Source organism: Mycobacterium sp. NPDC003449 (assembly GCF_053588415.1).
The window spans coordinates 1-96,230 of sequence record NZ_JBSFPX010000006.1 but is presented as its reverse complement, the minus strand read 5'-3'; the positions used below and the strand labels follow the sequence as shown (position 1 = coordinate 96,230).

Genomic DNA, 96,230 nt, shown 5'->3' with positions numbered 1-96,230 from the left:
GTTCAGCCAGGTATTGAGATACGGTGCGGTGCCGCCGAATATCGCGACCGACAGCGAGACCACGAATCCTACGGTGGTGGCGCGCACCGCGGTCGGCGCCTGCTCCGCCACGACCGCGGAGTACATCGCGCCGACACACGCCCACACGATCTGGCCGAGGAGACTCGCGACGAACAGGGTCCACGGCGCGTCCGTCACCATCGTGGCGATCGGGAATGCCAGCGCGATCATCAGAATGCCTTGCGCGAGGACCATCGGTTTGCGCCCAATCTTGTCCGAGAGCAGGCCCATGAACGGCAGAAGTATGACGATCAGCCCCTGGGAGACGAGGCTCACCGTGAACGCCGAGGTCTCATCCATGCCGTGCTGGGAGATGGCGTTGGTCGGCGCGAATGAGATCCACGCGTAGAACGAGATATTCACGCCGACCGAGACCATGACGATCCGTGCTGCGGTGGCAATCGCCTGTCGCGGTCGCAGCTTCCGACTGATTTTCTTCTCTGCTTTGTCAGCATCTTCAACGGTCTCGACGAAAACGTCGGTCTCGACCGCCGATCGGCGAAGCCAGAGCGCGAAGATGCCGAGCGCGCCCCCGAAAGCGAATCCGATGCGCCAGCCGTACGAATTCATGTCGCCATCGGTGAGCAATGCGCTGAGGATCGCGGCGGTTGCGGTCGCGGTCATCAGGCCGAGCGTGGAGGACAGGAACGGCACAGAGGACCAGAGGCCGCGCCGTTCGGGTGGCGCGAGTTCAGCGGCGTATGTGTACGCGACGCCGGCCTCACCCCCATGCGCGAGCCCTTGGACCAGTCGCGAGACCAGCAGATACGCCGAAGCGAGGACACCGACCTGGCCGTAGGTCGGCATCAGCGCCATCGCGACGCTCGACGCGGCCAGCAGACCCATGGTCACAACAAGAATCGTCTTGCGTCCCAGGCGATCGGAGAGACGCCCGAAGACCAGGCCACCAATCGGCCGGGCCACAAACCCGACCGCGAACACCGCCAGTGTCGCGAGCAGACCCGAGGTCGGGTCGTCGGAATTGAAGGCGTTGGCTGCGAGGTACACGGAGAAGATTCCGTAGAGATTCCAGTCGAACCACTCCAGGGCATTTCCCACGCCCGCGGCGAGGAGGGATCTGCGCCTGTCACGAAAAGTCGACAGTCCCGTCGCTTCGGGGCGGCTTGGGGCATCGGGGGCACTGACCATGCTTACTCCACGGTGTCGTTGGAACGCGGGCCAAGTATCCGTCGCGGCGTATATGCGACATTGGCCAACGGGTTCGGGTTTCAGAGGTTCTCGCGGCCGTGATCGGCATCACCCGATCAACGTTCTGTCGACACTATTGCGTAACAAGCCGGACATACGCAAGCCCTATCGGTAAATCTGGCGCAAAGTGTCGACTCTTAATCGGTACGGCGGACGAACTCACCATCGGTGAACAATGCCATCAGGCCGGCGAGCGCATTGGCCGCCATCGTCCGGTTCAGCGCCGCGGCAAGTCCGGTGTCACGTTCATGGAGGGCCTGGACGAGGCGCTCGTGGTCGGCCAGCGACCGGTCAATCTGCCAGCCGCGATCCATCCCCAGGTGCCGCAGATGCAGGACCCGCAGACCGAGCGTGTCGATGGCCTGCTTGAGCGTCTCGTTGGCAGCGACCACGCAGGACTGCTCCTGAAAGAGCACGACCTGCCAGAAGTACCCGTCATGATCGCCCCGACGCCCCGCGTCGACCATCTCCGCGAGCCGTCGATCGAGCTGCCCCAGGGCGGACTCATCGGCGTGCGCGACGATGTGCTGCGCCACCAATGCGTAGAGTTCCCCGCGCAATTCGTAGATCTCACGGACCGTCCGCGGTGAGAACGTCGTCGCTTTGGGCCGGCGCCGCGGCGGCACTTCGACCATGCCCTGCTTCTCCAGCAGCATGAGCGCCTCGCGCACCGGTGTACGACTGGTCCCGAAGCGTTTGGCCAGTTCGAACGAGTTGAGATCGCCACCCGGGCTCACCCGCTCCTCGATGATGTCGCGCGCCACCTCGACCGCGATCTTGCCGACCAGAGAATCCTCCCGGCCCTCGACCCCGAGCAGCCGCGTCAGCAGGTCGTCGACCACGTCAGCGGTCGATCCGGTCGAAGACGAGTCAGCGAGGTCGGCCGAGGTCATGGCTTCACCGTAGCCGCGCAGCCATCCGGCGTCGGGCACCTCGCCGCGCCGGACCTGCCGCACGCGTTCAAACCCCGTCCTCGTCACGACCACCAGCGTACAGTGTCGCCACTTTTCAAGCCTCGTTCAGCGTTCTTCTCGTCAGACACTTGCCATCGCGTCGTCATCGATGCCATAGTGTCGACACTTGACTGAAGGGATCGAAATCGATGACGGAATGTCATTCCGCCTCAGCCAATCCGGCAGGCCCGCTGAACGGGATCCGCGTACTTGACCTCACCACGTTCCTTTCCGGTCCGTCGGCGACTCAGATGCTCGGAGATCTCGGCGCCGAGGTGATCAAGGTCGAACCGCCCGCGGGCGATTCGAGCCGGTCGATTCCGCCCCATTTCGTGGGCGACGACAGCGCCTACTACCTGGCCAACAACCGCAACAAGCAGAGCATCGTCGTCGACTTGAAACATCCCGAGGGTCTGCGGACCGTCATCCAGCTCGCCCTGAAAAGCGATGTGCTGCTGGAGAATTTCCGCCCCGGAGTCTGCTCCCGGCTCGGCCTCGACAGCCGCGAGCTCACGGCCGCCAACCCTCGGTTGGTGTGGGCCTCGATCAGCGGATTCGGGCAGGTCGGGCCGCTACGCGAACGCCCTGCCTACGACATGATCGTGCAGGCGATGAGTGGGGTGATGAGCCTCACCGGCCATCCGGGCGGCCCGGTCGCCCGGCTCGGCATCCCGGCCGGTGACGTCATCGCCGGCATGTACGCGGTCGTCGGCGTGCTCGCCGCGCTGGTGGCCCGCTCCGCGAGCGGGCGCGGCGACATCATCGACGTCTCCATGCTGGATTCCCAACTCAGCCAGTTGTCCTACCAGGCGGTGTATACGCTGCTCAGCGGTCAGTCCCCAGCACCGCAGGGCGCAGGCCACGACTCCATACCGACCTACCGGTCGTTCACCGGAAGTGATGGGCGGGAGTTCGTCGTCACCGCGAACACCCAACCCATGTGGGAGCGCCTGGCCGGGGTGACCGGACTGGACTCGATGGTGCACGACAAGCGGTTTTCCGATCAGGCGGGCCGGCTTCGGCACAAAGCGGCGCTATGGGCCGCGCTGGAGGCCGCGTTCCTGCACCGATCCGCCGGTGAGTGGGTGGACCTCTTGATCGACGCCAACGTTCCAGCCGCCCTCGTGCTCGACGTCGGCGCCGCACTCGACCTCGCCGAACACGGTGCACGCGACATGATCCTGGACCTCACCGACGGCCACGGCCATGACGTGCAGACGGTGGCCACCCCCATCCGCTTCCCGGACCGTCCCCGGCACGCCCACCGCTACCCGCCGCGGCTGGGCCAGGACAGCCGAAAGGTACTGCGCGATGTGCTGGGCCTCGACGATCACACGATCGACGAACTCATCGAATCCGCAGCCATCGGCACCCCGGAACCGCTGTATTCCAGCTGATTTCATCAACAACAGGAGGAAATATGAAACTCGAAAACAAGATCGCCGTCATCACCGGCGGCGGATCGGGCATGGGACGAGCCGGAGCGCTGCTGTTCGCCCGGGAGGGCGCCCGCGTGGTGGTCGCCGACCTGGACGACGTCGCGGCCAAGGAGGTGGCAGCCGAGGTGACCGAAAAAGGCGGGCAGGCAATCGCCGTGTCCGCTGACGTCTCCACCCTGGAAGGCAACGAGACCATCGTCTCCGCAGCCGTCGACACGTACGGTGGTCTCGACGTCTTCTGGGCGAACGCCGGTGTGGCTGCCCCGATGAGCCCGGTCACCGAGCAGTCGATCGACTTCTTCGATACGCTGATGGCCGTCAACGCCAAGGGACCGTGGCTCGGGGCGCGGGCAGCCATGCCGCACATGCAGAAACGCCCAGTCGCTTCCTTCGTCATCACATCCTCGCTGTCAGGATTCCGGGCCCGCCCCAACAACAGTGCTTACTCAGCCTCGAAAGGCGCTGCCATCCAACTCACCCGGGCGCTGTCGATCGAGTTCGCGCCGGACGTCCGCGTCAACACGGTGGCACCCGTGTCCACCGAAACACCGATGCTGAAGACATTCATGGCCAAACAGGATGATATCGAGGCCACCATCGCCGGACAGCGTGCCGGCGTGCCGCTCGGCCGCCTCGCACTCCCAGAGGACATCGCCAAGGCCGCGTTGTTTCTCGCCTGCAGTGACTCGGAATTCATCACCGGCATCACCGTCCCGGTGGACGGAGGCATTTCGGCTCGATCCTGAAACACCGGTTATCCCTGTCGAATTCACATCTGAAAGCAGATACCCATGCATCGCGAGTATTACGGTTCCATCATCGGCGGCAAGGAGCTTCCCTCGGCCCGTGCCGACATCATGGACAGCATCGACCCTGCAACCGGCAAGGTGTTGGCGCGTATCCAACGGGCCGACGCTGACATCGTCGCCGAGGCGGTCGACAACGCCGAGCAGGCCTTGCCGGCGTGGCGTGACGCCGACGGCGCAGACCGCGGCCGAGCCATGCGGCGGTTGGCCGACGTCGTGTTGGATAACCTCGATCTGCTGGCCCACCTGGAGTCGGTCGACAACGGGAAACCGTTGCGAGAAGCCGAGGCCGACGTTCGGCTGACCGCCGGCTACTACGAGTACTACGGCGGGCTGGCCGACAAGATTCACGGCGAAACGGTTCCCCTCGGGCCAGGCTTTCATTCCTATACGCACGTGGAACCGTTCGGAGTGACAGCGCACATTGTGCCCTGGAACGCGGCGCTGCAGCAGACTGCCCGGGGCGCCGCCCCGGCCATCGCCGGTGGCAATGTCGCGGTCGTCAAGCCGGCCGAGGATACCTCGATGGCTGTGGTCGAATTTGCCCGTCTGGCAATAGAAGCCGGCGTGCCCCCGGGCGTGATCAACGTCGTCACCGGTCTCGGCACCGAGGCGGGATCGGCACTGGTCGAGCACCCCAAGGTGCGACGCATCGCCTTCACCGGATCGGTCCCCACCGGGCAGTCGGTTCTGCGCGCCTCGGCCAGACATCTGAGTCCGGTGACGCTGGAACTCGGAGGGAAGTCGCCGAACATCGTCTTCGCCGATGCCGACCTGGACGCCGCGGCAGCCGGTTCGCTGACCGCCATCAATTTCAATGCCGGGCAGGTATGCATGGCCGGCAGCCGGCTACTGGTGCACCGCGCCGTGCACGACGAGTTCGTCGGCCGGCTGGCCGACGGAAACCGGGCGGTGACCCTGGGCCGGGGTATCGACAATCCGGGTATGGGCCCGATTACCACCGAGAAGCAGTACCGAAAAATCCTCGACTACATGGATATCGGTCGATCGGAAGGTGCCGAAGTCGTCGTCGGCGGGCAGGCCGGGGTCGTCGACGGTTTGGAGAACGGTCGGTTCGTCGAACCCACGATCTTCGTCAATGTGCGCAACGATATGCGCATCGCCCAGGAGGAGATCTTCGGTCCCGTCCTCGCCGTGATCCCGTTCGACGACGATGACGAGGCGGTCACGATCGCAAACGACACCCCATACGGCCTCACCGCGGGCGTGTGGACCCGGGATCTGTCGCGGGCGCATCGGGTCGCGGCGCAGATCGAAGCCGGCCAGGTGTCGATCAACAACTACTTCGCCGGTGGCATTCGCACCCCGTTCGGCGGCTACAAGGCCAGTGGGTTCGGCCGGGAGAAGGGGCCGGACGCCGTCTACCACTACCTGCAGACCAAGACCGTCAGCATCCAACTCTGAGGCCGGCAAGTGACTGAAACCAACGTACGCCACGAGGATCTTCTGGCCGGCCACATCGGAGGGTGGAGCGAACAGCTCGCTTGCGACCGGTCGGACAGACCGCTGTTCTTCCAGCGCCTCGCGGCGATGGTCGCGGTACCTGCTGAACGAGGCGCACTCAGCGCCGCTGAGCGAGCACTCATCGGTGTCGGAGTAGTCGGCAATGTCGCCAACACCAACTGGGCCCGCCTGGATGCCTACGCCCGCTTGGCCCTGCAGGTGGGCGCCGGCCAGGATCAGGTCCGCGACGTCCTGCAACTCGTCAGCATCATGAGCATCCACGCGATGACGGCGGGAGTACCGGCGCTGGTCAGAGTAATGAGCGAACGGGGGATCGCACCCCCGCGCGAACTCGATGACCGGCGACGGCGGCTCAAAGCAGAATTCGAGCAGCGTCGCGGCTACTGGCACGAGACCTGGGATGACGTACTCGTGCTGGATCCGGACATGTTCGAGGCCTACACGGCGTTCTCCACCTCGGCGGTCGAGGAGGGCAGCCTCGACACCCGCCTGCGTGAACTGATCTATATCGCCATCGACTGTGTGCCGACGCACCTGTATGTGCCCGGCGTCGAGATCCACTCACGCAAGGCGCTCGACGCGGGCGCCACACCGGAACAGATCCTCACCGCCATCGAGATCGCATCCCTGCTCGGGGCCGACCCCTACATCGAGGCGGCCGTGGACAGGCCGTTCCTAGCCGGCCTCGGCGCCTGACCGGTTGAGCCCTACGGTTCGAACCGCCCCGGAGGTGATCCGACGACCGCGTTCCCCCTGCGGATGTCGCAGACCTTCCAGCCGTCGAGGTTCTCGACCGTGAAGGAGATGTCCAGCTCGGTCGCGCTGGAGTAGTAGCCGGTGACCGTGCGCCGGTCGCCCTGCCCGCCCGGCTCGACCGACAGGACGTCGGGGCCGGCGGCATAGGCTTCGATGAATTCTCGGCGCACCTCGTCGTCGGAACGGGGCCGGATCGCCGACGCCAGGCCGCCGCAGGCGCCGGATCGCAGGGTCGCGACGTCGCCGTTCTTGGCCGCCGCGATGTGGCGGTGCACCGCATGCTCAGGCAGGTCGGGTTGGGTGGCCTGGGCGGTGCACGCCACGGCGCATCCGGCCAGGGCGATCAACACCCCACTGGCATACCGACTGACGAGCATGAGTCACGGTAACCCAGTGGCCGCCCGCCGATCAGGTGCCCGTCAGCAACAGCCCTACCACACAACCGTTTTCGGGTGGGTGTATGGAAGGTCGGGGGGACCACAGTGCGACGGCTTCGCGGATGACGTCACCGTGGGTGACCACGACGACCGGCCCTGCGCCGGCCAGCCACGGCCGTAACCGGTGCAGCCGCGCCGCCACGTCGGCCCGCGACTCCCCTTGCGGGAGCGCGTCTTTGTCCGAAAGCGCCGACTCGGCCCGGTACCCCTCGGCGACCGGCCTGCCCTCGTGGATACCCCAGCACCGCTCACGCAGGAGCGCCGTGTGTTCGACCGCGAGCCCGAGCCGCTCACCGACGATGCCCGCGGTCTGGGCCGCACGCCACAGATCCGAGCTCAGGATCCGGCCCGGACGGCGGCCGGTGGCCAGCCGCTCGGCGACGCGCCACGCCTGCCGCACCCCGACATCGGTCAGGGCCGGCCAGGGGGTCTGCCCTTGCATCAACCCGGCCCGGTTCCATTCCGACTCGCCGTGGCGGATCCACAGCGTCTCCTGGGCGGTCACCCGCCGTCAGGAGTAGGCGAAGAAGCCGTGGCCGCTCTTCCTGCCGAGCCTGCCGGCTTCCACCATCCGCGCCAGCAGCGGCGGGCACACATACTGCGGCTCCTTGAACTCCCGGTACAGCGAATCGGCGATGGCGCGCACGATGTCCAGGCCGATCAGATCTGACAGGGCCAGCGGGCCCTGTGGGTGCGCACAGCCCCGAACCAGCCCGGCGTCGATATCGTCCGGCGTCGCGACGCCGGACTCGACCATCCGGATCGCCGAGAGCAGGAATGGGATCAGCAGCGCGTTGACCACGAAACCGGCCCGGTCCTTGCAGTCGATCGGGTGTTTGCCCAGGGTGTCCCGGACGAAGGAGCGCGCCCGTTCGGTCGTCGCGGCCGCGGTCAGAAAGCTCGGGATCAACTCCACCAACGACAGCACCGGGACCGGATTGAAGAAGTGCACGCCGAGGACGTTCTCGGGACGGGCCGTCGCGACGCCGAGCTTGATGATCGGAATCGACGAGGTGTTGGAGGCCAGGATCGCGCCGGTGTCGACCACGATCTTGTCGAGCTCGCCGAAGAGCCCCGTCTTGACCGCCTCGTCCTCCATGATCGCCTCGATCACCAGGGTGCGGTCGGCGAGCGCGTCGAGATCCTCGACGACCACGATCCGCTCGAGGATCTCGGCGGCCGAGCCGACCTTGCCCCGGGATTCGGCCTTGGCCAGCGATTTCTCCAGCCGTTGGCGGCCGGCCTGCGCCGCGGCGGTGTTGGTCTCGACGACCGTGACCGGCAGACCGGACCGGGCGACGGTCTCGGCGATGCCGGCCCCCATGAGTCCGCAGCCGACGACTCCGACTTTTTCGGCGATGGTGGTCATGGCACCTTTCGGGTGGGTCACTGGGTGGGTACGTCGTCGAGGTCGTTGTTCTTGGTCTCCGGGAGCGCCAGGACGCAGGCCAGGCTGACCGCCGACAGAACGGCCAGCAGGACGCCGACCCAGATGCCGGAGTGGTCGGCCACGATCCGCGCGGCCAGGATCGGCGGAATCGCGCCGCCGATGATCCCGCCGAGGTTGTAGCTCAGCCCCGCGCCCGTATAGCGGAACCGCGACCGGAACATCTCCGGCAGCAGCGCTCCCGCGGGCCCGTTGGCGATTCCGTACAACGCCAACGTGACGGTCACACCGATCAGGAACGCCACCGGAGAGCCGGTGTCCAGCAACGGGAACAGCAGCAGCGACCACAGCACCGCGGCACCGTAGGCCGCCGCGATGACCTTCTTGCGACCCACCCGATCCGACAGGATCGCCGCCGCCGCGGTGACGATCGCCAGCACCACCGAGGCGATCATCCCGAAGCCGAGGATCATCGTCCGGTCGAACTCCAGCGCCGAGGTGCCGTAACTGGTCAGAAAGGCACTGCCGGTATAGAACATCGCAAACACCGTCGACATCGCCAGCCCGGACATCACGATCTGGCGCCACTGCTTGCGGATGGCGTCGGCGAACGGCAGCTTGGTCGGCGCGCTCTCCTGCTGCCGACGGCGTTGCTCGGTCTCGAACACCGGAGTCTCGGCCACCCGTAACCGAATCCACAAGCCGACCATCACCAACAACAGCGACGCCAGGAACGGGAACCGCCAGCCGTAGTTCATGAATGTCTCACTGGTGTCCCCGATGGTGATCGACACCGCGAAGAACGTGCCGCTGGCCAGGAAGAACGCGCACGCCGACCCCATCTGCGGATACATCGCCATCCGCCCGCGTTGCCCCTTGGGTGCGTACTCCGCGGTCAACAGTGTCGCGCCGGCCCACTCCCCGCCCATCGCCAGGCCCTGCATAAACCGCATCACCACCAACAGGATCGGCGCCCAGATCCCGATCCCGTTCTCCCACAACCCGAACACCCCGGTGCTGTACCCCGGGAACAATCCGATCGCCACCGTCGAGAGCCCCATGATCAGCAGCGTCCACACCAGCGTGCGCTTGCGCCCGATCCGGTCACCGAAGTGCCCGAACACGATCGACCCGACCGGGCGGGCGAAAAACGCCACCCCGAACGTCGCGAACGATGCGATGGTGCCCATCGACGGGCTGCTGCTGGGGAAGAACAGGTGCGGGAAGACCAAGGCTGCCGCGGTGCCGTAGACGAAGAAGTCGTAGTACTCGATGGTCGTACCGATCAGGCTCGCCGCACCGACCCGGCGTAGACCGTGGGGTCGCTCGGTAGTCGATTGCGGGTTCGCCGCCTGAGCCTCGGCCTGTTGATGCATAGCGTCTCCAGAGTTGGACGGATCTCACTATGGTCCTACCACAACTGTGGTTCAGGCCACAAGGGTCAAATCCGTGTAGCGCCCGACACAAGCCGTTCCTTGACCCAGCCTCCACCGCTCGAGTATGGTCCGACCACATATATGGTCGTCCACGTGTCATGCGCGGCACTTACCAACGAGGCGGGCCATCAACCGGAGGCGGAGTACCACATGTGCAAGCTCATCGTCGCGGCCGAATCGCCGTGGGGCGGCGAGATGTACCGGACCCAGCCCGGAATCCACCGGCTGTACTTCGGTTCGGTGGAGACCTTCTGCAGCGCGTTCCTGGCCCTCACCGGCTGGCCGCTGCATTCGCCGCCGCGCGACACCGAACCCGAGCGCCCCGGCCGGGACTGTGTCCGACGCCGGCCCAGGCGGCGACCCGACACGAAGCAGAAGTTCATCGTCGCGGCGAGCGCACCCTGGTACGGCGAGATCTATCCAACCAGGCCGGGGCTCAAGCGTTTCGGCTTCACCACGTTCGAGGAGTTCCTGCGCGGGGTCCTCGACATCACCGGGTGGTCACTGGACCCCACGGTGGCCGCACCCGCGGTCAGCCGGCGGGCCGCAGCCGGGTGAGGTCGGGGTCGTCCTCGCCCGCGGCCCGGTGCGCCACCAGCGCGACCGCCCGAGCCTCATCGCCCGCCGCGATCGCGTCGACCAGTGCGCCTCTCGCCTCGACCGACGGGTTCGGCATGTCGAAGCGGGCCTGACGCAAACCCGACAACACCGCCGACGCCAGCACGTTGCCCGACATCTCGGTGATCCGCTGCAGCAGAACGGTATCCAGGTCCAGACGGTCGGCGAGCGAACCGGCGGTACGCATCTGCTCGACCAGTGACCGCAGGGTGGCGACGTCCTCGGTGGTGGCCCGCCTGCAGGCCCCCGCCACCGCGAGCGTCTCGAGCGAGGCGGCCACATCCGCGGAGTCCTGCGGGCTGAACGACGCCATCCGCAGATGCAGGCGCAGGACCATTGCCATGGCATCGGCCCCGCGGTGCACGATCACCGATCCCGCCGACGGCCCGGACCCCGGAGCGGCTTCGATGACGCCGATCGCCTCCAGGATCCGCAGCGCCTCGCGAACCGCGCCCCGGCTGACGCCGAGCGCTTCGGCCAGCATCCGCTCGGGTGGCAGCCGGTCCCCGGCCCGCAGCGTGCCCTGCCGGAGCCGGTCCTCGATCTGCTCTACGATGAGTTCGTGAGTTCGCCTGCGGGGCAGTGGTTTCCACTGTGCATCGGCGGTTTCTGACGCGTGCGCGGCCTCGGCCATGGTGTCCTCCTGCAGGGATTGCGCGTCCCTGATGAACGGATAGGCTGCGGGCCTGCAGGTCTGACTCCACCCCGGTGAACCGGGATGTCACAGTAGCGCGACTGTGCTGGATTCTCACCAGCTTCCTCGAGCCCGCAACCGCCAGTGTATGGCATTGCAGAAGACTCCGGCCGCGCTCTCGCGCGAACTCGACGTAAACGTCGCCGATCACGCTCGGACACGACGATTATGTCGAATTGGGCGTGGGGGTTGACCGCCCGACTCAGTCGGCCCACTTGAGGTCGCTGAACCCGACGGCGCGGTAGAAGCCCTCGATGTGGCGGGCCACCAGATCGGCCGCCCGGCCGCCGTCGCCCGAGGCGATGGCCTCCACGATCGCCGCATGTTCGTCGGTCAGTGTCGCCATGGTCTTCGCCGGGTCCTCGAGCCGTTCGAACGCGCTCACCATGGCTTGGCGCAGCGCTTCCCGCAGCGCGGCCATCAGCGCCGCCGCCAGCCCGTTGCTCGAGATCTGCGCAATCCCGACGTGGAAGGCCGCGTCGAGATCGTTGTAGCTCGCCGTGGTGTGGGTTCCCCGCATCTGTTCGACCAGCGAACGCAGGTGGGCCAGTTGATCACTGGTGGCGATGCCGGCGGCCTTGCGGCAGGCCAGCCGTTCCAGGGTGAGACGTACCTCGACCAGATCGTCGGTGGTGAACGACGCCAGTTGCAGGTGGATGCGCAGGACCATGCCCATCCCCGCGGTGCTGTCCTTGACGATCATCGACCCGGACGTGGGGCCGGAACCGGTTCCGGCCTCGACGACCCCGATCGCTTCGAGGATCCGCAGGGCCTCCCGAACGGCTCCCCGGCTGACCCCGAGGGCCTCGGCCAGCTGCCGTTCGGGGGGCAGACGGTCACCCGCCTTGAGTGTGCCGGTGTTCAGCCGGTGCTCGATCTCGGCCACCACCTGCTCATGCGTCCGCATGCGCGGGAGCGGCTTCCATCCGGATTGTGTTGCCTCCGACACGTGCGCCCCTTCTGCTTTGTCGCAGAGTTTGATATAGGGAATCACTGTACCGACCACATCGTGGTTCACCCGCATGCCGCTCCCGAGCACCGACGCTGGTTGCCGATCCCCCTAGAACACCGGCGTTTCGACGTAGCTGCCGAAGACGCCGCGCAGCGCGCCGGTGATCTCACCCATCGACAGGTGCGCACGCACCGCCTCGATGGTCGCGGGCATCAGGTTGGCGTTCTCGTCCTTCGCGACCGCGAGCAGGTTGTCCATCGCCGCCTTGGCCCGCTGCGGATCGCGGTCGGCGCGCACCTGCTTGAGCCGGGTGATCTGGCGGGCCTCGGACTCCGGATCGAGCTTGTGGACCTCGATCTTCTGGTCGTCGTGCTCGTCGACGTATTTGTTCACACCGATCACCGGCCGGTCGCCACTGGCCTTGCGCCGCGCGTAATCGTAGGCGGTGTCCGAGATCTCCTTCTGGAAGAAGCCCTGTTCGATGGCGGCCACCACGCCGCCCATGGCCTCGACCTTCTCGACGTATTCCTCGATGCCCTTTTCGATCTCGTCGGTCAGCGCCTCCACGTAGTAGGACCCGCCGAGCGGGTCGATCACGTTGGGCACGTTGGTCTCGTCGGCGATGATCTGCTGGGTGCGCAGGGCCAGTTTCATCGCCATCTCGCTCGGGATGGTGTAGGCCTCGTCGAGTCCGTTGGTGTGGATCGACTGGGCGCCGCCCATCACGGCCGACAGTGCCTGCAGCGCGGTGCGCACGATGTTGACCATCGGCTGCGGTTTGGTCAGCGTCGCCGCCGCGGTCTGGGCGTGGAAACGCAACCGCATCGAGTTGGGCTTCTTGGCGCCGAAGTGTTCCTTCATCATCTTCGCGTAGTAGCGCCGGACCGCCCGGAACTTCGCGACCTCCTCGAACAGGTCGGCCTGCGAGACGAAGAAGAACGATAGCCGCGAGGCGAAGGCATCGACATCGATGCCCGCCTTGACCACGTCCTCGACGTAGGCCTTGGTGATCGCCATCGTGAAGGCGACCTCCTGGACGGCGTTCCCGCCGGCCTCACTGATGTGGTAGCCGCTGATGTTGACCGGGTTGTAGCGGGCCATGTTCTCGGCGCCGTAGGCCACACAGTCCCGCACGATCCGCATGCTCGGCCGGACCGGGAAGATCCATTCCTTCTGTGCGACATACTCTTTGAGGATGTCGTTCTGGATGGTCCCGGACAGCTTGTTGAGGTCCATCCCGCGGTCCTCGGCCGTCGCGATGTACATCGCCAGCAGGATCCAGGCCGACGGGTTGATGGTCATCGACACCGAGATGTTCTCCAGGTCGATCCCGTCGAACAGGGCCGCCATATCGGGCAGCACGTCGATCGCCACGCCCTCGCGGCCGACCTCGCCGAGGCTCATCGCGTCGTCGCTGTCCAGCCCCATCAGGGTGGGCATGTCGAAGTCCACCGACAGCCCGGTCTGGCCCTGGGCGATCAGATACTGGAACCGCTTGTTGGTCTCCTCGGCCTGGCCGAACCCGGCGATCTGGCGCATCGTCCACAGCTTGCCGCGGTACATCGTCGGGTACGGCCCGCGGGTGTAGGGGTACTGGCCGGGCAGCCCGATGTCCTCCCAGCTCTGCGGCAGATCCTGTGGGCCGTAGACCCGCTTCACCGGCCGGCCGGCGCCGGTCAGGTAGTTCTCCTTGGACTCGGGTGCCCGGCGGATGAAGTCGGCGAGTTCATTGTTCTCCCAGCTGTCGAAGTCCGCCTCGGCCCGCTTGGTCAGTGCGTCGGAGGACAGCCGCAGCTCGTCGGGGGTCGCCTGGGTTTCGTCGGTCATGATCTTCCTTTTCCATCGATGTCGGTCGGGTCTACGGCCATGGCGGTCAGCAGCCGGGCCGCCGCCTGGCGCGGTTCCTCGGTGCGGGCGATCAGCGCCTCGACGGCGGCGTCGAAGTCGCGGTGACCGGACCGCAGCCGGTCCGCCACGAGAGCTTCTGCGGCCCAGCGGATTCGGGTGGCGGCGTTGCGCCTTTCCACCTCGTGCAGGCCGCCGTGCTCGGCCATCCAGCCCCGGTGCCCCGCGGTCTGGTCCAGCAGTTCGGCGACGCCTTCACCGCTGGCCGCCGTGGTCTTGACGATCGGGGTGTTCCAGTCGCCGGGCCCGCGGTGCGCCAGCCGCAGCGATTCGCGCAGCTGTTTGACGGTCAGATCGGCGCCGGGCCGGTCGGCCTTGTTGACCACATGGATGTCGGCGATCTCGATCAGGCCCGCCTTGATGGCCTGGATGTCGTCGCCCAGTCCGGGCACGCTGACCACCAGGACGCTGTGCGCCACACTGATCACGTCGACCTCGGCCTGGCCGACGCCGACGGTTTCCAGGATCACCACGTCGTAGCCTGCGGCGTCGAGCAGGACGATGCCGTCCAGTACCGCCCGGGACAGTCCGCCGGTCGCCCCGCGCGAAGCCATCGACCGGATGTAGATGTCGGTACGTCCGGCGAGTTCGGTCATCCGGATCCGGTCACCAAGGATGGCGCCGCCGGAGTACGCGCTGGACGGGTCGACGGCCAGGATCGCGACCTTCATACCGCGGTTCACATACTCCCCGGCCATCTTGGTCACCAGCGTGCTCTTACCGCTGCCGGCCGGGCCGGTGACCCCGACGACATGTGCCCGGCCGCTGTCCTTCCAGACCTCGGCGAGCAGTTCGGATGCGGCGTCGGAGCGGCTCTCGACCAGGGTCAGCCCACGCGCGAGGGATACCTGTGAGCCGGACCGGATCCGGTCGGCGAGCGCGGCGACCGGTGCCACCGTGTCGACCGGGCTCATGACGACGCTCCCCCGCCGAAGGACTCGAACAGCTTGCGGTCGTCGATGACGCGGCGCGCCTTGAAGTCGGTGCGTTCGAAGGTGGCGGGCGCCACCGTGACCACCTTGGCGCCGACGCCGAGCACGGTGCGCAGATCCTCGCCGACCCGCTTGACGAAGACGTCCTGGGCGACCGTGGTGCGCTCGGGGTCGAATTCGATCTGCACCAGCAGTTCGTCCATGGCGCCGTCGCGGGTGATGACGATGCGGTGCTCGCCGCCGTAACCCTCGGCGCTCATCACGACGTCGTCGATGGCGTTGGGCTGCACGTTCTCACCGCGGATCTGGAACATATCGTCGATGCGCCCGTAGATCCCCCTCGGCAGGAACGGGTAGGTCCGGCCCCGGGCGGCGTCGGGCGCCTCCCAGCGGGTCAGGTCGTTGGACAGCAGCCGGATCATCGGCTGCGAGGTGCGCTCCAGCGTGGTGTAGATCGGGGTGCCCTCGTTGCCGTAGGGCACCCGGCGCATGGTCGCCGGGTCGCACACCTCGGTGTAGACCAGATCCTGCCAGGTGAACACGCCCGGCTCGTTGGACGCCGCACCCAGCGACATCCACGGCGCGACCTCGCCCATGCTGCCCGAGTCGTACACCTCGACGTCGAACGCGTCGATGATGCGCTGCCGGATCGAGGGCACGCTGGCGCCGGGTTCCCCGGAGAAGAACATCGTGCGCAGGCCCAGCTTTCGGGGGTCGATGTCGTTGTCGCTGGCCACCTCGGCGAGCCGGAGCGCATACGACGGGGTGCCGTAGAAGACGGTGGCCCGCATCTGGCGCATCCACTGCAGGGTCCGCAGGCTCTGGCCGGCCACCCCGGCGCCGAACGGAAACACCGCCGCGCCAAGGCGTTCCGCGCCGCTGTAGGCGCCCCACGAACCCCAGTACTGGGTCAGCGGGGAGCCGATCAGCACCACATCCTCGGGGCGGATGCCCATCCCCCACATCACCCTGGCGTGCGCGTTGGCGACGGCGTTCCAGTCGGGCTGGCTGATCCCGAACGCGGTGGGCCGCCCGGTGGTGCCCGACGTGCCCTTGATGTGGGTGACCTCGACGGGGTCGACGCACAGGTAGCTGCCGTAGGGCTCGTTGGCGGCCTGATCGGTGCGCAGCTCATCCTTGTAGACCACCGGAACCTGTTCGAAGGCTTCGAGTGAGGTGATGTCGCCGGGCTCGAGGCCGGCCTGCGACCACTTGCGGCGGTAGAACGGGGCGCGTTCCCACGCGTAGGCCATCAGCTGCTGGATGCGCTCGAGGATCGCCTCGTCGCGCTGTTCGGGATCCATCGTCTCGCGGACCGGGAACCAGTGCTGCTGCCCAGGGGGTGGCCGGTAATCCGCGTCGTAACGCGGAGGCCAGCTCCACGACTCCATGTCCGGGCCGATCCTTCCCCCGTCGCTTCGCTCGCCCCCGGTCCCTCCCCCACCCATCAGGAATTCGCCTCCACCGGTGCGGCCGCCTTGATGGTCTCGACGATCGTCTCGGGGGTGGTGTCCTGGCCCAGGACGGCGGCGACGCCCATCTTCTGCAGCTCGAGCTCGTCCTCGTCGGGCATCACGCCGCCGGCCACGATGGCGAAGCGCGGCTTCTCCTCCATCCCGTCCAGGATCTGGAAGATCCTGGTGAAGATCGGCATATGCGCGCCGGACAGCAGGCTGACCCCGAGTACGTCGACGTCCTCCTGGGTGGCGGCCTCGATGACCTGCTCGGGGCTGCGGTGCAGCCCGGTGTAGATGACCTCCATACCCGCATCGCGCAGGGTGCGGGCCACGACCTTGACTCCCCGGTCGTGTCCGTCGAGCCCGATCTTGGCGAGCATCACGCGAATGGGAAGCGTCGACGGCTGATTCATTGACATTGCCTCTTCTGTGGGACGACCAAACTGTGGTCCTACCATAGTTCAAAGCACGTGACCTACGCAACACCCGGCCCCGCCCCGGTTGAACCGCACTTCGCGCGGCCCTTATGGTAGGACCACAGCGCAGGTGAACAGGAGGGGCCGCTATCGCCATCGCCCGATCGAGCGGCACGCCCGCGTCCGGTGGCCAGGGCAAGCGCAGCGCGATGCGCTCGGGCGTCGTCGCGATGCTCCCCGTCCTGATCGGGATCGTGCCGTTCGCCGCGGTCGCGGGCCTGGCCGGTACCCACAACGGACTGAGCGTGCTCGAGACGGCCGGCTTCTCGCTGTTGGCGTTCGCGGGTGCGGCACAGATCGCCGCGGTGGACCTGATCGGCGACAACGCGAGCGTCGGTGTGGTGGTGGCGACGGCGCTGGTGATCAACCTGAGGTTCATCGTGTACTCGGCCACGCTGGCCCCGTTGTTCGCGGGGTCCGGCCTGCGCGACCGGGTGCTGGGCTCCTATCTGCTGGTCGATCACGCGGTACCGCTCACCCTGACCCGCACCGATGCGATGTCCTCGCGGGACCGGGTCAGGTTCTATCTGGGTGCGTGCCTGGCGTTCTGGTTGACCTGGCAGATCTGCTCGGTGGTCGGGTCACTGCTGGGCTCGCTGCCCGAATCGGGTCTGGTGTCGTTCGCCGTCCCGGTCTCGTTCCTGGCGCTGCTCGCCCCACAGCTCACCGAGCGGCCCAAGCTGTGCGCCGCGGCGGTGGCGGCCCTGGTGGCCGTGGCGGGGGCGGGCCTGCCCGCCAACCTCGGCATGATGCTGGGCACCGTCGCGGGTCTGGCGGCCGGCGTCGCGCTGGGCTGGCGCAAGGCGGGCGCGGAGGACCGCGGATGAGTTCCTGGCAGATCTGGTTGGTGATCGCGGTGACCGCGGTCGGGGGGTTCGCGCTGCGCGGCGTCTTCATCCTGCTCCCGATCCTGCCCAGACGGCTTCCCGCGCGGCTGCGGCTGCTGCTGGGACTGGTTCCGGCGGCGGCCTTCTCGGCCCTGGTGGCCCCGTCGCTGGTCGTCTCCGACGGACGCCTGCAGCTGGTGTCGCCGTCCTCGCTGGCCGGGGTGGTCGCGGTGCTGGTGTCGTTGGCGACCAAGAGCCTCGCGCTGAGCATCGTCTGCGGACTGGCCGCGTACGGGTTGCTGGACCTGGTGCTGTGACCATCAGAAAGGACCCCATGACCCCGTCAACCCCGATGTCAACCCCGACGTCATCGCCGACCGAACCGGCGCTTTCGGTCGACGGGCGACTCGGCACGATCCGATTGCGGCGGCCCGCGTCCATCAACGCGATCACGCCCGGCGACATCACGGCCATCACGACGCTGTTGCGGCGTGCCGTCGCCGACCCGGCCGTCGAGACCATCCTGATCAGCGGCGAGGGTGACCGCGGGTTCTGCGCGGGCGGCGATATCAAGCGGGTCAGGGAACGGATCGCGGGGCACGAGCTCGACGTGCTCGCCGACTTCTGGGCCTCGGAGTACCGCCTCGACCATCTGCTCGCCACCTGCCCCAAACCCGTGGTGAGCATCGCGCACGGGCTGACCCTCGGCGGCGGAATGGGTTTGGCCTCGCACGGCTCGCACCGCATCGTCACCGACGATTCCCGGCTCGGCATGCCGGAGGTGCTCATCGGTCTGTCGCCCGATATCGGCGGCCTGTGGCTGTTCGCCAACGCACCGGGCAGCACCGGGGCCTACGCGGCGCTGACGGCCGCCCACCTCAGCGCGGGCGACGCCATCTACATGAACCTAGCCGACCACTACGTACCGCAGCCAGCGATCGGCGAGGTGGTCGAGCGGCTTAAGCACGCGGCACCGTCGGAGGTTCTCGGCGGATTCTCCGACCGCCCGCCATCGTGGGTGGGCGCACACCGGACCGCCATCGACGCGGTGTTCGGGATGGACTCGCTGCGCGATATCCGCAACGTGCTCACGGCGGCGGCGGACCGGACGACGGCCCCGGCCGAACTCGGCGAGGTCGCGCACCGCGCCGCTTCGACGTTCGCCGAGGCCTCACCGACGGCGCTGGCGGTCACCCACGAGGCGCTCAAGCGGGCCGCGGCGATGCCCGATCTGGCCGAATGCCTGCGGCAGGATCTCGTGGTGACGCTGCGCTGTGCGCGCTACCCCGATCTCGCCGAGGGGATCCGGGCCCGCGTCGTCGACAAGGACCGCAACCCGGCCTGGAAACCGCCGACGCTCGACGAGGTCACCGCGTCCCAGGTCGCCGCATTCTTCGAACCGGTCGACCCACCGCTGCAGCTGACCGGATGGTGACGGTCAGGGCGTGACGGCCGCCGAGACCAGCGGCCTGGCGGCACCGGGCCGCGCCGCCCGGTCGAACGCCGCGACGGCCCCGATCACCGTGATGGCCGGCGGCGCGATACCGGATGCACCCACCACGGCGGCGATGTCGGCGACGGTGCCGCGCACCACGCGCTGCTGCGCCAGGGTGCCGTCGGCGATGGTCGCCGCGGGCGTCTCGGGACGCAGCCCATGGGCGATCAGGGTTTTCGTGATCGACGCCAGATTGGTGACCGCCATCAGGAACACCAGCGTCGTGCCCGACCGCGCCAGCGCGGCGTAATCCACCGTGGAGGCGCGGTGTTCGGGCGGCACATGCCCCGACACCACGGTCACGCCCTGGGTCAGGCCGCGATGGGTGACCGGAATCCCGGCGAAGGCCGGCACCGCGAGCGCCGAACTCACGCCGGGGATGACCGACACCTCGACGCCGGCCGCCGCGCACGCCAGCACCTCCTCGCCGCCGCGGCCGAACAGAAAGCTGTCACCGCCCTTGAGCCTGACCACGGTCTTACCCGCGCGGGCCAGGTCGATCAGCAACCGGTTGGTGTCGTCCTGCGAGGTGGCCTTCCCGAACGGGATCTTGCCGACGTCGATCACCTCCACCCCGGGATCCAGATCGGCGAGCACCGACAGCGGCGCCAGCCGATCGGTGACCACCACGTCGGCCGCGCGCAGCGCCCGCATTCCGGCGATCGTGAGCAGGCCGGGATCGCCGGGCCCGCCACCCACTAGGACCACCCGGCCCGAATCGGCCACGCGCGCAGGCGGAGTCGGTTCGTTCAGACACCAGATCCGCCGGTGCTCGCAGGCGGCCGCGATCCGGGCGTCGAGGTCGGCACGGCCGGTCGCGGCGACGGCCAGCCACACATCGGTCAGATCGCCGGGTTCGACGGCGTCGCGCCGGCGCCAGGTCACTACGTCGCGCTCGGCCAGGTCCACGATGCTCGCGACGGCCTCGCCGCTGACCACCGTCACGCGGGCGCCGGACTGCAGCAACGCGGCCACCTGCCGCAGCGCCGGACCACCACCGCCGAACACCACGGCGGCGCGACCGGTCATGTCCAGGACGGGCCGGAACCCGCCGGTTCGGGTGGGGTTGCGCGCGGGGTGGACCATGACCGTCAGCTCGCCCTTCGATGGTTGACCACAGCGTGGTTCTACCATATGTAGGGTGTGGTGATCCGCGCAACACCCGAGAGGACGACATGACCCCAGCCACGGTCCGGCCCATGCGACGGTATCCCTACCTCGACGACGGTCCGGCCATCTACGTCGACTCGTTCGCCACCATCCGCCGGGAGTCCGACCTGTCCCGCATCCCGGCCGTGGCGGAGAAGGTGGCGGTGCGGATGATCCACGGCACCGGGCAGACCGACCTGGTCGACGATCTCGTGATCCACCCCGACCTGGTCCGCGCGGCCCGGTCGGCCCTGCGGGACGGGGCCCCGATCCTGTGCGACGCCACCATGGTGGCCACCGGCGTCACCGCGGGCCGGCTACCCGCGGGCAATGACGTGCACTGCTTTCTGCACGACCCGAGGGTGGCGGGCCTGGCCCGCGAGTGGAACACCACCCGCACCGCGGCGGCCGTATCGCTGTGGGAGCCGCTCCTGCCCGGTGCCGTCGTCGCGATCGGCAACGCGCCGACCGCACTGTTCCACCTGCTGGAGATGATCCTCGACGGTGCCCCGCGGCCCGCGGCGATCGTCGGCTGCCCGGTCGGTTTCATCGGAGCGGCCGAATCCAAGGACGCCCTGACCGCCCTGTCCCGCGATCACGGTGTGGACATTCCGTATGTCACGGTGCTGGGCCGCCGCGGCGGTTCGGCCATGACCTCCTCGGCGCTCAACGCGCTGGCCTCGGAGTCGGAATGAGCGAGCACGGCACCGGGCGGTTCTACGGCGTCGGCCTCGGCCCCGGCGATCCCGAACTGATCACCCTCAAGGCCGCCCGCACGATCGCCGGCGCCGACGTCATCGCCTACCACGCCGGAGTCAACAAACGGTCCTACGCGCGCACCATCGCCGCCGACCTCATCCCGGCCGGCGTCATCGAGGAGGAGCTGCGCTACCCGGTCACCACCGGAACCACCGACCACCCCGGTGGCTACACCGGAGCGCTGGCCGACTTCTACGAGGAGTCCGCGGCCCGGCTCGCCGGCCATCTGTCGGCGGGCCGCTCGGTCGCGCTGCTGGCCGAGGGCGACCCGTTGTTCTACGGCTCCTATATGTACATGCACGACCGGCTGAGCCCGCGCTTTCCGACCGAGGTGATTCCCGGCCTGCCCGCGTTCGCGGCCGCGACCGCGGCCACCGCGGCGCCGCTGGTCCGGCAGACCGACGTGCTCACGGTGCTGCCGGGGACGCTGCCGGAAGCCGAGCTGGCCCGGCGACTGGCCGACACCGACGGCGCGATCATCATGAAGCTGGGCCGCACCTTCCCCGCGGTGCGCCGGGCCCTGGCGTCGGCCGGGCGGCTGCCGCACGCGCTGTACATCGAACGCGCGAGCCACCCGGGGCAGCGCTGGCTCCCGGTCGCCGACGTCGACGCGGCCACCGTTCCGTATCTGTCGCTGATCGTCGTCAACGGGGATTCGCGCAACGGGCCACGCTCCCGCACCGAGGCGGCAGCTGCACCGGCCACCGTGGCGGCACCCTCGTGCGGCGCCGCCGAACTGCTGGTCGTCGGGCTGGGCCCGGGCCCGGATGGCTGGCTGACCCCGGAGGCCAGCGCGGCACTCGCCGAGGCCGACCACGTCGTCGGGTACGGCCCGTACGTGGCCAGGGTCCCGCAGCGGGCGGGGTTGCGGCGGCACGCATCGGGCAACACCGTCGAGGTCGACCGGGCCCGCTTCGCCCTGGAGCTGGCCCGCAAAGGTGACAAGGTCGCGGTGGTATCGGGCGGCGACGCCGGGGTGTTCGGCATGGCGGCGGCGGTGTTCGAGGCGGTCGAGGACGGCGGGTTCGACGACGTCGCGGTGCGGGTGCTGCCCGGCGTCTCCGCGGTGCAGGCCGTCGCCGCGCGGGCGGGCGCGCCGGTCGGCGCGGATTTCGCGGTGCTGAGCCTGTCCGACCGGCTCAAGCCGTGGCCGGCGATCGAAACCCGGCTGCGGGCGGTCGCGGATGCCGATCTGGTGCTGGCGATCTACAACCCCGCGTCGCGGGCCCGCCCCGACCAGATCGCGGTGGCGCGCAAGATCCTGCTCGAGCACAAGAGTGCCGATACCGTGGTGGTGGTGGGACGCGATATCGGACGAACGGAAGAATCGTTGACCGTGACCACCCTCGGAGACCTCGACACCGACACCGTCGATATGAAAACCCTGCTGATCGTGGGCGCATCGACGACCCGGGTGACGCAGGCCGGACGGGTCTGGACCCCGAGGTGGGTCCGATGAGCGCCATCCAGTTCGTCGGGGCCGGCCCCGGCGCGGCGGACCTGCTCACGGTGCGCGCCACCCGGCTGCTCGGCGCGGCCGACACGGTCCTCTACCCCGGCACCTATCTCGATCCCGGAATTCTCGAAAACTGCTCCCCGGCAGCCACATTGATCGACACACAGCACATGGACCTGGACGCCATCACCGAACGGCTGGTCGACGGGCACCGGGCGGGCGAGCAGGTGGTCCGGCTGGTCTCGGGCGATCCGTCGATCTACAGCGCGCTCTCCGAGCAGACCCGCCGCCTCGATGCGGCCGGTGTGGCCTGGTCGGTCACCCCCGGCGTGCCCGCGTACGCCGCCGCGGCGGCCAGGGTCGGCCGCGAACTCACCGTCCCACTGCTGGCCCAGTCGGTGGTGCTGACCCGGACCCGGCAGCGGTCGACCGCGATGCCCGAATCCGAGGCGCTCACGGCGTTCGCGGCGACCCGCGCCACCCTGGTGCTGCACCTGTCCATCACCCGGATCCGCGTGCTGATGGACGAGATCGCCCCGGAGTACGGGCCGCACTGCCCGGTGATCGTGGTGTACCGCGCCTCCCAACCCGGGGAACGGGTGCTGCGCGGCACCGTCTCCGATATCGCCGATCAGGTCGAGGCGGCCGGGCTGCGTCAGGCCGCGGTCATCCTGGTCGGCCACGCGCTGACCGACGATGCGCGCTGCGGCGAGAGCCACCTCTATGACCCGCTGCGCGATCGCTCGGCCGGACCGGTGGAGGGCCTGCGGTGAGCGCCACGGCGGCGGGCCGGATCGGCACCCTCTACGACGTCATCCACCGGCGGCGCGACACCCGCCGCGAGTTCACCGGTGCCCCGATCGAAGGCGATGTGCTGCGCCGGGTGCTCGCGGCCGCGCACGCCGCACCGTCGGTCGGGATGTCGCAGCCGTGGGATTTCGTTCTGGTCCGATCACCCAAGACGCTCAACGCCTTCCGTGACCATGTGGCACACGAACGCGATGTCTTCGCGTCCTCCCTGGACGGTGAACGAGCCGAGACGTTCACCAGGATCAAGATCGAGGGGATCTGCGAATCCGGCCTCGGCGTGGTGGTCGGCTACGACCCCACCCGGGGCGGCGACCGGATTCTCGGCCGCCATGCGATCGACGATGCCGGGCTGTATTCGGTGGTCTGCGCGATCCAGAACCTGTGGCTGGCCGCGACCGCCGAGGACCTCGGCGTGGGCTGGGTGTCGTTCTACCGGGAGGACTTCCTGCGGGAATTGGTCGGCATGCCGGCGCATATGCGCCCGGTCGCCTGGCTGTGTGTGGGCCGGGTGGCCGGACTTCCCGATGTCCCCGATCTCGAGCGCTACGGCTGGCGTGACCGTTCACCGCTGGATTCGGTTGTGCACGAAGAGAAGTACGCCCCTCGCCAGGGTCTCAGCCCGGGTTCAGCGTGAGGTCCGCGACCCAGCGCGCGGCGGCATCGCGCGGGGTCAGCTCGCCGTCGTGCATCCGGCGCCGGATATCGCCCAGGCGTTGCGAACCGGCCATCGCGTCGCGCAGCAGCACCCGCACGAGCCCCTCGATCTCCCGGTCGAGTTCGCCGTCGCGTTGACGTTCGCGACGGCGCAGCCGCTCCCCGGACGTCCGGTCGCGGTCGCCGAGGTCGCGCAGGGTGGCCCACAGCCGGTCGACCCCCTCGCCGGTCAGCGCGGTGGTCGGGCAGACCTCGGGCATATCCGCGTGCCGCGCACCGATGGCCAGGGCCTGCTTGAGATCCCGTACGAACGCGTTTGTTTCGGGACGGTCGGCCATGTTGACCACGTACAGGTCGCCGATCTCCATGATCCCGGCCTTGTTCATCTGCATGGTGTCGCCGAGCCCGGGTACCAGCACCACCGCGACCGTGTCGGCGATGGTCAGCACGTCGAGCTCGACCTGGCCGACGCCGACGGTCTCGACGATGACGATGTCGTAGCCCGCCGCGTCGAGGATCTTCACGGCGTCGCGGGCCGCGCGGGCCAGACCGGTGCTGGCGCCGCGGGTACCCATACTGCGGATGAAGATGCCCGGATCGCGGCTGTGCGAGGACATCCGGACCCGGTCGCCGAGCACGGCGCCCCCGGTCAGGTGACTCGACGGGTCGACCGCGAGGATCGCGACGGTGCGGCCGTCGCCGCGCATCTCGGCGGCCAGCACATCCACCAGGGTGCTCTTGCCGGAACCGGGGCTGCCGGTGACCCCGATGATGTGGGCGCCGTCGCCGCGCCGCACCGGGCCGGCCACGTCCGCGGGTTCGCCGCGCTCCACCCGGCTGATCGCGCGGGCCGTCTCACGTTCCGGCCGCAGACCGGTGATCCGGTCCGGTGCGGTACCCACCTCGCTGCTCATCGCGGTGCTCCGGCCGGGTCGAGCGGCACCAACCGGGCGACCCCGCGCTTCACGGTCCACCCCGCGCGTTCGCGATCCCACTCCGATGCCGACGGCGGCACGCCCCGCAGGTGGCGCTTGAGCACCTTGCCGGTCGGGGTCTTGGGCAGCCCGTCGACGATCTGCAGGTAGCGCGGCACCGAGAAGTAGGGCAGCCGGGTGGCGCAGTGCGAGAGCACCGCGACCGGGTCCGGTGCCTGCGCACCGTCGGCAATCACCAGGAAGGCCTTGATGTCGTCCTCGCCCTCGGCGGCCGGCTTGGCGACGACGGCGGCCTCCTCCACCTCGGGGAGCTCGGTCAGCGCCACCTCGATGTCATAGGTCGTGACGTTCTCGCCCTTGCGCCGGATCCGGTCGTTGAGCCGGTCGGAGAAGTAGAAGTAGCCCGCGCTGTCGCGACGGCCGGCATCGCCGGTGTGGAACCACAGATTCCGCCACGCCTCGACCGTTCGTTCCGGCATCGCGTGGTACTGGATGAAGGTGGTCGACGGGTATTTCGGCCGGACCACGATTTCGCCGACCTCCCCGTCGGGCACCGGTTCGTCGGTGTCCGGGTCGACGACGGCGACCTCGAACCACTCGTCGAGCGCCTTGCCGCAGCTCCCCGGGCGCAGCGGTTCGCCGAGCGGGCGGTAGATCGGCAGGCAGATCTCGGTCATGCCGTACGCCTCAACGCATCTGGTGGCGAACCTGCGCTCGAAGTCCTCGGCGATGACGGCCGGGATCGGGATGGTGATCATCCGCCGCACCCCGTGATCGGCGTCTTGCGGCCCCGCCGGACGGTCGAAGACGTACTGCGCCATGACACCGAGCAGGCTGGTGACGGTCGCGCCGCAGGCACGCAGGTCGGTGAGCCAGCGGCTGGCGCTGAAGGCCTCGGCCAGTACGACCGTGGCACCGGTCATCAGGCAGGGCAGCACCTGCATGAACTGCGCGTTGGCGTGGAACATGGGCAGGCACACGTAGTAGACGTCGGACTCGCCAATGGCCAGCTCGTTGGCCACGTGGGCCGCGAAGGTGTGCATGTGGGCGTGCGGGACGACCACGCCCTTGGCCGGTCCGGTGGTCCCCGACGTGTAGATGATCGCCGCCGGATCCCGGTAGGACACTGCGACAGCGGGGATCTCGGCGTCCGGCGTGTCGAGCGCACCGAGCGCGACCGTGCGCCACGGCAACCCGGGCCCGGTTCCGCGGACCACCACGGTGCTCAGGCAGCTCAGCTCGCCGGCGATCTCGTCGAAGGCGCAGGCGTAGCCGCTGTCGATGACGGCGACCCGGGCCGCCGAGTTGTTCGCGACATGCGTCAGGCTCGCCCCGCGGTTGGCGGTATTGCACGGAACCTCCACGGCCCCGATCAGATTCACCGCGAACCAGCACACGATCAGGTCGATCGTGTTGTCCATCATCAGCAGGACCCGGTCGCCCTTGCCGACGCCGAGCCCGGCCAGGCCGGCCGCCCGGCGTTCGGCGAGCGCCAATACTTCGGCGTAGCTGAGGCTTTCACCCGACACCGTGCGCACGCACGGTTTGTCCAGGTGGGTGGACGCGGCCCGCCGCAACACCTCGGGAAGGGTCCAGCCGAGCCGGTCCGCGGGAGTGAACCGGGTGGGCGCCGAGACCGCGGTCATGCCCGGACCCGGCGCTCGTCGTTCCTTCCGGCGACGCGCTGCTCGATGAACGCCACGATGTCGGCGGTGTCGGTACCCGGGGGAAAGCACCCGTCGATCCCCATCCGCCCGAGTTCGTCGATGTCCTCGGGCAGCAGGCTGCCACCGGCGATCAGCAGGATGTCGCCCGCGCCCGCGCCGTCCAGACGTTCCTTGAGTTCGCGCATGAGCCGGACGTGCTGGGCCGACAGGTTGGAGACGCCGACGACGTCGACGTCCTCCTGGACCGCGGCGCGGGCCACATCGGGGATCGTGGTGCGCAGGCCGGTGTAGATCACCTCCATGCCCGCGTCGCGCAGCGCCCGCGCGACGATCTTGACGCCGACATCGTGACCGTCGATACCCGGCTTGGCCAGCAGAACACGGATCATGGGCGTGCCTTTCGTGAGTGTCAGAAGATCGGGGGTGCGGTGTATTCGCCGACCTCGGCGATGACTCGTTTGACGATCTCGCCCTGGGAGGCGTGCGCCTTGCTGGCCGCGATCACCGCCGCCATCACGTTGCCGCCGTCGGCGACGACGCGCTGCAGGTCGTCGAGGGTGCGGTCGACCGCGGCGGCGTCGCGTTCGGCGCGGACCTTCTCCAGGCGCAGCACCTGCTCCTTCTCGGACTGCTCGTCGACGCGGAAGGTCTCGATCGGGCGCTCGCCCTGGGTTCCCTTGAAATCGTTGACCCCGACGATGGTGCGGGTGCCGTTCATGATCCGCAGTTGCTGGGCGTGCGCGGTGTCGGACACGGTCTGCTCCAGCCACCCGTTCTCGACGCCGCGGACGGCGCCGCCCTGGGCCTCGACCTGCTCCATCCAGTTCCAGGTCCGGCGCTCGATCTCGTCGGTGAGGCTCTCGATGTAGTAGGAGCCGGCCAACGGGTCGACCACATTGGTGACACCGCTCTCGTAGGCGACGACCTGCTGGGTCCGCAGCGACATCCGCTGTGCGAACTCGGACGGGATCGAGTACGCCTCGTCGAAGCACGACACCGCCATCGACTGCACCCCGCCCAGCGCGCCCGCCATCGACTGCAGGGCGCCACGGATCAGGTTCACCTCGGGCTGCTGGTAGGTCATGGTGCTGCCGCCGGTCTGGACGTGGGTTCGCAGCTTGCAGTTCTTGGGGTCGGCACCGTAGCGGTCGTGCACCAGCTGAGCCCAGATCCTGCGTGCGGCACGGAGTTTGGCGATCTCTTCGAGAAAGTCGTTGTGCACGTTGAAGATGAAGGAGAACCGGCCGACGAAGCCGTCGATGGGCAGGCCGCGGCCGAGCAGGTCCTCGATGTAGGCGATGGCATGCGCGAACGTGAAGGCCAGTTCCTGGTCGGCGGTGGTGCCGGCCTCACGAATGTTGTAGCCGTTGAGGCTGATCCCATTCCACCGGGGCATGTGCTCGGCGCAGTACTCGATCAGGTCGCAGGCCAGCCGCACCGAAGGCGCGGGCGGGAAGATGTAGGTCTTCTGGGCGTAGAAGTCCTTGAGCGGGTCGTTCTGCACCGTGCCGCCGAGTTTGGCCAGATCGAAACCGCGCATCTGCGCGGCGGCCACGTACTGGCCCACGAGCACGAAGGCCGGGTGGTTGATCGTCATCGAGACGCTGATGTTCTCCAGGTCGATGCCCTCGAAGAGGTCGTACATATCGCCGAGGGTGTCGATCGCGACGCCGGTGCGGCCCACCTCGCCGACCGCGCGGGGGTCGTCGGAGTCGAGCCCGATCAGGGTCGGCACGTCGTAGTCGTTGGACAGGCCGGTCTGGCCCTGCTCGATGACGTACTTGTTGCGCTGGTTGGTCTCGGGGGCCGTGCCCAGTCCGACCACCTGGCGGCGGGTCCACTGCCGGGTCCGGTACATGGTGGGGTGGGGCCCGCGGGTGTAGGGGTATCCGCCCGGATCGCCGAGCCTGGTCTGCGGATCCCACCCGTCGAGCCTGGTCGCGTCGTAATTCGCGTCGATGGGGATGCCGGAAAGCGTCGTGAAGGTGTCACCGGCGCCCTGCGTGCCGCCGCTTTCCCGGGTTTCGGAGACCGTCATGTGATCCCTTCCGTGGGCTGGTGTCAATTGTGATGCCTGTTACTATGGACTCTGGATCCAGGATTTGCAATACGTGATCCACAAAGCCTCCCCATATTCGGATTGGTGGTCATATGAGTCAGATGACGGTCGCCCAGCTCATCGCGGTCCGGCTCAAAGCCCAAGGCGTACAGCGCATCTTCGGTCTGTGCGGCGGTCACATCCAGCCGCTGTGGGATGCGGCGGCCCGGGCCGGGATCGAGATCGTCGACGTCCGCCATGAGGGTGCCGCCGTGTACATGGCGCATGCGACGGCCGAGCTGTCGGGCGAACTGGGCGTGGCGATGGTGACCGCGGGGCCCGGCCTGACCAATGCCGTCACCGCCATCTCCAACGCGTTCGTATCCCGAAGTCCGGTCCTGGTGCTGTCCGGACGGCCCCCGCGCCCCCAGACCGGGATGGGCGCCATGCAGGACATCGCCCAGGCCGAGATCGTGCGCCCGATCTGCCGGCTCACCGAGCAGGTGTCCGAACGCCACCACGTGATCCCCCGGCTGGACAAGGTGATCGCCGCCGCGCTGGGATCGGCGACCGGCGCCACCGGGCCCGCCTACATCGACTTCTCCACCGACCTGCTGGAGGAGACCGTGCACGACGCCGACATCCCCGCGGCCGGCCTGCAGCCGCGCCCGGCCGTCGAATTGGCACCCGACGCCTGCGCCGTCGACCAGGCCGCCGAACTGATCCGCGGGTCGTCGCGGATCGTGGTGATCGGCGGCCGGTCGGTGCGCAAGGTGCCCGCCGAGTTGACGAGCTTCCTCGCCGACGCCAACGCGCTGTACCTGGACTCCGGTGAGAGCCGCGGCGTCATCCGCGACGACGTGCCGTCATTCGTGCCCGCGGTCCGGGGCCGGGCCATGCGCGAGGCCGACCTGGTGATCACCCTGGGCAGGCGGCTGGATTTCCAGCTCGGCTACGGGTCGCCCGCGGTGTTCGCGCCCGACGCCCGATTCCTGCGCATCGGTACCTGTTTCGAAGAACTCGGCGAGAACCGCCGCGGCGATGTCGAGCTGCACGCCAGCACCGGGTCGGCGTTGGCGGCGCTGGCCTGGGCGGGCGCCACCCCCGATGCCCCGGATCGGGCCTGGATCGAGGACATGCAGCAGTCCAACACCAAGCGGGTGCGCAAGCTGGCCACCACGCTGGCCTCCCCGGACCTCGATCCGGCGGGCCGGATGTCGCCGAACTTCGTCGTCGGGGCGGTCAACGACCTGCTCTCGGACCGGTCGGTGGCGATCGCCGACGGGGGCGACATCCTGTCCTTCGCCCGGGTCGGCCTCAAACCCGTCGACTACCTGGACTGCGGCGCCCTCGGCTGCCTCGGGGTCGGCGTGCCGTTCGGGATCGCGGCGGCACTGCTGCGCCCGCAGGAACCGGTGATCGCCGTGATCGGTGACGGCAGCTTCGGATTCACCGGGGTCGAGGTGGACACCGCCGTCCGGCACAACGCCCGGGTGGTCTTCGTCGTGGTGAACAACGAGGCGTGGAACATCGAGCGTCACGACCAGGTCGACCGCTTCGACAACAACCTGGTGGGCGTGGACCTGCCGGGCTGCCGCTACGACCTGTTCGCGCAGAGCCTCGGCGCCCACGGTGAGCGGGTGGAGGATCCGGGTCAGCTGGCCGATGCGCTGAAACGCGCGATGGAGAACGCCCCGGCCGTCGTCGACGTCCTGGTCTCGCGCACCGCCAAGTCCCCCGACTATCTCGGTGGCCTGGCGCTGGTCCCGCCGCGCCATGCGGTCGGCCCGTGGAACGATGCCGAGGTCGCGCGCTACGCGCAGTGATCTTCGGGTTTCCGGGCAAGCTGCCCGCTGTTGTGTTCAGACAGCTACAGCCGCAAGGAAATTGGTGGTCAGGTTGTCACAGACGCTCTCGACATCAGGGAGGACGACTCCGAGGTTGTCGGGGAAGGCCGGACGCATGAGCATGTGAAAGACGATGGGGCCGAGCAGTTGCTGGACGAGCACCAGCACCGGTTGATCACGGACGCGTCCGGCTGCGATCTCCGTCTCGAACCAGGCGCCAACGGTTCCCAACATTCGCGGAACTGCGTGCCGGGTCAGGGATTGAACTGTGGCACTTTCTGGCCGCGAGTACACCTCGGCCAGCATCGCGGGGGTGACACGCGGTTCACGGCTGAGCGCCTGGGCCACGGTGCGGTAAAAGCCGTGCACTGTGGCGTAAAGATCGTCCTGCGCAGTGGCGAAGTAGCTTTCGATGTCGCGGACGGGACTGTACTGGTCGAACACCGCGCGTAGCAGTTCGTCCCGTCCGCCGAACACGGCGTGCAGGCTGAATACGGAGCAGGCGGCGTGTTCGGCGATGATGTCGAGCGTGGTCGCGGCCAGGCCGTTCTTGCTGATCAGCTGCGCGGCTGAGGCGAGTGCCCGCACCCGTACCGGGGGGCGGCCGCCGGGGTCGATGCCTGCGGCGCGGACAGCGGCGTCCAGAACAGTGCGGGATCCGCCCAGCCTGCGAATCAGCGTGCTGCGGGAGATGTGGGCTTCGGCGGCGATGGCGCTGACGGGGACATCGACGATGTCTCGGTTGAGTACGTCCGCGGCACGCACCGCGGCCTCGATCAACTCCGGCGCAACGGTCCGGACGGACGTGGAGCTGATGTTGCTACGTGACACAGAATCACCCTATCGCTGCATAACCGGCACGGAATTAAGCCAGTTGGTGGTTCAACTCAGGACGGCCGCATCCCGCAGTCGCGATTTGAGGCGTGCCACCCTGCGCAGCTGCCCGAAGATGTTGAACGAGCCCAGCATGGTGAGGCCCCCGATGAACGTCCGGAACGAGGGGTTGCCGCCGTGGACATCGAGTTCATGCAGACAGCCGACGACATAGAACGCTCCCGCGGTGAACAGGACGGCCGGTATCGCATAAGCCAGCGGCGACCGGGCGTCGGAGACCAATTCCTGCGCGTAGTCGAACTCATCCTGCGTCAGTGGCCGACGTTTGCGCACCTTGGCCAGTATCGCTTTGTGGGCGCCCAACTTCTCGCCGAGCACCGCCGACGTCCGCCGCTCCAGCCGACCGATGTAGACGAACGCGCACGCCGCGAAGATCAGCGCCAGCACCGCCAAGAGAATCGTGAGCGCACCCCACAGACCGAGATTCATTGCGCCCCTCCCTTGTTCTGGGTCACCGTCTCCGCTGTGGGAGCTACAACGTCACCGTCGTCCCACAGCATCAGCTGACGCACCGAGGCACGGGATCCGTAGGGCTGCAGCATCTGGCTGGCCGGGCGGGCCCGCACCCGCAGCGGCCACCAGAACCACCGGCCGAGCAGCGTGGCAATCGCCGGCGTCATGAACGAGCGCACGATCAGCGTGTCGAACAGCAATCCGAGGGCGATCGTGGTGCCGACCTGGCCGAGGACCCGCAGGTCGGCGAACACGAATGAGGCCATCGTCGCGGCGAACACCAGACCTGCTGAGGTCACGACGGAGCCGGAGCCGGCCATGGCCCGGATGATGCCGGTGTTGATGCCCGCGCCCAGTTCTTCCTTGAACCGCGAGACCAGCAGCAGGTTGTAGTCCGAGCCGACCGCCAACAGCAGAATGACAGCCAGTGCCAACACGATCCAGTACAGCTCGACACCGAAGATGTACTGCCAGATCAACACCGACAGCCCGAAGGATGCGCCCAACGACAAGGCGACCGTACCGACGATGGTCAGGGCGGCGATCATGCTGCGGGTGATGAACATCATGACCAGCAGGATCAGGCTGAGCGCTGCGACGCCGGCGATCAGCAGATCATATTTCGCACCGTCGGCGATGTCCTTGTAGGTGGCCGCGGTGCCTGCGAGGTATATCTTGGACCCCGCCAGCGGGGTGCCCTTGACGGCATCCTTTGCCGCGTGGCGTATCTGATCGATGTGCGCAATGCCTTCCGGCGTCGCGGGATCACCCTCGTGGGTGATGATCATCCGGGCTGCCTTGCCGTCGGGCGAGAGGAACAACTTGACCCCGCGCAGGAATTCAGGGTTGGTGAAGACCTCCGGCGGCAGGTAGAACGAGTCATCGGTTTTGGCCGCATCGAACGCCTGGCCCATCGCGGCCGCGTTGTCCAACCCGTCGGCGGTCTGGTCGTTCTGCCCGGAGGTGGTCGAATGATTCGACATGATCAGTTCCCGGTTTCGTTCCTGATTGGCGATCTGAGGCGGGAACATTGCGAGCAGCTTGGGTTGCAGCGCATCGAGTTTGGCGATACTTCCCGATACGTCACTCAGACCCGAGGTCAGCGCGTCGATACCGTCGATGGCATCGAATATCGACCGCAACGCGGCGCAGGCCGGGATGTCGAAGCAGTGCGGCTCCCAGTAGAAGTAGTTGCGAATCGGCCGGAAGAAGTCATCGAAATCGGCGATCTTGCGTTGCAGGTCCTTCGTGGTCTCGATCGTCCGAGCGAACGCTTCGGCTTGCTCATTGGTGATCGCGGCCGACTGCTGCTGCAGCGCATACTGCTGGCGCAGGATATTGATCGAATCGTTGATCACATCAACCTGTTTGAGAAGCTCGTCGGCCTGTCCCTCTTGGAAGGGCAGGTTCAGGAACTGGGTGACGCTGCCCGCGCTGATCTGGAACGGGATGGACGTATGCTCCAGCGGCGTGCCCTCCGGCCGGGTGATCGACTGCACCTCGGCGATCCCGTCGGTATGGAAGATCTCCTTGGCCACCCGCTCCAACAGGATCATGCCCGTCGCGTTACGCATGTCGTGGTCGGCTTCGATCATCAGCAACTCGGGGTTGAGGCGTGCCGGGGAAAAGTGCCGCTCCGCGGCGGCATAGCCGAGATTGGCCGGGGCGCTCGCCGGCATGTACGGGCGGGTGTCGTAGCTGGTGGTGTACCCAGGCAGGGCCAAAAGGCCGATGAGCGCCACAGCGATCGTGGCCACCAGCACGGGGCCGGGCCAGCGCACGATGGCGGTGCCGATCCGCCGCCAGCCCTGGGTTTTCATTTCCCGGGCGGGGTCGAACAACCCGAAGTGGCGGCCGACCGCGATCACCGACGGCCCCAAGGTCAGCGCGGCCAGCACCGCGACAAGGACGCCGATCGCGGCGGGAATACCAAGGGTCTGGAAGTACGGGAGCCGGGTGAAGTGCAGGCAGAACACCGCACCGGCGATCGTCAGGCCCGACCCGAGGATGATGTGGGCGGTGCCGTGGTACATCGTGTTGAACGCCGTGACCCGGTCCTGACCGTCGTGGCGGGCTTCGTGGAACCGGCCCAGCAGGAAGATCGCGTAGTCGGTACCGGCGGCGATCACCAGCAGCGTCAGGAGATTCGTCGAATACGTCGACAGTTCGATCGCGCCGGCGTTGGCCAGCACCGCGACGACCCCGCGCGAGGCGGTCAGTTCGATCATCACCGTGAACAGCACCAGAATCGCGGTGGTGATGCGGCGGTACAGCCACAACAACATCACGATGATCACTCCGATGGTGATCAGGGTGGTCTTCCAGGTGCCGTCACTGCCGACCTCGAACTGATCGGTGACCAGTGGCGCGGCACCGGTGACGTACGCCCGTACGCCCGGTGGCGCCGGCGTGTCATCGACGATGTCGCGCACCGAGTCCACGGATTCGTTGGCCAGCGACTCACCCTGGTTGCCGGCCAGGTACACCTGTACCAGGGCGGCCTTGCCGTCGGAGCTCTGCGATCCGGCTGCGGTCAACGGATCGCCCCAGAAATCCTGCACGTGCTCAACGTGTTTGGTGTCGCGGTTGAGTTTGTCGACCAGGCCGTCGTAGTAGTGGTGCGCGTCGGCGCCCAGTGGTTGGTCACCCTCCAGGACGATCATCGCCGAACTGTCCGAGCTGAACTCGTCGAACACCTTGCCGATGCGTTTGGCGGCCTGCAGCGACGGTGCGTCCTGCGGGCTCAACGATGCGTTGTGGGCTTCGGCCACCGTTTCCAACTGCGGCACAAAGACGTTCGTCACCATCGCGACGGCCAGCCAGAAGAACACGATCGCGGCGGAGAACCGTCGCAGCAAGTCCGGAACGCGGGTCATCCGGACTTGTCCAGACAGTGGGTGAAGGCGTGCACAGTGTTCACTGTTCTCTCGTCTTTGACCTCGTTGTCGATCGTGATGCGACAGCCGATCGAGTCACTGTCCCCTTTGGCCGCAACATTCACGGCGATAGCGGGTTTCGTGGTGGAGGCGTCATAGGACCAGGGCAGCGCGACGTCGTCGACCCGCTGCGGTTGGGCATCGACGTCCAGGTAGGAAATGGTGGCCACCGTGCCCGGCGGACCGAACACCTCGATGAGCACCCGCTTGGGGTCGAACGGCTCGGCGTTGTCCATGATCCCGGTGGGGGTTGATATGACGTCGCGGGACGCGAAGATGCCGTGCAGGCGATACACCGTGAAGCTCGACAGCGCGATCACGGCCACCGCCACCAACACCATCCAGTTGCGGCCCAGGCGGCGTGCGATCGAAACCCTGTGCCCGCCTTGCCTATTCACGCCCACGCACCGCGGATGCCGATTCCGTTCACCGAACTCGCCCCGTCGAGAGGTGTGACATGCGGATAAACATAGACTGCATTACAGCTGCAATCAAGTGCTGTGTCAGACCGCGGCGACGCTCACCCATCACGCGCGTCGGGAGACAGCCCCGCGACCGGATCCGTGCACCGTGCCCCATAATGGTTTGTGGATCCAGAAGACACTCGACGTCGTTCCCGCGAGGAGGCAATCCGTGAGCCTGCCTAGTGACGGTGCGTTCTCGGCGCTCACGGCCCTGCCGCCGCGGGATTCCAGTGCGCTGGTCCGCACGGTCCGCGACCGGCTGCGGTTGGCCATCGTGCTGGAGGAGATCCCGCCTGGGGTCCGGCTCAACCAGGTCCAGGTGGCCGAACAACTCGGCGTCAGCCGGATGCCGGTGCGCGCGGCGGCCGCCGAACTGGTGTCCGAGGGGCTGCTGGAACCGCTGGCCTCCGGTGGCGTCGCGGTCCGGTCGTTGTCCAAGCGCGACGTGCAGGCCGCCTATGAGGTGCGCGAGGCCCTCGAGGCCAAGGCCGTGCGGGACGTGGCGCTGGCCCGCCCGCAGGCCGGTCTCGACAAACTGTTCGCCATCCTGGCGCGCCATGACGACCTCGGCGGGGCCAACGACACCCGGGCACTGCTCGACCTCGACCGTGACTTCCACGGAACGATTCTCGAGTCGACCGACAACCCGTACTTCAGCCGGGCGATGGTCCCGATGTGGGCGGTGGTGGAGCGCGCGATGGTCGGCATGCTGCGCACCATCCCCGACATGTTCGACGTGGCCTGGCGCCAGCACCGCGAGATCACCGAAGCGTTGGCCGCCGGCGACGCCGACACCGCCGAGCGCGTGGCCCGGCAGCACATCACCGACGCCGCGCGCCGGTTCGCCGAGGCCATGCCGGAGTGAGGGCACTCAGGTTTCCGGATCCGATGGACGCCGGCTCCGACGACGGTGATCCGCGGGTCGGCGGGCAGCCCGGCGGCGGTGCTAGCGTAAGGGTCGCGAGGTGCCCCGCGAACCGTGTACCCACAGGGTTCAGCGGGGGTAACGAGGGAAGCCGGTGAGACTCCGGCACAGGCCCGCTACGGTGTTCCGAGGATCGCTCGGTCAGTCCGAATACCGGCCCCGCATGCCCAACACCCGTTGGCAGTGACGAGCGGAGCCTCCCATGTTGCCTCTATATCCCTTCCCTGCCGTCGTCGGCGGCGATCCCGACGCGCCCGGCGGTCTCGACGATATGGCGCTGGCCCTGGTGCTCAGCGCCATCGACCCCGGCATCGGCGGTGTGCTGGTCCGCGGCGAGAAGGGCACCGCGAAGTCGACGCTGGTCCGCGCCCTCACCCGGGTGCTGCCCGATATCCGGGTCATCGGCGGCGACCGGTTCTCCACCGATCCCGCCGAGCCGGAACCGCTGTCCCCGGACGCGCCGTTCGGTCCGGACGCCGCGATCGAAACCCGCCCGGTCCGGCTGGTGGAGCTGCCCGTCGGGGCCACCGAGGACCGGGTGGCCGGGTCGATCCAACTCGAACGGGCGCTCAGCGACGGCGCCGTGCACTACGAACCGGGGCTGCTGGCCAAGGCGCACCGCGGCATCCTCTACGTCGACGAGGTCAACCTGCTGCACGACCATTTGGTCGACCTGCTGCTCGACGCCGCCGCGATGGGTCGGCTCACCGTGGAACGCGACGGCATCTCGGTCACCCACGCGGCGCGGTTCGTCCTGGTCGGGACGATGAACCCGGAGGAGGGGGAACTGCGTCCCCAGCTGCTGGACCGGTTCGGCCTCAGCGTCGAGGTGGCCGCCCCGCGCGATCCCGCCCAGCGCGCCGAGGTGGTGCGCAGGCGGCTGCTGTTCGATGCGGATCCGGCGGCGTTCTGCGCCGGCTACGCCGCGGCCGAACAACGCCTGCGGGACCGCATTCACCAAGCCCAACAGCACCTTTCCCGGGTAGAACTCGACGACGCGACGCTGCTGCGGATCGCCGAGGTGTGCTCGGCGTTCGGCGTCGACGGGATGCGGGCCGATATCGTCACCGCGCGGACCGCCGCGGCGCACGCCGCGTGGGCCGGCCGCGACGGGGTCACCGTGGACGATGTCCGGGCCGCGGCCCGGCTGGCGCTGCCGCACCGGCGCAGGCGCAACCCGTTCGATCAGCCCGGCCTCGACGAGAGCGAACTCGACGAACTGCTGCCCCCGTCAGACGATTCCGACCCGGACCCGGATCCCGATCCGGACGGGCCCGACGGCGAGGGCCCGCCCGAGCCGGACGCGCCCCCTCCCGGCGGCGACACCGACGGCGCGCAGTCGCCCGGCCCGAAGGACAGCCCGGCACCGACGGGCGCCGGTGACCCGTACCGGACCCGGCTGTTCACCGTGGCCGGGGTGGGTGACGGGCAGGCCGGCAGGCGCAGCCGGGCCCGCACCTCGACGGGCCGGCGCATCGGGGCCACCGCCTCGCCGACCGCGGGCACCGGGATCCATCTGGTCGAGACCGTGCGGGCCGCGGCCCCCCATCAGTCCGCAAGGGGGCGCACCGACGGCCGGGTGCTGCTGCGCGCCCAGGATGTGCGACGCGCGGTCCGGGAGGGCCGCGAAGCCAATCTGGTGCTGTTCGTCGTGGACACGTCCGGTTCGATGGCGGCCAGGGAGCGGATGCGTCAGGTGAAGACCGCGGTCCTGTCCCTGCTGCTCGACGCGTACCGCAGACGAGATCGCGTCGGGCTGGTCACCTTCCGCGACCGCGGCGCCGAGATCGCCCTCCCGCCAACCCGTTCGGTCGATGTGGCGGCCAAAAGGCTGGCCGACCTGCCGACCGGTGGGCGCACCCCGCTGGCCGAGGGGCTCATCGAGGCGGCCGAGCTGATCCGCCGCGAACGGCTCCGCGACCCGGGCCGGCGACCGCTGCTCGTGCTGGTCACCGACGGCCGCGCCACGGCGGGCCCCGACCCGGTCGGCCGGGCCCACCACATCGCGGCGGGCCTGGCCGCCCAGCATCTCAGCGCCATCGTGGTGGACTGCGAAAGCGGCCGGATGCGACTCGGTCTGGCCGCCGAGCTGGCCGACCACCTCGGCGCCGACCATGTCCCGCTGTCGCACGTCAGTGCCGAGGCGCTGACCGATATCGTCCGGCACGCCACGAGGAAAGGGGCCGCCTGATGCCACAGGGCCAACCATCGGTCGTACCCGACGACCGGCTCACCACCCGCCAGCGCCGCAACCGGCCCCTGCTGATCGTGCACACCGGTGACGGCAAGGGAAAGTCGACCGCGGCCTTCGGTCTGGCGTTGCGCGGCTGGAATCAGGGCTTCCGGATCGGGGTGTTCCAGTTCGTGAAGTCCGCCAAATGGCGCATCGGGGAACAGGCCGTGCTGGAACGGCTGGGCGCCCTGCACACCGAGACCGGTGAGGGCGGCCCGGTCGAATGGCACAAGATGGGGTCGGGCTGGTCGTGGAGCCGCAAGGCCGGCAGTGAAACCGACCATGCCGAGGCGGCCGCGGCCGGCTGGGCCGAGATCAAACGCCGGCTGGCCGAGCAGACGCACGACCTGTATGTGCTCGACGAGTTCACCTACCCGATCAACTGGGGTTGGGTGGATGTGGCCGACGTCGTCGACACCCTGGCCGCCCGGCCCGGCCACCAGCACGTCGTGATCACCGGCCGCAGAGCCGATCCCGCGCTGACCGAGGTCGCCGACCTGGTCACCGAGATGGGCAAGGTGAAGCATCCGATGGACGCGGGCCAGAAAGGCCAGCGGGGCATCGAATGGTAGCCACCGCGCTGCCGCGGCTGATCATCGCGGCACCGGCATCCGGGCACGGCAAGACGACGCTGGCGACCGGTTTGATGGCGGCGCTGGCCGCCAGGGGTCTTGCGGTGTCCGGTCACAAGGTCGGGCCGGATTTCATCGACCCGGGCTATCACGCCATGGCCACCGGGCGGCCCGGCCGTAACCTCGATCCGTTCCTGGTCGGCGAGCGGCGCATCGGGCCGCTGCTGCTGCACGGCGCCGCCCGCGCCGATATCGCCGTGATCGAGGGCGTCATGGGACTTTTCGACGGCCGGCTCGGCGCCGCGGGCGAGGCGTCGACCGCGCATGTCGCGGCGCTGACGAATACGCCGGTGGTGCTGGTCGTCGACATCTCCCACGCATCGCGCACCCATGCCGCGGTGGTCGCGGGGCTGGCCGCTTTCGATCCGGACGTACAGATCGCAGGCGTCATCCTGAACAAGGCCCGTACCGGCAGGCACGCCGACGAGGTGCGTGATGCGCTGGCCCCCAGCGGGATACCGGTCCTCGGTGCGCTTCCCCGGGATGACGACGCCGAAACCCCTTCCCGTCACCTGGGTCTGGTGCCTGCGGCCGAGCGCGCCGAGTCGGCGGCCACCGTGGCGCGGATGGCCGGCATCGTCGACGGGCACGTCGACCTCGATGCGGTGCTCGACATCGCCCGGCGGGCGCCCGATCTGCCAGGGGCCGCGTGGAATCCGGCGACCGAGGTGGGTGCCGCGTCGGCGGCCCTGCCGGTGGTCGCGGTCGCCGGCGGCCGGGCCTTCACCTTCCGTTACGCCGAGACCGATGAACTGTTGCGGGCCGCGGGCTGCGATCTCGTCGAGTTCGATCCGCTGACCGATGCGGCGCTGCCGCCGCACACCGCCGGGATCTACCTCGGCGGCGGGTTTCCCGAGGTGCACGCCGCCGAACTGGGCGGTAACGCACCGCTGCTCGCCGAGCTGCGGGCGGCCATCGCCGACGGGGTGCCCACGGTCGCCGAATGCGCCGGCCTGACCTACCTGTGCCGCACCCTCGACGGCACCCCGATGATCGGGGCCGTGCCGGCCACCGCGGAGATGACGCCGCGCCTGACCCTCGGCTACCGGACCGCGGTCAGCCCGTCCGACACCCTGCTAACCACGGCAGGCCAGCAGGTGACCGGGCACGAGTTCCATCGCACCAGGGTCACGGTCACGCCCACGGCGGGCCCGCTCACCGCGGCGTGGGAAACCCCCACCGGCGGCGACGGTTTCGCGGGTCCGGCGCTGCACGCGGCGTATCTGCACACCCACTGGGCCGGGCATCCCACGCTGGCGCAGCGGTTCGCCGATGCCGTCCATCGCCATGCCGGGCCGGCTCGCCCCCGGCCCGCCTCGCCGGAGATCGCCGCGGCCACCGAGCCGCTATGAGTTCATCAGAGGGTGAGGACGCGTCCCGCGATCACCAGGTGCACCTCATCGCACACGGCGGCGACCCGCTGGTTGATCGTGCCGAGCAGGTCCCGGAACAGCACCCCCGACCGGTGCGCGGGCACCACACCGAGACCGACCTCATTGGTCACCACCACCGCGTCGGGCCTGCCGGTCAGCGCATCGCACAACGCATCCAGGCGTGGGCCGATCGCGGCGGCCGCATCGGCCGTGGCGGCATCCCACAGCCCTTCGCGGTCCATGACGCCGACCATCCAGGTGCCCAGGCAGTCGAGCAGGACCGGCCCGTCGGCGCCGGCCACGGCGGCCGCGACATCGACGGTCTCCACGGTCACCCAGTGCGCAGGCCGCCGCGACCGGTGCAGCGCGACCCGGGCATCCCAATCGGCGTCGCTGCCGTCGGCCGGGCGTCCCGGTGCGATGTAGGTGACCGTCCCGGCGGCGGGGACCAACCCTTCGGCGTGGCGGGATTTCCCCGACCGGACGCCACCGGTGACCAGGATCCGCATGCTGCCATGGTAGGCGGAGGACGCCGGTGAACCGAATGACCGCCCGCGGCGCCGGGCTGCTGGCGGGCTTCGCCGCCGACCGGATTCTGGGTGACCCCCGGCGTTTTCACCCGGTCGCCGGGTTCGGCCGCACCGCCGCGTGGCTGGAGCGGGCGATGTACGCCGACCGGCGCGGCCGTGGCGTGGCCTACGTGGTGCTGCTGGTCGGCGGTAGCACGCTGGCGGCGGGCGCGGTGCAGCGTCGGCTCACGGGGCCCGCCGCCACCGCTGCGGGCACGGCGGCGGTGACCTGGGCGGTGCTCGGCGGACGGTCGCTGGAACGCGAGGCGGCGGCGGTGTCCGACCTGTTGACCGCCGACGACCTCGACGGGGCCCGGCGCCACCTGCGCCGCCTGGTCGGCCGCGACACCGCGACCCTGAGCCCGAACGAGATCGCCCGCGCGGTCATCGAATCGGTCGCCGAGAACACCAGCGATGCCGTGGTCGGTTCGCTGGTGTGGGGCGCCGCGGCGGGCATCCCCGGTCTGGTCGCGCACCGCGCCGCCAACACCCTGGACGCCATGGTCGGCCACCACAATCCACGTTATGAGCATTTCGGTTGGGCCGCAGCACGTTTCGACGACCTCATCGGCCTCCCCGGGGCCAGGGCGGCCGGGCTGCTCACGGCGCTGCTCGGACCCGATCCGGCCGCGGCGATCCGGGCCTGGCGGCGCGACGCGGCCGGTCATCCCAGCCCGAACGCGGGCGTGATCGAAGCCGGTTTCGCCGGCGCGCTCGGTATCCGGTTGGGCGGCACCAACACCTACTACGGCAACCGGGTCGAACACCGGGCACTGATGGGTGACGGCCGGGCCCCCGAGCCCGCCGACATCGGGCGCACCGCCCGGCTGGCCAGGCGGGTGGGCTGGGGTACGGCGCTGGCCGCCGCCGCGGTGTGCCTAGCCCGCGGTCGGTGCGCCCAATGAGCGCACCCACGCCACGGCCTCCTCGACCGTATCGACCACCGGCACGTCACCGGGCACGCTCGGGCGCGCGACGATCACGACCGGCAACCCCAGCTCCTGGGCCGCCAGCATCTTCGGCCAGGTGTACTCACCACCGGAATCCTTGGTGACCAGCACATCTGCCCGGTGATCGCGAAGCAGCCGCAGCTCGTCGGCCAGTTCGTAGGGGCCCCGGTCGTTGACCACTTGCCAGCCCCCGGGAAGCTCGAAGTCGGGCCGATCGACGACGCGGGCCAGCACGGCACGGTCGTTGAGCGCGGGAACGAACTGGGCGAGCTGCTGGCGACCGACGGTGAGCACCGGGCGGTGCCCGCACCGGGCCGCCTGCGCCGCCTGCGCGTGGGTGTCCACCCACTGCCACGAGGGCTTCGAACGGTCGGCCCAGCCGGGGCGCTGCAGCCGCAGCAGGGGCCAGCGGCGCCGGCCGGTGGTGCACGCGCTCACCGCGTGCTGTGACATGGTGACGGCGAACGGGTGGGTGGCGTCGACGACGGCGTCGTAGTCGGCGAGCGCGGCCCGCAGGCCCTCGACCCCGCCGAAGCCCCCGATCCGGGCCGGACCTGCCGGCATCCGGGGCCGCGCGACCCGCCCGGCCAGCGAACTCATCACGTCGACCCCGTCGTCGACCAGGCGGGCCGCCAGCGCCCTGGCCTCCGACGTTCCGCCGAGCAGCAGGATCCGGGTCACGGCGCCCCCGGCGCCAGGAACGGCAGACCGGTGGGTCCGCGGTCGATCAGCTCCGACAGCGCGTCGAGGTCGAGATGGCGCTCGACCAGGTCGCCCAACAGGTCCAGGCGGCGCTCGCGCGCGTCCGGGAAGGACACCTCCGACGGTGCCAGGCCGAGGGTTTCGGCCAGGAAGGCCGCGCGCAGCGCATCGCCCTCCAGCGAGCCGTGCCACATGGTGCCGAACACCGGCCCGGTGCGGGCCCCGCCGAGAAACTCCTCGGCCCCGCACCCGCGGGTGATCCGGCCGTGGTGGATCTCGTAGCCCGATGCCGCGACGCCGAGCCCACGCCCGTGCGGCAGCCGCAGCACCTTCGACGCCGCGAAGGTGGTCTCGACGTCGAGCAGGCCGAGCCCGTCGACCTCGGCGACCGCTCCCTCGACACCGTCGGGATCGCGGATCACCCGGCCCAGCATCTGGAACCCGCCACAGATCCCCAGCACCGGCCTGCCCGCCGCGACGTGGGCGGCGATCGCGGTGTCCAGGCCGCGGGAGCGCAGCCACCCCAGATCGGCGATGGTGGCGCGAGTCCCGGGCAGCACCACCAGGTCGGCGTCGCCCAGTGCGCGTGGGTCGGAGACGAACACGACGTCGAGGCCGGGTTCGAGTCCCAGCGCGTCGACATCGGTGAAGTTGCTGATCCGCGGCAGCCGGATCACCGCCACCCGGCGTGCACCGGTGTCCGCCGAGCGCCGGCCCGCCAGATCCAGCGCGTCCTCGGAGTCCAGCCACACATCGGGACGCCACGGCAGGGTTCCATAGACCCGGCGGCCGGTGACGCGTTCGAGGTCGCGCAGCCCGGGGGCCAGCAGGTCGAGGTCGCCGCGGAACTTGTTGACCACAAAGCCGGCCACCAGTGCCTGGTCCTCGGCCGCCAGCAGCGCCACCGTGCCGAGGAAGGCCGCGAACACCCCGCCGCGGTCGATGTCACCCACCACCACGGTCGGCAACCCGGCATGCCGCGCCAGCCCCATGTTCACGTAATCGCCTGCCCGCAGGTTGATTTCGGCTGGGCTGCCCGCCCCTTCGGCGATCACCACATCGTAGCGGGAGGCCAGGTCGTCGAAGGCGGCGTGGGCGGCGGACCCGAGTTCGCGCCTGCCCTCGAACCAGTCCGCCGAGGCGAGCTCGCCCCAGGGGCGGCCCATCAGCACCACGTGGCTGCGCCGGTCGCTGCCCGGTTTGAGCAGCACCGGGTTCATCGCGGCCTCGGGTGTCGCGCGGGCCGCGCGGGCCTGCACCCATTGTGCGCGGCCGATTTCCACGCCCGTACCGTCGGGCCCGGCGCACACCATCGAGTTGTTGGACATGTTCTGCGCCTTGTAGGGCGCCACCTTGACACCGCGCCGGGCCAGCGCCCGGCACAGGCCGGTGGTGACCGCGCTCTTGCCCGCATCGCTTGTGGTGCCCGCGACCAGCAGGCCGGCCATCAGTTCTTCCTCAGCAGAAAGAGATCCATCACCCAGCCGGCTTCGGTCTTCGCCTCGGCGCGGGCCGCCGTGATCGGCTCCAGCACCTCGCCGAGCCTGCCGGTGACGAGGCGTTCCCCGGCCGCCCCCAGATTCGCACCCCACCAGATCGTCCAGTCCGCAAGCCCGGTCAGGTCGAGCCGCTCGGGCGGCGGGTTGAGCATCGCGATGATGTTGTCCTGCCCGGCCGCGACGGCTTCCTGCAGCCGCCGTCCGGTGGTGATGTGCACGGGCCTGCCGACCTCGTGCAGCACGATGCGGTGCCGGGCGGCGAGCAGTTGCGGCGCACTGACCCCGGGCAGCACGTCGAAGGTCAGCGCGACGCCGAGGGCGCGGATCTTCTCGACGATCCGGATGGTCGAGTCGTACAGCGACGGGTCGCCCCAGACCAGGAATGCCGCGGTCCCGCCGCGCCGCGCGAGGATATCGGCATAGGCCTGGGCCCGCGCCTCATGCCAATCGGCCACCGCCCCTTGGTAACCGGTGTTGCTGAGGCTCGCCGAGCGGTCCCGTTGCGGGTCGGGCACCACCACGATCTCGGCAGGCCCGGCCGGGCCGGGACAGGCGGCCACGATCTGGCGCCGCAGCTCGAGCAGCCCGTCGGCGCGCTCGCCGTCGCCCTTGTCGGCGGCCAGGACGTAGTCGACGGCCCGCAGCGCGTCGGCCACCTCAGGGGTCACCTGCCGCGGCCCCATTCCGACGCCGAGCACCCTGATCCGGACCGGCCCGCTCATCTCAGCGGTCCTCCAGGTCGCCCTCGACCTCGAGGTAGGCCTGTTGCAGGGCGGCGAGGGTCTCGGGCGACGGCTCGGCCCACAATCCCCGGTCGGCCGCCTCGTGCAGCCGCTCCACGATGCCGTGCAGCGCCCACGGATTGGAGGTGTTGAGGAACTCCCGGGTGGCGGGGTCGAGCACGTATTCCTGCGCGAGCTTCTCGTACATCCAGTCGTGGACGACGCCAGCGGTGGCGTCGAACCCGAACAGGTAGTCCACGGTCGCGGCCAGCTCGAAGGCACCCTTGTAACCGTGCCTGCGCATCGCGGTGATCCAGCGCGGATTGACCACCCTGGCCCGGAACACCCGCGCGGTCTCCTCGGCCAGCGTCCTGGTCCGGACCGCGTCCGGCGTGGTCGAGTCCCCCACATAGGCTTTGGGGTCGGACCCGGTGAGCGCCCGGATGGTCGCCACCATGCCGCCGTGGTACTGGAAATAGTCGTCGCTGTCGGCGATATCGTGCTCGCGGGTGTCGATGTTCTTGGCCGCCACCTTGATCCGCGCATAGTTGGTGCGCATGTCCTCGGCCGCCGCCACCCCGTTCAGCCCCCGCCCGTAGGCGAATCCGCCCCACGCGGTGTACACCTCGGCCAGGTCGTTGTCGTCGCGCCAGGTGCGCGCCTCGATCACCTGGAGGATCCCGGCACCGTAGGACCCCGGTTTGGAACCGAAAACCCGGGTGGTGGCCCGCCGCTCGTCACCGTGCTCGGCGATGTCGGCGCGGGCGTGCGCGGCGACGAAGTTCTGTTCGTCGGGCTCGTCCAGGGTCGCCACCATCCGGACCGCATCGTCGAGCATGCCGACGACGTGCGGGAAGGCGTCCCGGAAGAATCCGGAGATCCGCACCGTGACGTCGATGCGCGGGCGCCCGAGTTCCTCCAGCGAAACCAGCTCGAGGCGGCTCACCCGGCGCGAGGCCTCATCCCATTCCGGCCGAACACCTAGCAGCGCAAGCACTTCGGCGATGTCGTCGCCCGAGGTCCGCATGGCGCTGGTACCCCACACCGACAGCCCGACCGATTCCGGGTAGCCGCCGGTGTCGTCGAGGTAGCGCGCCACCAGGGATTCGGCCATGGCCTGGCCGGTCTGCCAGGCCAGCCGCGACGGCACCGCCCTCGGGTCGACGGTGTAGAAGTTCCGGCCGGTGGGCAGCACGTTGACCAGGCCGCGCAGCGGCGAACCCGACGGTCCGGGGCGCACGAAACCGCCCGCGAGGGCGTGGATCACGGCGTCGAGTTCACCGGCCGTTCCGGACAGCCGGGGGACCACCTCGGTGGCGGCGAACCGCAGCACCTGCCGCACGTTCGGGTCGGGGTGCAGCGTGTCGGCCACCGCCGCATCCCAGCCCGCGGCCTCCATCTGCTCGACGAGTTGGCGTGCCCGGGTTTCGATCTCGTCGACCGCGGTGGTCTCGGCGCCGTCCTTGAGGCCGAGCGCGGTACGCAGCCCCGGCACCGCGCGGTCCTGACCGCCCCATACCTGCGCGGCGCGCAGGATGGCCAGCACCAGGTTGACCCGCGGCTCCCCGACCGGTGCGCCGCCCAGCACGTGCAGGCCGTCGCGGATCTGGGCGTCCTTGATCTCACACAGCCAGCCGTCGACGTGCAGCAGGAAGTCGTCGAACTCCTCGTCGTCGGGCCGGTCGTCGAGCCCGAGGTCGCGGTGCATCTCGGCGGCCCGCATCAGATTCCAGATCTCACCCCGGATGGCGGGCAGTTTCGCCGGATCCATCGAGGCGATGTTGCCGTACTCGTCGAGCAGTTGCTCCAACCGGGCGATGTCACCGTAGCTTTCGGCCCTGGCCATCGGCGGGATCAGGTGATCCACGATGGTGGCGTGGGCCCGCCGTTTGGCCTGCGCCCCCTCGCCGGGATCGTTGACCAGGAACGGGTAGATCAGCGGCAGCCCGCCGATCGTCGCATCGGCCGCACACGCCGCGGACAGGGCGGCGTTCTTGCCCGGCAGCCATTCCATCGAGCCGTGCTTGCCCAGGTGCACGACCGCATGCGCACCGAAACCGTGCTCGAGCCAACGGTATGCGGCCAGATAGTGGTGGCTCGGCGGCAGGTCGGGATCGTGGTAGATGGCCACCGGGTTCTCACCGAAACCGCGCGGCGGCTGGATCATCAGCACCAGGTTGCCCGACCGCAGCGCCGCCAGCACGATCTCGCCCGCCTCGTTGACGAACAGCCCGCCCGGCGCCGCGCCCCAGGTGGCGGTCATCGCGTCGCGCAGGTCCGCGGGCAGGTCCGCCGTCCACCGCGCGTACTGCTCGGCGCCGACCGTCACCTGGGCATCGGTCAGCTGCGTCGAGGTCAGCCAGTCGGCGTCCTGTCCGCCGGCTTCGATCAGGGTGTGGATCAGCCGGTCACCGGCCTCGGTCTCGTCCTCGATGCCGAGGACGCCGAATCCGTCGCCGATGTCGTAGCCCGCATCGGCCAGCCGCCGCAGCAGCCGCACCGCCGACGCCGGGGTGTCGAGGCCGACGGCGTTACCGACCCGGGAATGTTTGGTCGGGTAAGCCGAGAGGACCAGGGCCAACTTCTTGTCGCCGTTGGGGATTCGGCGCAGCCGCGCATGGTTGACCGCGATCCCCGCGACCCTGGCGCACCGTTCGGCGTCGGACACGTAGTGCGGAAGGCCGTCGGCGTCGATCTCCTTGAAGGAGAACGGTGCCGTGATGATCCTGCCGTCGAACTCCGGAATCGCGACCTGCGTCGCGGAATCCAGCGGCGTCACGCCGTCGTCGTTGGCCTCCCACTCGGCACGCGATGAGGTCAGGCAAAGTCCCTGCAGCACAGGAATGTCCAGCGCGGCAATCCGCTCGATGTCCCATCCCGCATCGTCCTCGCCGGCCCCGGCTCCGGCCGGCATCGCCCCGCCAGCCGCGAGCATGGTGACGATCAGCGCGTCGAACGACCCCAAGGTGTCGTAGAGGTCCTGGGGGGCCTTGCGCAACGACGAGGCGAATACCGGTGCGCCGACCGCCTGCCCGGTCCGGTCGATCGCGTCGACGAGCGCGTGCGCGAATGCGGCGTTGCCGCTGACCTCGTGGGCCCGGTAGTAGAGCACCCCGATGCGTGGGGTGGTGTCGTCGGCGGGTGCCGCGGTGTCGCGCCCCGGCCGCTGCCCGAGTCCCCATTCCGGGATGATCGCGGGCGCATCGAAGCCCTGCCCGGTCAGCAGCACGGTGTCGCAGAGGAAGGCGTGCAGCTGGGCGAGGTTGCCCGGCCCGCCCTCGGCCAGGTACTGGTGTGCCTGGGCGGCCACGCCGATGGCCACCGTCGACTGCTCCATCAGCTCCGCGCTGGGTTGCCGCTCACCGCCCAGCACGACCAGCGGCAGGCCGGTGGCCCGGACCGCGGCCAGCTCCTGCTCGATCTCGGCCGAGGATCCCAGCACCCGCAGCACCACCAGGTCGGCGTGCGCCAGCACGGGCTCGATGTCCTGGCGCGCGGGATTGCCCAGATCGAAGGCCGCACCGCTGGCCCGTGCGGACAGCAGGTCGGTGTCGGAGGTGGACAGCAGCGCGACCCGGTGCGCGGTCATTGATTCAGTCATCGACGATTCCTTCTCGGGGTTCTCGCCCCTCATGGACAGGAATCCCGTGGCCAGTATCTGGCTGCGGGCCGGGCGGCCCTCACAGTGGCGGAACCGCCCCGGAATCGCACCGGGTTCCTTTGCCACGAGACGTAGCCGGTAAGTCTAGTGCAACGCCGTGCCGGCCCTACCCCGCGGATCCGACCTGGCCGGCCGCGCTGTGCACGCCGATCAGGTACTGATAGGCCGGGGCGTTCACACTGTTCAGCTTGATTTCGTCGGTGCTGAGTTCCCGGCGCACCTTGGCGGGCACGCCGGCCACCAACGACCTGGGCGGCACGGTCAGCCCCTGCGGAACCACCGCTCCAGGGGCGATCAGCGACCCGGCGCCGATCCGCGCGCCGTTGCCGATGATGGCACCCATCCCGATCAGGCAGCCGTCCTCGATGGTGCATCCGTGCACCACGGCATTGTGGCCGACGGTCACCTCCGCCCCGATCGTCACCGGAAATCCGGGATCGGCATGGACCGTGGCGCCGTCCTGGACGTTGGAACCCCGACCCACCTCGATGCCGTCGAACTCGGCACGCAGGGTGGCCGAGTACCAGACGCTGGCCTTGGCGGCGAGGGTCACGTTGCCGATCACCGCCGCATTGGGGGCGACCCAGCTCTCGGGGTCCAGGCGGGGCGTGTGGCCCTCCAGGGCCAGAATCAGCGGCTCAGACATTCGCTCATTGTGCCCAACCACCTGGTCGATCGTTCATGCCGCCGCACCCGACCCACGTAATGTGGACGGATCACAGCCTAGGAGTGTCCATGCGAATCGCCCTGTTCGCGACCTGCCTGGCGGATGCGCTCTTCCCACCCGCCGCGATCGCCACGGTGCAGCTGCTCGAGCGGCTGGGCCATGAAGTCTCCTTCCCGCCCGGCCAAACCTGCTGCGGCCAAATGCATATCAACACCGGTTATCTCGACGAGGCGGTCCCGGTGGTGCGCAACCACGTCGAGGCGTTCGAAGACTCCGGGTGCGATGCGGTGGTGGCGCCGTCCGGGTCGTGTGTCGGTTCGGTGCGCCACCAGCACGCCATGGTGGCCCGCAGGGCCGGTGACGAGGCGCTGGCCGTCCGGGCCGAGGCGGTCGCGGCCAGGACCTACGAACTGTCGGAATTGCTGGTCGATGTGCTCGGCATCGACGACGTCGGCGCCTACTACCCGCACCGCGTCACCTATCACCCCACCTGCCACTCGCTGCGGATGCTCGGTGTCGGCGACAAACCGTTGCGCCTGCTGCGCAATGTGCGGGGGCTGACCCTGGTGGAACTGCCCGCCGCCGAATCCTGCTGCGGGTTCGGTGGAACGTTCGCGCTCAAGAACGCCGACACGTCCACCGCGATGCTGGCCGACAAGATGACCAACATTCTCGACACCGGCGCCGAGGTGTGCAGTGCCGGGGACTCGTCATGTCTGATGCACATCGGCGGCGGGCTGGACCGGCTGCGCTCGGGCGTGCGCACGGTGCACCTGGCCGAGATCCTGGCCTGCCAGGGCCGGCGAAGCGACCCGCAGCGGACGACCGCATGAGCACCTTCCTCGGCACCCCCGGGCTGGGTAACCTGCGCGGCGAGCAATCCTTCCCGAGCGCGGCCCGCGGGGCCCTCGCCGATTCCCAGCTGCGCCGCAACATCGGGCACGCCACGCACACGATCCGGGCCAAACGCCTGGGTGCGGTCGCTGAATGCGCCGACTGGGAAGAGTTGCGGGCCGCGGGCAGCGCACTCAAACAGGACGTGATGGCCCGGCTGCCCGAGCTGCTGGCGCAACTGGAGGCCAACGTCACCGCGCGTGGTGGTGTGGTGCACTGGGCCCGCGACGCCGACGAGGCCAACCGCATCGTCACCGCACTGGTCCGGGCCACCGGCTCCGACGAGGTGGTCAAGGTCAAGTCGATGGCCACCCAGGAGATCGGCCTCAACGAGTACCTGGAGGCCGAGGGAATCGCGGCCTTCGAGACCGATCTGGCCGAGCTGATCGTACAGCTAGGCCATGACAAGCCCAGCCACATCCTGGTGCCTGCGATCCACCGCAACCGGGCCGAGATCCGGGAGATCTTCGAACGTGAGATGCCCGACGCGGGCGAGCTCACCGATGAACCGCGGGTGCTGGCGATGGCGGCGCGGGCGCACCTGCGCCGCAAATTCCTCACCGCCAGGGTCGCGGTGAGCGGGGCGAATTTCGGTGTGGCCGAGACGGGAACGCTCGCGGTGGTGGAGTCCGAGGGCAACGGCCGGATGTGCCTGACCCTGCCGCAGACCCTGATCACCGTGATGGGCATCGAGAAGGTGGTGCCGACGTTCGCCGACCTCGAGGTGTTCATGCAACTGCTGCCCAGGTCTTCGACCGCGGAGCGGATGAACCCCTACACCTCGATGTGGACCGGGGTGCACGCCGGCGACGGGCCCCGGGAATTCCACCTGGTGCTGCTGGACAACGGCCGCACCCGGGTGTTGGCCGACGAGGTGGGACGCGCTGCGCTGCACTGCATCCGGTGCAGCGCCTGCCTCAACGTGTGCCCGGTCTACGAACGCACCGGCGGGCATGCCTACGGGTCGGTGTACCCGGGCCCGATCGGGGCGATCCTGAGCCCGCAGCTGACCGGCACCGGCGGCCACCACGATCCCAACGCCAGCCTGCCCTACGCGTCCTCGCTGTGCGGCGCCTGTTTCGAGGCGTGCCCGGTGCGCATCGACATCCCGTCGATCCTGGTGCATCTGCGTGCGGCCCAGGTGGATTCGGAACGAGGCGGCCGTCCCGGCGGGCAGGACCTGGCGATGAAGGCCGCCGGCTGGGCGATGTCACGCGCTGGCCGGTTCTCGTTGGCCGAGAAGGCGCTGGGCGCCGGCCGGTTGATCGCCGGGAAGGACCACCGGATCTCGGCGCTGCCCTGGCCGGCCTCCAAATGGACCGCCAGCCGCGATATCCCCGAGCCGCCCGCCGAGACGTTCCGCCAGTGGTGGAACCGGACGCACGAAGGGAGCCTGCCGTGACCGACGCCAGGGCGGCGGTGCTGGGCCGGATCCGGGCCGCGCTGGCCGCCGCACCACCCGAACCCGTTGTGGTACCCCGCGACTACGAGCGCGCGCCGCTGACCGGCCACGGTGATGCGGACCGGTTCGCCGAGACCGTCGCCGAATACCGGGCCAGGGTGCACCGCATCGCACCCGGCGAGATCGCGGCGACCGTGCGCGGGCTGGTCGCGGCCGAGGCCACCGTGGTGATTCCGGCCGACCTGCCCGCCGAGTGGGTCACCGAGGTCACCACGGTCACCGACGATCCCGTCCTGAGCATCGACGACCTCGACGGCGCCGACGCGGTGCTCACCGGCTGCGCGGTGGGGATCGCCGCGACCGGGACCATCGTGCTCGACGCGGGCCCCGCGCAGGGCCGCCGCGCGCTGACCCTGGTCCCCGACCACCACATCTGCGTGGTGCGCACCGACCAGATCGTCGACACCGTGCCGCAGGGGTTCGCCGCACTCGACGCTACGCGGCCGCTGACCTTCATCTCCGGGCCCAGTGCCACCAGCGATATCGAGCTGGAGCGGGTCGAGGGCGTGCACGGCCCGCGCATGCTGGATGTGCTGATCGTCTAGTTTTTCGCTCAGCCCAGCTCTAAGCGGAAGACTGCGGTCACGTGGTGGCTGCAATCTTGCACGCAAGCGCTTCGCAGCCCGTATCAGGCCGTGGATGCCCGAACGAACAATTCCGGTTGGAACAGCACATGTTTGGGGTCCCGAGCACGGGATCCCCCGGCCGCTTCGACCAGCAGATCGACCGCGGTGGCCCCGATCGTCGCGGTGGGCTGCGCCACCGAGGTCAGTGGGATCACCGCCGACCGCGCGAAGTCGATATCGTCGTAGCCGACCAGTGCGATGTCCTCGGGGATCCGCACATCGCCCCTCAGGGTGAGCGCCTGCAGCAGGCCGATCGCCACCAGGTCGTTCGCGCAGAAGATCGCCTCAGGCCGGTTGCGCGGCGCCCGGTCGAGCAACGCCTCACCCACCGCGCTGCCGGCCGGCACACTCAGCGCCCGCGTGGTGATCGTCTCCAGTTGTGCGCCAGGAGTTTCCGCGACGGCCGCGGCGGCCCCCCGGCGTCGATCGCGGATCTGCCGCAGGGTGTCGGGTCCGCCCACGAAGGCGATCCGGCGCCGACCGGTCGCACACAGGTGGTCCACCGCCAATCGGGCACCGGCCACATCGTCGACGGCCACCGAGTCGAATGGCGTACCCCTGCCGTCGCGGTCGACCAGCACCACCGGGGTGCCCCGGTCCCGGAGCGCGGTGAGCCGTCGCAGATCCTCACCGACCGGGGAGACCAGCAGCCCGAACACCCGTTGTTCGTCGAAAACGTCGATATAGGCCCGTTCCCGGTCACCGTCGTCGTCGGAGGTACCCAGCAGCACCGTGAGATTGTGTTCGGCGGCACGACGTTCGGCGGCCCTGGCGACATCGGTGAAGAACGGGTTGCCGATGTCGAGCACCACCAGCCCGACACTGCGCGACCGGCCCGCCTTGAGCTGGCGGGCGGCGTCGTTGCGGACGAATCCCAGATCGCCGATGGCGGCCTGCACGCGGGCCACGGTTGTCGGCGCGACCTTGTCGGGTGCGTTGAGCACGTTGGACACCGTGCCCACCGACACCGACGCCGCGGCGGCGACGTCACGCATGCTCACCACGGTCACCATCACACCATCACCGAGGCCCGGTCCGGGCGAGGCACGTAGCGTCGCGGCGGAAACCACCGGGCGGTGTGCGCGCGCAGCTCCGGCAGCTCACCCTCGACCAGGCCCTCGGCCCGGGCGGTGAGCAGCACATTGCCCAGCGCTGTCGCCTCGACCGGGCCTGCCAGCAGCGGCATGCCGAGCCGATCCGCGATCAGCTGGCACAGCAGGTCATTGCGCGCGCCGCCGCCGACCAGATGCACGATGCGCACCGCCACACCCGACAGGTCAGCGGCCGTGCACACCGCGGCCGCGAAGGCGGCGGCCAGGCTCTCCAGGATGGCCCGCACCATGGCCGCCGGACGGTCCGGTACCGGCAGGTCCCGCTCGCGGTACCACTGCGCGATCCTGGTGGGCATGTCACCGGGCGCCAAAAACCGCGGATCGTTGGTGTCGAACAGCTGGGCCGGCGCAGATTCGCGGGCGGCCCGGGCCACCAATTCGGTGAGCTCGCACGGCTCGCCGGTGCGCTCATAGTGCCGGATCGTCTCGCTCAGCAGCCACAACCCCATCACGTTGTGCAGGAACCGGATCCGCCCGTCGGCGCCGACCTCGTTGGTGAAGTTGGCCAGCCGGCCCGCCTCGGTGGTGACCGGATGGGTCAGTTCGACACCGACCAGACCCCAGGTGCCGCAGGATATGTACGCCGACCGGTCGTCTTGCAGTGGAATCGCGGCGACCGCCGAGGCGGTGTCGTGCGACGCGGTCGAGACCACCCCGGTCTGCACGCCCAGGTGCGCGGCGACCTCCGGCAGCAGCGGGCCCCGACGGCTGCCGGCCTCCACCACGTCGGGGAACAGGGTGTGCCGCAGGTGCAGCCTGCTCATCAGCTCGTGGTCCCAGGCCCCGTCCAGGCCGAGCAGCGCGGTGGTGGACGCGTTGGTCCGCTCGGCCACTCGCTGACCGGTCAGCCAGTAGGTGATCAGGTCGGGGATCAGCAGCACGGTATCGGCCTGCTCGAGCAGTCCGTTGACCCGTTCGTCGGCGAGCTGATAGACCGTGTTGAACGGCAGATGCTGAATACCGTTGCGCCGGTACAGCTCTTCGGCGTCGATCACCTCGTGCACCAGCGCGACACCGCGCTCGGTCCGGCTGTCCCGGTAGTGCACGGGCAGCGACAGGAGCCGACCGTCGCGCAGCAGGCCGTAGTCGACCGCCCACGAGTCCACGCCGATCCCGGCCAGATTCTCGCATTCCCGCCCGGCCTGGGTCAGGCCCGCGACGATCTGGCCGTACAACCCGGGGATGTCGCTGTGCAACGCGGTCCGGCGGCCGTCCCACAGGGTGACCGGATCGTTGGGGAACCGGGCCACCGTACGCATGCTCAGTGCGTCGTCACCGATATCGGCGACGACCACCCGACCGCTGGTGGCGCCGAGATCGACCGCGACGACCTGGGCGCTCTTGCCGCTCATCGGAGAAAGGCCGCCGCAACCCCCGCATCCACCGGCACATGCAACCCCGTGGTGTGCGAGAAGTCCGAGGTGCACAACGCGAATGCGGCGTTGGCGATGTTCTCCGGCAGCACTTCGCGTTTGAGCAACGTGCGCTGGGCGTAGTACTTGCCGAGGTCCTCCTCGGGCACGCCGTACACCGCGGCCCGTTTGGCGCCCCAACCGCCGGCGAAGATGCCCGACCCCCGCACCACGCCGTCGGGGTTGATGCCGTTGACCTTGACGCCGTGTTCGCCGAGTTCGGCCGCGAGCAGCCGGACCTGGTGGGCCTGGTCGGCTTTGGTCGCCGAGTAGGCGATGTTGTTGGGCCCGGCGAACACCGAGTTCTTCGACGAGATGTAGAGGATGTCACCCCCCATCTTCTGGTCGATCAGCGCCTTGGCGGCCGCCTTCGACACCAGGAACGAACCGCGGGCCATCACGTTGTGCTGCAGATCCCAATCGGCCGCGGTGGTCTCCAGCAGCGACTTCGACAGGGACAGGCCGGCGTTGTTGACCACGATGTCGATGCCGCCGAAGGCCAGCACCGTGGCGTCGACGGCGCGCCGCACCGCGTCCTCGTCGGTGACATCGGCCGCGATCCCGATCGCGATATCGGCGGACCCAATCTCTTCGGCTGCCGCCGTTGCCTTTTCGGCGTCGAGATCGGCGATCACCACGCAGGCCCCTTCGGCGGCGAGCCGGGTGGCGATGGCCTTGCCGATACCCGACGCCGCCCCGGTCACCAGGGCGATGCGGGTGGCGAGCGGTTTGGGTTTGGGCATCCGGGCCAGCTTGGCCTCTTCCAGCGCCCAGTACTCGATCCGGAACTTCTCGGCCTCGTCGATGGGAGCGTAGCTGGAGATCGCCTCGGCGCCGCGCATCACGTTAATCGCGTTGAGGTAGAACTCGCCGGCCACCCTGGCGGTCTGCTTGTCCTTGCCGTAGCTGAACATGCCCACGCCGGGGATCAATACGATCGCCGGGTCGGCGCCCCGAATGGCCGGACTGTCGGCGCCGGCGTGCCGGTCGTAGTAGGCCCGATAGTCGGCACGGTAGGCCTCATGCAGTTCGGCCAGCCGCGCCTTGCACTCATCGACCGACGCATCGGCGGGCAGATCCAGCACGAGCGGTTTGACCTTGGTGCGCAGGAAGTGGTCCGGGCAGCTGGTGCCCAGCGCGGCCAACCGGGGATGGGAACTGGCCGAAAGAAATTCCAGAACCCGCGGATCGTCGGTGAAATGGCCGACCTGCGCCTTGTCGGTGGATGCCAGGCCGCGGATGAACGGCGCGAGCTCGGCGGCCCTGGTGCGGCGCTGCTCGTCGGGCAGCGCGCCGTAGCCGGTCAGCGGCGCACCGAACGGCTCGGGGCGGCCGTTGTCGGCGAGGTAGCGTTCCGCGGTCTCGATGATCTCCAGCGAATGCGCCTCGGCCTCAGCCGATGTCGTACCCCATGCGGTGATGCCGTGACCGCCCAGGATGGTGCCGATCGCCTGCGGGTTGCGGCGTTTGATGTCGGCGATGTCCAGCCCGAGCTGGAATCCCGGCCGCCGCCACGGTACCCACACCACCCGGTCACCGAAGATCTGCTTGGTCAGCGCTTCGCCGTCGGCCGCGGTGGCCAACGCGATGCCCGAGTCGGGATGCAGGTGGTCGACGTGGTCGGCATCGACCAGGCCGTGCATCGCGGTGTCGATCGACGGGGCGGCCCCGCCGCGGCCGTGCAGGCAGTAGTCGAACGCCGCGACCATCTCGTCCTCGCGGTCCACCCCGGGATACACCTCGACCAGGGCCCGCATCCGGTCCAGCCGGAGCACGGCAAGACCGTTCTCGGTCAGCGTGCCGAGGTCACCGCCGGACCCCTTGACCCACAACAGGTCCACCGGTTCACCGGTCACCGGGTCGATGTCGGTGCCCTTGGCCGAGGTGTTGCCGCCGGCGTAGTTGGTGTTCTTGGGATCCGCGCCGAGCCGGTTGGACCGGCCGATCAGCTCGCCGACGGTGTTGGCGGTCATATCAGGCCCCCCACGAGGATTGGGTTCCGCCGATGCGTTCGGCGTCGATGGTGTCCTGGTATCCCGATGCCACAAAGCCAGCCATCGGGTCCGCGGGCAGGCCACGGTCGGAGCGCCACGCGGCCAGCGCCGGGCGCACGTCGGTATAGAAGGCGTCCATGAAGATTCCGTTGGCGCCCAGCACATCCCCACTCTCCTGGGCCACGCTCAACGCTTCGGTGTCGACCAGCAGTGCCCGCGCGGTCATCTCCTGGACATTGAGCACCGAGCGGATCTGTCCCGGAATCTTGGCCTCCACGTTGTGACACTGGTCGAGCATCAACGCCACCGCCGAGTCCGGGTCCAGCCCGCCACCACGCACCACCTCGAACATGATGCGGAACAACTGGAACGGGTCGGCGGCACCCACGATCAGGTCGTCGTCGGCGTAGAAGCGGGAGTTGAAGTCGAACGACCCCAGCCGGCCCAGCCGCAGCAGCTGGGCGACGATGAACTCGATATTGGTGCCGGGTGCGTGGTGTCCGGTGTCCAGGCACACCACGGCCCGCTCGCCGAGCGCACTCACCTGGGCGTACGCGGTGCCCCAGTCCGGCACATCGGTCATGTACATGGCGGGCTCGAAGAATTTGTATTCGAGCACCATGCGCTGACCGGGCCCGATGTGCTGATAGATCGAGGCCAGCGATTCGGCCAGCCGGTCCTGGCGCCCGCGGATGTCGCCCTGCCCCGGATAGTTCGTGCCGTCGGCCAGCCAGATCTTCAGGTCCGTCGAGCCGGTCTGGTTCATGATCTCGATGCACGCCAGGTGATGGTCGATGGCCTTCTGCCGGACCGCCTTGTCGGTGTGGGTGAGGCTGCCGAACTTGTAGTCGTCGTCCTGGAACGTGTTCGAGTTGACGGTGCCCAACCGCACGCCCCGCTCGGTGGCGTAGCGGCCCAGCGCCGGATAGTCGTCGACGGTGTCCCACGGGATGTGCAGCGCGACGCTGGGCGCCAGTCCGGTGAACCGGTGCACGGTCGCGGCGTCGGCGATCTTCTCCTCGACGGTGCGCGGGGTGCCGGGGGTGCCGAACACCTTGAACCTGGTGCCGGAGTTCCCGAAGGCCCACGACGGCAGTTCGATGGCCAGGTTGTCCAACGTTGGGTGCAGCAGCGCTGTGCTCATGCCGGTGTCCTCTCAATCGGCTGCGCGTCCGGCGATACCGGTGCGCCGTATCGTTCGGCCTCGATGTCCTGCAGTGTCCTCCCGCGGGTCGACGGCGCCCCGATGGCGCCGATCAGCAGGGCGATGGTGAGCAGGGCGACCAGCAGGATGCCGACGGTGGTCAGGCCGGTGGCGGCGAGCAGGGTCGGGAAGAAGTAGCTCAGCAGACCGGTCGCGGTGCGGACCACGAAGAACATCGTGCCCTGGGCGCTGGCCCGGTACGGGGTGGCGAACAGTTCGCTGGCCCACAGGCTGTAGAAGGCCTGGGCACCGATGCCCGAGGAGATACCCCAGAGCACCGCGAAGGCCAGCATGGTCGGCACGCCGCTGTCGGTGAACGCCACCAGGACCACCCACCCGACGATGCCCAACGCCGCACCGATCACATAGAGCAGGCGCTGGCTCATCCGGTCGGCGTAGCGCATGAAACCGAAATAGGTGGCCAGCACCGTGGCCCCCCAGACCAGCACCTGCAGCAGGTTCTGGGCGACCGGGCTGTGCAGGCCCGCGGTGTCATAGACCCGGGGCATGAAGATGCCTGCCTGCCCGGCGACAGTGTTCCAGAACAGGTAGATCCCGCCGAGAAACAGCAGGGCGGTGATGTTGACCCGGCGGGAGAACAACCCGCGCAGCCCCCGGGTTCCCACCGACGCGGCCAGGCGGGTGGTTTCGTGACGTCCCTCGTCGGTCCAGATCCGGGACTCGGCCAGGCCCTGCCGGACCCACCAGACCACCGCGGCGACCAGGAACAGGTGCACGAAGATGATCCGGGAGCCGACCAGACCCAGCGGTGCCAGCGCCGCCGCGAGCGCGAACCCGATCAGCGGCCCGGTCGACCAGGCCAGCTGCGCGGTGCCGACATGTTTGGCCCGGTCGGTCGACGGCGCCTGCTCGGCGATGTAAGTCCAGGACGCGGGCACTCCCGCGCCGACCGCGATGCCGGTGATGACGAAAGCCGCCAACAACATGGCGTAGTTCACCGCGCACGCGGCCAGCAGCACGCCCACCATGTACACCAGCAGGTCGTAGGTGTAGATCGCCTTGCGGCCGAACCGGTCGCACAGCGGCCCGCCGAGAATGGCCCCGATCGCCGCACCGAAAGCGTTGGCGCTCAACGCCGCCAACAGGCCGACCGCGAAGTTGCTGATACCGAACTCGGCTTGCCAGAACCCGAGGCTGGTGGCAATCGCGATGATCGACCCGGCTTCGATGTAATTGGACATGGCCACCGCGATGGTGGCCCGCCAGCCGGTGGTGGAGCGGGCTCCGATTCTCATGGGCTGCCTCTCGCGGGCGGGCGGATCGAGTCGCATCGCAACTTGAAACGTTTCAATAGGTGACGCGCGTCACGGTAGGTCATCCGGCCCGGCCCAGTCAAGGGCTCCGCGCCCATCCGTCGGGTCCGGGCTACCGGCCAGTACGAATGGGGGTTCTTAGCAAAGTATTAACGCCAGCTCCCTGGTGCCTTAGATTGCCCGCTTAGCGTGAGTGCCAGGTTGACGCGAAGGAGCTCGACCGGCAGCTCTGAGAAACCGACGGGAGGCTGATCATGACTATCACGAACAACACCCCGGCTTCGGATCACCAGTTTAGGTACGGGAATCCCGCCGCGGTCTGCGACGGCGCCTCGATGCGGGCACACTGCCGCCAGCTCGCGACCGTGGTGACGGTCAAGGGCGACGTCGATGGCCGCAACATCGACCACATCACCGCCTACGTGAACCGCTTCATCCTTCCCGAGAAGCCGCTGGTACTGGACATGAGCGCGGTCAACAGCTTTGCCCCCCAGGGGATATCGCTGTTCTACGACATCGACGACCGTTGCGGTGAGCTCGGCGTCGACTGGGCCGTGATCGCCGACCACGACGTGATCGAGGACCTGCGACTGCTGGACGCGGGTGTCCCGCTGAGCGCATCGGTTCCCGAAGCGCTGCACCACTTCGCCGAAGGCAATCTGGCCCGCCGACGGTTGCTGCCCCTGCTGACCAAGAGCGCCTGAGAAGAAAGTAGATCCCCATGTTGATTGACATCCGGTGGCTGACCAGCCTGTTGAGCCGGCGCAAGCGCGCCCTCCACACGCATCTGGTCGCGTACTGAGACCAGTACCACGACTCCGAATGCGGACGTTGCCGGGTGAACCGGCAACGTCCGCATTGTTTTATCCGAGTCCGTCACGGCGGAGAGGCGACGGTCACCCGCCCGCCGAGAGGATCTGCGCCGTGTACGGACTGAGCTCGGACGGACCGTCGTCGCCGACGATCACCGTGCCACCGAGGTAGGCCAGGTGCCGGTCGAAGGCGTAGTTGGGTTCGAGCGCGAACGTCATCCCCGGCTTGAGTTCGATGTCGCCGCCGAGGGTGGGATGGTCGGCCTCGACGGGGTAGGCCTGCACGCCGGCGATCCGCCTGCGTCCGTCCGCCGGAAAGCCGCTCGCCGCGATCAGCGGGTTGAGCGCGTGTATCGCCGGGCCGAACTCCCAGCCGTCGGCGGCGTTCAACGGCTCCCGGATGGCCTCGACGGCGTCGCCGAACGTGTTGCCGGGCCGCAGCGCTCGCAGCCCCGCATCGTAGGCCGCCCGCGCGACGCCGGCGGCCCGCCACAGCTCCTCGTGCGGTTCGCCGATGGTGATGGTGGCCTGGTTCTGGGTGTGGCGTCCGCCGAAGTTGCAGAACACCTCGGCGTAGATGGTGTCGCCTTCCCGCAGGATGCGCGGGGCCTGCGGTCGATAGCCCCACGGGGGCAGGCCACGCGCCAGCGGGTCGGGACCGGACCAGAAGTGCATGGCGGCCGGCAGTGTGCCACGCGCGTATCCGGCAGCCATGCCCGCCGCGTATACCTCACTCTCCGGCACACCGGCGGCCGCGGTATCCACCATGGCCCGCACCATGGCGTCGCCGATGCCGGCCGAATGCCGAACGGCGTCGATCTCTTCTGACCCCAGCGCCATGATCAGCCGGGTGAACGCCGTGGCGACCGGGCGGAACTCCGCACGGGGGAGCCGGCGCAGCAGGTTGTCCCAGAGCCGGTAGGGCACGATGCCCTCGGGATGCCACGGCGGATACACGTCGAGACCCACCACCCCGACCGTCGCCTCCGCAAGGCCCAGCTCATCGAGAGTGTCGGCGAGTACCCGCGAGTCCCGGTGGGCCCGCATGTTTTCGGCCGGAATCCAGGTGATGTCGCCGCTGCGGGCGGATTCGAGGTGGTCGGTCGCGAACATCTCCATCGGGAACAGCGACACCGGCTCGCCGGCGCGGGGAAAGACCACCGTGGTGCCGGCCCTGCTGTTGGTGAACCAGGTGTCGAACGCGAACGGTGCCGGGCCGGCATCCTCATGCTCGCCGAATACGAGCAGCGCGTCGAGCCCGTCCCGGGCCATGAACTCGCGAGCCATGTTCCACCGGCGGGTGCGTTCGGCCATCGAGAAAGTCGGTACCGCCCCGCCCGCCGCGGTCACCATGGCAGCGCACCGTCGCGGTCGCGGTACTGCCCGGTGGGCCCGGGCGAGGTGGTGGCGAACTCGACGATGGCGTCGGTTCCCTCGGTGACCGTCTGGGTGCCGTGGTGGCCGTTGAGGTCGGTGGCGGTGAAGCCGGGGTCGGCCAAGTTGAAGCGGACGCCGGGGACCCCGTTGGCGTACTGGACGGTGATCATGTTCAGGGCCGCCTTGGACGACGGGTACATCAGATGCGGGAACGCGGACTCCTTGCGCTGCGGATCCGTCGCGATCGTCAGGGACCCGGCGCCGCTGGAGACCATCACCACCCGCGGGTCGTGTCCGGCGTGCAGTAGCGGCAGGAACGCATGGGTGACCCGGACCGGGCCGAGGACGTTGACCTCGAAAACGGCGGCGACCTGCTGCGGCAGGGTCTCCTCGACGGAGACGAACTGCGGGGTCAGCGCTTCACCGGAGCCGATCCGCTCGCCGGTGATCCCGGCGTTGTTGATCAGGACGTCGAGCCGGTCGGTGCTCGCGCGGACGATCTCGACCGCGGCGCCGACCGAATCGTCGGAGGTGACGTCCAGCGGGACGAACGTCACGTCCGCGCCGGCCGTCGCGAGCCGCTCGGCCGCCTCACGGCCGAGGACCTCGTCGCGGGCACCGAGGAAGACGCGCCAGCCGAGTTCGCCGAGACGGCGCGCCGTCTCGTAGCCCAGGCCCTTGTTACCCCCGGTGATCAGGACGCTGGTGGTGGTGTTCGATGTGGTTGGTGTTTCGCTCATGCCTCCACGGTGGCCCGGTATCGGTTGGCCATCCAGGCACGTCTGAGACTGGGAGTGATGGTCCCAGGGTATTCGGCGGCGACGGGGGCAGACTGGACATATGGACCGTTCCGAGCTCGCCCACGTCCTCAGAGTGGCCCGGGCCCGCATCGCGCCCGAGGAGGTCGGCCTGCCGGCCGGTCCACGGCGGCGGGTTGCCGGGCTGCGCCGTGAGGAGGTGGCTCAGCTCGCCGGGCTGAGCGTCGACTATGTGACCCGCCTCGAGCAGGGGCGTGGTCCGCGGCCGTCGAACCAGGTACTGATGGCGTTGACGCGGGCGCTGCGGCTCGACCGCGACGAGCGTGACCTGGTCTTCCGCCTCGCCGGCAGCGCACCGCCGCTCGCCGGGCACGTCGAGATGTCGATCCGTCCGAGCATGCTGCGGCTACTTCAACGGCTGACCGACCTGCCCGCACTGGTGGTCTCGGCCAAGGGCGATGTGTTGGCCCAGAACCCGATGGCCTGTGCGCTTCTCGGCGATCTGAGTCGCTGGCCCGCCGAGCACCGCAACATCATCTGGCAGCGGTTTCTCGGCGACGGCGATCTTCCGGTGGCGCTCGAGGCCGACGAGGACGAGGTATCGGCACAGCAGTCGGTCGCGCTGTTGCGCACCGCGCTCTCCCGCCATCCGGACGACCCGGACCTGCGTGCGCTGATCGCCGAACTGATGGCGGGCAGCGAACGGTTCAGGACCGTATGGGAACACGGGCCCGCCACGGTGCGGCGGTCGATGGGCAAGACGGTGCGGCACCCCGACCTCGGAACGCTCGTCCTGGACTGCGACGTCCTGTTGTTGCCGGACACCGACCAGTCGATGGTCGTCTACTCCGCCGCGGCAGGCACCCGCGCGGCCTCGGCACTGGATATGTTGCGCGTCACCGGCATTGAACGCATGCGGGTGCACTGACCGGGCACTCAGGCGATGGCGCCCGAATCCTTGAGTTCGGCGATCCGGTCCCAGTCCAGACCGACGTCCATCAACACCAGTTCGGTGTGCTCGGAGGCCTGCGGGGCCCGGGTGGTCTCGAGCGGTTCATGGTTGAACTGCACCGGCCCACGCACCACCCGGAACGGTTTGGCGCCGTCGGCGGCTTCGACCTCGACGACCATGTCGTTGGCGATGGCCTGATCGTCGGAGCCGAGGTCGACCAGGCTCTGGAACGGCGCCCACTGCCCCTTCATGGTCTTGAGGTGCTGACGCCAATACTCGAACGGCTTGCCGCGGATCGCCTTGGCGATCAGCTCGGCGGCCGCTTCCGCGTTTTCGATCAGGGGCAGGACATCGGCGAACCGCGGGTCGTCGGCGAGCTCGGCGAGTCCCAGGTGTTCGAACGCGTCGCGGATGTAGCCGGTGGGGCTCACGATGCACAGGTTGATGGTGCCGCCGTCGGAGGTCAGATAGTTACCCAGGAACGGGTTGACCGACGGGCCGATGGAATCCGGCATCAGCGAACGCATCGTCTCACCGGTCTCCATGCCCTGGGTGACGCTGGCGCCCGCCGCCCACCATGCGGTGGACAGCAGGGAGACGTCGATCTCCAGCGCTTCGCCGGTGCGGTCCCGGTGGAACAGTGCGGCCGAGATGCCGCCGGCGATGTTCATGCCGCCGATCGAATCCCCGAACGCCGGAATCCCCTGCGACAGAGCTCCGCCCAGTTCTTCGGGGGTCAGCGCATGTCCTACGCCGCTGCGCGTCCAGAATGCGGTGCCGTCGAACCCCCCGACCAGCCGCTCCGGGCCCTTGTCGCCGTAGGCGCTGCCGCGGGCATAGATGATGTCCGGGTTGGCCGCCCGGATGTGCTCGACGTCGAACTTGTGCTTCTGGCGCGCCTGCGGCAGATAGTTGGTGAGGAAGACGTCGGCCGTTTTGGCGATCTCGTAGAGCACCTCCTGCCCGTCCGGCTTCGACACGTCGATGCCGACGCTGCGCTTGCCGCGGTTGGGATGTTCGATGAGTGGGTGCCGGTTCGGGTCGAGCTCGAAACCACCCATGTTGATGAAGCCGCGCTGGGTGTCGCCGCGAACGGGATGCTCGACCTTGATGACGTCGGCGCCCCAGTCGGCGAGGATCGCCCCCGCCGCGGGCACGAACGTGAACTGCGCGACCTCCAGCACCCGGACACCCTGCATGACCTTGATCAACGCGGCCCCTAACCGTTGTACTTACGGTAAGTGTAGCGGGATGGTTCGGACAACCGCTCACGGCGCCGGCCGCTACCGGTGGATCGCGCAGCAGGGCGGCGACGTGAAGGGCGACGTGCACCGGGTGATCCGGTGATCGGAGAGCACGATTTACGGCGCGGTGTCATCCGGACCGGACTAGACTCAATGCTTCATGACGGTCCCGTCAAACGCACGCAGCGGCGGATGGGAACATTGGCCGTTCTGGATGGACACCCGCGGTCACCGGATCAGCCGCCGACAGGCGCGCCGGATGAGCCGCCGATTCGCCGAAGTCGGCGTGGGCATCGCCGCGGCCCGTCTGCGCGAGATGGCCGCGGGGGCACCGGCCGCCGATGCCGAGTTGACCGATGTCGAATTCGCCCTTCTCGCCAATGAGCTCAGGCAGGACCGGCGATTCACCGCCTTCGCGCGTGGCAGGCGTTGTGTCACCAGGTGGCTGGTGGCCGCCGTCATGTGTCTGGTCATGCTGGGCTCGCTGTTGTTCGCGACCTGGCTGATGCTCAGCCTGATGGTGCACACCGCGCCGTTCTGAGCCCGGCTTCGCGCCTCAGTCGAGCGCGACGCTGAAGTACTGGGTCTCCTGGAACTCGTGCAGCCCTTCGCGGGCGCCCTCCCGGCCCAGCCCGCTCTGCTTCATGCCGCCGAACGGCGCGGACGGATCCGATACGACGCCCCGGTTGATGCCGACCATGCCGGCGTCGATGGACTCCGCCAGCCGCAGCGCATCCTGCAGGCGTCCGGCGAAAACATAAGCGGCCAGGCCGTATTCGGTATCATTGACCCATCGCAGCAGATCCTGTTCGTGTTCCCAGACCACGACCGGCGCGACCGGGCCGAACATCTCGTCGGCCAGGATCGCCGCATCCGGGGCCACCCCGGTGAGCAGGGTCGGCGCCACGAACCAGCCGTCGGTGGGAGCATCCGCCCGTGCCGCGACGACGGCCCCGGCACCGACGGCCGCGCCGATCGCCGTCGTCACCCGCTGCGCGGCGCGCGCGCTGACCAACGGCCCGACCTGTGCGGCCGGATCGGAGGCCGGGCCGACCCGCAGGGCCGCGATCTCGGCCCCGAAGGCGGTGACGAACTCATCGGCCACGGCGGCGTGTACGTAGAACCGGTTGGCCGCGGTGCAGGCCTGCCCACCGCCGCGGAACTTGGCCACCATCGCGCCCCGCACGGCGGCGGCGATATCGGCGTCGGCGGTCACCACGAACGGCGCGTTGCCGCCGAGCTCCATGCTGGCGTTGACGATCCGGTCGGCGGCCTGTTTGAGCAGTACCCGCCCGACCCCGGTGGAGCCGGTGAACGACACCTTGCGTACCCGGTCATCGGCCAGCCAGGCCGACACCACCGCGGCGGCGGCGGTGGTCGGCACCACGTTCACCACGCCGTCCGGCACCCCGGCCTCGGCCAGGATCTCGGCCACCGCCAGCGCGGTCAGCGGGGTCTCGGCGGCCGGTTTGAGCACCACGGTGCAGCCGGCGGCGAGCGCAGGGGCGATCTTGCGGGTCGCCATGGCCGCCGGGAAATTCCACGGCGTCACCAGGGCTGCCACCCCGACGGGCTTGTGGGTCACCAGGGTCCGGGTGTCTCCGGCCGGGCTAAGGCCGTAGCCGCCGTCGGTGCGCACCGCCTCCTCGGCGAACCAGCGGAAGAACTCGGCGGCATAGCCCACCTCGGCCCTGGCGTCGGCCTGCGACTTGCCGTTCTCGGCACAGATCAGCCCGGTCAGCCGGTCGGTGTCGGCGAGCATCAGATCGTAGGCCCGGCGCAGGATTTCGCTGCGCCGCCGGGGAGCCATGGCGGCCCACGCCCCGAATGCGCGGTACGCGGCGTCGACGGCCGAGCCGGCATCGGCCACGGTTGCGTCGGGCACCTCGGCGATCACCCGGCCAGTGGCCGGATCGTGCACCTCGAAGGTGGTCGCGGCGGATGTCTCGGCGGCGAGCGTCATGCGTTGGCCCCGAACACGTCGGCCAGGATGTCGAGCCCCTCGGCGAGCAGGTGGTCCGGCATCGACAGCGGGGGCAGGAAGCGCAGCACATTGCCGTAGGTGCCGCAGGTCAGCACCACCAGACCCTGTGCGTGTGCGGCCGCCGCGATCCGCTTGGTCAGCTCGGCGTCGGGGTCGGTGCTCCCCGGCTTGACCAGCTCGACGGCCACCATGGCACCGCGGCCGCGGACGTCGCCGATGCGCGGATCCGCCGCCGCCAGCGCGGTGAGCCGCCCGAGCATGGTGTCGCCGATCCGCCGCGCCCGGTCCACCAGCCCGTCGCGTTCGATGGTCTCGATGACCGCGAGCGCGGCCGCGCAGGCGACCGGATTGCCGCCGTAGGTGCCGCCGAGCCCTCCGGCGTGCGGTGCATCCATGATCTCGGCCCGGCCGGTGACCGCCGAAAGCGGCAGCCCGCCCGCGATCCCCTTGGCGGTCACGATCAGATCGGGCACCAGATCCTCGTGTTCGCACGCGAACATCGTTCCGGTGCGGGCGAATCCGGTCTGCACCTCGTCGGCGACGAAGACCGCGCCCGAGCGGGTACACCACTCCTGCATGGCCCGCAGGAATCCGGGGGCGGGCACGATGAAACCGCCCTCGCCGTGGATCGGTTCGATCACCACGGCCGCGACGTTGTCGGCGCCGACCTGTTTGTCGATCAGGTCGATGGCCCGTGCGGCCGCCGCGGCACCGTCGATCTCGCCGTCGCGCAACGGAAATGAGGTCGGTACCCGGTACACCTCGCCGGCGAACGGCCCGAATCCGTGTTTGTACGGCTGGTTCTTGGCGGTCATCGCCATGGTCAGATTGGTCCGGCCGTGATAGGCGTGGTCGAACACCACCACGGCCTGGCGGCGGGTGTGCGCCCTGGCGATCTTGACCGCGTTCTCCACGGCCTCCGCGCCGGAATTGAACAGGACCGTGCGCTTGTCGTGCCCGCCCGGGGTGAGCCGGTTGAGTTCCTCGGCCACCCGCAGGTAGCCCTCGTAGGGCGTCACCATGAAGCAGGTGTGGGTGAACGCCGCGACCTGCCGCGTGACGGCGGCTACGACGGCCGGAGCGCTGTTGCCGACGGTGGTGACCGCGATGCCCGACCCGAAGTCGATCAGCTGGTTGCCGTCGGCGTCGACCAGCACGCCCCCACCCGCGGCCACGATGTAGGCCGGCAGCGTCGTGCCCACGCCGCGGGCCACGGTGTGTTCCTTTCGGGCCTGCATCCGCTGGGAGACGGGTCCGGGGATCGCGGTGACAAGCCGCCGCTCCTGGGCGATCGCCGGGCCGGCCAGTTCGGTCGTGGTCACATGTCCTCCTACTGCTGTGCTGGCGCTCACGGTAGGCGGCGGGGCGGTCCCGCCCCAGGTCATAAATGCACAGTTCATCTGCACATCGATGTGCGAAAATGCCACCATGGTCACGGTCGAGAGCATCCTCGGGGTGCCGGCGCTCGGGCTGCGCGCCGTCCAACTGGCGCGGGCCGGCACCGACATCCGTTGGGTCGCTACCAGCGAACTCACCGATCCCACACCGTTTTTGGAGGGTGGCGAGATCCTGCTCACGACGGGTATCGAGACCCGGCACTGGACCACGCAGTGGGACGGCTACGTGCGGAGGCTGGCTGAGGCCGGGATCGCGGCGGTCGGCCTCGGGATCGGGCTGACTCACGCCAGGACGCCGCAGGCGCTGGCCGATGCGTGCCGAGAACACCAAGTGAACCTGTTCGAGGTACCGGCCCCGACGACGTTCGTCGCGATCAGCAGGCAGGTGGCACGGGAGCTGGAGCGCCAGGAGTCCACCGCGGCCCGCGACGCGCTCAAGACCCAGCGTCGGCTGATCTCGGCGGCCGCCAAACCCGACCCCAGGGCGGCGGTCGTCTCCGCGCTGGCCCATGCGCTCGACGGTGCGGTGTGTCTGATGGGCCCGGACGGACGTGCCCTCGTCGGCCCGGCCGGTCCACGGCGCACCGAATTTGTCCTCGGCGAGGTCGCCGCGGACGTGCGGCGGCTGCGGGCCCACGGTCTGCGCTCGGCCGCGGCCCGGTCCCGGCCGGCCATGACGGTCTCGGTGCAGCCCATCGGGTTACGCGGCAAGCCGTCGACCTATCTGGCGGCGATGGGCCCGACGCACCCGTCGGACGGGCAGCGCCACGCCGTCACCACCGCTGTCGCCGTGCTCGGCCTCGTCGACGAGCAACTCCGAGGTCGCGCCGACACCCGGCAGCGCCTGCGCGACCGGGCCATCCAGATGCTGGTCGAAAACGACGCAGCGACCGCACAATTGGTGCTGGACGTGGATCCGCCGGCACCGCAGCTGACCGAGCGGATCCAGTTCCTGCGCGCCACGGGCGGCGAGTCCGAGATCAACGAGGCGCTATCGACGCTGGAGTACCGGGGAGTTCTGGCCGGCGGCTACACCGGCGAACTGTGCGCGGCCCTCGGACCCGGGCACGCCAAGACGACCACCGCCGCGCTGACCGATGCGGGCCTGCGCGTCGGGATCGGCGACACCGTCGCGCTGCGAGACGCCGCATCCGGATACCGCACCGCGGGCCTGGCCCTCGCGCAGGCCACCCCGACGGCACCGCTGGTGGTCTGGGGCCGGGTCGTCGGCAACGGCCCGCTGGGCCTCATCGATCCCGAGCGGGCCGCCGCATTCGCCGAATCATGGCTGCGGGCACTGGATTCCGAACAGATCGAGACCCTGCACAGCTTTCTGCGCCATCACGGGTCCCGGCTCAAGGTCGCCGAGGAGCTCGGGCTGCACCGTAATACGGTGCGCAACCGGCTCGACGCCATCGAAGCCGCGCTGCCGGGGCGACTCGACGATCCGCAGACCAGGGTGAGTGCCTGGATCGCCCTGCAGTCCCGGCGGCTCAATCCTTGAAATAGACGAACTGATGGGTGGTGGCCAGCAGGGTGCCATCGCGGCCGAACAGCTGTGCCTCCTGATCGAAATAACCGCGGGAGAACCGGTGGGCGCGCGCCGTCCCCAGCACGAAATCATCACCCTGCGCGGCGAGTTCGTCACTACCGGCGTGGTAGTAGATGGTGATGGTGACCGTGCCCGCGGGCACGAACCGGCCGTGCCGCAGGAAGACCCGCGGATAGAAGATATCGCTCACGGCGGTCAGCGAGGCGAAGTCCATCGGCCGCGGCGGATCGTTGCGGACCCACAGGGTGGTGGTCGACGATTCCGATCCGCCGTCCTGTGGCTCCGGCATGGCACCGTCGACGTAGCGGGTGTCGTAGTTGGCGAACCACACCACGTCGAACGAGGGTCGGCTTCGGTCGACACCCTCGGGCGCGGGTGCGGCAGGGGCCGCGACCTCGCTGTGGCCCCAGGTCTCCCGGCGCGGCCCGAACACCGCGGTGGCCGTGGTCCTGGCCTCGCCACCCTGGCTGAGCTCGAGGATCCAGTGCTGGTTGGAGCGGTTGGTCTTGACCACCCTGGTGTCGATATCGAATTCACCGTCGGCGATCGGGGCGAGATAGTTCGCCGTGAGGGCGATCGGCTGCCCGTGGCACTGCGGATGCGACTCGACGGCGCGGATCAGGGTGGCCGCCGTGATACCGCCGAACGGGCCGACCATATTGGCCCATTCCGGCATGGTGCGGCCACGGAACCGCCCGTCACCCGCCGGTTCGAGCTCGATGGCCTGGTCGAAGAAGTTCACCCGGCCAGGGTATACCGACCCCAACCCAGGCGGGTCGACCGGGCGCCACCTGGGTGAAGCCCTCCGGATGCTAGCTTTAATGATAATCATTTTCATTAAAGCTCGGGGAGGACGGCCCACGCCACCGATGTCGGTAAGCTCGCAGTCGCCGTGGTGAACGGGAAGCCGGTCTGACGCCGGCGCGGCCCTCGCCACTGTAGCCGTCGAGTACGGCGCCCTCGCGCAGCGGCGACCCCGCTGCGGGCCACTGGGAAACCGGGAAGGCTCGGGTGCCCGTGCGTTGACACGGAAGCCAGGAGACCGGCCACGGCGCGCTATGTCCACGAGGGTTTGGAGTAAGCATGACGCACGTCGTGAACCGGCGGCGGTTCCTGGGCGCTACCGCGTTCGGGGCCCTCGCCATGGCCGCGTGTACACCCCGCGGCCGGCCCGATCGGTCCACGTTCACCGCCCTCTACGAGGGCGCGGGTTCGTCGGAGGTCATCGACCCCGGTGTCGGGACGATGTTCGTCGACGAGGCGCGGGTCAAACACATCTACGACGGACTGTTCGAAGTCGATTCGACCATGACACCCGTCCCGCGGCTGGCCACCGCCGCCGAACCCAACGGCCAGGGAGACCGGTGGCGGATCACGCTACGCGACGCCCGCTGGCACGACGGAAGCCCGTTGACCGCCGACGATGTGCTGTTCACCCTGGCGCGGATCCTCGGCCGCCAGGACGGCGCCTCGCCCTATGTCGCCGCATCGACACTGGCCCAGATCGATGTCGGTGCCTGCCGGGCCGTCGACCCCCGCACCGTCGAGATCGCGCTGTCGGCGCCCTCCTTCGACCTCCCCACCCTGCTGGCCTCCTACGGAACCCGGATCGTCAAGAACGGCACCAGGGATTTCGCCCGGCCGGTCGGCACCGGCGCCTTCCGGTTCGACACCTTCACCCCGGGGCGCGAGTTCACCGGGACACGGTTCGACGACTACTGGGGCGAGAGACCCGGCGTCGAGCGGCTGCGCATCCTCAGCGCCGGGACCGAGGCCCGGCTCTCGGCGCTGCGCGGCGGGCAGGCCGACTTCGCCGACAATCTCTCGCCGGGCGCGGTCCGAACTCTCGAGGGCGCCGACGACATCACGGTGCACGCGACCCCGAACTCGGGAATTCTCTATTTCGCCATGAAGACCGACCGGGCCCCGTTCGACCATCCCGACGTGCGCCGCGCGATGATGCACCTGGTCGACCGGGAACAGCTCGTGACCGTGGCGCTGGAGGGGGTCGGCGAGGCCTCCGACGACATCTTCGGCCGTGGATACCGTTACTACGCCGACGATCTGGAGCCCAACCGGCACGACCCGGACCTGGCCACCGACCTGCTGCGGCGGGCCGGCGCATCCGGCCTGACCTTCGAACTGTTCGTCGCCCCGGTATCGCACGGCTTCATCGAGGCCGCCCAGCTGCTGCGGGATCAGGCCGCGCGGTGCGGCGTGACCGTCCGGGTGGTGACCGGCTCCAAGGACACCTACTACACCGAGGCGCTCACCCGCGGCGATATGACGATGGGACAGTCCGGGCCGCTGCCGATCCCCTACCACTTCGGTTCCCGGCTGCTCAGTGATGCGCCCAAGAGCTTCACCCGGTGGGCCGACCCCGAGTTCGACGATCTGTATCACCGGGCCCAGCGCACCCGATCCGACCAGGACCGCACCCGGATCTATCACCGCATGCACGAGATCCTGCACGACCGTGGCGGTTTCATCTTCTGGGCGACGACACCGTGGCATACCGCGCACCGCTCGGTGTGGCAACGGACCCCGGAGGGGGTGCCGAACTCCCTGGACTGGGCCCGATTCGACAATGTTCTCGACGAGACGACGAAATGAGGAATGGCGATATGACACTGACGACGGCGCTGGCCGAACAATGGCTCGAACGCTGGGACCGCCAGCAGGAGTACTACATGCCGGACCGGGAGGAACGTTTCGACATCGTCATCGATATTCTCGAAGAGGTTGTCGCACGACCCGATCCACTGGTCGTCGACCTCGGGATCGGCCCCGGCTCACTGGCCCACCGCCTGGTCGACCGCATCCCGCAGGCCCACGTGGTCGGTGTCGACGCCGACCCGTTGCTGCTCGGGCTCGGCACCACCGCCCGGCCCCACCCGCACATCCGGACGGTGCTGGCCGATCTTCGCGAACCGGGCTGGTTCGACGCGCTCGGCCTGGATCGTGCCCCCGACGCCTACGTGAGTTCGACGGCGCTGCACTGGATGAACCGGGCACCGCTGAAAGATCTGCTGCGCCGGTGCGGTGCCAACATCGCGGCGGGCGGGGTTTTCGTCGACGCCGACCATCTTTACGAGGGCACCGACGGTCCGGAACTCGACAGGGTCGCACGGGCGTTGACCGCGCGCCGCGCCGAGCGGCGCGGCGGCCGTAACGGTGAGGACTGGGCACAGTGGTGGGCCGCGGTGGAATCCGCGCCCGAACTCGGCGAGCTGGTCCGCGACCGCGACGGCGGATTCGCCCATCCGGTCGACGACCGTCCCTCGGTCCACGACTACCTCGACTTCCTGCGGGCCGGCGGATTCCGGGAAGCCGGGATTCTCTGGCAGATGGGAGACGACCGGGTCATCGCGGGCATCGCCTGAGCGATGGGTCCGCTGGCGGGGTTCTCGCGGTTCGCGGCCCGACGCGCACTGATCGGCCTGCTGCAGGTCGCGATTCTGCTCGGGCTGATCTTCGTGCTGTCCCTGCTCATGCCGGGCGACGCCGCCGACGTCCAGAGCAGCGACCTGACCAGCGCCGGGCAACGCGAACAGACCAGGGCGGTGCTCGGGTTGGACGTGGCGCCGCTACAGCGGTTCCTCGACTGGTGCGGCAACGCGCTGACCGGTGACCTCGGGACCTCCTATGCCCGTGGGGAACCCGTACAGTCGGTGATCGCCGAACCCTTCCTGGTGTCGGCCGCGCTGGCCGTGCTGACCACGCTGCTGCTGATCCCGGTCGGTTTCGGCGCCGGATTCGCGGCCGGTGTCCGCCCCGGCTCGGTGCGGGACCGGGTCATCACCACCGTCAGCGTCGGTTTGGACTCCATCCCCGATTTCGTACTCGCGGTGGTCCTGATCGCATACCTGGCGATCGGATTGCGGTGGTTTCCTGCGACTTTCGTCGGGGTCGGCCCGTACCAGGCGCTGACCGACCCGGCCCTTCTGGTGCTGCCGTTGACCGTCATGGTCGCGAGGGTGGCCGCACCGCTGGTCAGGCTGGTGCGGGCCGGGGTGATCGACACCATGACCATGCCCTACATCGCCCAGGCCCGCCGCCACGGGGTACCCCGATGGTCACTGCTGCTGCGTCATGTCGCGCCCAATGCGCTGGCGCCTGCCATGCAGGATCTCGGCCGCACAGGTGACGGCCTGCTCTCCGGTGTGCTTGTCGTGGAGGCGATCTTCGTCCTGCCGGGGGTGGCGACGACTCTGCTCGACGCCGTCGGCAACCGCGATCAGCCCGTCATCCTGGCCATCCTGCTCGTGACCGGGCTGGCCGCGATCGTCGTCAACGGACTCATCGATGCGGTGGGCACCCGCATGGTGCCCGGCAGGCGCGCGGTATGAGGCGGTTCGCGGCCGCGGCGGCCGGTGTTCTCGTATCGGTGCCCCTTGCGGTGGCGCTGGCCGGACCGTTCGTCGCGGGCTGTGCTCCGCACGACCCGCAGCCGCCGTTCGGACCGTCGACCTGGTCCTGGTTCGGCACCGACCGGCTCGGCCGTGATGTGCTCGCGGCCGCACTCAGCGGCGGCAGGCCGATGGTGGTCACCGCCGTGCTGACCGTGGCCGCCGCCTACGCCGTCGGATTCGGCCTCGGCATCACCGCGGCCGCCGCCCGCCGCAGCTGGATCGAGGACGTCATCATGCGCCCCGTCGACGTATTGCTGTGCCTGCCGGTCCTTCTGGTCGTCATGGTGGCGGCACTGCGCTCCGACGGATCCGGCGTGGCCATCGCGGTCGCGGTCGGTTTCATGCTGGTGGCCCCGATCGCCCGGTTCGTCCGGATGGCCGCGCGCGGCGTCGTCGGCAGCCCCGCGATGGAGGCCCTGCGGATGCAGGGCGCCGGGCCGTGGGAACGTTACGCGGGCTATGCGCTGCGCCATCTGGCCCGGCCGGTGGCCGCCGATGCGGGGGTGCGACTCGTCGCGGCCATCTATGTGCTGGCCTCCGCCAACTTCCTCGGGATCGGATTCGACACCACCTCGACCGACTGGGCGGTGTCGGTCGCCGCCAACAAGGACGGACTGTCGGGCGCACCGTGGTCGGTGTATCTGCCCGCGGCGCTCATCGTGTCGCTGGTGCTCGGTCTCAACCTGCTCTGCGATGTGGTCCTGGCCGACCCCGAGCGGCAGGAACTACGCAGGCACCCGGGCAGGGCGGCGGCTCGGCATGGGTGAATCCCGTGGTCTGACGGTACGCGGTCTGCGGGTCGCGGCCGGTGAACACCGCCTGGTCGACGGGGTGGACCTGGAACTGGCGGCCGGCACCATCACCACCCTGGTCGGGCCTTCGGGTGCGGGCAAGAGCACGATCGCCGCGGCCCTCGCCGGGACCCAGCCGGCCTCCCATCGGGTGACCGGGGTGATCGACCGGCCACGGCGGGTCGGTTATCTACCGCAGGATGCGGCCGCCACCCTCAATCCGGCCCGCCGGATCGGCACCGCCCTCGCCGAACTCGCGGTGCTGCACGGGAATCCGCCCTCCGGTCGCGCGCGCCGGCGGCTGTGGAAACGGCGACGGGTCACCGATCTGCTGCGGCAGGCCGCTTTCGAGACCGACCCGACCCATCATCGGCGCTACCCGTTCCAGTTCTCGGGTGGGCAGCGGGTGCGGCTGGCGCTGGCCGCGGTGCTGGCGACGGACCCGGAGCTGCTCGTTCTCGATGAACCCACGTCCGGGCTGGACCCGGTCAGCCGCGACGAATTGATCGGCGTGCTGGACCGGTTGCGGCGCACCGGCCGTACGGTGCTGCTGGTGACCCACGATCACGCCGTGGCGACCGGGTTGTCCGACCGGGTCATCGGGGTGCGCGACGGCAGGCTCACCCCCGAGCTCGCGCCGGCGCCCGACCCTTCGGCGGACCCCGCGACCGGGCCGGGCGAGCTCGTGCTGGAGGTATCCGGAATCCGGGTCCGCCGGGACCGCACCGATCTGGTCCGTGCGGCCACGTTCGGGGCCCGCACCGGTGAACTCATCGCGATCGTCGGCCCATCCGGTGCCGGCAAGACCACGTTGGCCCGCGCCGTCGGCGGGCTGGAGCCGCTGTCGGCGGGCACGGTCCTGGTCGACGGTGTGGCATTGCCCGCGCTGCGGTCCAGGAACCGTCGGCAGCTCGCCGCGGTGCAGTACGTCTGGCAGGAGACCCGCGAGACGTTCGACCGTACCCGCCCGATCCTCGATCAGGTGGCGCTCACGGCGCTCCGGCTGCGCGGGTTGGGAATTGAGGATGCCCGCGCCGAGGCGGTGGCCGAGCTCGGTGCTCTCGGGGTCACCGCCGCGCAGGCATCCCGCAGGCCCGGGGATCTGTCCGGCGGCCAACTGCGCCGGGCGGCCCTGGCCCGCGCGCTGCTCGCGCGCCCCACGGTGCTGCTGTGTGACGAACCCACCACCGGCCTCGATCCGGCGGCCACCGAGCTCGTCCTGGCCCGCCTCGGTGAATACCGGAACACCTCTCGGGCCGCGATCCTGGTGTGCAGTCACGATTTACCCGCACTGCTGCCGCGGGCCGACCGGATCCTCACCGTCGACGACGGCACCGTGACACCCGAGACCGACGGTTACCGGGTCGGCACCGGAATCGCCGCGGTGTCGTCATCGCCGGGATCGGTGACCCTCGGCGCCCGCTTCTTGAAGTGATGGTCGCCGCGCGGGTACACCACCTGCGGCCACCAGAACCAGCGGCCCAGCAACGTCGCTATCGAGGGCATCAGCAGTGAGCGCACGATCAACGTATCCAGCAGCAGGCCGATCGCGATCGTCGACCCCATCTGGGCCAGCACGACCAGATCGCTGCCCATCATCGCGGCCATGGTCGCCGCGAACACCAGCCCCGCCGAGGTCACCACACCGCCGGTGCCGCCCATCGAGCGGATGATCCCGGTTTTCAGCCCGGCGTGGATCTCCTCCTTGAACCTGGACACCAACAGCAGGTTGTAGTCCGAGCCCACCGCCAGCAGGATGATCACCGACATCAACATCACCAGCCAGTGCACCTGGATCCCGAGCAGGTCCTGCCAGAGCAGGACCGAGATCCCGAACGAGGCCGCGATCGAGCTGGCGGCGGTACCGACGATGACCCCGGCCGCCACCACGCTGCGGGTAATGATCAGCATGATCGTAAAGATCAGGGTCAACGCCGAAACCACCGCGATCATCAGGTCATAGCGGGCGCCGTCACTCATGTCCTTGTAGGTGGCGGCCACACCACCCAGGTAGATCTTGGCATCCGACAGCGAGGACATCTTCAAACCCTCTTGTGCGGCTTTGCGTTCCGAGTCGACCCTGCCGATACCCTCCGGTGTGGCGGGATCGGTCTGGTGGGTGATGAACATGCGCGCGGACTTGCCGTCCGGTGACAAGAACATCTTCAGCCCACGCTCGAAGTCCGGGTTCTGGAACGCCTCCGGGGGCAGGTAGAACAGATCGTCGTTCTTGGCGTCGTCGAAACTCTGCCCCATCGCCAGGGCTGTGTCGTTCATCGCCTGCATCTGGTCGATCAGGGCCTTCTGAGAGTTGTACGACGCCAACGACAGGTCCCTGCTGGTTTTCATCGACGCGATCGTCTGCGGCAGCAGTGCCGTCAATTTCGGTGCCAGGTCGGCCAGTTGGTCGGTATCGACCTGCACCGCCCCGGTGATGTCGGTCAGTTCGTCGATCCCGTCCAGAGCATCGAAGACCGATCTCGTCGCCGAGCACATGGGGATGTCGAAGCAGTGCGGTTCCCAGTAGAAGTAGTTGCGCAACGGCCTGAACTGGTCGTCGAAGTTGGCGATGTTGTCCCGCATCTGCTTGGTCACCTCGAGCAGTTGCTGCGACTTGACAGCCGACTCCTGGGTGAGCCTGGTCTGCTCAAGGGACAATTGGTACTGCTTCTCCATGATGTCGATCGACACGTTGGTCGCATCGATCATTTTCAGCTGGTCGGCCAACTGCTCCCGCTGAAACGGCAGGTTCATATTGTTGGTCTGGCCCTGAATGCTGGTCTGGAACGGAATCGAGCTGTGCTGGATGGGGATACCCAGCGGGCGGGTGATGCTCTGCACCATCGCGATGCCTTCGGTGTGCAGGATATTTTTGGCGATCCGGTCCAGCACCAGCATGTCCGCGGTGTTGCGCATATCGTGATTGGACTCGACCAGAAGGATGTCGGGGTTCATCCGGGCCTGGGTGAAATGCCGGTCGGCGGCGGCGAAGCCGATGTTCACCGGGGCATCGCTCGGCATGTACCATCGGTCGTTGTATGCGGCCTTGTACCCGGGGACCGCGACCACGCCGATCAGCACGACGAACATGCTGGCCACCAGGATCGGCGCGGGCCACCGGACCACCGCGGTGCCGACCTTGTACCAGAACCGGCCCTTGGCAGCCTTTTTCGGCTCGAACAGGCCCACTTTCCCGCCCACGTAGAGGACCGCGGGCCCCATCGTGACCGCGGACGCGACGACGACGATCATGCCGATCGCGACCGGTGCGCCCATGGTGCTGAAGTAGGGCAGCCGGGCGAAGCTGAGGCAGAAGGTGGCCCCGGCGATGGTGAGGCCGGATCCGATGATGACCGGGGCAACGGACTTGAAGGTGGCGTAGTACGCGTCTTCGCGGTCCAGCCCCTGGCTGCGGTCCTCGCGGTAACGACCGAAGATGAAGATGCCGTAGTCGGTCGCCGCGGCGATGGCCAGCATCGTGAGGATGTTGCCCGCGAAGGTGGTCAGGCCGAACACGTCATGGGTGGCCAGGACCGAGATGAGCCCGCGCGAGGACAGCAGTCCGATGCCGGTCAGCAGCAGCTGGACGAGTGTGGTGCGGATCGACCGGTAGACCACCAGCAGCATGATCGCGATGGCGATCAGGGTATAGATGGTGATCTTGGCGAGGCTGGCGTCACCGATGGCGTACAGGTCTGCGGTGAGCGCTGCCGGGCCTGCGACGTAGGCCTGCACGCCCGGCGGGGCCTGGGTGTCCTTGATCACATCGCGGACGACTTGCACGCCTTCGCTGGCGAGCGTTTCGCCCTGCTGCCCAGCGAGATTCAGCATCACATAGGAGGCTTTGCCGTCGGCACTCTGCGCCCCGGCCGCGGTCAGCGTGTCACCCCAGAAGTCCTGGATGTGCTGGACATGCTCGGGATCCTGGCGCAGTTTGCGGATGATCTCGTCGTAGTACTTGTGCGCGTCCGGGCCCAACGCGTTCTGCCCCTCGACGACGATCATCACCGTGCTGTTGGAGTCGAACTCTTTGAAGTTGGCACCCATCCGCTTCATCGCGCGCATCGACGGCGCATCCTCTGGCGCCATGGGCGCCGAGTGCAGTTCGCCGACCACCTCGAGCTGCGGCGCGATGACGTTGACGACGACGGCGAAGGCGATCCAGAACAGGATCACCGGTATCGCAAGTATCCGCAGCGCATGCGCGAAGTAGGGCCGGTGACCCCGGTTGTTGTTCTTGGCGTGAGCGGGAGTGGTTGACGTCATGCGGATTTCACCAGGCAGTAGGTTTGTGCGTTGATACCGTCGGCCGATTTCTCCTCACGGACAACTCCATTCACGGTGACCCGGCAGCCGATCTCGCCGTCCCGGTCCACCCTGGCCATCAGGTTGGCGCTGACCGTCGGCAGCGTGGTGGACAGGGTGACTGACCACGGCAGGGGCGCCGTCACCGAATGGACGTTGGCATCCGGATCGAAATAGCTGATCTCGGCGGTGGATCCGGATGGGCCGTACACGTCGTAGACCATGATCTTCGGATTGAACTGGACGATCTCGATGCCCGCTCCCGCGTTGGCGTTGAGATCCTCGGAGCCGAACATCTTATGCAATCGCGATACCACCAGACCCGAAACCGCCAGTACCGCTACCAGAAGCAACGGAATCCAGGCTCGCTTGAATATGCGAGCCAGCGGACGTGCGCTCACCCCGACCCCTCCGACACTCGCCGTTCGGCGAATTAGTTCGTTTAACTATGCACTGCGCGCAGAACATTACAGGCGTCCACAACCCCACACAGTGCTCGGATATTTCCTGCGAATTCCCTGTGTGTCGCCTGTCAGATCCGGACACCCGGGGACGGCTCGTAGCCGACGGGACTCCTGTCACACCACCCCCGACTGGAGATCGGCTACCTAGACGGTCTACACTATTGCATAGTTTTTCTATATATTGGTCGGAGGGTGTCATGCGATTGGAGTACCAACAACAGCCTGTCGGCGGCCGGCCCACTCTGCGCCGGCGCACGTCCGCGCGTGACGCGGCCCGCTTCGTCGAGACGACCCTGCCGTTCATCGATCAGATCGAGCGGGGCGCCCGCAGGCTCACCAACAACGGATACGATGCCGAAGACCTGGTCCAGGAAACACTTCTGAAGGCCTACACCGGTTTTCACACGTTTCAGGACGGGTCGAACGTCCGGGCCTGGTTGTTCCGGATCATGCACAACGCCTGGGTCACCGGCTACCGCGCGCGCCAGCGGGGCCCCGCCGAGCAACTCTGCGAGGACTTCACCGATGCGCAGCTGACGGCCGAGGCCGGCCACACCTCGACCGGACTCCGGTCGGCCGAGAACGAAGCCCTGGAATCGATGCGCGACGACGAGATCGCCGCCGCCCTCGCGGCGATCCCCGAGGTCTACCGCCTGGCCGTGTACTACGCGGATGTCGAGGGTTACCAGTACCGCGAAATCGCCGTGCTCATGGACACTCCGGTCGGCACGGTGATGTCACGCCTGGCCCGCGGTAGGCGCCGGCTGCGACCCCTGCTGGCCGATGTCGCCAGGGACCGCGGGATGGGGCGCGACGCCGGCGCGAACGCCACCGCCTGTTAGCCCGTCCTCGCCGAGCAGCCGGTCGAGATCGTCGGCGGCGATCGAACCGGTGGCCAACGCCAGGTCTCTAACCCCGCCGCGGCCGGCCAGCACGGCCGCCGCCACCTCGCCGGCCCGGGCGTAGCCGAGCACCGGAATCAACGCGGTGACGATGCCGGCGCTGCGCGCGGTGAGGCCGTCCAGATGGCCACGGTTCACCTCGATTCCGGCCACGCAGTGGGTGCGCAGCGCACCGAAGGCCGCACCCATCCAGCCGATCGACTGCAGCAGGCTGTGACAGATGATCGGTTCGAATGCGTTGAGCTGCAGCTGCCCCGCCTCGGCCGCGCACGTGACGGTGACGTCCGCGCCGATCACCGCGAAGGCGACCTGGTTGACCATTTCCGGGATGACCGGGTTGACCTTGCCGGGCATGATGCTCGACCCCGCCTGCCTGGCGGGCAACCGCAGCTCCCCGAAACCGGCCTGCGGACCCGAGGCCAACAGTCGCAGATCGTTGCAGATCTTGGACACCTTCACCGCCGTGCGCTTGAGCATCCCGGACAGATGCAGCAACGACCCGGTGTCCGAGGTGGCCTCGATCAGGTCGTCGGCGGTGACCACCGGGACCCCGGTGATCTGCGCCAGATGGCGAACCACGGCCTGCCGGTACCCGGGCACACTGGTGATGCCGGTACCGATGGCCGTTGCGCCCAGGTTGATTTCGCACAGCAGTGCGCGCGCCGCGGCGATCCGGGGCAATTCCTCGGCCAGGGTCGAACGCCACGCGCCGAACTCCTGGCCCACCGTCATCGGCACGGCATCCTGCAGTTGGGTGCGGCCGACCTTGGCCACATCGCCGAACTCGGCGGCCTTCTCACCGAACGCGCGGGCGAGCGCGTCGACCGACGCCGCAAGCCCACCGAGCGCGGTGATCAGCGCCAGTTTGACCGCGGTCGGGTAGACATCGTTGGTCGACTGCCCCCGGTTCACGTGATCGTTGGGGTGCAGCCTGTCATAGCTGCCCAGCGGGTGCCCGAGCAGCTCGAGCGCACGGTTCGCGATGACCTCGTTGGCGTTCATATTCGTCGAGGTCCCCGCCCCGCCCTGGACCACAGCGACGACGAAATGGTCGTCCAGCCGACCGTCGATGACGTCCTGACAGGCCCGGTCGATGGCCTCGGCCCGGCCGTCGTCGAGCGCGCCGAGTTCACGATTCGCGCGTGCCGCAGCCTGTTTGACCGCACCAAGGGCCGCCACCAGCGGCCGGTGCCCGGCCAGGGTCACCCCGCTGACCTGGAAATTCTCCAGCGCCCGCGCGGTGTGCACCCCCCAGTACGCCTCGGCCGGGACCCCCTTGTCACCGAGCAGATCGTGCTCGATCCGCAGCCGTGGCGTCACCGCTCGCTACCCTCGGCGAACAGGTCGAGCGCGGTCCAGGCCAGGGCGAGGGCCCCGTCCCGGATCGCCCGCTCGGCCTGCTCACCCACGCAGTGGTCGGCGAACTCCCGCTGATGGTTGAGGGCGGGCAGCGAGCCGATCCCGATGTAGGGGTGAATCGCGGGTACCACCTGGGACACGTTGCCCATATCGGTCGACGCCCGGTTCATCCGCGCCGCCTGCTCGCCCACGGCGAAGCTGCGCCCGAGCGCCTCGGCGTTGCGCCGGTAGGACGCCAAAGCCCGTTCGTCGGTACGGAATTCGGCGTACGGGCGACTCTCGGCCCGCACCGAAAGCTCGCATCCGCTGGCCAGTGCGCCCGCCTCGAAGCAGCGCCACACCCTGGGCTCCAGGTCGGCGAGTTCGGTCAGCGATTCGGCCCGCACATACCACCGGCCCCGGGTCCGCTCGGGTATCGCGTTGGGCGCCTCCCCGCCGTCGGTCACCACCCCGTGCACCCGGACGGTCGCGGGCAACTGCTGGCGCAACAGGCCGAGCGCCACCTGCGCGATCGTGAACGCATCCGCGGCGTTTCGGCCGTGCTCGGGGTAGGCCGCGGCATGGGCGGCCTTGCCGGTGAAGGTGATCTCCGAATGCGATACCGCGAACGGCCGGGCCTCGGCGACGTCCACCGGCGCCGGGTGGGCCATCATGGCCAGATCCAGACCGAGGAACGCCCCGCGGTCGAGCAGCTCGATCTTGCCGCCGCCGCCCTCCTCGGCCGGCGTGCCGAACACCTCGACCGTGAGCGCGGCGTCGTCGGCGACCTCGGCCAACGCCAGCGCGGCCCCGACCGACATGGCGGCGATCAGATTGTGCCCGCAGGCATGTCCGAGGCCGGGCAGGGCGTCGTATTCGGCGCACACGCCGATCCGCACCGGCCCGTTCCCGCGCCGGGCATGGAAGGCGGTGTCGAGCCCCAGATACGGGGTGACGACCTCGAACCCGGCGTCGGCGAGGCTCGCGCTCACCCACCGCACCGCCTGGTGTTCGCACCACGCGGTCTCGGGGTTGGCGTGCAACTTCTCCGACAGCGCTACCAGTGCCGGAAAGCCGGCATCCACAGTGGCTTTCGCGCGTTTCTTGAGCTCATTCGTCACCGGGGACCCCATAGGACGGTGCCAGGTCGGGCCGGCGCGCCCGCAGCGTGTAGTCCTCGGCCTGTGGCCGCCACACCTGCCAGATCGCCTCCAGCCGGCCGATCGGGTCTTCCTCGTCCCAGTCCACCCGCAGATCGGTCAGTGGCCATTCGGCGTCGTGGACCACGAGCAGGCCGCACGAGTGCACGGGCCCCTCCTCGCCGCCCGCGTCCTCCCCGGCCCGAAGCCCGGCGAGCAGCCGGTCGGCCAGCTGGGCATCCGGATCGGCCTGGAAGGCTTCCAGCATGGCCTGCGGGACCTTCTGTGAGGACAGCAGGTTCCCTGCAGCGACCACATCCGCATCGGCCGCCACCGTGTAGGTGCCCAATGTATGTGCGCCCGAATGGAATGCCACCGCGCCCGCGGCGTCGACCAGGGTGAGCTGCCGGTACCCGGGATAGGCGGCGGTCGCCACCACATCGGCCATCGCGCCGTCGGCATCGGCGCCATCGGCGAGCCGGTCCAGCAGCTTGGCACTCAGCGTCGGGTCGGTCACGTTCTGCGTGCACGCCACCCCGACCCCGGAGCGGGCCCGCACACAGCGCGCCGCCACCGCGGGGCTCGACGAGGTCACCACCGCACCGAACATGCCGGTGCGCGCACACCGGCCGGCCAGTGAGAATGTCACGGGATCACCGCCGTCACGGTCACTTCCACCACCCATTCCGGGCGGGCCAGCGAGTCGACGACCAGTCCGGTTGAGGCGTAGAAGACACCCTTGAACCGTTCCCCGAGGACCCGGTAGACGTCCTCGCGGTAGCGCACATCGGTGAGGTACACGTGGCAGGACACGATGTGCCCGAGCGAGGCACCGGCCTCGGCGAGCAGCAATTCGATGTTGTCGACGGTCTTGTGCGCCTGCCCGGCGGGATCTCCGACCGCGACGCATTCCCTGGTCTCCAGGTCCTGGGCCACCTGGCCGCGCAGGTACACCGTGTTCCCGGCCACCACGGCCTGGCACAGATCATTGGACAGATTCTGCTCGGGGTAGGTGTCGGCGGTGTTGAACGGCCGGATCCGGCGGTGCCCGCCGATCTCGATGCTTTTCGTGGCGGTTGCGGTCATGGGTTTCTCCCGTCGATGGTCTTGATTCCTGCGGACTGGCACATGAGCTCGGTGGCCGGTTCGAAGTCGTAGTTGTTGTAGACCGCCAGCAGGTGTGAGAACGGCGGCGACTGGGCGAACAGCTGAAAGGTCAACCGGTGGTTGGCGTAATCCGAGTTCAGCAGGTCCCGCCCGTAGGCCAGCAGCTTGCGCCGCTCCTCGGCCTCCACCTCGCCGACGGCGAAGTATTTGGTCAGCCAGCCGGCCGCCTCCTCGTTGGCGAAGGTGGCCGCACTCGGCGTGAGGCTGATCTGGCAGCCGGCCAGATCGCGGACCAGGTGCACGATCCGCGGCAGGTTGCTGCAGGCGAACACCCGGCCCGAGTACATCGTCGGCTGATGCGGCATCAGGTACCCACCGGGGCTCGGCTCGGCGAGTTCGATTGCCGCGGTGAGGAATGCGTTGATTCCCTCGCGGTACGCCGCGACCTCGGCGATCTTCTCCCGTACACCCTGATGCATCTTGACCCCGGTCTGCCGCGCGCTGGCATGCGCGAAGCCGAGCAGCAGATCGGCCCAGCGCAGATGCCGCTGCACGAACGGAAAGATGCTGTACCGGTGCAGGGTGGCCCGGATGAAGCTGGCCGCCTCGGTGTGCCGGTAGAAGAAGACGTTCTCCCAAGGGATTTCGACGTCGTCGAACACGATCATGGTGTCGATCTCGTCGACCCGGTTGGTCAGCGGATAGTCCTCTGCCGAGCGCATTCCCCGGAATCCGGACCGGCAGATGTGCTTGATGTCGGGGTGTCCCATATCGGCCAGGAAGCCGACGGCGTACTCGGAGTGGCTCTGATTGTTCCAGTCCCCGATCGTCGGTTTGACGAACGCCTGATTGGAGTAGGCCGCGGCGGTCTCGAATTTCGCGCCGCGCACCACGATTCCGCGGTCATTCTCGCCGATGACGCGCAGCAACACGTCCGGGTCCTGCTCCTGCGGCCACTTGGACCGATCCCCCTTGGGGTCGGTGTTGGCCGATACGTGGAAAGGATCGCGCAGGGTCGCGTTGCGGACGTGCGCGACGATGTTCTGCGAGAACGCCGGATTGATCTTGTCGAGAACGTCCTGGCCGTCGGCCAGCGACCACATCTCGCCCACGGTTTCGTCGCCGACGCGGGTGACCACACCGCCTGCGTGGTCGAGGATGGTGTCCACCCCGCGACGCTTGGCATGCCAGTCCGCCTTGGTCAGCGGGGGCTTGGACCCGATGGCGCACACCTCGCCGCTCTGCTCGTCGACGTAGGTCATGGTGTCCCTGGTCAATTCGTCGTGACCGAGATCGTAGATCCTGGCCCGGATGTCGACGATCGGCTGGAACGCCGGATGGGTGGTCACGTCGTCGACGCGCTCCCCGTCGATCCAGACGTTGCGCCCGTCGCGGATCGACTCCCGGTAGTCCGCTCCGGTTCTGATCATTGCTGTTCCTTCTTGTCGAGAGCGCCGGTCAGGCGCCGGTGGTGGTGCTGGTGGCCGGTTGGGCGCCGCGGGCGGCACGGAATCGGTAGGCGCACAGGATCAATCCGAATGCGACCAGACTCAGCAGGAATTGGGAACGGGTCTCCTCGATCACCCCCATCAGCCCGAGGACGACGACCATCCAGGCGATCGAGAACCAGGACAGATACGGGAAACACCACATCTTCAGCCGCAGCGCGCCCGGATCGGTGGCCTGCAGGCGGCGGCGCAACCGGATTTCGGCGCCGACCAGAATGATGTAGTAGATGAGCTGGATCGCCCCGGAGGAGTTGATCAGGAAGATGAAGACCTGTTCAGGGAAGAAGTAGTTCGCCACCACCGCCGCGTAACCCATCGAGGTGCCTGCCAGGATGGCCCGCACCGGCACACCCCGGCTGTTGACCTTGACCAGCGCCTTGGGTGCGTCGCCCTTCTCGGCCAGCGCGAACAGCATTCGCGAGGTGATGTACAGGCAGGAGTTCAGCGAGCTGAGCACCGCGGTAAGCACGATGGCCTCCATCACCACCGACATCCCCGGGATGCCGATGTGTTCGAGTACCACGGCGAAGGGGCTGCGGATGGTCTCCCCGGTGAACGGGGTGTCCCACGGCACCGCGGCGACGATCAGCAGGATCGAGACCACGTAGAACACGAACACCCGGGCCATCACCTGCTTGGTGGCCCTGGCGGCGAACTCGACCGGCTTCTTGGACTCGGCGGCGGCGATGGTGGCGATCTCGGCGCCGCCCATCGAGAACAGCACCGTCACGCTGCCGACCAGGGCGGCCACGACGCCGTAGGGGAACATCCCGCCGTGGGCGAACAGGTTGGTGAGACCCGGGCTTTCGGGCGTGCCGACGGCGCCGAGCAGGAACAGTGCGGTGACGCAGATGAAGAAGATGATCGCGATCACCTTGATCGAGGCGAACCAGAACTCGGCCTCGCCATAGGCCTTGACCGACAGCAGGTTGATCGCGGTGAGGATCAGCACCAGACCGAGGCACAGCAGCCAGGCGGGCACCCCTGGGATGTAGTTGGCCAGGATGCCCGCTCCGGCGACCGCCTCGATCGCCGCGACGACGACCCAGAAGTACCAGTAGAGCCAGCCCACGCTGAATCCCGCCCAGTTGCCCAGCCCTTCGCGGGAGAAATTGGCCACCGAACCGGAGGACGGCCGGGCCACGGCCATTTCGCCGATGGCGCGGATGACGAGAATCATCAGTACACCGGACAGTGCGTAGCTGAGCACCGCCGCGGGACCGGTGCGGTTGATCACCGCGCCGCTTCCGACGAACAGTCCGGCGCCGATGATTCCGCCCAGCGCGATCATCACGATGTGCCGGTTGTCCAGGCTGCGTCGCAGCCCGGTCTCCGGTGCGAAGCCGGCATCGGGCACCGTTCGCGACTGTTGTGGCGCCGTTCCACTCCGCTGCTTCATGGGAACTCCTGCCGTCAGGATCAGTGGTCCCGTCGACTATGACCCCGATCACCTACCCTGTACAGTCGAACTATTTGAAGCTCACGATCGGTTTTTCTGATGTCTGATGCGACTCTCCGACAGCTCGAATACTTCATCACCGCGGTCGAGGCGGGCTCGGTCACCGCGGCGGCCCAGCGCCTGCACCTGTCCCAATCGGCACTGTCGATGGCGCTGGGCGAACTGGAGCGCGCGCTCGGCGTACAGGTGCTGGTCCGGCATCGTCGCGGGGTCCGGCCGACCAGGATCGGCGAACAGGTGCTGGTGGACGCCCGCCGCCTGCTGGTCGACCTGGAAGACCTGCAAACCTCGGCGCGCGAAAGCCAGCACGGACTCACCGGCCGGCTCATGGTGGGTTGTTACAGCACCCTGTCGCCCGTGTTGTTGCCGCCGGTGCTCAGCGAGTACGTGGTGCGCTTCCCCGGCGTCGATCTGACCTTCACCGAGGGCCCGCACGACGCGCTGATCGACAGCCTGCGCAACGGAACCCTCGATCTGGCCCTGCTCTACGACTACGGCTCGGACGTCTCGGCGCACCGGGAGGATCTGAACACCGAAATCATCGTCACGGCACCGCCGTACGCGCTGCTCCCGGAGGATCATCCGTTGGCCGCCCGCGACGCCGTGTCGCTGCGACAGCTTGTCGACCAGCCACTGATCCTGTTCAGCCTGCCGCCGGGCGGCGCCTACTTCCTGTCGCTGTTCAAGGCGGAGGGCCTCGAACCGCGAGTCCGCTACCGCGCCACCAACTTCGAGCTGGTCCGATCGCTGGTCGCCCGTAAGCTGGGCTATTCCATCCTCAGCCAGCGGACGGCGATCTCGGTGAGCTACGAGGGTCGTGGATTCGTCACCCGGCCCCTCAAAGGCGACCACCCCGGGCTCGGCATCAACGCCGTGACACTGGCCGGGGCCAAACTCACCCGGCCGGCCGCCGCATTCATCGAGACCTGCCGGTCGGTGAACTGAATCCGCTCAGGCCGCGGCGCCGCCCACCACCCCGTTCGACCTGAGGTAACCGCGATCGACGCCGACGTCGATCAGCAGCTCGCGCAGATGACGACGCCCACGGTGCAATCGGGACATCACCGTCCCGACCGGGATACCGAGAATCTCGGCGATCTCCTTGTACTGAAATCCCGCAATGTCGGCGTAGTACACCACGATTCGCTGGAAGTCCGGCAGCGTCTCCACGGCCCGGCGAACATCGTCGTCGCCCATGGACTCCAGCGCCGCCAGCTCTGCCGACGCCAAGTCGGCCGAGGACCGGTTTGCCTGCGCGGCCAGCTGCGCATCGCTGAGCCCATCGGCGAACACCTCGTCCGGGCGGCGCTGAGCCGTGCGGTAGGCGTTGATCCAGGTATTGGTCAGGATCCGGAACAACCAGGCCCGGATGTTCGTCCCGTCCCGGTAGGTGTGAAAACTGGCGTACGCCTTGACCATCGTCTCCTGGACGAGATCCTCGGCATCGGCCTGGCTGCGGGTGTAGCGGCGCGCAGCCCCGTAGAGCTGATCGAGCAACGGCAGTGCGTCGCGCTCGAACCTGGCGGCCCTATCGGCATCGCCGGCTTGTCGGGTGTATGTGGTCACTGGCATGGCCCCGCTCCTGCCATTGGTCCTGGACACTTCGTCCACTGAAGGTAGCCCGCGCCGCACCCGGTCCCCATGGGGATTTCCCCCGCATTCACGGCGGTTTCCCGAATCCGGGGCAGGTGTGGAACGGTCATGCAGGCAGCATGACACCTCAACCCGACTTGAGGTCAAGCGGTTTTCCGGCGGGACGGGGCGGTCACTGCAGTGCCACGCCGAGCTCCTGCGCGAACACCGTGATCATGTGCTGGACACCAATCTCGTTGCGGCCGATGATCATGTGATCGTGCTGACCATGGCGAACCCCCTCGCCGCATTGCGGAAGCATGGCGAAGTCCTCATCACGGACGGCGGCGTGCACACTTTCGTACACGGCGTCGTAGCCGGCGCGCATCTCGTCGTTGGTCGCTGGAATCCGGCCCATCCAGCTGTGCCGCACAGTGCAGCGGGTCGGCTGCCCTTCCGGCAGCATGTCGATGATCTCGACCCCGACCGGGCTGTTGGCCAGGATGAGGTTCGGATAGACCCAATAGATCACCCCCATATTGGCCGAGGGATCGCGAGACACGTCGGGGTCCTCGGCGAGGTTGGTGATCCAGGTGAACGGAAACCCCATGCGGTGATGCTTCCCGAATTCGTCGTATACCGACGTGTTCGACAGCGTGTTCTGCCCGATCAGGCTGTCGCCGTGCACGAATGGGAAATGATAGCCCTCCGCGAAAGCCTCAAGGGCACCTTTCCACGAGACGTCGGAGGAGAACTCACGGTCGGTGTGGTAGCCGTACGATGCGTAGTCCCACCGGGCCAGTTCGGGTCCCAGATCGCCGAGGTGGGCGTCGACGTCGATCGACGCATCGGCGGTCAGCACCGCCCAGATGAATCCGTGACGTTCCTCGGACGGCAGTTCGACGAGGCCGTAGTCGGCGGTGTCCATCGAATCGAAGCCCGCCTTGCCCGGCAGCATGAGCAGTTCGCCGGTGTTGCGGTACGTCCACGCGTGATACGGGCAGACGAACCGCGATGCGTTGCCGGACCCGCAGGCGGGCATCGCGCCGCGGTGTCGGCAGTAGTTCAGGAACACGTGACTCTCACCCGCACGGTCGCGGGTGACCAGCAGCGAATCGCCGAGGACCGAACGTACGACGAAGTCGTTCTTGGCCGCGATCTGCGCCGAGGGCACGATCGCCAGCGGCACCCGGCGCAGGATCTGAGCCTCCTCGATCTCGGTGATCTTCGGGTCCCGGTAGTAGTGCAACGGGACCTTCAGTTCCCGTTCGGCCATATCGGTGGTGCCGTCGATGGCGTGGCGAAGTGCACGACGGGTCAGTGCTTCGTTGGTGCTTGTCACTGGGCTGGCGGTCATCATCTGACCATACAATGATGCTCGATTGTATTGTCAAGATTCACGAGGTCGACGTGCGACGATCGTCGGATGCGCAGGCACGGCTGGTCCGGTGACATCCCCGTCGACGACGAGGAGGCCGCCCGCCGCATCATCGCCACCACCCGGCGCGCCATCGACGCGCGGGGCACGGTCAGCGTGTCGGCGGTCGCGCAGTCCCTCGGCGTCACGCGTCAGACGATCTATCGCTACTACCCCACCCATGAATCGCTGATGGCCGCGACCGCACTGTCATCGGTCGACGGATTCCTCGATCGGCTTGCCGCGCAACTGGGCTCGATCAGCGACCCCACCGAGGCCGTGGTCGAAGGTATCGCCTACACCTTCGAGCAGATCCCACACGACCGTTATCTCAGCCTGGTGCTGCAACCGGGGAAAGCGAGCGCGTTCACCGCGGGAGTCACCTCCGAAATCGCGATCGGATTCGGCAAGTCGATCCTGCAACGCTTCGATATTGATTGGTCCGCAGCGGGTTTCATCGACGACGCGCTCGACGGTCTGGTCGAGTTCATGTTGCGCACCCTCCAGTCGTTCATTGTCGACCCCGGCGGACCGTCCCGCCAGGGCACCGGACTGCGGGCGTTCCTGCGGGACTGGATCGCGCCTGCCGTCGCGGCGCATGCGAAATCATCCGGTTGAGCGCGAGAATCATGCGCCGACCTTAGGGTCATGAGCTATGAATCGCCTCGATCGCTTCTTCGAAATCTCGGCGCGTGGATCGACGTTCGCGGCCGAGATCCGCGGTGGTGTGGTGACGTTCATCGCGATGGCCTACATCATCGTGTTGAATCCGGTCATCTTGTCCAGTGCCCCGGACGTCACGGGCAACAGGCTGGAGTTCGCCCAGGTATCGGCGACCACGTCGCTGGCGGCGGGCGTGATGACCCTGCTGTTCGGCGTGGTAGCGCGACTGCCGTTCGCGTTCGCCGCCGGCTTGGGCATCAACTCCTTCCTGGCGACCACCGTGGTCGGGACCGTCACCTGGCCCGAGGCGATGGGACTGGTCGTCATCAATGGGCTCATCATCGTGCTGCTCGCCGCCACCGGCCTGCGCCGGATGGTGTTCGACGCGGTGCCGATGCAGCTCAAGCTCGCCATCACGGCGGGGATCGGCTTGTTCATCCTGTTCATCGGCCTGGTCGACGCCGGTTTCGTCGGCTCCACCGGCCTGCCCTCGCCGCCGGTCGGCCTTGGCACCGGGGGCGTCGGCTCGATCAACACGGTGCCGACCGTGGTCTTCGTCTTCACCCTGCTGATCACCGGCATCCTGGTGGCCCGGCGGGTGCGGGGCGGCATCCTGATCGGGCTCGTGGCGGGCACCGTGATGGCCATGGCCGTCGAGGCGATCTGGCACCTCGGATCGGCCGTCGACAAACCCGGCGGCTGGGGCCTGTCGGTCCCGTCGCTGACGGGTTCGCCCTTCGCCCTGCCCGATCTGTCCCTCGTCGGCGAGGTCAGCCTGGGCAGCTTCGGCCGGATCGGCGCGCTCGCCGCAATCATGCTGGTGTTCACCCTGGTGTTCGCGAATTTCTTCGATGCGATGGGCACCATGACCGGGCTGTCCCGAGAGGCCGGGTTGGCCGACTCCAAGGGAACCTTCCCGAGGCTGCGCTCGGCGCTGATCGTCGAGGGCACCGGCGCGGTGGTCGGCGGCGGCTCCTCGGCGTCGTCCAACACGGTGTTCATCGAATCCGGTGCGGGCATCGAGGAAGGGGCCCGAACCGGGTTCGCCAACCTGGTGACCGGGTTGCTGTTCCTGGCCGCCATGTTCGTCGCCCCGCTGGCCTCGATCGTGCCGACCGAGGTCGCCGCGGCGGCACTGGTGATCGTCGGCGCGATGATGGTGTCGCATCTGCGCCACATCGACATCTCCGAGTTCTCCGTCGCGCTGCCGGTGGTCCTGACCGTGGCCACGATGGCCTTCAGCTATTCGATCGCCAACGGGATCGGCGTGGGATTCGTCGCGTGGGTGGTGCTGCGTTCGGCGGCCGGTAAGGCCCGTGAGGTCAGCCCGCTGCTGTGGGTGGTCACCGTGGGATTCGTGTTGTACTTCGCCCGCGGCTGGATCGAATCACTCATCGGCATGTGATCGCCGGTAATCTTCACAGACATGAGCGCGGGTCTGTTCGGTCTGCTCGATGACATCGCCGCCCTGGCGCGGTTGGCCGCGGCGTCGATCGACGACATCGGCGCGGCGACCGGGAAGGCGACCGCCAAGGCGGCGGGCGTGGTCATCGACGACACCGCGGTGACCCCGCAGTACGTCCACGGCATCACGGCGGACCGCGAGCTTCCGGTGGTCAAGAAGATCGCCATCGGATCGCTGCGTAACAAGATCCTGTTCATCCTGCCCGCGGCGTTGCTGCTCAGCCAGTTTGCGCCGTGGTTGCTGACGCCGATCCTGATGCTCGGCGCCACCTATCTGTGCTTCGAGGGCGCCGAGAAGGTCATGGGCTGGATCGGCAAACACGACGGCCACCACGCGGGTGGCGAACCCGCGGCGGGCACCGGCGCGGATGCCGAGAAGTACATGGTGACCGGCGCGATCCGGACCGACTTCATCCTGTCCGCCGAGATCATGGTGATCGCCCTCAACGAGGTGGCCGACCAAGCGTTCCTGCCGCGGCTGATCATCCTGGTCATCGTCGCGCTGGTGATCACCGCGGCGGTCTACGGCGTGGTGGCGGGCATCGTGAAGATGGACGATATCGGCCTGAGCCTGGCCCAGCGGTCCTCGACGTTCGCCCAGAAGGTCGGCCGCGGCCTGGTCTCAGGGATGCCCAAACTGCTGTCGGCGCTGTCCATCATCGGCACCGTCGCGATGCTGTGGGTCGGCGGCCACATCCTGCTGGTCGGGACCGACACGCTGGGGTGGCACTGGCTGTACGGCATCGTTCACCACGCCGAGGAGTGGGTGCACCACGCGGTGCCCGCGGTCGGAGCGGTGTTCGCCTGGCTCACCAACACCGCGGTGTCCGCCGTCATCGGCCTGGTGGTCGGGTCGGTGGTGGTGGGGATCGTGCACGTGCTGCCGTTCGGAAACAAGAAGGACAAGCCCGAAGGCCGGGCCGCGGCGCACTAAGACGTGTGCCGGGCAATCCAGTTCTGCCCGGCTTCGGCCGCCCGGACCATCGCCCCGTACTCGCCGAGGTAGTCGGCGACGGCGCCGATCCCGGGCAGCATGCCCAGGTAGTGGAACAGCCCGCTCGGGTGGGGCCGTTTGCCGAGCTCACCGGTCACCGCGTTCAGGATGCCTACCAGCTGCCACAGCTTCTTGACCAGCGACATCTCCGACCACGCGGTTTCGGGTGCCGGGACCGGGGGTGGATCGGTCAGCTCACGGTCGCACAGCACGGCGGCCAGAAGCCGGACCCGGGTCCGCTGATCGGTCACACCGTATTCGCGGGCGACGGCACACAGGATGAGCGCCTGGTTGGCGAAGCCGAGCGCGTCCTGCAGCGGCAACCGGTCGGCGAGCGCACCGAACATGCCGGGAAAGGCGACGCCCACGGTGTCGAGCGCGCCGACGCGGCGCACCCACCACCGGATCCGGGCGGCCCGATCCTTGCCTTCCCAGGACTGGGTCCCGGGAATGTCGGCGAAGTCGAGCAGCCCGGCCAGCAGGTCCGCGCCCTTGTCGGCGATACCGTCGCCGGCGCCGAGGTCATGGGTGCGGCGGCGCAATCCGAGCGGATCCGCTTCGGCCAGCACATCGAGGATCAGGTCGATCAACCCGACTGCGCGTCCGAGCGCATCCGCGACGTCGGCATCGGTCAGGTCTGCCCGCGGCAACGGGATGAGGCTCACGTCCCCATCTTGGTGCACTTCGCCTCGGCGTGGGGGCGATCGCGTTGACCCGGATGGGGGCATCTGTGGGCCGGGAAACGTCTCGACCGGGCACCGCGTAAGCGCCCTGTGACGAGCGTGCAGCCTGCCGTGCTGGTCGCCGGCGTGTCGTGACGAAAGCCTGCACGCTCGACACAGTCGCCGCAGAGGGGAGTCGAAGCCTGAGCCGATTGTCGATTGGGATGGGCGCGCGTGCGCGCTTCGCCGATCAGCTCACCGACCCCGTCACCCACCATGTGGACGCTGTTCCCGGACGGCGGATACAGCTTCAGGTAGGGCGGTCGGCCAGGGAGCGTTCCAGGCCGGCAATCACGATCTCGAGGTTGAACTCGAAGTCGGCGGTCCCCGACGCGGCCCGCTCGGCCACGACCTCCCCGAGCAGGGGGAACTGGTCGGCCGGGAGGTCCTGCAGGGCGCGGGCCACCTCGGGGGTCTGGTGACGCAGCCGCGAGTTCGCGGTGCCCAGCACATCGTGCGCCGCCGACAGCGCGATCCCCGAGACCAGGGTGAGCACGCGTCCGGCCGCCGCGATGCCGAATCCGGCGTCGGTCAGGGTGCGCAGCACCCGCTCGGCGAGCGTCAGCCCGGCCGCGCCGCCGATACCACTGATCCGGAAGTTCATCCCGGTCATGCCGTATTTGAGGGCGCCCTGGTGGATCGCATTGGCATAGGCGCGCAGGATCTCCTGCCAGTGCGTGTCCTCGGGTAACTCGATGGCGCGGAGTTCGGCATCGAAGAGATCGGCCACGACGAGTTCGAGCAGGCCGTCGCGATCGCCCACGTAGTAGTGCAGTGCGGTCCGGTCCACCCCGAGCACATCGGCGACGGCCTGCATCGTCAACGCCTCCGGCGCGATACCCCGTGCCGCGGCGATGATCTGGTCTCGGTCGATCCGGCGCGGACGGCCCCGGCGCCGCGGGGTGGCACCCTCGGCGCGGTCGGCTTCTCCGGCAGTCATCGCCGCAACAGTATCGGCTCAGGCATCCGCGCCGTTCCTCTCTTCCCTTTTTCTCACGGACGTGAAAAACTCCCCGGAGCCGACGAAAGGGGCCGTCCGAGTGTCAACCACATCCGCGTATCGGGTCGTTCAGTGGACGACCGGCAATGTCGGCAAGAGCTCCGTCGCGGCCATCGCGCGCAACCCCACCCTCGACCTGGTCGGCTGTTATGCGTACTCCGACGGCAAGGTCGGCCGCGACGCCGGTGAGCTGTGCGGCATCGAACCGCTCGGCGTCGCGGCCACCAACGATGTCGACGCCCTGCTGGCCCTCAAGCCCGATGTCGTCGTCTACAACCCGATGTGGATCGACGTCGACGAACTCGTCCGCATCCTCGAAGCCGGCGTCAACGTCGTGGCCACCGCATCCTTCATCACCGGCCACAACCAGGGGGCCGGTCGCGACCGGATCGCCGATGCGTGCGCCCGCGGCGGCGCGACGATGTTCGGGTCCGGCATCAGCCCGGGCTACGTCAATCAGCTGGCCGTCGTCGCGGCGGGCATCTGCGACCGGGTGGACAAGATCACCGTCAACGAGGCCGCCGACACGACGTTCTACGACTCCCCCGACACCGAGAAGCCGGTCGGGTTCGGGCAGCCGATCGACCACCCCGACCTGCAGGCCATGACCGCCAACGGCACCGGGGTGTTCGGCGAGGCCGTGCGGATGATCGGCGATGCGCTCGGCGTCGAGTTCGACGAGGTGCGGTGCGAGGCCGAATACGCACAGACTACCGAGGATCTCGACCTGGGTTCGTGGACCATCCCGGCCGGTTGTGTGGCCGGGGTGTTCGTCAGCTGGAAGGGGGTCGTCGGCGCCGCGACGCGGGTCGAACTCACCCTGCGGTGGCGCAAAGGCCAGACCTTGCAACCGGATTGGAAGATCGACCAGGACGGCTGGGTGATCGAGGTCGCGGGCCGCCCCACGGTCACGATGAAGGTCGGGTTTCTGCCGCCACCGGATTTCGAGGCCACCACCCTCGAGGAGTTCATGGTGCTCGGCCACATCATGACCGCGACACCGCCGCTCAACGCGATCCCTGCGGTGGTGGCCGCCGCACCCGGCATCGTCACCTACAACGATCTCCCGCTGATCCTGCCCCGCGGGGTGGTCCCGGCCGGCTGACCCGCCGTCGGCGCGGGTGGGTTCGAAGATCAATGACCCCAAGTATTTTCGTTAGCAATGACGCCTTCGTGCTATAGTCCGCTCCGGACGTGCTCCGTACGTCCGGATGAAAATGAGAGAAGCAGAATATGGCACAGGGAACTGTGAAATGGTTCAACGGCGAAAAGGGCTTCGGCTTTATCGCCCCCGACGGTGGCGCCCCGGATGTGTTCGTCCACTACTCGGAAATCAACGGTAGCGGCTTCAAGTCGCTCGAAGAGAACCAGCGCGTCGAGTTTGAGATCACGCAGGGGGCCAAGGGGCCCCAGGCAGTGGGGGTCACGGCGATCTGATCGCCCCGAGACTTTGGGGAACGGGCTGGTGCGGAACTTTTCCGTACCAGCCCGTTTCTGTCTCCGCGCCCTACTCCCGCCCCAACCAGCTGGCGGACTCGCCCCGCGCCGCGCGCATCACACAGTCCGCGGTCTCGAACAGCGGATCCTGGCGCGCCGAATC

Annotated in this window: 87 protein-coding genes and 4 riboswitches; of the genes, 37 read left to right on the top strand and 50 right to left on the bottom strand. The window is 68.7% G+C overall.

The genetic code is table 11. The annotated features are described in order from the left end of the window. On the bottom strand, window positions 1–1,209 hold a 1,209-nt coding region (locus tag ACWDTP_RS03585; RefSeq protein WP_450016654.1), incomplete at its 3' end, for an MFS transporter. A gap of 197 nt (window positions 1,210–1,406) precedes the next feature. After that, the gene (locus ACWDTP_RS03580) at window positions 1,407–2,249 is read right to left on the bottom strand and encodes a GntR family transcriptional regulator (protein ID WP_450016652.1); all 843 of its coding nucleotides are present in this window, start codon (window positions 2,247–2,249) and stop codon (window positions 1,407–1,409) included. Window positions 2,250–2,371: 122 nt separating this feature from the next. Between ACWDTP_RS03580 and ACWDTP_RS03575 the strand changes: the two genes are divergently transcribed. The 4 genes from ACWDTP_RS03575 to ACWDTP_RS03560 are packed head-to-tail and all read left to right on the top strand — an operon-like array spanning window position 2,372 to window position 6,648. Further along, on the top strand, window positions 2,372–3,619 hold the full coding sequence (locus ACWDTP_RS03575) for a CaiB/BaiF CoA transferase family protein (protein ID WP_450016650.1): 1,248 nt from the start codon (window positions 2,372–2,374) through the stop codon (window positions 3,617–3,619). A gap of 23 nt (window positions 3,620–3,642) precedes the next feature. Beyond that, entirely contained in the window at window positions 3,643–4,407 is a 765-nt protein-coding gene (locus ACWDTP_RS03570) for an SDR family NAD(P)-dependent oxidoreductase (protein ID WP_450016648.1), read from the top strand. A 45-nt stretch (window positions 4,408–4,452) separates the two neighbouring features. Continuing rightward, window positions 4,453–5,892, top strand: coding sequence for an aldehyde dehydrogenase family protein (locus tag ACWDTP_RS03565; protein WP_450016646.1), 1,440 nt, complete (start codon window positions 4,453–4,455; stop codon window positions 5,890–5,892). A gap of 9 nt (window positions 5,893–5,901) precedes the next feature. After that, the gene (locus ACWDTP_RS03560; protein WP_450016644.1) at window positions 5,902–6,648 is read left to right on the top strand and encodes a carboxymuconolactone decarboxylase family protein; all 747 of its coding nucleotides are present in this window, start codon (window positions 5,902–5,904) and stop codon (window positions 6,646–6,648) included. A gap of 11 nt (window positions 6,649–6,659) precedes the next feature. Here ACWDTP_RS03560 and ACWDTP_RS03555 read toward each other — a convergent pair whose 3' ends face one another. Genes ACWDTP_RS03555 through ACWDTP_RS03540 form a run of 4 tightly spaced genes read right to left on the bottom strand, consistent with a single transcriptional unit; the run spans window position 6,660 to window position 9,908 of the window. Beyond that, a complete protein-coding gene (locus ACWDTP_RS03555) occupies window positions 6,660–7,085 on the bottom strand; it encodes a hypothetical protein (protein WP_450016642.1) in 426 nt (141 codons plus the stop codon). 31 nt (window positions 7,086–7,116) lie between these two features. Then, a complete protein-coding gene (locus ACWDTP_RS03550; RefSeq protein WP_450016640.1) occupies window positions 7,117–7,650 on the bottom strand; it encodes a histidine phosphatase family protein in 534 nt (177 codons plus the stop codon). Between the two features lie 6 nt (window positions 7,651–7,656). Next, entirely contained in the window at window positions 7,657–8,514 is an 858-nt protein-coding gene (locus ACWDTP_RS03545; protein ID WP_450016638.1) for a 3-hydroxybutyryl-CoA dehydrogenase, read from the bottom strand. 17 nt (window positions 8,515–8,531) lie between these two features. After that, window positions 8,532–9,908, bottom strand: coding sequence for an MFS transporter (locus ACWDTP_RS03540; protein WP_450016636.1), 1,377 nt, complete (start codon window positions 9,906–9,908; stop codon window positions 8,532–8,534). Window positions 9,909–10,061: 153 nt separating this feature from the next. Between ACWDTP_RS03540 and ACWDTP_RS03535 the strand changes: the two genes are divergently transcribed. Next, on the top strand, window positions 10,062–10,526 hold the full coding sequence (locus ACWDTP_RS03535) for a hypothetical protein (protein ID WP_450016635.1): 465 nt from the start codon (window positions 10,062–10,064) through the stop codon (window positions 10,524–10,526). On the opposite strand, the gene ACWDTP_RS03530 is transcribed toward ACWDTP_RS03535, so the two are convergent. From ACWDTP_RS03530 to ACWDTP_RS03505, 6 genes are all read right to left on the bottom strand, one after another. After that, a complete protein-coding gene (locus ACWDTP_RS03530) occupies window positions 10,501–11,220 on the bottom strand; it encodes a FadR/GntR family transcriptional regulator (RefSeq protein ID WP_450016633.1) in 720 nt (239 codons plus the stop codon). The genes ACWDTP_RS03535 and ACWDTP_RS03530 overlap by 26 nt on opposite strands. Window positions 11,221–11,222: 2 nt before the next feature. Beyond that, a riboswitch (adenosylcobalamin (AdoCbl) riboswitch) is annotated at window positions 11,223–11,373 on the bottom strand. 109 nt (window positions 11,374–11,482) lie between these two features. Continuing rightward, window positions 11,483–12,187 carry a FadR/GntR family transcriptional regulator gene (locus ACWDTP_RS03525; protein ID WP_450016631.1) on the bottom strand — a complete coding sequence of 235 codons (705 nt, stop codon included), beginning with the start codon at window positions 12,185–12,187 and terminating at the stop codon, window positions 11,483–11,485. Window positions 12,188–12,340: 153 nt separating this feature from the next. Continuing rightward, window positions 12,341–14,059 (bottom strand): methylmalonyl-CoA mutase family protein, encoded by a 1,719-nt coding sequence (locus ACWDTP_RS03520; RefSeq protein ID WP_450016629.1) that lies wholly within the window; start codon window positions 14,057–14,059, stop codon window positions 12,341–12,343. Further along, a complete protein-coding gene (gene meaB, locus ACWDTP_RS03515; RefSeq protein ID WP_450016627.1) occupies window positions 14,056–15,051 on the bottom strand; it encodes a methylmalonyl Co-A mutase-associated GTPase MeaB in 996 nt (331 codons plus the stop codon). The genes ACWDTP_RS03520 and meaB (ACWDTP_RS03515) overlap by 4 nt, the downstream gene beginning before the upstream one ends. Beyond that, the gene (locus ACWDTP_RS03510) at window positions 15,048–16,460 is read right to left on the bottom strand and encodes a phenylacetate--CoA ligase family protein (RefSeq protein WP_450016625.1); all 1,413 of its coding nucleotides are present in this window, start codon (window positions 16,458–16,460) and stop codon (window positions 15,048–15,050) included. Before ACWDTP_RS03510 ends, meaB (ACWDTP_RS03515) begins: the two co-directional genes overlap by 4 nt. Before the next feature lie 56 nt (window positions 16,461–16,516). Next, window positions 16,517–16,906 (bottom strand): cobalamin-dependent protein, encoded by a 390-nt coding sequence (locus ACWDTP_RS03505; protein ID WP_450016623.1) that lies wholly within the window; start codon window positions 16,904–16,906, stop codon window positions 16,517–16,519. A gap of 245 nt (window positions 16,907–17,151) precedes the next feature. Here ACWDTP_RS03505 and ACWDTP_RS03500 point away from each other — a divergent pair, with 245 nt between their 5' ends. Genes ACWDTP_RS03500 through ACWDTP_RS03490 form a run of 3 tightly spaced genes read left to right on the top strand, consistent with a single transcriptional unit; the run spans window position 17,152 to window position 19,264 of the window. Beyond that, window positions 17,152–17,829 (top strand): AzlC family ABC transporter permease, encoded by a 678-nt coding sequence (locus tag ACWDTP_RS03500; RefSeq protein ID WP_450016621.1) that lies wholly within the window; start codon window positions 17,152–17,154, stop codon window positions 17,827–17,829. After that, window positions 17,826–18,146 carry an AzlD domain-containing protein gene (locus tag ACWDTP_RS03495; RefSeq protein WP_450016619.1) on the top strand — a complete coding sequence of 107 codons (321 nt, stop codon included), beginning with the start codon at window positions 17,826–17,828 and terminating at the stop codon, window positions 18,144–18,146. The genes ACWDTP_RS03500 and ACWDTP_RS03495 overlap by 4 nt, the downstream gene beginning before the upstream one ends. 17 nt (window positions 18,147–18,163) lie before the next feature. Further along, window positions 18,164–19,264, top strand: a complete 1,101-nt coding sequence (locus ACWDTP_RS03490) for an enoyl-CoA hydratase/isomerase family protein (protein WP_450016617.1) — start codon at window positions 18,164–18,166, stop codon at window positions 19,262–19,264. 3 nt (window positions 19,265–19,267) lie between these two features. Here the strand turns inward: ACWDTP_RS03490 and cobA are convergent, their stop codons facing one another. After that, a complete protein-coding gene (gene cobA, locus ACWDTP_RS03485; protein WP_450016615.1) occupies window positions 19,268–20,410 on the bottom strand; it encodes a uroporphyrinogen-III C-methyltransferase in 1,143 nt (380 codons plus the stop codon). Between the two features lie 113 nt (window positions 20,411–20,523). Between cobA and ACWDTP_RS03480 the strand changes: the two genes are divergently transcribed. Genes ACWDTP_RS03480 through bluB form a run of 4 tightly spaced genes read left to right on the top strand, consistent with a single transcriptional unit; the run spans window position 20,524 to window position 24,132 of the window. Further along, the gene (locus ACWDTP_RS03480) at window positions 20,524–21,168 is read left to right on the top strand and encodes a precorrin-8X methylmutase (protein WP_450016613.1); all 645 of its coding nucleotides are present in this window, start codon (window positions 20,524–20,526) and stop codon (window positions 21,166–21,168) included. Then, complete coding sequence (locus ACWDTP_RS03475; protein WP_450016611.1) at window positions 21,165–22,691, top strand: precorrin-2 C(20)-methyltransferase; 1,527 nt, start codon at window positions 21,165–21,167, stop codon at window positions 22,689–22,691. The genes ACWDTP_RS03480 and ACWDTP_RS03475 overlap by 4 nt, the downstream gene beginning before the upstream one ends. Beyond that, window positions 22,688–23,461, top strand: a complete 774-nt coding sequence (locus ACWDTP_RS03470; RefSeq protein ID WP_450016609.1) for a cobalt-precorrin-4/precorrin-4 C(11)-methyltransferase — start codon at window positions 22,688–22,690, stop codon at window positions 23,459–23,461. Before ACWDTP_RS03475 ends, ACWDTP_RS03470 begins: the two co-directional genes overlap by 4 nt. Continuing rightward, on the top strand, window positions 23,458–24,132 hold the full coding sequence (gene bluB, locus ACWDTP_RS03465) for a 5,6-dimethylbenzimidazole synthase (RefSeq protein WP_450016608.1): 675 nt from the start codon (window positions 23,458–23,460) through the stop codon (window positions 24,130–24,132). The genes ACWDTP_RS03470 and bluB overlap by 4 nt, the downstream gene beginning before the upstream one ends. Here bluB and meaB (ACWDTP_RS03460) read toward each other — a convergent pair. The 4 genes from meaB (ACWDTP_RS03460) to ACWDTP_RS03445 are packed head-to-tail and all read right to left on the bottom strand — an operon-like array spanning window position 24,113 to window position 28,792. Continuing rightward, the gene (gene meaB, locus ACWDTP_RS03460; protein WP_450016606.1) at window positions 24,113–25,066 is read right to left on the bottom strand and encodes a methylmalonyl Co-A mutase-associated GTPase MeaB; all 954 of its coding nucleotides are present in this window, start codon (window positions 25,064–25,066) and stop codon (window positions 24,113–24,115) included. The two genes, bluB and meaB (ACWDTP_RS03460), sit on opposite strands and share 20 nt — an antisense overlap. Beyond that, a complete protein-coding gene (locus tag ACWDTP_RS03455; protein WP_450016604.1) occupies window positions 25,063–26,733 on the bottom strand; it encodes an AMP-binding protein in 1,671 nt (556 codons plus the stop codon). The genes meaB (ACWDTP_RS03460) and ACWDTP_RS03455 overlap by 4 nt, the downstream gene beginning before the upstream one ends. Continuing rightward, window positions 26,730–27,143: a cobalamin B12-binding domain-containing protein gene (locus ACWDTP_RS03450; RefSeq protein ID WP_450016602.1), complete on the bottom strand. Its 414-nt coding sequence runs from the start codon at window positions 27,141–27,143 to the stop codon at window positions 26,730–26,732. The genes ACWDTP_RS03455 and ACWDTP_RS03450 overlap by 4 nt, the downstream gene beginning before the upstream one ends. A gap of 20 nt (window positions 27,144–27,163) precedes the next feature. After that, window positions 27,164–28,792, bottom strand: a complete 1,629-nt coding sequence (locus ACWDTP_RS03445) for an acyl-CoA mutase large subunit family protein (RefSeq protein WP_450016600.1) — start codon at window positions 28,790–28,792, stop codon at window positions 27,164–27,166. Between the two features lie 113 nt (window positions 28,793–28,905). Between ACWDTP_RS03445 and ACWDTP_RS03440 the strand changes: the two genes are divergently transcribed. Next, window positions 28,906–30,618, top strand: coding sequence for a thiamine pyrophosphate-binding protein (locus tag ACWDTP_RS03440; RefSeq protein ID WP_450016598.1), 1,713 nt, complete (start codon window positions 28,906–28,908; stop codon window positions 30,616–30,618). Between the two features lie 36 nt (window positions 30,619–30,654). On the opposite strand, the gene ACWDTP_RS03435 is transcribed toward ACWDTP_RS03440, so the two are convergent. From ACWDTP_RS03435 to ACWDTP_RS03420, 4 genes are all read right to left on the bottom strand, one after another. Beyond that, window positions 30,655–31,419: a TetR/AcrR family transcriptional regulator gene (locus tag ACWDTP_RS03435; protein WP_450016596.1), complete on the bottom strand. Its 765-nt coding sequence runs from the start codon at window positions 31,417–31,419 to the stop codon at window positions 30,655–30,657. Window positions 31,420–31,521: 102 nt separating this feature from the next. Then, the gene (locus ACWDTP_RS03430; protein WP_450016594.1) at window positions 31,522–31,962 is read right to left on the bottom strand and encodes a hypothetical protein; all 441 of its coding nucleotides are present in this window, start codon (window positions 31,960–31,962) and stop codon (window positions 31,522–31,524) included. Continuing rightward, window positions 31,959–34,862 (bottom strand): MMPL/RND family transporter, encoded by a 2,904-nt coding sequence (locus ACWDTP_RS03425; RefSeq protein ID WP_450016592.1) that lies wholly within the window; start codon window positions 34,860–34,862, stop codon window positions 31,959–31,961. The genes ACWDTP_RS03430 and ACWDTP_RS03425 overlap by 4 nt, the downstream gene beginning before the upstream one ends. Further along, a complete protein-coding gene (locus tag ACWDTP_RS03420; protein ID WP_450016660.1) occupies window positions 34,859–35,263 on the bottom strand; it encodes an MmpS family transport accessory protein in 405 nt (134 codons plus the stop codon). Before ACWDTP_RS03420 ends, ACWDTP_RS03425 begins: the two co-directional genes overlap by 4 nt. Window positions 35,264–35,555: 292 nt before the next feature. Here ACWDTP_RS03420 and ACWDTP_RS03415 point away from each other — a divergent pair, with 292 nt between their 5' ends. From ACWDTP_RS03415 to ACWDTP_RS03400, 4 genes are all read left to right on the top strand, one after another. After that, window positions 35,556–36,251, top strand: a complete 696-nt coding sequence (locus tag ACWDTP_RS03415; protein WP_450016590.1) for a GntR family transcriptional regulator — start codon at window positions 35,556–35,558, stop codon at window positions 36,249–36,251. An 81-nt stretch (window positions 36,252–36,332) separates the two neighbouring features. Then, window positions 36,333–36,487: riboswitch (cobalamin riboswitch) on the top strand. Window positions 36,488–36,513: 26 nt separating this feature from the next. Beyond that, window positions 36,514–38,502 (top strand): VWA domain-containing protein, encoded by a 1,989-nt coding sequence (locus ACWDTP_RS03410; RefSeq protein WP_450016588.1) that lies wholly within the window; start codon window positions 36,514–36,516, stop codon window positions 38,500–38,502. After that, window positions 38,502–39,116 (top strand): cob(I)yrinic acid a,c-diamide adenosyltransferase, encoded by a 615-nt coding sequence (gene cobO / locus ACWDTP_RS03405; protein ID WP_450016586.1) that lies wholly within the window; start codon window positions 38,502–38,504, stop codon window positions 39,114–39,116. Before ACWDTP_RS03410 ends, cobO begins: the two co-directional genes overlap by 1 nt. Next, entirely contained in the window at window positions 39,110–40,528 is a 1,419-nt protein-coding gene (locus ACWDTP_RS03400; RefSeq protein ID WP_450016584.1) for a cobyrinate a,c-diamide synthase, read from the top strand. The genes cobO and ACWDTP_RS03400 overlap by 7 nt, the downstream gene beginning before the upstream one ends. A gap of 5 nt (window positions 40,529–40,533) precedes the next feature. Here the strand turns inward: ACWDTP_RS03400 and ACWDTP_RS03395 are convergent, their stop codons facing one another. Next, window positions 40,534–41,058 (bottom strand): bifunctional adenosylcobinamide kinase/adenosylcobinamide-phosphate guanylyltransferase, encoded by a 525-nt coding sequence (locus tag ACWDTP_RS03395; protein WP_450016582.1) that lies wholly within the window; start codon window positions 41,056–41,058, stop codon window positions 40,534–40,536. Window positions 41,059–41,093: 35 nt separating this feature from the next. Here ACWDTP_RS03395 and ACWDTP_RS03390 point away from each other — a divergent pair, with 35 nt between their 5' ends. Next, window positions 41,094–42,023, top strand: a complete 930-nt coding sequence (locus ACWDTP_RS03390) for a cobalamin biosynthesis protein (RefSeq protein ID WP_450016658.1) — start codon at window positions 41,094–41,096, stop codon at window positions 42,021–42,023. On the opposite strand, the gene ACWDTP_RS03385 is transcribed toward ACWDTP_RS03390, so the two are convergent. From ACWDTP_RS03385 to ACWDTP_RS03365, 5 genes are all read right to left on the bottom strand, one after another. After that, the gene (locus tag ACWDTP_RS03385) at window positions 41,997–42,749 is read right to left on the bottom strand and encodes a cobalt-precorrin-6A reductase (protein WP_450016580.1); all 753 of its coding nucleotides are present in this window, start codon (window positions 42,747–42,749) and stop codon (window positions 41,997–41,999) included. The two genes, ACWDTP_RS03390 and ACWDTP_RS03385, sit on opposite strands and share 27 nt — an antisense overlap. Then, complete coding sequence (locus tag ACWDTP_RS03380; protein WP_450016578.1) at window positions 42,746–44,218, bottom strand: cobyric acid synthase; 1,473 nt, start codon at window positions 44,216–44,218, stop codon at window positions 42,746–42,748. Before ACWDTP_RS03380 ends, ACWDTP_RS03385 begins: the two co-directional genes overlap by 4 nt. Next, window positions 44,218–44,991, bottom strand: a complete 774-nt coding sequence (gene cobF, locus ACWDTP_RS03375) for a precorrin-6A synthase (deacetylating) (protein WP_450016576.1) — start codon at window positions 44,989–44,991, stop codon at window positions 44,218–44,220. The genes ACWDTP_RS03380 and cobF overlap by 1 nt, the downstream gene beginning before the upstream one ends. Window position 44,992: 1 nt before the next feature. Continuing rightward, the gene (gene cobN / locus ACWDTP_RS03370; protein ID WP_450016574.1) at window positions 44,993–48,592 is read right to left on the bottom strand and encodes a cobaltochelatase subunit CobN; all 3,600 of its coding nucleotides are present in this window, start codon (window positions 48,590–48,592) and stop codon (window positions 44,993–44,995) included. 31 nt (window positions 48,593–48,623) lie between these two features. Next, a riboswitch (cobalamin riboswitch) is annotated at window positions 48,624–48,734 on the bottom strand. A gap of 24 nt (window positions 48,735–48,758) precedes the next feature. After that, window positions 48,759–49,298, bottom strand: a complete 540-nt coding sequence (locus tag ACWDTP_RS03365) for a gamma carbonic anhydrase family protein (protein ID WP_450016572.1) — start codon at window positions 49,296–49,298, stop codon at window positions 48,759–48,761. Window positions 49,299–49,387: 89 nt separating this feature from the next. On the opposite strand from ACWDTP_RS03365, the gene ACWDTP_RS03360 reads away from it, so the two are divergent. Genes ACWDTP_RS03360 through ACWDTP_RS03350 form a run of 3 tightly spaced genes read left to right on the top strand, consistent with a single transcriptional unit; the run spans window position 49,388 to window position 52,220 of the window. Beyond that, window positions 49,388–50,152, top strand: a complete 765-nt coding sequence (locus ACWDTP_RS03360; protein ID WP_450016570.1) for a (Fe-S)-binding protein — start codon at window positions 49,388–49,390, stop codon at window positions 50,150–50,152. Further along, on the top strand, window positions 50,149–51,615 hold the full coding sequence (locus ACWDTP_RS03355) for a LutB/LldF family L-lactate oxidation iron-sulfur protein (protein ID WP_450016568.1): 1,467 nt from the start codon (window positions 50,149–50,151) through the stop codon (window positions 51,613–51,615). Before ACWDTP_RS03360 ends, ACWDTP_RS03355 begins: the two co-directional genes overlap by 4 nt. Next, complete coding sequence (locus ACWDTP_RS03350; RefSeq protein ID WP_450016566.1) at window positions 51,612–52,220, top strand: LutC/YkgG family protein; 609 nt, start codon at window positions 51,612–51,614, stop codon at window positions 52,218–52,220. Before ACWDTP_RS03355 ends, ACWDTP_RS03350 begins: the two co-directional genes overlap by 4 nt. An 83-nt stretch (window positions 52,221–52,303) precedes the next feature. On the opposite strand, the gene ACWDTP_RS03345 is transcribed toward ACWDTP_RS03350, so the two are convergent. From ACWDTP_RS03345 to ACWDTP_RS03325, 5 genes are read right to left on the bottom strand one after another with little or no spacing between them, the layout of a single operon-like run. Then, window positions 52,304–53,296, bottom strand: a complete 993-nt coding sequence (locus ACWDTP_RS03345; RefSeq protein WP_450016564.1) for a LacI family DNA-binding transcriptional regulator — start codon at window positions 53,294–53,296, stop codon at window positions 52,304–52,306. A 17-nt stretch (window positions 53,297–53,313) separates the two neighbouring features. Next, the gene (locus tag ACWDTP_RS03340) at window positions 53,314–54,765 is read right to left on the bottom strand and encodes a rhamnulokinase (RefSeq protein ID WP_450016562.1); all 1,452 of its coding nucleotides are present in this window, start codon (window positions 54,763–54,765) and stop codon (window positions 53,314–53,316) included. After that, window positions 54,762–56,798: a bifunctional aldolase/short-chain dehydrogenase gene (locus tag ACWDTP_RS03335; protein WP_450016560.1), complete on the bottom strand. Its 2,037-nt coding sequence runs from the start codon at window positions 56,796–56,798 to the stop codon at window positions 54,762–54,764. The genes ACWDTP_RS03340 and ACWDTP_RS03335 overlap by 4 nt, the downstream gene beginning before the upstream one ends. Window position 56,799: 1 nt before the next feature. Next, window positions 56,800–57,963: an L-rhamnose isomerase gene (gene rhaI, locus ACWDTP_RS03330; protein WP_450016558.1), complete on the bottom strand. Its 1,164-nt coding sequence runs from the start codon at window positions 57,961–57,963 to the stop codon at window positions 56,800–56,802. After that, entirely contained in the window at window positions 57,960–59,279 is a 1,320-nt protein-coding gene (locus ACWDTP_RS03325; protein WP_450016556.1) for an MFS transporter, read from the bottom strand. The genes rhaI and ACWDTP_RS03325 overlap by 4 nt, the downstream gene beginning before the upstream one ends. 272 nt (window positions 59,280–59,551) lie before the next feature. Here ACWDTP_RS03325 and ACWDTP_RS03320 point away from each other — a divergent pair, with 272 nt between their 5' ends. Beyond that, complete coding sequence (locus ACWDTP_RS03320) at window positions 59,552–60,001, top strand: STAS domain-containing protein (RefSeq protein ID WP_450016554.1); 450 nt, start codon at window positions 59,552–59,554, stop codon at window positions 59,999–60,001. 192 nt (window positions 60,002–60,193) lie between these two features. Here the strand turns inward: ACWDTP_RS03320 and ACWDTP_RS03315 are convergent, their stop codons facing one another. Both ACWDTP_RS03315 and ACWDTP_RS03310 read right to left on the bottom strand, forming a co-directional pair. Next, window positions 60,194–61,462: a M24 family metallopeptidase gene (locus ACWDTP_RS03315; protein WP_450016552.1), complete on the bottom strand. Its 1,269-nt coding sequence runs from the start codon at window positions 61,460–61,462 to the stop codon at window positions 60,194–60,196. Continuing rightward, entirely contained in the window at window positions 61,456–62,226 is a 771-nt protein-coding gene (locus ACWDTP_RS03310) for an SDR family NAD(P)-dependent oxidoreductase (protein ID WP_450016550.1), read from the bottom strand. The genes ACWDTP_RS03315 and ACWDTP_RS03310 overlap by 7 nt, the downstream gene beginning before the upstream one ends. Before the next feature lie 100 nt (window positions 62,227–62,326). On the opposite strand from ACWDTP_RS03310, the gene ACWDTP_RS03305 reads away from it, so the two are divergent. Continuing rightward, window positions 62,327–63,172, top strand: a complete 846-nt coding sequence (locus ACWDTP_RS03305; protein ID WP_450016548.1) for a helix-turn-helix transcriptional regulator — start codon at window positions 62,327–62,329, stop codon at window positions 63,170–63,172. An 8-nt stretch (window positions 63,173–63,180) separates the two neighbouring features. Here ACWDTP_RS03305 and ACWDTP_RS03300 read toward each other — a convergent pair whose 3' ends face one another. Continuing rightward, window positions 63,181–64,395, bottom strand: coding sequence for a CaiB/BaiF CoA transferase family protein (locus ACWDTP_RS03300; protein ID WP_450016656.1), 1,215 nt, complete (start codon window positions 64,393–64,395; stop codon window positions 63,181–63,183). A gap of 205 nt (window positions 64,396–64,600) precedes the next feature. On the opposite strand from ACWDTP_RS03300, the gene ACWDTP_RS03295 reads away from it, so the two are divergent. Continuing rightward, the gene (locus ACWDTP_RS03295) at window positions 64,601–64,981 is read left to right on the top strand and encodes a hypothetical protein (protein ID WP_450016546.1); all 381 of its coding nucleotides are present in this window, start codon (window positions 64,601–64,603) and stop codon (window positions 64,979–64,981) included. Window positions 64,982–64,996: 15 nt separating this feature from the next. On the opposite strand, the gene ACWDTP_RS03290 is transcribed toward ACWDTP_RS03295, so the two are convergent. Next, window positions 64,997–66,403, bottom strand: coding sequence for an NAD-dependent succinate-semialdehyde dehydrogenase (locus ACWDTP_RS03290; RefSeq protein WP_450016544.1), 1,407 nt, complete (start codon window positions 66,401–66,403; stop codon window positions 64,997–64,999). Further along, the gene (gene gabT, locus ACWDTP_RS03285) at window positions 66,400–67,746 is read right to left on the bottom strand and encodes a 4-aminobutyrate--2-oxoglutarate transaminase (RefSeq protein WP_450016542.1); all 1,347 of its coding nucleotides are present in this window, start codon (window positions 67,744–67,746) and stop codon (window positions 66,400–66,402) included. Before gabT ends, ACWDTP_RS03290 begins: the two co-directional genes overlap by 4 nt. 106 nt (window positions 67,747–67,852) lie before the next feature. Between gabT and ACWDTP_RS03280 the strand changes: the two genes are divergently transcribed. Further along, window positions 67,853–69,325, top strand: a complete 1,473-nt coding sequence (locus ACWDTP_RS03280; RefSeq protein WP_450016540.1) for a PucR family transcriptional regulator — start codon at window positions 67,853–67,855, stop codon at window positions 69,323–69,325. Here the strand turns inward: ACWDTP_RS03280 and ACWDTP_RS03275 are convergent. Next, entirely contained in the window at window positions 69,315–70,115 is an 801-nt protein-coding gene (locus ACWDTP_RS03275; protein WP_450016538.1) for an acyl-CoA thioesterase, read from the bottom strand. The two genes, ACWDTP_RS03280 and ACWDTP_RS03275, sit on opposite strands and share 11 nt — an antisense overlap. A 134-nt stretch (window positions 70,116–70,249) precedes the next feature. After that, window positions 70,250–70,438: riboswitch (cobalamin riboswitch) on the top strand. A gap of 18 nt (window positions 70,439–70,456) precedes the next feature. Between ACWDTP_RS03275 and ACWDTP_RS03270 the strand changes: the two genes are divergently transcribed. From ACWDTP_RS03270 to ACWDTP_RS03250, 5 genes are read left to right on the top strand one after another with little or no spacing between them, the layout of a single operon-like run. After that, window positions 70,457–71,986: an ABC transporter substrate-binding protein gene (locus tag ACWDTP_RS03270; protein WP_450016536.1), complete on the top strand. Its 1,530-nt coding sequence runs from the start codon at window positions 70,457–70,459 to the stop codon at window positions 71,984–71,986. 11 nt (window positions 71,987–71,997) lie between these two features. Then, entirely contained in the window at window positions 71,998–72,756 is a 759-nt protein-coding gene (locus ACWDTP_RS03265; protein WP_450016534.1) for a class I SAM-dependent methyltransferase, read from the top strand. 3 nt (window positions 72,757–72,759) lie between these two features. Continuing rightward, window positions 72,760–73,722 carry an ABC transporter permease gene (locus tag ACWDTP_RS03260; RefSeq protein ID WP_450016533.1) on the top strand — a complete coding sequence of 321 codons (963 nt, stop codon included), beginning with the start codon at window positions 72,760–72,762 and terminating at the stop codon, window positions 73,720–73,722. Then, window positions 73,719–74,552, top strand: a complete 834-nt coding sequence (locus ACWDTP_RS03255; RefSeq protein ID WP_450016531.1) for an ABC transporter permease — start codon at window positions 73,719–73,721, stop codon at window positions 74,550–74,552. The genes ACWDTP_RS03260 and ACWDTP_RS03255 overlap by 4 nt, the downstream gene beginning before the upstream one ends. Continuing rightward, window positions 74,545–76,011: an ABC transporter ATP-binding protein gene (locus tag ACWDTP_RS03250; RefSeq protein WP_450016529.1), complete on the top strand. Its 1,467-nt coding sequence runs from the start codon at window positions 74,545–74,547 to the stop codon at window positions 76,009–76,011. Before ACWDTP_RS03255 ends, ACWDTP_RS03250 begins: the two co-directional genes overlap by 8 nt. On the opposite strand, the gene ACWDTP_RS03245 is transcribed toward ACWDTP_RS03250, so the two are convergent. Beyond that, a complete protein-coding gene (locus ACWDTP_RS03245; protein ID WP_450016527.1) occupies window positions 75,933–78,842 on the bottom strand; it encodes an MMPL/RND family transporter in 2,910 nt (969 codons plus the stop codon). The two genes, ACWDTP_RS03250 and ACWDTP_RS03245, sit on opposite strands and share 79 nt — an antisense overlap. Next, window positions 78,839–79,282 carry an MmpS family transport accessory protein gene (locus ACWDTP_RS03240; protein WP_450016525.1) on the bottom strand — a complete coding sequence of 148 codons (444 nt, stop codon included), beginning with the start codon at window positions 79,280–79,282 and terminating at the stop codon, window positions 78,839–78,841. The genes ACWDTP_RS03245 and ACWDTP_RS03240 overlap by 4 nt, the downstream gene beginning before the upstream one ends. Window positions 79,283–79,542: 260 nt before the next feature. Here ACWDTP_RS03240 and ACWDTP_RS03235 point away from each other — a divergent pair, with 260 nt between their 5' ends. Further along, entirely contained in the window at window positions 79,543–80,187 is a 645-nt protein-coding gene (locus ACWDTP_RS03235; RefSeq protein WP_450016523.1) for a sigma-70 family RNA polymerase sigma factor, read from the top strand. On the opposite strand, the gene ACWDTP_RS03230 is transcribed toward ACWDTP_RS03235, so the two are convergent. Genes ACWDTP_RS03230 through ACWDTP_RS03205 form a run of 6 tightly spaced genes read right to left on the bottom strand, consistent with a single transcriptional unit; the run spans window position 80,083 to window position 86,738 of the window. Continuing rightward, the gene (locus tag ACWDTP_RS03230) at window positions 80,083–81,567 is read right to left on the bottom strand and encodes an aspartate ammonia-lyase (RefSeq protein WP_450016521.1); all 1,485 of its coding nucleotides are present in this window, start codon (window positions 81,565–81,567) and stop codon (window positions 80,083–80,085) included. The genes ACWDTP_RS03235 and ACWDTP_RS03230 overlap by 105 nt on opposite strands. Then, window positions 81,564–82,706, bottom strand: a complete 1,143-nt coding sequence (locus tag ACWDTP_RS03225; RefSeq protein WP_450016519.1) for a M20 family metallopeptidase — start codon at window positions 82,704–82,706, stop codon at window positions 81,564–81,566. Before ACWDTP_RS03225 ends, ACWDTP_RS03230 begins: the two co-directional genes overlap by 4 nt. After that, the gene (locus ACWDTP_RS03220; protein WP_450016518.1) at window positions 82,696–83,373 is read right to left on the bottom strand and encodes a DUF1028 domain-containing protein; all 678 of its coding nucleotides are present in this window, start codon (window positions 83,371–83,373) and stop codon (window positions 82,696–82,698) included. The genes ACWDTP_RS03225 and ACWDTP_RS03220 overlap by 11 nt, the downstream gene beginning before the upstream one ends. Beyond that, window positions 83,370–83,810 (bottom strand): RidA family protein, encoded by a 441-nt coding sequence (locus ACWDTP_RS03215; protein ID WP_450016516.1) that lies wholly within the window; start codon window positions 83,808–83,810, stop codon window positions 83,370–83,372. The genes ACWDTP_RS03220 and ACWDTP_RS03215 overlap by 4 nt, the downstream gene beginning before the upstream one ends. After that, window positions 83,807–85,261, bottom strand: coding sequence for a 4-hydroxyphenylacetate 3-hydroxylase family protein (locus ACWDTP_RS03210; protein ID WP_450016514.1), 1,455 nt, complete (start codon window positions 85,259–85,261; stop codon window positions 83,807–83,809). The genes ACWDTP_RS03215 and ACWDTP_RS03210 overlap by 4 nt, the downstream gene beginning before the upstream one ends. 28 nt (window positions 85,262–85,289) lie before the next feature. Beyond that, window positions 85,290–86,738, bottom strand: coding sequence for an amino acid permease (locus tag ACWDTP_RS03205; RefSeq protein WP_450016512.1), 1,449 nt, complete (start codon window positions 86,736–86,738; stop codon window positions 85,290–85,292). A 99-nt stretch (window positions 86,739–86,837) separates the two neighbouring features. Between ACWDTP_RS03205 and ACWDTP_RS03200 the strand changes: the two genes are divergently transcribed. Beyond that, window positions 86,838–87,743, top strand: a complete 906-nt coding sequence (locus ACWDTP_RS03200) for a LysR substrate-binding domain-containing protein (protein ID WP_450016510.1) — start codon at window positions 86,838–86,840, stop codon at window positions 87,741–87,743. 6 nt (window positions 87,744–87,749) lie between these two features. Here ACWDTP_RS03200 and ACWDTP_RS03195 read toward each other — a convergent pair whose 3' ends face one another. Both ACWDTP_RS03195 and ACWDTP_RS03190 read right to left on the bottom strand, forming a co-directional pair. Continuing rightward, a complete protein-coding gene (locus ACWDTP_RS03195) occupies window positions 87,750–88,370 on the bottom strand; it encodes a sigma-70 family RNA polymerase sigma factor (protein ID WP_450016508.1) in 621 nt (206 codons plus the stop codon). 193 nt (window positions 88,371–88,563) lie between these two features. After that, on the bottom strand, window positions 88,564–89,727 hold the full coding sequence (locus ACWDTP_RS03190; protein WP_450016506.1) for an aromatic ring-hydroxylating oxygenase subunit alpha: 1,164 nt from the start codon (window positions 89,725–89,727) through the stop codon (window positions 88,564–88,566). Window positions 89,728–89,796: 69 nt separating this feature from the next. Between ACWDTP_RS03190 and ACWDTP_RS03185 the strand changes: the two genes are divergently transcribed. From ACWDTP_RS03185 to ACWDTP_RS03175, 3 genes are read left to right on the top strand one after another with little or no spacing between them, the layout of a single operon-like run. Beyond that, window positions 89,797–90,405 (top strand): TetR/AcrR family transcriptional regulator, encoded by a 609-nt coding sequence (locus ACWDTP_RS03185; RefSeq protein ID WP_450016504.1) that lies wholly within the window; start codon window positions 89,797–89,799, stop codon window positions 90,403–90,405. A 37-nt stretch (window positions 90,406–90,442) separates the two neighbouring features. After that, window positions 90,443–91,855, top strand: coding sequence for an NCS2 family permease (locus ACWDTP_RS03180; RefSeq protein WP_450016502.1), 1,413 nt, complete (start codon window positions 90,443–90,445; stop codon window positions 91,853–91,855). Window positions 91,856–91,876: 21 nt separating this feature from the next. After that, the gene (locus tag ACWDTP_RS03175) at window positions 91,877–92,848 is read left to right on the top strand and encodes a DUF808 domain-containing protein (RefSeq protein ID WP_450016500.1); all 972 of its coding nucleotides are present in this window, start codon (window positions 91,877–91,879) and stop codon (window positions 92,846–92,848) included. Here ACWDTP_RS03175 and ACWDTP_RS03170 read toward each other — a convergent pair. Both ACWDTP_RS03170 and ACWDTP_RS03165 read right to left on the bottom strand, forming a co-directional pair. Next, window positions 92,845–93,573 (bottom strand): hypothetical protein, encoded by a 729-nt coding sequence (locus tag ACWDTP_RS03170; protein WP_450016498.1) that lies wholly within the window; start codon window positions 93,571–93,573, stop codon window positions 92,845–92,847. The two genes, ACWDTP_RS03175 and ACWDTP_RS03170, sit on opposite strands and share 4 nt — an antisense overlap. Window positions 93,574–93,880: 307 nt before the next feature. Beyond that, the gene (locus ACWDTP_RS03165; RefSeq protein ID WP_450016496.1) at window positions 93,881–94,570 is read right to left on the bottom strand and encodes a TetR/AcrR family transcriptional regulator C-terminal domain-containing protein; all 690 of its coding nucleotides are present in this window, start codon (window positions 94,568–94,570) and stop codon (window positions 93,881–93,883) included. A gap of 100 nt (window positions 94,571–94,670) precedes the next feature. Between ACWDTP_RS03165 and ACWDTP_RS03160 the strand changes: the two genes are divergently transcribed. Beyond that, complete coding sequence (locus tag ACWDTP_RS03160) at window positions 94,671–95,735, top strand: NAD(P)H-dependent amine dehydrogenase family protein (protein WP_450016494.1); 1,065 nt, start codon at window positions 94,671–94,673, stop codon at window positions 95,733–95,735. A gap of 128 nt (window positions 95,736–95,863) precedes the next feature. Then, complete coding sequence (locus ACWDTP_RS03155; protein ID WP_450016492.1) at window positions 95,864–96,067, top strand: cold-shock protein; 204 nt, start codon at window positions 95,864–95,866, stop codon at window positions 96,065–96,067. The last annotated feature ends 163 nt before the right edge of the window (window positions 96,068–96,230 follow it).

What these genes read in the sequence shown, in the direction of transcription:
- ACWDTP_RS03425 (WP_450016592.1), bottom strand. Translation starts at nt 34,862, where the DNA reads ATGACCCGCGTTCCGGACTTGCTGCGACGGTTCTCCGCCGCGATCGTG.
- ACWDTP_RS03500 (WP_450016621.1), top strand. Translation starts at nt 17,152, where the DNA reads ATGCGCTCGGGCGTCGTCGCGATGCTCCCCGTCCTGATCGGGATCGTG.
- ACWDTP_RS03345 (WP_450016564.1), bottom strand. Translation starts at nt 53,296, where the DNA reads ATGCGTGACGTCGCCGCCGCGGCGTCGGTGTCGGTGGGCACGGTGTCC.
- ACWDTP_RS03340 (WP_450016562.1), bottom strand. Translation starts at nt 54,765, where the DNA reads ATGAGCGGCAAGAGCGCCCAGGTCGTCGCGGTCGATCTCGGCGCCACC.
- ACWDTP_RS03530 (WP_450016633.1), bottom strand. Translation starts at nt 11,220, where the DNA reads ATGGCCGAGGCCGCGCACGCGTCAGAAACCGCCGATGCACAGTGGAAA.
- ACWDTP_RS03410 (WP_450016588.1), top strand. Translation starts at nt 36,514, where the DNA reads ATGTTGCCTCTATATCCCTTCCCTGCCGTCGTCGGCGGCGATCCCGAC.
- ACWDTP_RS03395 (WP_450016582.1), bottom strand. Translation starts at nt 41,058, where the DNA reads ATGCGGATCCTGGTCACCGGTGGCGTCCGGTCGGGGAAATCCCGCCAC.
- ACWDTP_RS03320 (WP_450016554.1), top strand. Translation starts at nt 59,552, where the DNA reads ATGACTATCACGAACAACACCCCGGCTTCGGATCACCAGTTTAGGTAC.
- ACWDTP_RS03270 (WP_450016536.1), top strand. Translation starts at nt 70,457, where the DNA reads ATGACGCACGTCGTGAACCGGCGGCGGTTCCTGGGCGCTACCGCGTTC.
- ACWDTP_RS03265 (WP_450016534.1), top strand. Translation starts at nt 71,998, where the DNA reads ATGACACTGACGACGGCGCTGGCCGAACAATGGCTCGAACGCTGGGAC.
- rhaI (WP_450016558.1), bottom strand. Translation starts at nt 57,963, where the DNA reads ATGAGCACAGCGCTGCTGCACCCAACGTTGGACAACCTGGCCATCGAA.
- ACWDTP_RS03455 (WP_450016604.1), bottom strand. Translation starts at nt 26,733, where the DNA reads ATGACCGCGGTCTCGGCGCCCACCCGGTTCACTCCCGCGGACCGGCTC.
- ACWDTP_RS03480 (WP_450016613.1), top strand. Translation starts at nt 20,524, where the DNA reads ATGCGACGGTATCCCTACCTCGACGACGGTCCGGCCATCTACGTCGAC.
- cobA (WP_450016615.1), bottom strand. Translation starts at nt 20,410, where the DNA reads ATGGTCCACCCCGCGCGCAACCCCACCCGAACCGGCGGGTTCCGGCCC.
- cobO (WP_450016586.1), top strand. Translation starts at nt 38,502, where the DNA reads ATGCCACAGGGCCAACCATCGGTCGTACCCGACGACCGGCTCACCACC.
- ACWDTP_RS03300 (WP_450016656.1), bottom strand. Translation starts at nt 64,395, where the DNA reads ATGCAGGGTGTCCGGGTGCTGGAGGTCGCGCAGTTCACGTTCGTGCCC.
- ACWDTP_RS03190 (WP_450016506.1), bottom strand. Translation starts at nt 89,727, where the DNA reads ATGACCGCCAGCCCAGTGACAAGCACCAACGAAGCACTGACCCGTCGT.
- ACWDTP_RS03520 (WP_450016629.1), bottom strand. Translation starts at nt 14,059, where the DNA reads ATGACCGACGAAACCCAGGCGACCCCCGACGAGCTGCGGCTGTCCTCC.
- ACWDTP_RS03205 (WP_450016512.1), bottom strand. Translation starts at nt 86,738, where the DNA reads ATGAAGCAGCGGAGTGGAACGGCGCCACAACAGTCGCGAACGGTGCCC.
- ACWDTP_RS03295 (WP_450016546.1), top strand. Translation starts at nt 64,601, where the DNA reads ATGACGGTCCCGTCAAACGCACGCAGCGGCGGATGGGAACATTGGCCG.
- ACWDTP_RS03475 (WP_450016611.1), top strand. Translation starts at nt 21,165, where the DNA reads ATGAGCGAGCACGGCACCGGGCGGTTCTACGGCGTCGGCCTCGGCCCC.
- cobF (WP_450016576.1), bottom strand. Translation starts at nt 44,991, where the DNA reads ATGAGCGGGCCGGTCCGGATCAGGGTGCTCGGCGTCGGAATGGGGCCG.
- ACWDTP_RS03245 (WP_450016527.1), bottom strand. Translation starts at nt 78,842, where the DNA reads ATGACGTCAACCACTCCCGCTCACGCCAAGAACAACAACCGGGGTCAC.
- meaB (WP_450016606.1), bottom strand. Translation starts at nt 25,066, where the DNA reads ATGAGCAGCGAGGTGGGTACCGCACCGGACCGGATCACCGGTCTGCGG.
- ACWDTP_RS03470 (WP_450016609.1), top strand. Translation starts at nt 22,688, where the DNA reads ATGAGCGCCATCCAGTTCGTCGGGGCCGGCCCCGGCGCGGCGGACCTG.
- ACWDTP_RS03255 (WP_450016531.1), top strand. Translation starts at nt 73,719, where the DNA reads ATGAGGCGGTTCGCGGCCGCGGCGGCCGGTGTTCTCGTATCGGTGCCC.
- ACWDTP_RS03165 (WP_450016496.1), bottom strand. Translation starts at nt 94,570, where the DNA reads ATGACTGCCGGAGAAGCCGACCGCGCCGAGGGTGCCACCCCGCGGCGC.
- ACWDTP_RS03575 (WP_450016650.1), top strand. Translation starts at nt 2,372, where the DNA reads ATGACGGAATGTCATTCCGCCTCAGCCAATCCGGCAGGCCCGCTGAAC.
- ACWDTP_RS03495 (WP_450016619.1), top strand. Translation starts at nt 17,826, where the DNA reads ATGAGTTCCTGGCAGATCTGGTTGGTGATCGCGGTGACCGCGGTCGGG.
- ACWDTP_RS03510 (WP_450016625.1), bottom strand. Translation starts at nt 16,460, where the DNA reads ATGGAGTCGTGGAGCTGGCCTCCGCGTTACGACGCGGATTACCGGCCA.
- meaB (WP_450016627.1), bottom strand. Translation starts at nt 15,051, where the DNA reads ATGAGCCCGGTCGACACGGTGGCACCGGTCGCCGCGCTCGCCGACCGG.
- ACWDTP_RS03180 (WP_450016502.1), top strand. Translation starts at nt 90,443, where the DNA reads ATGAATCGCCTCGATCGCTTCTTCGAAATCTCGGCGCGTGGATCGACG.
- cobN (WP_450016574.1), bottom strand. Translation starts at nt 48,592, where the DNA reads ATGACTGAATCAATGACCGCGCACCGGGTCGCGCTGCTGTCCACCTCC.
- ACWDTP_RS03335 (WP_450016560.1), bottom strand. Translation starts at nt 56,798, where the DNA reads ATGACCGCCAACACCGTCGGCGAGCTGATCGGCCGGTCCAACCGGCTC.
- ACWDTP_RS03215 (WP_450016516.1), bottom strand. Translation starts at nt 83,810, where the DNA reads ATGACCGCAACCGCCACGAAAAGCATCGAGATCGGCGGGCACCGCCGG.
- ACWDTP_RS03565 (WP_450016646.1), top strand. Translation starts at nt 4,453, where the DNA reads ATGCATCGCGAGTATTACGGTTCCATCATCGGCGGCAAGGAGCTTCCC.
- ACWDTP_RS03400 (WP_450016584.1), top strand. Translation starts at nt 39,110, where the DNA reads ATGGTAGCCACCGCGCTGCCGCGGCTGATCATCGCGGCACCGGCATCC.
- ACWDTP_RS03490 (WP_450016617.1), top strand. Translation starts at nt 18,164, where the DNA reads ATGACCCCGTCAACCCCGATGTCAACCCCGACGTCATCGCCGACCGAA.
- ACWDTP_RS03505 (WP_450016623.1), bottom strand. Translation starts at nt 16,906, where the DNA reads ATGCTCGCCAAGATCGGGCTCGACGGACACGACCGGGGAGTCAAGGTC.
- ACWDTP_RS03185 (WP_450016504.1), top strand. Translation starts at nt 89,797, where the DNA reads ATGCGCAGGCACGGCTGGTCCGGTGACATCCCCGTCGACGACGAGGAG.
- ACWDTP_RS03210 (WP_450016514.1), bottom strand. Translation starts at nt 85,261, where the DNA reads ATGATCAGAACCGGAGCGGACTACCGGGAGTCGATCCGCGACGGGCGC.
- ACWDTP_RS03195 (WP_450016508.1), bottom strand. Translation starts at nt 88,370, where the DNA reads ATGCCAGTGACCACATACACCCGACAAGCCGGCGATGCCGATAGGGCC.
- ACWDTP_RS03450 (WP_450016602.1), bottom strand. Translation starts at nt 27,143, where the DNA reads ATGATCCGTGTTCTGCTGGCCAAGCCGGGTATCGACGGTCACGATGTC.
- ACWDTP_RS03290 (WP_450016544.1), bottom strand. Translation starts at nt 66,403, where the DNA reads ATGACGCTCGCCGCCGAGACATCCGCCGCGACCACCTTCGAGGTGCAC.
- ACWDTP_RS03360 (WP_450016570.1), top strand. Translation starts at nt 49,388, where the DNA reads ATGCGAATCGCCCTGTTCGCGACCTGCCTGGCGGATGCGCTCTTCCCA.
- ACWDTP_RS03260 (WP_450016533.1), top strand. Translation starts at nt 72,760, where the DNA reads ATGGGTCCGCTGGCGGGGTTCTCGCGGTTCGCGGCCCGACGCGCACTG.
- ACWDTP_RS03155 (WP_450016492.1), top strand. Translation starts at nt 95,864, where the DNA reads ATGGCACAGGGAACTGTGAAATGGTTCAACGGCGAAAAGGGCTTCGGC.
- ACWDTP_RS03540 (WP_450016636.1), bottom strand. Translation starts at nt 9,908, where the DNA reads ATGCATCAACAGGCCGAGGCTCAGGCGGCGAACCCGCAATCGACTACC.
- ACWDTP_RS03175 (WP_450016500.1), top strand. Translation starts at nt 91,877, where the DNA reads ATGAGCGCGGGTCTGTTCGGTCTGCTCGATGACATCGCCGCCCTGGCG.
- ACWDTP_RS03235 (WP_450016523.1), top strand. Translation starts at nt 79,543, where the DNA reads ATGCGATTGGAGTACCAACAACAGCCTGTCGGCGGCCGGCCCACTCTG.
- ACWDTP_RS03200 (WP_450016510.1), top strand. Translation starts at nt 86,838, where the DNA reads ATGTCTGATGCGACTCTCCGACAGCTCGAATACTTCATCACCGCGGTC.
- ACWDTP_RS03440 (WP_450016598.1), top strand. Translation starts at nt 28,906, where the DNA reads ATGAGTCAGATGACGGTCGCCCAGCTCATCGCGGTCCGGCTCAAAGCC.
- ACWDTP_RS03310 (WP_450016550.1), bottom strand. Translation starts at nt 62,226, where the DNA reads ATGAGCGAAACACCAACCACATCGAACACCACCACCAGCGTCCTGATC.
- ACWDTP_RS03325 (WP_450016556.1), bottom strand. Translation starts at nt 59,279, where the DNA reads ATGAGAATCGGAGCCCGCTCCACCACCGGCTGGCGGGCCACCATCGCG.
- ACWDTP_RS03305 (WP_450016548.1), top strand. Translation starts at nt 62,327, where the DNA reads ATGGACCGTTCCGAGCTCGCCCACGTCCTCAGAGTGGCCCGGGCCCGC.
- ACWDTP_RS03380 (WP_450016578.1), bottom strand. Translation starts at nt 44,218, where the DNA reads ATGGCCGGCCTGCTGGTCGCGGGCACCACAAGCGATGCGGGCAAGAGC.
- ACWDTP_RS03430 (WP_450016594.1), bottom strand. Translation starts at nt 31,962, where the DNA reads ATGAATCTCGGTCTGTGGGGTGCGCTCACGATTCTCTTGGCGGTGCTG.
- ACWDTP_RS03280 (WP_450016540.1), top strand. Translation starts at nt 67,853, where the DNA reads ATGGTCACGGTCGAGAGCATCCTCGGGGTGCCGGCGCTCGGGCTGCGC.
- ACWDTP_RS03445 (WP_450016600.1), bottom strand. Translation starts at nt 28,792, where the DNA reads ATGACGGTCTCCGAAACCCGGGAAAGCGGCGGCACGCAGGGCGCCGGT.
- ACWDTP_RS03365 (WP_450016572.1), bottom strand. Translation starts at nt 49,298, where the DNA reads ATGTCTGAGCCGCTGATTCTGGCCCTGGAGGGCCACACGCCCCGCCTG.
- ACWDTP_RS03250 (WP_450016529.1), top strand. Translation starts at nt 74,545, where the DNA reads ATGGGTGAATCCCGTGGTCTGACGGTACGCGGTCTGCGGGTCGCGGCC.
- ACWDTP_RS03390 (WP_450016658.1), top strand. Translation starts at nt 41,094, where the DNA reads ATGACCGCCCGCGGCGCCGGGCTGCTGGCGGGCTTCGCCGCCGACCGG.
- ACWDTP_RS03315 (WP_450016552.1), bottom strand. Translation starts at nt 61,462, where the DNA reads ATGGTGACCGCGGCGGGCGGGGCGGTACCGACTTTCTCGATGGCCGAA.
- ACWDTP_RS03570 (WP_450016648.1), top strand. Translation starts at nt 3,643, where the DNA reads ATGAAACTCGAAAACAAGATCGCCGTCATCACCGGCGGCGGATCGGGC.
- ACWDTP_RS03525 (WP_450016631.1), bottom strand. Translation starts at nt 12,187, where the DNA reads ATGCGGACGCATGAGCAGGTGGTGGCCGAGATCGAGCACCGGCTGAAC.
- ACWDTP_RS03420 (WP_450016660.1), bottom strand. Translation starts at nt 35,263, where the DNA reads ATGGTGTTGGTGGCGGTGGCCGTGATCGCGCTGTCGAGCTTCACGGTG.
- ACWDTP_RS03555 (WP_450016642.1), bottom strand. Translation starts at nt 7,085, where the DNA reads ATGCTCGTCAGTCGGTATGCCAGTGGGGTGTTGATCGCCCTGGCCGGA.
- ACWDTP_RS03355 (WP_450016568.1), top strand. Translation starts at nt 50,149, where the DNA reads ATGAGCACCTTCCTCGGCACCCCCGGGCTGGGTAACCTGCGCGGCGAG.
- ACWDTP_RS03545 (WP_450016638.1), bottom strand. Translation starts at nt 8,514, where the DNA reads ATGACCACCATCGCCGAAAAAGTCGGAGTCGTCGGCTGCGGACTCATG.